This window comes from Mesorhizobium sp. L103C119B0 (genome assembly GCF_000502235.1).
Classification (GTDB): Bacteria; Pseudomonadota; Alphaproteobacteria; order Rhizobiales; family Rhizobiaceae; genus Mesorhizobium.
Genome location: NZ_AYXE01000013.1, coordinates 54,633 through 163,915, shown reverse-complemented (window position 1 = coordinate 163,915; position 109,283 = coordinate 54,633). Strand labels below are relative to the sequence as shown.

Below are 109,283 nucleotides of genomic sequence, written 5' to 3'. Positions count from 1 at the left end.
GCGCCAGGAACCGATGTCGTCGGGTTCTGTCCTGATCGTGGAGGATGAAAGCATGATCCTCTTAGACGTCGAGAACTCTCTCCGGGAGGCCGGGTTCGAGGTGATCGCCATCTTAAAGGGACTGTGGCCCGGCACCTCCGAGGTGCCGATCTCACTATGCCAGTGATATACATAAGTGGCGATGGCGCGGATGATTGGAAACGCTTGGAGTGCCCAACAGCCTGATGATCGCCAAGCCGTTTGTTATGCCGCAGATCATTGCCGGACTGGCAACTCTCCTCGATCAGCAGGGAGTGGACCAACTCCCAGTGTCAGAATAGCTGCGGTTGGTAGCTGCCATGTCGTTGTCTAGAGGGAAGTCATGGACGCCTCTGCTATCCGCCATCATTCGCGGTTCTCTCAGGAGCTTGGCTTAACGAACGAACAAGGAACTGCGCTCCCGGCAGCCTACTTGATTGAAGTAAGGCGCCGGGAACATACAACGTCGGTCGTTGTTCTCTCTGATCAGGAGGAAAGAAAATGGCAGACGACAAGAGCAAGCGTGATGTTCGAGATCGCAACCGCGTATCAGCCGATGAAGATTATGAGGTTCGCTATTTCGCCAAACAGCATCGTATCACGCCAGAACAGGTCCGCGAGCTAATCAGAGAACACGGCAACGACCGGAAGACGCTCGAACGCGAGGCAAGAAAGCGGGCTGACATCGGCTGATGGTCGCGACGCACTACGCGGCTTTTCGACGAGCGGGTTTGAAAGGCTGCGCGAGCGTGAAGACGTCCGCGTCTTAGCCGGGCCCATCAACGCCAATGCTTCCGCGCCTACGTCGAGCAGCAGCTCATCACCGCTGAGCCTGGCGATATCGTCATCCTGGATAATCTCGGAAGCCCAAAGCTGCCGGCGCCAGGCTTTGCTACCTGCCGCCCACTCCCCAGACCTCGAGCAGGCCTTCGCCAAGATAAAACACTGGATGCGTCAAGCCCATAAACGCACAGTCTAGGACACTTGGCGCCACATCGGCCACCTCGTCGCAACGATCGACCCCACTGGATGCAAGAACTACTTCGAAAAGGCCGGTTACGCTTCCGTCAAAACCTGAAAGCTCTAGTTCGTCCGTGGCAACTTCGCCGGATAGTTTTGGTATTCGGCACGTTCCGCAAACGACCTGTTGGCAGCCAGTTGGGATGTAGATGCTCCAGTTCCGCGCCGCGTCCAGCAGGGTCTCTCCGGACGCGCAGCGATGCTGCACGCCCGAGCGGGCAAAACGGACCGCTATCTTGTCGGTCGCATGCGCTTGGCGGCACCTCCGATTGCGTTGCGGAAGGCAGCATCGAAATTTACCCCGGCGATCTCCCACTTTGTACCTTCGGGACCAAGTGGCAGGCCCCAAACCGCATGCCAGCCCGGCTCGTTGGTTTCCCAATCGAGGTGACCGACCAAGATCACGTCAGCCCCCAATCTGGATTTCAGTCTGGCCAGGCGCTCATGAGGTATTGCATCGACGTTTTCCTGCGCGACCGCCGACAGATCGGCTTCTTTTGCGAAAATGATCGGTATGGCGAATAGGGCCGAAGCATCTTCAAAGCTTGCGCGCAGGTCCGATCCGTGGACGCCATCGGCGGCGAGGCTACGCGCCATATCGGTAACCTCGATGACAAGCGCCAGCTTCGGGCGCGGCCCCAACCACGGTCTCTCACCCAGCAGCGCCATCGCATGGTCCATTCGCGTCCGGTCGAACTGGAACGTGAGATCGAACGGGCGATCGCGTGTGCCCTGCTCGTCGTGAATTGGCCTGCCGAACATGCGGTCATGGTAGGTGTAGGACCAAACCATGGCAGGTGCCCCGGTCGCCAGCGAAGCGAAGGTCGGATTGTGCACGACATCGGGATTTCCGGTCAGCTTTTGCGCTGCCAGTGCGAAACCCTCAGGGATGGCAGGGACGCGCGTTTCCTCGCGATCGCCGGTGACGATCACGCTTGAGCGATAAAGGAGATCGTCGCTTGCGTGGCCAGTGACTGCAAACGCAAACCAGGACAGGAGCGTCAACAGAGGCTTCTTCATTTGACCCGCCCTGCCCTCTTGAGTAACTGTTTAGGAGGTTACATATTGGCAGCGATGGAATCAACAGAATTTGTTCGGACCTACGTCTCGCCGCACGGACCTATGCGCATGCTGGGTGGTGCGCCCGCCCTTGACCTTGCCAACACATTGCACTGGCGCGGCGGGGCAGAGATCGACTGCATAACGAGCTATCAGGATCTGTTGGCCTTTTGCATTCGGGCCCTGTTGTTGTCGGAAACTGAAAGGCGGGTCCTCGACCGTCATGCCGTAAATCGCCCACGAGTCGCTCGCGAGGTACATCTTGAGGTGCTAAAATTGCGCGCCGCCCTCAAATCCTGGCTCAGTGTCTGTGCAAAAAACCTCGGCCGTGGTGTCGCCTCGAAACGCGTCGCCCTGCGCAGCTTTCACAAAGCGATAGGGCACGCTGGCGGCTCGGCGGGCCTTGGCGACATCTTGAACCTCCAATCCACGTCGACAAACGAAGGGCTATACCTGCCGCTGCGCCGGTCAGCAGCAGCCGCTGCCATGCTGGTGCTGTTTCCATCAGGGAAAGACATCCGGCAATGTGAGGCTGACAATTGCGGTGGCTTTTTCATCGACGACAGCCGCTCCAAACCGAGGCGCTGGTGCTCGATGGACAGTTGCGGCAACCGCGCCAAGGCGGCCCGCTACCGCCTGGCACATCGGAAGTAGCCCGGTCGAAGCGCAGAATGGAAACGTTGGGGACGGTAACCAGTCCGCAAGGGCTGCCACCGGACATTCAGGGGGACCGGGTCGCTAGTTGGTCCGACTGTCTCTATCGGTCGGGGCATGTCCGCTGTAGCAGGGGCACGCGGCAAGCGTTGCGTAACCTGGAGATATTGAACCGATGGGATAACTTGACCGTTCGAAGAAGCCATCAAAATCGGCGCACTCGTCCCTTTGACTCGCCCCGGCTCTGTTGAGGCAGGCAGACATTTGCTCGCGGGCCCTCAGCTTGCTGGTAGCGAAATCAACGGCGCTCGGTGAGGCTTTTTAATTCTAGCTTCACGGAATGTCCGCTTTCGGTGCTCCCGGAGCGGTATCAACGTCCGACGTGAGGCGCTTAGCGGTCATCAGAGTGCGATGCCAGGTTCGCGGAACTGACCTGTAGTCAATCGGCCCCATTGCTGCCATTCCGGAGAACAGGGCATGGGTCAATCTACACAAATCGTTAATTGATCGGCTCCGTCTCGCGACGTTTGCTACCAACTACCATGCAGCTGGCCATTTCGATCAAAACTTACATAGTCACGGAAGTGATGCGTTCATTGGCGCTGTTTATTAGAGGTACAGCGCCCACCTGGTTTACTGGGGAGAGATATCAACAATCTGGCACGGGTCGAGCACGATAGACATCACGCGATTCGGGAGATCCAAGTTATATTCTCCCAGCTCACCAGAGATGACAATTCCCGGTCGAATAGCCGAGACCAGCCGCAGCCGCGCGATGCTCTCTGCGTCATCTTTGGACACACGACAGAAGAATCCCTTTCCTGGCGTAAGAGCAGGTCCAACCTCGGCAGCGAGTTGGATGAGCCAAGATGATGGCTCCTCCGTGTAATCAGCAACAAAGGCCGTCATTTGAGCGACCCCTCGCTGCCGCAGCTTCGCTTCGGCTTCTCCAGCATTCAATGGGTTGGATAGGAGCACTAGGTGTTCTGCAAAGAGCTCCCGCATATCGTTATACGGCGGCAACTTTTGAGCAGCCGACCCTCCGTCCGCGTTCGACGAACTTGCGTCGGCTTGTGATACGGCGCCTATGGCTTCGCTTTTTTCGGCTTCTGCCACTTGCACACGAGATGAAATGCTCACCGGATCGAGCGTGACAATCAAATCATTGCCCGCAAGCTCTGGCGACTTTGCGACGAAATTGGCATACGGCGCGCAATTTAATACCGCACGTACGGCTGAGGCAGGCAAAGCCTCGTCCGCCCTGGTTGACGCCGATCCCGCGGTAATTTCAGTTGGCTTTCCATCAAGCTCTCCCGTCGGCAGCAAGCGCATGCGGACGGATGCCTGTCGTTTCGCATTCGCCGGAAAAGCCCAGCAATTAACGATGCTGGAACCGAGGTCGTCCAAGACCTGTCTATCGATCTCGGCTTTGGGTTTGGATGGCTGGTTACCAACCCTTGCCGCAGACGCAGACGGGGGCTGCGCACTTGTTAGAAAGGCAAGCTGAGGAGGGATGGTTTCTGGCGAAGCCATGAAGGAGACGCCCAGCGAGATAAGCCAGATCCAGATGTATTTTTGCGCCGACCTGTTTGTCACCGCTGCGCGCCTGAGGAAGTAGATGAGAGGCGTCAGGAGAACGAAGCCAACCATCATTGTGTCAGACTTAGCCAACCCGGTCTTGACCAGTTCACCACGGTCGCGAAGGGCAAGGACGAGAGTGGCCAGAGTCGCTCCGACATAGACGGCTGCCAAGGCCCCATCAGCGAGATTGCGGGTTGCGAACCAAGCCGCTAGTACGAGCACCGTGATGAGCAGAGGGGAGCCAGCAAGCAGATATGCGTAAATTTCCGAAGGCTCCGGATGCACAAACTTAGCAGTCTGGCGCCCGATCATCGGAGCTAGCTGCGGAGGTTCTACAAGCTGCGGCAGAGGTGGCGCCGACAGATCATCCCTGAAAAGGCGCGTTTGATTGGCGACTTTCCATTCCGTACCAAACTCCGCCGTCCAGACGCGAGTTTCCGGATCCACTTCGCCAGCAGCGATGATGCTTGCCAACTCGGACTCGTCTACCGGCCCGATGGGTTTTCCGTCCCGCTCGTAAAACCAAAGCGACATGTTAGTTCTCCGTGAAATCAAGGATGTTGCGCAGCTTTGCCCCGTGATGGAGCGCGCCGAGACTTGGAATTGCCGGCAGACGGTCGGTGCTGTAAAGCGGAAATGTAGAGTATACTCCGTGGTGAAATACTCGACAAGGCGCTGCTCTCTCGTTCATGACAATACGAGAGGTGCTGGCCTTCAACTTGAAGGCACTGAGACACGAGCAAGGGCTTTCGCAGGAGGAGCTTGCTCATAGGGCGGAACTCGACAGAACCTATGTGAGCTCGTTGGAGCGGAACGTCTACAGCGCTTCAATCGATGTAGTTGAGCGACTGGCCAATGCGTTAAACGTGGACGCTTCGGACCTTTTGAAACGACCGAAGACAAAGAAAATGATGTCCTAGCCACTGAGTGCTGCGCGTCGTTTTAATTCATGGCGGCCCACGCAAAAAATGGCGTCGTGCGGGATAATGTGCTGTCGTCCTTTGGGCTTCGGTCGCTCGTGGGCCATGCGGCACGCATCGAGCGAGATCCGCGCATAGCCGCTACTGTCAAAGAGGACGAGGGAGCTGCGGCTGATACGGCGGACCACCGTCCAATGGTTGAGCGAGCCGAAGACTGACAACACTACGGCCTGACCTGGTTGTCCAACCCAATCGCCAAGTCGACGCAAGAGCTCTTCAAAACATGGTTGTTCGTCTCGGCCGAGCATAGATTTGGCTCGGATGGTCAGATCGTGTTCAGTCGCCAGATGCAGAATTGCGGCCTTTAGCAAATACCTTAAAGGCTGTGTATCAATACCGTTCGACGCGGCGTGGGCCGCACCTACTGACCGATCAACGGCCTCCACCAGTGCCACAAAAAGATCTTGCCAATCGCGTTGGCGTAAAAGAGTTGCTTGAACGCCAAGCACCAACCGGATCGCGTTTACGACAGCATAAACTCCACAGAGGCCATCGAGCTCGCCCTGTCGAAAGGGAAGAGGAGTGAGATGAGCCATCACACCTCCTCCGTCGTGGGTTTCGCGGGCCGGAGGGACAGTCGACTGCAATGGGTCTTCAACCCGCACCACTCGAGCTGACAGGGAAGGGTGTCGCGTATGTTGTTACCATTGCAGACGGCCAGCTGGTCGGCAGCACAAAATCGCCAGACAGCGTGCTGAAGCGATCGAGGTGAGATTGAACCGGCGGGAGTAGATAGCCGGGCTGCCAGGTCGCGCAGGATCGTCTCGCAGCTCGCCGGGCCGTAACATCGTTCACCATAGAGGTGATCGCCTTCATAGGCTGACAAAGTGCCAGTCCGGTGAAGAAAGTTATGCACCAGCGAGTCGACCACGACGACTGATGCGCCGACGGCGTGCCATCGTTCGCGATCGGGACCAGCGTTGAGGAGGATTTGTGAGAGCATCATGCCGGCAAGCTTGCGTGAGACGCCAACGACTTGCGTGAAAGCCGCCAGAAGCTCTTCGCGCCCGGCGGAGACCGGGTCTTCGCCGGTGTTGGTCACATCGAGCAATCGGTCGATAAAAGCAACTAGATCGCCACTGCATTCGTCGCGGATGAACAGATAAAGCGAGAAAGCTTGCTCGTTAAGAACACCCTTCCTCAATGCCAGCTTGGGCACAGGGCACGTGGCCAGGCTGTCGGGATTTGCGCAGGTCTGAGCGACCTTGCGATAACGGCAACCGCGATAGCTATCAAAGTCGACCAGCTTCGGGCAGAGCTCCTGCTCGCTGGAACGTCCCTCCCTGCTGAGCGCATCGGTGACGCCGTACCATTCGGCGTTGCCGTGCTTTTCGATATAAGCGCGGGCGTGTGAGTCACGGATCCCCTGGTAGCTAAAACCGTCAATCAGAGACCGGTACAGCCAGGAGGTATCGGAATTGGCAATGGCCTCTGACGCATCTGAGGATTGGCCGAGCGCCAATGGATCAATGCCATGATGTTTTGACTGGGCTGGCAGAGAGACCAGCGCTGCCATCATCGGCCGGGCGTCATCAATTGTTTTCACCATCGTCATGCGCCTCTCAATATTCATCGGCGCGCATGACGGTCATGACGCGAGAGGTGACGTTTCGGTCGGAGGCATCGGGTGAAAGAGACTGCCGGTTCAGGTCGTAATAGTCGATTTTCCAGATGATTTTGACGCCGTCGACGGTCATGACAGCACAGTCATGCTCGCCGTTGGGGTCGTTCTCCGGTGTGAAAGCATCGAAGGCGGCGATTGCGGCGATGGTCTTCGTTACGGCCGATGCGCCAAGGCCGGCGATACCAGCGGTAATGACAATTGTTCCGCCGAGACGTCTGATCCTAAGGTCGTCGTTGAGTTGACGGATTTTGACTAGGTTTTCATCGAGCATTCCGCGGATCATTTCGATATCAGCCGGCAACATTCCCTTGTCTTTCTCGGTCATGAGCTTTTCCTTTCTTGAGCACGAGCGAAGGCGGCACGGCAGCGATTGCTGCCGAGGCGAAGGTGATTGGATGGTCAGTGGGGGTTAGAGGAGACGCATCAGCTTGCGTTGGGCGGTAGCGTCGCCGTCGATGTAGGATTGGGTGGTATTCAGCGACTTGTGGCCGGCCAGCTGCTGAACGTCGCGCAACGAGCCGCCGGCCTTATGGATCATTCGAGCAGCATGGGTGATAAATGTCCGGCGGCCCGAATGTGATGAGCAGCCGTCGAGGCTTAGATCGCCATAGACACGAGCAAACCAATTGACGATGGTTTTAGCACTCATTCGGTCTCTGCGTTCGGATACGATGACTGGCCCGGTCAGGTCGGCACCGCGAACGAGTTGCTTGAGCGCCTGGCTGATCTCAGGATGCATCGGAATGCGTCGACCGCTTCCTTTCTTCGCCGCCCACCCAGGCAACTCGATCAATAGCGCGATTTTGCCATTCGCTGTCGATTCCATCGACCAATCGAGGGCAGCGATTTCGCAGGCTCGAAGGCCAGCACGAAAACTCAAAAGTACGATTACACGATTTCTCAGCGGCAGTCGGCTTCGCTTGCTCCAAGTCAGAAGCGCGCGCAGTTCCGACGGCCGCAGCAACTTTGCTGGCTGACCTCGCATGTTGAATTCCTTGTGTGTTTGGTGGCGGTTGAAACGGCCGGCTATCTTCGACAAAGCTCAACCAGTTGACACAACCATGATAACACATTTACGAGTTAAACGCAACTTAAGATTGCACAATCACCTTTTGGCGGAATTAATGTGCCTTCGGCGGGCGACGTTCCCGCCGAAGGCAACCGAGGTTCAAGCGCTCGGTGCAGCAAGCGCTACGCGGCGCCGCGATGTACTAAACGACGGCAGGTTCGGCCAATCACGCCACGACAACGTTAAGCGGTCGCTGGAGGGATCGGCGGCAAGGACAACGGCCTCCCACCAGCCGTCCTCGCGGCCGACCGTGGCAAGCACAGTCGAGCCGACGACAATACTAGACCAAAGATCCAGCTGTTGCGCCGGTGCCGTGACGGGAGGCTGGTCGGCGGCGCTGCCGGCATCGGCTGGTCGCAGCTCATGCTCGGTGCCGATCAAAGCCGCGAACTTTTCGTAGACATCGTGTTTTACAAACACACATACGACCTTGCCGGCCGGGGACACTCGACCGGCCGGTATCTCCTTTGCCAGGGCGACAAGCTCGTCGTTCGACGGGACTACCACGGCGACACCTTGCGCATGTGCGACAGTAAGAGCTGCGCCAATCGCATCCCCCGCGAACGTGCACGCACGCGGTCTGCCTTCAACGGTACCGTCAAGAATAACGGCAAATTTCTCCATCTCAATCTCCATTGCTTTTTATTTAGTCACAATAGAACATAGCATGAACAAGCGGAAAAGTCAAATATAGATGTAAATATGACTGGAGCAATACGCCGGAAAACCGAATAAATGCTCCTCAGAGAGGCTAATCGGTGAATTAAGCACCTGATACTGGCTACTCTGAGCCGAGCGCAAGCTTCCGACGATTTCCGAAACGGAAAGGGGGCACTGAAGGCGCCCTTTTCACATGCTCGGGCTTGCGATCGAAGATAGTGATTGAATTAGGGCGCAATCATCCGAGCGGCAGGGAGATAAGGTAGGCGCAACCAGTGGCGTTTCGTTCTGCGCTGCGGCTTGCGAATTTGAGAGTACTGTGCAGCAATTTCTACGTAGGTCGGCGTTTCGTGACCTACCCTGATGCTGCCGTTCCACGGGAGCGCGTTGGAGCTATTGTTCCGCCCTCTTGAACGCCTAACCTCAAGCCCCAACTTTTGATGATGGGATGTGCGGCGGCAACCCTATCGCTTACCAAACGGAAAGGCGGGCATCAGTGTCGAGCTCAGTGTTACGCGTGATCCTCGGCGATCAGCTGTCATCGATCCTAGAGATTGTTCGCGAGGCGACAAGAATGCCGACGTCTTTCTGATGGCGGAGGTACCTCGATCACTGCCAAGGGGGTGTATTCCGCGACGGGTCGGCAGATCCAACGGTCATCGACAGCCTTTGCCAGTTCAGCGGCCTATCGTCACAGATTGATCTGCAGCTTCACGTCTCCGGGCCGTCCTTCCGCAGCGCGCTCGAATGCGGCAATGCTCTGTTCGAACGGGAACGTCGCGCTGATCAGCGGCTTGAGGTCCACTTTTCCGGAAGCGATCATGGCCAGCGCCCGATCGAAGACATTAGCATATCGAAACACTGTCTCGATGCGAATTTCCTTCGTTTGAAACGATGATACATCGATGGCAACCGGGGTGACCGGCATGCCGACCAGCACCAGACAGCCACCCGGCCGGATCAGGTCGTGAATGCCACCATAGGCATTCGGTGCACCGCTTGCCTCGACCACCACGTCCGCGCCCCACCCGTCCGTTGCCTTGGCGATGGCGTCTGCCAGTCGCGCATTCCGAACGTTGACCGTCGAAACGCCTGGATAGCGCGCGGCAATGGCGAGCTTCTCGTCGACGATGTCGGAAACTATGACGCGGGAGCAACCACCGGCGAGCATCGCCAGCGCCGCCATGATGCCGATTGGCCCGCCGCCCGTGACGACAGCCACATCGCCGGGCTGGATCTTTGCCTTCACAGCCGCCTGCAGCCCGACCGCGAAAGGCTCGACCATAGCTGCCTCCGCGAACGAGACATTGTCGGCCAGCTTGTAGGTGAAGGCGGCGGGATGGACGACTTCAGGGGTGAGAACGCCGTGGACCGGCGGGGTGGCCCAGAACACCACGGTCGGGTCGATGTTGTAGAGTCCGAGTTTGGATGCCCGCGACGACAGATCGGGAATACCCGGCTCCATGCAGACGCGATCGCCTATCCTGAGCGCCGTGACCTCGCCGCCCACCTCGATCACCGTGCCTGCCGCCTCATGGCCGAGCACCATCGGTGCGTTGACGACGAAAGGACCGATCCGGCCGTGCGTATAGTAATGCACGTCGCTGCCGCATACGCCGACAGTGTCGATCCTGATCTTGACGTCGGTCGGCCCGACATCGAGCGGCAGGTCAATCTCCCGCAGGCTCAGTTCGTGCTGCTTTTCGAGAACCAGGGCTAGCATGACCTCACTCCATTCAAAATTTCTGTTGTCGCACCGCGATCGTCAGACGAGCATTCGGTTCGCAGCATAGACCCGCGCCTGCCGCGCTGAAAGCGCTGCCCACGCGCTTGCCGTGGAGAGATCAGGCTCGATCTCGCCGGCGGTGCGTGTCATACCCTCTGCCGCGGTCTGCAGGCTCTGATACCATCCTGCCCCGACCGCCGCGTAGATGCCCGCGCCAAGGGCGGATGCTTCGTTAGAGAGGCTGAGGGTCACCGGAATCGACGTCGAGTCGGCAATCATCTTGAGCCAGACAGGATTGCTGGCTCCGCCGCCGATCGCCAGAATCCGCTCCGTGGCCAAGCGCTTGTCGCGCACCGCGACAAGCGAGCGCGCGAATTCGAGCGTGATGGCTTCCAGGCAGGCGCGATAGAGATGAGCGGTCGTGTGTTCGGGCGCCATGCCGGTGAAAGTCGCTCGCGCGTCTTCATCCCAGTGCGGGTCCATGCAGCCGACGAGATAGGAGCATACCGAGACGCCATCCGAACCGACCGGGATCGAAGCCGCCGCCTCGTCAAGTTTCGCAAAAACCCTTTGATCGCTACGGCCCCCGGCGAAATTGTCGATGAACCAGTTGAGGAAGAAGGCGCCGGAGCGCTGGCACGATTCCAGGAGGTAGCCTTCGCCTGTCGGCGAAATCAGGGTTCGCCAGAAACGGCTGAGTTCCGGCTGAGCCGCCCAAACGCCGCTGACCACCGCCGTGCCGAGATTGAGATAAACAATGCCGGGCCGCACCGCGTTCACGCCGAGCGATGCGCAATGGCCGTCGCCGCCAGCCGCGAAAATCGGTGTCCCTTCTCTCAAACCCGTCTCGGCCGCGGCCGAAGCGTGGATCGTGCCGGCCTGCCGACCCGGCGCGAGAACGTCGGGGAGTTGGTTCTTCCGGATTTTGAGGTGATCGAGCAGCGGGCGCGACCATGATTTCTCGCGGATATCGAAAATGCCGAATGGATCCGCGCTCGTCCAGGTCGCGTGCGAGGTTCCGGTAAGATGCCGAAGCAGGAAGCCGTTGACGTCGAGAATGAGATGCGCCTTGTCCAGAAGTTCAGGCGTATGCCTGCGCATATGAGCGAGCCTGTAGAGGCAGGGGATGACGCCAACCGGCTTGCCTGAAATGCCGTGCAGCGTCTCGGCGCCGAACACGTCGCTGAGTTCCTGCGTCATCGCCTGCGCGCGCCGGTCGAGCCACAGCGTTGCCGGGGCGAGCGGACGGTTTTGCTCGTCGACGAGAACCATGGTCTCGCGCTGGTTCGAGATTGCGACGCCGTCGATGCTGGCCGGGTCGATGGCAGCCGTCACGGCCTTCAGCGCGGTACGGGTGGCCACCCACCATTGGTCGGCGTCCTGCTCGGCATGCAGAGGCCGGGGCAGGCTGATGTCGAGCGGCGCGCGGCCCTCGGCCGCGGGCAAGCCGTCGCGCGTCCATGCGATGGCCTTGACGGACTGCGTCGACGAGTCGATTCCGACGACGTATCGGGTGTCTTTCGCCATGGTCTCCTCCTCCAGGGCTTCAGATTGTCAGGCCGTAAGCGCCTCGGCGGTCGCGGCATCGGTTATGAAATGGGTCACATAGCCGCCCTTCAAAGCGGCAAGAATGGCAGGCAACTTGGATTTCCCGCCCGCGACGCACACTTTAATCGGCACTTGGGCTAGTTCCTCCAACTCGATGCCGACCATTCGATCGTCCAGCTCGCCGGACATCGGCTTGCCGTCGCGGTCGATGAACCTGCCGATGATGACGGCAGTGGCGCCGCGCGCGACATAGGCGTCCATCTCCGTTTGTGTCGCGATATTGGAGGCCCGCACCGTGCTGCGCGGCCCGATGTCGCCGACGCCGAACAGGATGAGATTGGCCGAGTGGATAAGTTCGAACTGCTTCAGGAGCACGGGCTCGGCGAGAAGCTGTCGCTTGAGCGAAGGCGTCGACAGAACCGCTGGCGCGAGCAAGTTCACGCAGCGCGCCGCGATCCGCCGCGACAGAAGCGACGTGCACAGTTCTGGCGAGAAATCCGGGCTGCCCGTCGAACTTCCAGAGACCTGAACGACCGTCAAGCCCTCCAGCGCGGCGGGAAGCGAAACCGAATCGGCTACTGCAAGAACCGTTTGCCCCCAGGCCACGCCGATCGTATCGCCAGGCCTGATCATTTCGGCCAACACTCTGCCCCCGGCATCGCCGAGTCGCTTCACTAGCGCGGCATCGTCGCCCGTCGGGATGACAAACGCCCCTTCCAAACCGAACCGCTCCTTGAGGCGACGCGCCAGCAACGTCCGCCCGCCCGCCTCGCTGCTGATCCTAACTGTCACGATGCCACGCGCGCGTGCTTCCTGGAGGTAGTTGACGATCGTCGCGCGTGAGACGCCAAGCATCTTTGCGATCTCGCTCTGGGTCATCTCGTCGGCATAGTAGAGCCAGGCCGCCCAGACGATCGCATCGTCGAATTCGGTCGGGATTACCGCCGCCGGGGCGAGGGTCGCGAGACGGGAACTGGTCGGGATCGCTTCGCGCTTCATGGCAAGTTCATCGAATATAATCGGACTTATGTCAATTGTGACTGGCAAGTGTCTTGACATATGCCACATCTCGATATCTTTTGTCGTGGCAGAATCTCTAAGGCATTCTCATGAACATGGCAGCGCCCTTCGCTTCATCATCGCCGCCCTCCGGCATCGACTGGTCGGAGCTCATCGGTGAGATCGTCGCCGGTCGTTGGGTCAATCCCGAGACCGGCTTGATCAAGACGGTTCCATACGAGTCCGTCGTGATCGCCGATAGCCTCGAAGGCCGCGAGGCGGACCTCGTTCGGGCACTCAAGCTTGGCACCAGTTTCAAAGTGGTTGCCGACGCAGCGACCTATGACGCCATGGGCGGGCGGATCGCAAAGGCGCTCAAGGCGCTCGGTTCCGTCGATACGCTGATCCTCGACAATCCACATGCCGACATCGCCACGGCGACGCGCCTCGCAGACGATCTGAGGGGCGTCGGGGCCGTCGTTGCAGTGGGCTCGGGAACCATCAACGATCTTTGCAAATACGTCACCGGCCTCGATGGCCGGCGCTACTGCGTCTTCGGCACCGCTGCGTCCATGAACGGCTATACCTCGACCACCGCCTCGATGACGCTCGAGAGCGGGCTGAAGGTTTCCCTGCCCTCGCACGCCCCGGCAGGCTTCTTTGCGGATCTTGGCGTGTCTGCCGCCGCTCCCAAGCACCTCGCCGCCGCCGGTTTCGCAGACTGCCTGGTGCGCTCCGTCGCGCAGGTGGACTGGTGGCTTTCGCATCGCCTTTTTTCGACGCTCTATGCCACGTTGCCATTTCTCATCCAGGACAAGGACGAAGCCGAGCTCAACGCTCGCGCCGCACTCCTGCCAAAAGGCGACATGGCCGCTCACGGCTATCTGTACCGCGTGCTGACGCTATGTGGGCTTGGGGTCTCGTTCACCGGCATGTCGAACCATGGTTCGATGGGCGAGCATCAGGTGTCGCACTACATCGATTGTTTCGCCGGAAAGCGGCATCCAGGCACCCTGCATGGTCAGCAGGTTGGCGTCGCCACCCTCACCATGGCGCGGCTGCAGCAGACCATGCTTGCCAGCGAAACGCCGCCGCTTGTCCGCCCAACGCGCATCGATCCGCAGGACATGGCGCGACGCATGGGCACTGAGGCGGCCGCGCAGTGCTATGCCGAGATTGCTCCAAAGCTCCTCGACGCAGCCGGTGCCGAGGCGCTGAACGAGACGCTCGTTACTCTGTGGCCAGAGTTGCGGCAGGAACTCCTGGCCTTCACGCTGCCGGTTGCCGAAATGGTCCGCCTTCTCACTGCCGCAGGCGGTCCGCTGACGGCAGCCGATCTCGGACTTCCCGTCGACTTCTACCGCGAGGCGGTGGTCCATTGTCGCGAGATGCGCAACCGTTACTCCTTCCTTGACCTCGCCGCCGACAGTGGCCTCCTCGAAGATTTCGCGGCCGGGGAGCTCTAAGAGAATGCGTCCGCTCGCAGACATGCCCGTCGAGGTTGCTGCCAGGATCGCGGTTGTGTTCTGCGATATCGACGACACCCTGACCCACGATGGCGTGCTTCCCGCTTCGGCCTATGCCGCTCTCGAGGCACTCTCGGCAGCAGGCATCGCGGTCGCGCCGATCACCGGCCGTCCGGCGGGCTGGTGCGACATGATTGCCCGGATGTGGCCTATCGACGGGGTCGTCGGGGAGAATGGCGCCTTCTACTTCGCCTATGATCGATCCGCGCGGCGCATGCGTCGTGTTTTCGCCGTCGAAACTCAGCAAAGGGCGGTCGACCGCGCTCGGCTTGCAGCGCTCGGAGAACGCATCCTGAGCGCGGTGCCAGGCTGCGCCATCGCCTCCGACCAGCTTTACCGCGAGGCCGATCTGGCGATCGATTTCTGCGAAGACGTGCCGCCGCTGCCTCTCGAGGCGGCTGGCCGCATCCAGGCGATGTTCGAAGCGGAAGGCGCCGTCGCCAAGATATCTTCCATCCATGTCAACGGGTGGTTCGGCGCCTACGACAAGCTGTCGACCGCGCGGCGCTTTGCGGCGGACATTCTCGGGTTCGATATCGACCGAGATCGCGACCTTGCCGTCTTCGTCGGCGACAGCCCCAATGACGCCCCCATGTTCGGCTTCTTCCCGAATGCCTGCGGTGTCTCCAACGTGCTGGCATTTCGCGACGCGATCGATGCCTTGCCCGCCTTCGTGTCCCGCGGACCTGGTGGCGAGGGCTTCGTGGAAGTCGCCAACACGATCCTGCAAGGCGCCAGTCACGATCGGTGGCAGCATGAACGCAGTCTATGACATCGCGATCATCGGCGGTGGCGTGAACGGCTGCGGCATTGCACGCGACGCCGCAGGTCGCGGGCTCTCAGTCTATCTGTGCGAGATGGGCGACATCGGAGGAGCCACGTCCTCGGCCTCCACCAAACTCATCCATGGTGGTCTCCGCTATCTGGAGCACTATGATTTCAAACTTGTTCGGCATGCGCTGACCGAGCGCGAGACTTTGTGGGGAATCGCACCGCACATCATCTGGCCGATGCGGTTCGTGCTTCCCCATCGCAAGGGTCTGCGTCCAGCCTGGCTGCTGCGGCTCGGCCTGTTCATCTACGACCATCTCGGCGGGCGCAAGCGGCTGCCGCCTACGAAGACGCTGCGGTTGCGCAGCGATATTTCTGGCGAGCCGCTGCGCCATCGATCCTCGATTGGTTTCGAGTATTCGGACTGCTGGGTACAGGACAACCGATTGGTCGTTCTCAATGCGGCTGACGCGGAGAGCAAGGGCGCGTCGATCAACCCGCGCACACGCTGCCTGGCGGCGCGGCGTGAACGCGGGCTGTGGATCGTCGTCGTGGAAGATGTCGAGACCGGTGAACGGCGGACCATCCGCGCGCGCAGCCTAGTGAATGCGGCGGGTCCATGGGCTGGTGACGTGATCGAGCGTGCCGGCGTCCTGGCTGACGGCAAGCTGCGGCTTGTGCGCGGCTCGCATATCGTGGTTCCGAAGATCTACGACCACGATCGCTGCTACATCTTCCAGCAGCCGGACGGGCGCATCGTCTTCGCAATCCCCTATGAGGACGACTTCACCCTCATAGGCACGACCGATGTCGATCAGGCGGGTCCGGCAGATGAGGTGCGCGCCTCGGCGGCCGAGATCGATTATCTATGCAGCGCCGCGTCCGGCTATTTCCGCGAGCCGGTCACCACCGATGCAGTCGTCTGGTCCTATTCCGGGGTGCGCGCGCTTTACGACGATGGTTCTGCCGACGCGAAGTCCACGACGCGTGATTACGTGCTTTCGCTCGATGTGCCGGCAGGGACCGCGCCGCTGCTCACGGTTTTCGGCGGCAAGATCACGACTTACCGCTGCCTCGCCGAGGATGCCCTCGGTCGTCTGGCTGGATTGTTTCCGGATGTCGCACGTCATGCCGGCTGGACGGCGACCAAGGCACTGTCAGGCGGCGATTTCCCGATCGACGGCGCCGAGCAGCTCGCCTGGCGCCTGCGTGAGGACTACCCGTTTCTCGACCCGCGCGAGGCACGGCGGCTTGTACGCCATTATGGTACGCGGGCTCGCGTCATTTTGGGAAACGCACGCGTGGAAGCCGACCTTGGCCGAATTTTCGGCTGCAGCCTGTCGGAGGCCGAGGTCTGCTATCTTATCGACTTCGAGTTTGCGCGCACAGCCGAGGACGTGGTTTGGCGAAGAACCAAATCGGGGCTGCGGATGTCGGCGCAGGAAATTGAGGAACTCGACGGCTGGATGAGGAACCGGTCGGCGAGTGCTGCGGGAACGGGTCTGCGCCTGGCTATCTAGGCGATAGAAGGAGTGACGCGGAGCTAGTCCCGCTTCACAAGGAATGCTCCCCGCCGGGGAGTTGGGAGGAGACATTTATGGCGGTCGCGCAGATCAAGCGCCTCTCGATATCGGACTCGCCCGTGCCGTGGCTGCTGCCGCTTGTCGCGTTCCTGATCGTCTTCACCATTTACCCGCTGATCTACAATATCTGGCTGTCCTTCCACGAGTTCGTGCCGAAGAAGCGCGCGCTTGCGTTCGTTGGTTTCCAGAATTGGCAGCAGATCTGGGTGGACACGCGATTCTGGAGTTCGCTTGGCGTCACCTTCGTCTACTTCGCCATCGCGCTGGTGATCGAGCTGACGCTCGGCATGGCGATCGCGATGCTGCTCGACGCGGAACTGCCGGGTTTCGGCGCCCTTAGAGCCATTCTGTCGATGACGCTTGTCATCCCGCCGGCCATCGCCGGCATGATGTTCCTGCTCCTCCAGGATCCGCAATTCGGTGTCATCACCTATGCGCTGGATTCGCTGGGCTTGCTCGACAAGTCACATCCGATCCTCGCCAGTTCCAGCACTGCGCTGGCAGGGGTTCTGCTCGCGGAGATCTGGCAATGGACGCCATTCATAGTGCTGATCTTCATTGCCGGCCTGCGCTCGCTGCCTTCCGAGCCATACGAGGCGGCGATGATTGACGGCGCCAGTTCCTGGCAGACGTTCCGGCGGCTTACGCTCCCGATGATGTCGCGGGTCATCGCGGTGGCGGTGCTGCTGCGCGGAATCGATCTGTTCCGCGTCTTCGACTACGTCTTCACGATGACTTCGGGCGGTCCGGGCACCGCCACCTATTCGCTGAGCTATTACGCGTGGCAACAGACCTTCAGCTTCACCAAGTGGGGTTACGGCGCGACGCTCAGCCTGGTCAGCCTCTTCATGGTTATCGTCATGGCCAACATATTCATCAAAGTCTTCAAGGTGCGGTGGTAACGATGGCCGACGTGCTCCCGCATCAGACATCAGGTCAGCGCGCGCTTCGCACCATCGCGGGCTGGGTCGTGGTCGGCCTGTTCTTTTTCCCGATCTATTTCTGGACATCGGTCGCGTTCCGCAACGCGAAAGACATCTTCAACTGGCCGCCGATCATCTTTTCGTTCGAGCCGACGGTGCGCAATTTCGAGCAGGTGTTCGGAATTTCGCTTGGTTTCGGCTTCGGCGGTCAGGAAGCCGTCACTCCCGGCGGCGGCAATTTCTACATGGCGCCGAGGCTGCTCGACTCGATCATCGTCGCGACCTTCTCGACCATCCTGGCGATCGTGGTGGCGACGTTGGCGGCCTACGCGCTGTCGCGCATGAATTTCCGTGGCCGCCATCATTTTGTGAGCTGGGTGCTATCGACGCGGATGATGCCGCCGGTCGCTGTCGCGATCCCGATGTTCTTCATCTTCAAGCAGTTCAGTCTGCTCGACACCTACACCGGCGTGATCCTGATCCATGGTTTGATGAACCTGCCGCTGGCGGTCTTGCTGCTGAAGAGCTTCTTTGACGACATTCCAACCGAGATCGACGAAAGTGCGCTGGTCGACGGCGCGTCGCGCTGGACGATCTTTCGCCGCATCGTGCTGCCGATGGCCAAGGGCGGCATCGCGGCGAGCGCCGTGCTCTGCTTCATCTTCTCCTGGACGGAATTCCTGTTCGTCCTGACCCTCACACAGACAAGCCTGAAGACGGTGCCGGTCGTCTCGTCCACCTTCGTGACGTCGATCGGCACGGCCTGGGGCAACATGGCAGCACTCGGCGCGGCGTCCATCGTGCCAGCCTTTATCGTCATACTTCTCGTCCAGCGCCACCTGGTGCGCGGCCTCACAATGGGGTCGCTCAAGCAGTAGGCAAAGGATGGACAGGTTCTATCGGACTACGGATGGCAATGGTGCCGTCCGCACTTTGGAGGAAGTGAAATGAAAGACAGTATCCGGAAGATGCACCTCGCATCGATTACCGACCGGTTCGTGAAGGGGGAGATGGGACGTCGCGATTTCCTGCGGCTCGCCGGCAAGCTCGGCCTCGGGGCCGGCGCACTTGGCATGGGCATGAACCGCGGCTTGTTCAATTTCGTGCCGTCGGCCGCTGCCCAGGAAGCGCTACAGCCCTCGCCGGAGATCATGAAATGGGTTGCGGATGTCGGCAAGCCGTTCGCCGGCACCACCATCAAGCTCGCCACGGAATCGACTCCGCCGTCGAATGCGCTCAACTCGTTTCTCAAGAAGCATTTCGAGGATGCGAGCGGCATCAAGGTCGAGATCGAGGTCCTGCCGCTGGAGCAGGTCCTGCAAAAGATGACGCTGGACGTCGCCTCGTCGCTCGGTACCTACGATCTCTATTATATCGACCAGAGCTGGGCCGCGTCCTTCAGCCAGGACGTTTTCGACCCGCGCGAGCAGATCCAGGCCAAGCCCGACCTCGCCATGCCGAACTATAATATCGACGATTTCCTCCCGGCGCTCGTGGACGGCATCGCCATGTACGAGAACCGGATGGTTGGCGTCCCTTACGACATCCCGATCTTCATCATGATCTACCGCAAGGATATCTATGAGGAGTTGGGCCTGAAGGTGCCGACCACGATGGAAGAGCTCGCGAACAACTCCAAGGCGATCATGGACGCCAAGGGCCCGAGCATGGCGGGCATCGCCGGGCAGATGAAGTCCGGCCACTACGCGCTCGAATGCGAATGGACCTCGATGCTCTGGGGCCATGGCGGTTCGATCTTCAACGCCGACAAGAAGTTCGTCGGCAATGACGAGCAAGGCCTCGCGGCCATGGAATACTGGACGAACCTCAAGAAGAGCATGCCGGCCGGCGTCGACGGCTGGACATGGGACGGACAGGGCCAGGCAGTGGCGCAGGGCGTCGCGGCGTCGATGCTGTCCTGGGGCGAGTTCTTCCCGTATTTCGACGATCCCACGCAGACCAAGATTTCCGGCCTCTGCGATGTGGCCGTTCCGCCCAAGGCGACCTCGTTGCGCACCAAGGACCAGACTGGCTTCGGCGAAATCCCCGGCGTCGGCCACCAGGGCGGCTCGTCCCTGGCCGTCTCGAAATACTCCAAGAGCCCGGACGCGGCGTGGGTGTTCATGCAGTGGGCGACCTGCGCAGACACGCAAGCGCTCATCACCGCGCTCGGCGGTGGCACGGGTCCGACGCGCGCCAGCGTCTATGACGATCCGCGCGTCAAGGCCAATGCGAAGGTCGGGGCCGGCACGACACGGCATCTGCCCGTCGTTCGTGAGACGATCGCCAACCACATGGGCTCGGAGCCGGATCTGCCGGAATGGGCACAGCTCTCCAGCGACACGATTCCGGTTGCGCTCGGCAAATACTTCGCCGGCAACTACGGCTCGGCAAAGGAAGCCATGGACGACATCGCCACCCAGGTCGATGCCGTGATGAAGGGCTAAGAGACAGATCGCCGGGGCGGTGCGAGCTGCCCCGGTTTCTTCATCAACGCGAGAGTGTATCAATGACTAGAGACAGACCGCTCGTTGCGATCACCGGCGCCAGTTCGGGCATAGGTGAAGCCACGGCGCGCGCGTTTTCAGCGGCCGGCCATCCCGTGCTGCTGATGGCGAGGCGGCTCGACAGGCTCGAGGCGCTCGGTTTGCCCAACGCCGTGCTCGCCAGGGTCGACGTGCGCGACCGGCAGGCGATCGCCGCGGCGGTATCGGACGCCGAAGCAAAGTTCGGACCCGTCGACATGATGTTCGCCAATGCCGGCATAGCGCGTCTCGGCGACATCGCAAGCCAGCCGCCGGAAGAATGGGACGAGATGATCGACATCAACACCAAGGGCGTGATGAACAGCGTCCATGCTGTGATGTCTGGAATGATCGCGCGCAAGCACGGCACGTTGATGATGATGAGCTCGATCGCCGGCCGGAAGGTCTACCCGGACCATACCGTCTATTGCGGCACCAAGTTTTTTGTTCATGCCGTGTCCGAAAGCTTTCGCGAATATCTCGCACCGCACGACGTGCGGGTGATCGTGCTCTCGCCCGGGATCATCGAGACGGAGGTTCTGGACCATGTGAACGATAAGAACACACTTGCCGGCTACCAGGCAAACAAGAAGGCGATCGGAGGCGGTATCTCGGCCGACGTCGTCGCAAAGCTCATTCTCGACGCATACCAAATGCCGCAGAAAGCGATCGTGCAGGAAATCGTCATCACGCCGACACGGCAGAAATACTGACGCCAGGAAATCCGGCGCCCAACGAAAAGAAGAAATGCGGAGGCCAGTTCATGGCGACGGTAGAATATAGGGGCATCGGCAAATCGTTCGGTGCCGTGCAGATCATGCGGGACGTCTCGTTTTCGATCGAGGATCACCAGTTTGTCGTGCTGCTCGGACCTTCAGGCTGTGGCAAGACGACCCTCCTGCGCATGACGGCCGGGCTGGAGTCGGTCAGCGCCGGCGACCTCATGATCGGCGGGAAGCGCGTCAACGACATGCATCCGCGCGAGCGTGACATAGCGATGGTCTTCCAGAACTATGCGCTTTATCCGACGATGAAGGTCTACGAGAACATCGCCTTCAGCCTGGAGGTCGCGAAGCTTCCCCCCGCTGAGGTTAAGGCGAAGGTCGAGCGCGCCGCCGAAATCCTCAATCTCACGCCGTATCTGGGCCGTTACCCCAAGGAGCTTTCGGGCGGACAACGCCAGCGCGTGGCGATGGGCCGCGCCATGGTGCGCGAACCCTCGGTCTTCCTGTTCGACGAGCCGCTATCGAACCTCGACGCCAAGCTGCGCGCGCATATGCGCACCGAGATCCGGCAGCTCCACAACAGGCTGAAGACGACAACCATCTATGTCACCCACGACCAGATCGAAGCCATGACAATGGCGGACAAGGTGGTCGTCATGCGTGCCGGCAAGATCGAGCAGATGGGATCGCCCGACGAGGTCTACGACACGCCGTCGAGCAAGTATGTCGCGGATTTCATCGGCTCGTCAGCCATCAACTTCATGGACGGAACCGTCGTGGCCGCGGACGGCGCGGCGGCCGTCGACACCGTCAATGGCCGCTTGCTTCTGCCCGATTCGACGACAGCCAAACCAGGACAGAAGGTGGTGTGCGGGGTGCGCCCGACAGATGTCGTCGTCTCGGCGGACGGACCGATCCGCACCACGGCAATCCTCGTCGAACGGCTCGGCCACGACGTCCAGCTCTGCACACTTGCGGCGGCTGGCGAATTCTTCGCGATCGTCGACCGGACCTTGCCGTTCCGCGAGGGAGACGAGGTCCGGTTCGACGTGCCTGCTTCGAAGGTTCATGTCTTCGACGCGGCAAGCGAACGACGGCTTTAGGTTAGATCGTCGGTCACCATCGACCCTATTGAGGCGCGCCACGACGTCGCGCGAAGGAGAAGCCGTCATGAAATCAAGATGGTCCGATACGGGCTTTGCAGCGACCGTCGACCGCTACGTCGCGGCTGGCGTGAACCGTGATCTTGCGATCCGCACCTACACCACCCGGCTGCTGGGTTCGGATCCGGAGCTCGTTCTCCATGGTGGCGGCAATACCTCGGTGAAAACGGTTTTCACAGAGCGCGGCGGCTCCCCGGTCGAGGTGCTTTGCGTCAAGGGCAGCGGCTGGGACATGGGAACGATCGAGCCGCAGGGTCTACCCGCCGTCCAGCTTCAGCCGCTCAAGGCGCTGGTGAAGTTCGCGTCGATGAGCGACGAGGAGATGGTGATGATGCAGCGCCGGCTGCTGCTCGATCCGACGGCCCCTAACCCTTCCGTCGAAGCGATCCTGCACGCGATCCTTCCTTTCAAGCATATCGATCACACCCATGCCAATGCGATCGTGTCGCTGACGAACCAGCCCAACGGCGAGGATCTGATCCGCGAATTGTTTCCCAAGGCCATTGTCGTCCCCTACGTCATGCCGGGTTTCGACCTCGCCAAGGCCTGCGACGCCGCATTCCGTGCCGATCCGGAGGCCAACGGGATGATCCTGCTCAAGCATGGCATCTTTACGTGGTCGGACGATGCCCGCACCTCCTACGAGGATATGATCGCCAAGATCGACCGGGCCGAACGCCGCCTTGCGAAGGGCAATCCCAAGCCGTTCACGGTGGTGAATCCGCCTTCCAACCTGGCGACCGCGGCAGCGATCGCGCCCATATTGCGTGGCGCGATCGCTATCGGTACTGGGATCGAGGGCATGCCGAAGCGTTTCGTGCTTGAACACCGGTCCAACCCGAAGATCCTCGACTTTTGCAATGCATCAAACCTGGCGAGTCTCGTTTCGCGCGGCAACGCGACGCCCGAGCATGTCATCCACATCAAGCGGCTCGGGGTGGCCCTGCCTGCTCCCGTGGCGGACGATTTCGACGCGTGGGCAGGATCGGTGCGCGATGCCGTCGCCGCCTACGTATCCGACTACAAAGCCTATTTCGAGCGCAACAATACCCGCTGCGGTGGGATCAAGACCATGCTTGACCCCATGCCGCGTGTCTTCTACGTCCCCGGCGTCGGCATCTTTGCCGCCGGTCCGACCAGCAAGGCCGCGGCGGTGTGCGGCGATGTCGTCGAGGCCACGATCGACGTCATCACAAAGGCCGAGGGCATCGATGCCTTCGAAGCCCTTCCAGAGGCCGACCTGTTCGACATTGAATATTGGTCGCTGGAACAAGCCAAGCTCGCCAAGAACGTCGAGAAGCCGCTGACCAGGCAGGTCGTGGTGGTGACCGGTGCCGCGGGCGGCCTCGGGCTCGCCATCGCCAAGGCTCTGCGCGCCGAAGGCGCTGAGATCGCCATGCTCGACATTGACGCAGAATCTGTGGCGACGCAGGCGGCTCGCCTGGGCGGCTTCGGGAGGGTCTGCGACGTGACTGATCCGCAATCGGTCCAGGCGGCGATCGACGCCGTGAGCGCGCGTTTCGGCGGCGTCGACATCGTGATCTCGAATGCCGGTGCGGCCTTCCAGGGTAAGCTCGTCGACGTATCGGACGCGCTCTTCGAGAAAGCCTTCGCGCTCAATTTCTGGGGCCATCACTATATCGCCCGCGCGGCCGTCAAGGTGATGCGCGCCCAGGCGACGGGCGGTGCGCTGGTTTTCAACGTGTCGAAGCAGGCGGTCAATCCAGGCCCGGACTTCGGGCCGTACGGAACGTCGAAAGCGGCGCTGATGTCGCTGATGCGCCAGTACGCGATCGAACACGGCGCGGATGGCATCACCTCCAACGCGGTCAACGCCGACCGCATCCGCACGGGCCTGATGACGCATGCCATGGTCGAGGAGCGCAGCCGCGCCCGCGGCATGTCGGCGGAAGCATATATGCGCGGGAACCTCGTCGCGCGCGAGGTGACGGGCAGCGACGTTGCGGCAGCCTTCGTCCATCTGGCCAAGGCGCGGGCGACCTCGGGTGCCGTGTTGACAGTCGACGGCGGCAATGTCGCCGCGATGATGCGCTGACAGACACGAAGGGAGATCCAGACATGGCGCGCATCCTCATCCTCGGCGCGGGCGTGATGGGCAGCGCGCTTGCGGTGCCGGCGGCCGACAACGGCCACGAGGTGCTGCTTGTCGGCACACATCTCGACAGTGCGGCCATTGCGGCGATGCGGCGGCCGGGCGGCGTCCACCCCAAGCTCGACGCGCCGCTGCCCGCAGGCGTCAGACCGATCGACTTCGGTGCGTTGCGCCCCACACATTTCGCGGAAGCGGAATTTGTCGTCATCGGCGTCAGCAGCCCTGGCATCGCATGGGCGGTCAAGCAGCTCAACGAAATGCTTCAGACGCCGAAGCCGATCGCCTTCGTGACTAAGGGTCTGGTCCGTGATGACGGGAAGCTTTCCACCTACGCGCAAGCGGTGCCGCCCGCGGTCGGACTCATGCAGCACTTCATCGGCATCGGCGGCCCGTGCATCGCGCGTGAGTTGGCGAACCGCCTTCCCACGGCGAGCGTCTATGCCTGCGCCGACGAGAAAATTGCCACGGGTTTTGCCCGACTGATGCAAACCAGCTACTACCGCTTGTCGACTACCGATGATGCAGCCGGCGTCGAAGGCTGCGCCGCGTTGAAGAATTTCTTCGCCATTGGCGTCAGCGCGATGCAGACGCGCTTCACCGATGTGCAGCGTGGCGGCGCCACCAGGAATCCCACCGCAGGTGCCTTCAACCAGGCGGCGCGCGAAATGGCCTTATTGTGCGAGCGGCTTGGCGGGCGGCGAGACACCGCCTTCGACCTTGCCGGGATCGGCGACCTGCACGTCACAGTGGGCGGCGGCCGCAACAGCCGCCTCGGCCACGCCTTGGGACAGGGGCGAACGGTGAGCGCGGCGATGGCGGCGGAACTCACCGGAGAGACGGTTGAAGGGATTGACACGGCGCGAGCGCTATCGGCCTGGATTCCGGCTGCCTCGACCGGCAACGCAACACAACGCCAGGGTTTCCCGCTCACGTCCGCCATCATCGATGCCTTACTCGACGACGCGCCATTCCAATTCGACTTACTTTAAGTCTTACACACTCAGAATGCCCAACGCATAAGACTTTTCGAAGCGAGATGCGACCGCTACTAACTAAAGGTATCGCCCTCTTCAATCCAAATTGGTCCGAAAGCGCTATTAGCGCACAGGCCAGATCCCGCCGCTTCAGCGTCACGAGGAACAGGAACCGCAATGCCGAGACCGCGCCATTGATTGTCGCAGGGCCGACGCCGCTCTCATGCTGATGCAACTGGAATCGACGGATGTCCGCAGCCGTCGCAGTATCGGGCGAGCGGCCAAGGAACGCAGCGAAGCGCCGGACGTGACGAACGTAGTCCTGCTGGGTATGGGAGCCCAGGCCACGCATGAGCATGTCGTGCTGCATGCTCTGGCGAAGCGGAGAGATTGGTGCATCCGGTCGACAGGGTAGCCATGGCGAGTTCCTCTCGTTGAAGGGAACTCCATGGTCAGGTCGACGCCTCTACCCGCTCAAGTCAAATGCCTGTCGCGCCATCACAGGCCGAGGCGCCCCACCCGCGGAGCGGGTTCGTGCATGAGGCGCATTGCGGACATCAGGTGCGATGCGACGTTCACGTAACTGACTTGTGGTCAATCGGTGATAGTTGCGCGAGTGTCTGGCAAAGCCATGCGATGAGACCGACCGAGCCAAATCGATTGGCTGGCGAGCCGCTCCTCTACGGGGCCAGCCGAACACAATACACTCGGTCCTTCGGCGCCGAGTTGCGGATCTTGATTTGGGTTTGCAGGCCGTCTCTATCGTGCTGAAGCAGCCGCGCGTCACGGAGCTCCTTCAGCAGGTTACTAGAGTCGGCGCCAAAGGCTTTCTCGAAAGCGTCCTTCCGAAAAAGCACCCAATTACCTCCCCATTTCGAGCATCGAAAACCTGGGCAGGTGTTGAGCTCCGTTATCGTCATATCAACTGGCCCCCCGGCGAGATCGACTATCCCACCGCTATTCGCTTTGACGTAATTCCGGATCCGATCTATCGCAGAGCTGACCACATGGCTCGGTTGATAGGCGGCACGGTCGCCGTTGGTCGATTCACGGTGAATCGCGAGTATCCCCGGGCCAATAGAATCAAGGGGCAAAATTTTCCACCGCACAGCCAGTGAAGCCGCTGCATAAACAAGCGCGAACTTATCGGCAACGCGGCTCGCTTCCCCGTTGTTGGGATCAACGCCCGCCCTCCGGTTGAAGTCATCCATCCGGCGCTTAATACGCGTCTCAAGCAGGTCGGGGCGGGACTGAGACAACTGCTGCAGACGAGCCAAAAAGGCATTTCCCGCCCATCCGTAGTGCGTCATCGCCAACGACTGCAATTGGTCGATTGCCTTAGCGGAATCCGCGCAGCCCGCAGGGAGACTATCGAAGCAACCGAATTCTCGGTCCACTGTCACGGTGCTCATGCGGACCCCGACCGCCTGCGCCCGTTCCGCAGCCGTCCGCGCCAGGAGATCGCGGATCGGTTGATTGGAGGTGCTGAGGAAAATGAACCGACTACTCCGCGGCACGCCGGCACCAAGACGAGCTTTGTCCGCTCCCTCGGCAAGCTTGAATACCGCTTTCTCAACCTCGTCAATCGGGACATTTTTGGCACCCAACGCGTGGTTAAGTTCATCCAGCACCAGGATGGCGTCACAGGAGGCGCTCATGGGCTCCTCCAGAGCGTTTAGGGTGGTTTGCCAACTCCTCCACCAATCTTTCTTCGATCCGAAGATGGCAACGCTCACCTTTGCCAGTGTGCTTTTGCCTCGACTGCTGGGGCCAACCAACTCGAAGCCCGGGTTGTCCATTATACGAGTTGCGAAGGGCAAGAGCATCGAAGCAAATGCGCAACCAAGCGCAAAAATCGCCAGCGGCTGATCGCTACAAAGTCGCCGAACTTCAGTCTTCCAGTCTAGAAAACTACCAGCCGTGGACCATTGCCGAACAGATGCCGGAAGCGCGCCGACGACCGGTTTGAGCTCCAACTTGTCGGGGATGTCTTGTTCTCCCCTAACGTAAGCGTGCCCGTGCCAGCCGGTTCGGTCGACCGCATACACTTGCTCCACATTGGTTGAGTTTTGAATCTGGCTCACGATGGCATGACGAGTTGAGGCGGCCGCAATGATCAACCCTCTCTTGTAGAGATCGGCCCAAAAATGCTTTTGATCGGTGATGAGCTTTTCGAGTGGCGCATAAGCAGTCCGTCCACCGAGCCAAACTCTTACCCACTTATTTCCGTTTTGATCGACGGCGACCTCGGCTTTGACGGGTGGGTGGACAAAGCGCGATGGCTTCGGTCGAGGGCGGGAAATGGTGCGACGACTTTTGTGTGACTGCGTACGGCTCATTTTGCTAAACCTCATTGGTACGATGCTGAAATCACTGCTGAGCCACTGAAATTATGGTCGAAATCGAATAGCGAACTCACAACACTGGTCAGCCCCGACGTAGCTTTGGTGGCGGCTCGGCGGGAAACCCGGGAAACCCGGGAAACCTGCGAGAACGCAAGCGTACTCATCCCGCTTTTGCACACCCTCATTTTTGGCCCGCAACGATTTTGCCGCCGACTACCTTGCATCTGTACATCCAGGTCAGATCGGCAAACGATTGCTGGTCGATCCATAAGAGCCAATCGACCAATCTGTCTGGTGGGATGCGAAATCGACCAGGGATGCGACGGCCGTCCTCGGAACGCGCCTTCCGAGGCCAGAAGGGCTGCATCACATAGTAGGGGACCGACCATTCCAGGCTGACTGGAATGAGCCTGAGAATGGGTTTCGCAACGTCTCCTGACTTATAAGAAGCGCATTCCCGGACGGCTTCGATCGTCAGATGCGCATCACCGACCGCCAGAATATGAAGGTGAGGTTGGAAAAGGTCGGTATCTTCGTCGTAGTCCCCGTGAACCGAAACCACGAGCCAACCGGAGCGTGTTGCTAGGCCGCGCCGATTAAGCTGCGCCCGAAACAACTCAAGCAGTTTCTTCGGATCAAACTGAGCCAGATCTGGGCCGGGAACCACCCAATCGGCTGACACCACAGTGTAGAGAAAGATGGACCCCGGAGTTTGTGTTTGCAGCGAATCGATCAAGCTACCGCAAAAGACCCGCCGAAAGTGACGGGTCGCACGCATCGAAGCAAACGTGTCAGGGAGATCTCCGGCGCGCACCGGCGGTTTCAACTTCTGAACGATCTCTGCGGCTCCAGTCTTGCGCGGGTCCGCCGGGTCTTTGCTTACGCGTTCTAACAGCCGTTTGCGGTAGGCATCTTCCAATCGCGCCTTTGTACGGGTCTCGAAGCCGTTCTTGTGGCCATTAGAGTCATTAGGCCGCAAATCGCGCAGATCGGTTGCCGGTATGCGCAACCTACCTGCGATTCCAGTCTTCTGCGTCGTCATCCGCATGATCCGAGACCTTTGGCGCCGCGCACAGCAAGGTCGAACAAGGGTCCAAGCCCGCGCCGGGGGTTTAAGGCTGGACGAACAGCACGGGCTGCGTCTGCGTCACTAGATTTTGCGTAGGGTTTAGGTTGAGTCATCGGCTGCTCCGTTTTTGAAGAGCAGATGCGATGGCATGTACCCATCCACACGCGCTCCGTTAGGGCGAGTTGATGAGCAAAATACCGCGTAGGCGGCGGGATCGTTATCCACTGGTCCGGCGAGCGAAACGCCGTCTCGGAGCTCGACGGCTCAAGCCGTTCTTACCCCCGGATATGGGGAGGGCTTGGCCGCCTTGCAAGGCCCCGCTGACCGGAGTTTACGCCTGGTGGCGACGCCAGCCCCACCAACCGCAACATCAGGCGCAGCGTGTGGCGGATGCGGGGAACGGGTGCCCTGCCTCATCGGCGGCGCGACGAGCGAAGTCGCGCAGGCTGACCGGCGGGGCGGTCGAGACCTGCCATGGCCTGCCCAGCTGTCGGTCGGCTGCCCCAGCGTGATGAGCGCGCGGGCGAAGCGCAAGGAGGGTAGACAGCACTCGCGGGTAAACCACGGGACGATAATTTCGAGAGGGAGCGGTAGTCGTAGCGCCGCTGATCGATCAACCCGCCCCACAGATTTCCGAAATGGCGTCAAAACTGACTGCCGGTATATTCGCGGCAAGACCCCTTGCCCGCAAGGACGCATCGGCCCCCGCATAGCCGATTTCAAGCAGGGTACGCAGCTCGTGTGCCTTGAACACGTTGAGCCGGGTTCTCATTGACGCCGCCGCGGTTGATTTTTCCGCGGGAATGGAGAGCGCATCGAGAAGCCCGTACGAGTTGGTCGCAGCGTCGATGCTCCAGTAAGCAACGTTCCGTTGCCCATGATTGGCCATCCCGAACAATATGCGCCGCCGCGAATTTTCGGCCTGCTGCTGGATCAGGCTGAGGGTGCGGAACATCTGGCCTATCCACCGGCCTGTCGGCCGTCCGACTTCAGGAAGCGTGCGACCGGCGTTGCTGACAAGGATCGTGCGGCAGCGCTTCCATACCCGTTCCAGGCTGAGATTGTCGTAGATGCCGCCATCGGCGAGAACCGCCATTTCGGTGAAAGGCGGACGGTGAAGATCTGCGCCTTCCGTTTGCCGGACGACCTGATCCTCGAAGCTTATGCGGACAGGAGAGAGAAAGGGCGGAAAGGCGGACGATGCGGCCACAACCCTCGCCAGCGACAAAGCCGGGCGGTCTATCATGCCCACCCGGAAATCAGCCGCGTAGGCTTTGCCGAACCGCCACCCGCTGCCGGTCTGCAAATTGGTGGCCATAAAGGTTAAGCGCGGGAAGTCCGTGATGTCCTGCAATCCCGCACCGTGAAACAGGTGCCGGTCGTAGGCCGCGACGATGCTGTCTGCGGCCGTAAGCCCCGGGACAAGTCCGGTTAGAATTGCCCTTACATCGATGCCGATCCCGGCGAATTTCAACAGAGGCCGGGCAACCAGATCGCCGAGATTTGTTGCCGTCGCGCCGCCGTCAAACTTGAGCTGTGGCCATGCCAGCGCCAGTACGCCAGCCGTGATCGAGCCGCCGGATACGCTGGCAATCTCTCCGAGACGCGGCAGGAAGCCCAGCTCATTCAACCTGATAAGAGCGCCGACATGGTAAATCATCGCGCGGTAGCCGCCCCCTGAAAGGCACAGTCCGACCGTGTCTTCGAGTTTGCGCGCCTGCACGAAATCCTTCGTGTGGGCATTGGCCGCGAACAGGCTTTGAATATCAGCAGACAACGTGTGCGGTTTCATGCGGCGCTCTCCTGCGCCTGGGGCGGCGACGAAAGCTGCCGACCCCCGAGCATGAGTGTGACTGCGCCGTCGTCCCCGGCGATGGCCATTAGCGCCGGCAGCCCTTCGCTTTCGAGTTCGTCGGTCAGCCAGCACAATTGTTGCAAGTCGATCGTGCTCGGCCGTGTCGTCGAACCAACAGGATGAGAATGCCATTCGCCGACGTAGCGGACCTGATGCAATGAGGCTTCTGCAGCGACAGACACCGCTGCCTGCAGGCCTGCAACCCCGCGCTCGAAGCGCGCGACGCTCCCCTCGCTGTCTGCCGGCTGCGGGAGAGCGCGCGCAATATGGATAGAACGGCGGCTGGCGTCCGAAATTCCAAGGAGGACGCCGCCTGTTTCATGGGGAAGATTGCGCGCCCGCAGTTCGACGAGCTCCTGCTGAACGTGCTGATCGTAAGTCACTGTCCAGCCGCCCAGCAGAATCCGGGTCACAGGTGCGGCTGCAGCTTCGTGCAGCCGCACTTCACCATTTTCGCTGACGCTCCAGACACGCACGGAGGCGTGCTCGTCCTTGAGCGCACCGGTGATGCCGCGCGTCGCGATCGCGCTGAGCAGAGCCGCCTGTGACGCCGAAATGCGATTGGTCACTGCGCGGCATGAACCGCTGTACCGCATACCCGCAGCGCGGATTTGCAAGTGATCGGCGAGCCCCGGTTCCATCTGAATCATACGGTGGTACTGGCCTTCAAGGTCACGCAGGGTGACCGCGCGGCCGATGCCTTCCGCAAGGAGGACAACGGCGGTACCCGCCGGATTGAAGAAAGTTGACAGCCGCCGTGAAAGCGTGATGAACTTCCTCGGTGAGGCCAGCCTCGCGGCACGCACGTTTGAAGGTGTGACGAAACGAATGAAATGTTTTCGATGGGCTGTCGACCGCGTGTTCACCTAAGTAGCGACCAAACCATTTCGACCACAATTTGGCTTTCGGCCCGATCGGCGAAGTAAACTCTGCCCAAAGCGGATCGTCAGCCTTTGCCTTCTTCGCTCGTGCAGCGACATAGTCGAGTAAACCAGCGGCGATGAGGTCGCGATGGATCGGCACTGACCGAGCCGAGCTCGTAGTCTTCAGGTTCTGATCATCGCCGTCGTCATTGAAGTCGATGAAAGCAATGCCGGCGCCACCGGTCCGAATGTCACCGAGCCTGAGCTGCGCAATCTCAGATCGCCGCGCGCCAGCGTAAAGTGCAATGACCGGGAACCAAAAAGCGGCTTCGCCTTTGCCGCCGAGTTGACGCTTCCCTTCGACGAAGACCGGTGAAGCAAATAGCTTGTTCAACTCACCGACGCTGAATGGCTCGTAATGGCCCTTTTCCATCGTTGATACATCGAAGGTTACATAGAACGGATTGGACCACCCCGAGGCGGCATCGAAGTGTCCGTCCTTCTCCGCCTTGGTCAGAACGCCGGCGAGAAGATTCAAGCTCTTGTTGATGGTCTGAGCGTCCCTTGGCTCGTAGGCGCTGAGATCATTCTTCAGCAATTCGGGCAACCGCATCTTCGCCAGCTTGTGTGGCAGTCGCTTCGGCACGCGAGCGAGCGCGTCGCGAAATTCACGAGTGTGCGTTTTGGTGATCTTGCCGACGTCGAGGTCACCATGCAGCTCGACGAACCTCTGCACGGCCCGCGTCGCTTCGTTGATCGACTCCTGACGTGGCTTCCGAGCCGACCGACTGTTCGACTGTGACCAGTTCGCTAGAGCGGTCGTTAGTGGCTGAGCTTTCGTCGTGGGGAGGTCAGGGGATGCGATCTCCTCTCCGTTTAGCCTTGCGGTAATAGCTTGCACGGCCTTCCTCTGGGCCTTGATGAACGCTAGCTCAAGCTGCCGCCAGGCGGGATCATCCGGGTGGAGGACTATCCCGGCGTCCTCGACCGACTTGTTGATGATCCCGTGGATCGCTTCACTGCCGCGCATTTTTGCAACTTCATCACGCGACAACTTGTCGAGCGAGGATACGATTGCCCGATACGCCGCAATGTCACCGTCAGTCATCCCGGCTCCATCTGGCGAAAAGGCACCGGTGTCGAGGTCGAGTCCAAGACCCTTCCTGCGCAATGCCTCGTCGTTTCTCATCAGCCTCGCGGTGTGAGCAGCCGCGAGCGCATCGATCGTGGCTGGCGCGATCTCTGCTGGCGGCCCGTCGGTAATTGATTTCCTGGCAAGATCGACGAGACGGTGAGCTTCTTCGATCAAAGGAAGGGCGGCTCGTTCGGCTGTTCGCTGATCGTTGGTTCGCAACGATTTGACCAGCTCGTTCTTAAACCGGCCAGACCTGCGGTTCACGCACCATTCGATTTCTTCCGGCCAAGGCATCGGGAACGGCCGGCCGGCTATGTCGTCAGGCAGAGCGAACCGGAATTCGAATCGGTTCGCGCGAAGTTGGAGGTACTTCATGCGCGCCATTTTACACCCCGAATGTAGCACGCGAAAGTAGCACGCATGCGGATCAGATAGCAGTAAAATCAACGCCTTAAGCGATTTCAAGCACTTGCTTGAAGAGTGGCGCGCCCGAAGAGATTCGAACTCCTGACCCCCAGATTCGTAGTCTGGGACAGCTTTCGTGCGGGTTTGTGCGAGGACATTCCGTAACTCTCCAAAACCCTTGCATTTTGGGCGTTCTCTGATTTGCTTTGCGTGCGGCAATGTGCGAGAGAACGCGCTAAAGCGCAACTGTTTTGTGCCCCCGATGTGCCCCCGGAGAAATTGCCCCCGATGGCGAAACTGACAAACGACCTCGTCAAGAACGCAATGCCCGCGGCTGGCAAGCGGCTGGAACTGCGCGACGACGTCGAGGCCGGGCTGATTTTCCGGGTGACTGAAAAGGGGGTTCGCTCGTGGTCCGTTCGCTACCGCAATGCGGCCGGCGAGCACCGTCGGAAGAACCTTGGCGCATTCCCCTCTGTCGGCCTCGCCAGGGCACGGGAAGAGGCGCGGAAGGCCAAGGGGGCGGTAGCGGCCAAGGTCGACGTCGTGGCCGTGGAGAAGGCCACCAAGGCAGAGGAGCGCCGTAAGCATCTCCACAAGCTGTCTGGGCTGGCCGATGCCTATTTCCTAGCCGCGGCAGATGGGACGCATAAGGGCGGCCCAAAGGCGGCGCCGAAGCGCGCAACCACGATCGCCGAGGAGAAGCGGATATTCGAAAAGCTGGTCAAGCCCAAGTTCGGCGACAGCGCTGTGGCGAACATTACCAGGATCGAGATCCGGGACTTTGTCGCGAAGCAAGCCAAGGCCGCGAAGTCGAATGGTCGGCATTGCCGCAACATCATCAGGCAATTGATGAGCTTCGCAGTGCGGGAAGGCGTCATCGACTACAACCCGGCGCACGACATCGCTGTGGCCATGCCGTCGGTCGGAACGACGGTGATCAAGGACGATGACCTGAAAGCCTTCTGGCGGGCTTGCCAGCGGCCGCAGGACGTCGAAGGCCTCGCCATGTCGGTGTTGATGGGTATCGCGCTTAGAATGGCCGCTGTGACCCTGCAGCGCGGCGGCGAAGTGGTCGGGATGCGCTGGGCGGAGGTAGACCGTGCCGCCAAAACCTGGCTCATTCCAGCCGAGCGCATGAAGGGGAAGAAACCGCATATGGTGCCGCTCAGCACCGCCGCCCTCGCGCTGCTCGACGAGGCTCAGGCCGCGGTCGAGGGCAATGGCAGCGACTATGTGTTTCCGTCGCCTCGATCGGAAGACGACCAGCCCTTGGACAGGCGGGCGTTCTCGCGCGCCATGAAGCGCCTTGTCGAGGCGGTGAAGATGGGCGCGGCCACCCCTCACGATTTGCGGCGCACTGGCGCCACGCTGCTCACCAGCGAGCGAATCGGCTTTCCCCGTTTCATCGTCTCGCAGATCATAGCCCATGCCGGCGATACGGGCGGCGCGGCGGCAGTCACCGGCAAGCACTACGATCACAACGACTATCTGCCTGAGAAACGCCGCGCGCTCGAGGCATGGGCGTTGCTCCTTGAGGAGATCGTCAGCGGGATGAAACGGGCCGAAAATCGCGCAGGAAAAAGCCCGCCACCGTGAGGCAGCGGGCCAAATTCCCCACCGGCGGCTCCTATTGAATGCAAGAGCCCGGCGGATAGTGCTCAGGGTCGTAGCTGGTCGACGAGACGAGCATGAAGCGTTGGTCAGAGCGGACAGGGATCATGCCGAAGTCGTTGCGGTAAGCGTGGTGGAACGGCATGACGATCATATCGTTGCTTGGCTCTGTCGCTGCTGAGAGCGGGTCGAGTGCGGCCTTTGTGTGGGCGTTCATGATGCACCTCCCATGGCCTTGATGTCGTCGACAAGGCTTTTGAGGATCTGCAGCTCGCTGGCCTCCTCATCGGTGTTCCAGAGGCGCCGTACCTTCACCTTCGCGCGCAGGCCCTCGAGGCTTTTCGCTTGGGTCTTCATGACACGATCGAACGCGCGGGCCACCGCCGCGGCCTTCTTGGCCTCCATCTTTTCCGCCTTGCGAACGCGGGCTGCGAGACCGTCGAGCGCCTCCTCGAGTTCCGCTGTCCTCGCGGTAGCTTGTCGTCGCCGATCGTCCGCGTCTCTGAATTCGGCGACGCGGCGCAACAGCTTGGCGTCACCGGTCATGACACACTGCCTTCCGCTGACCTTGCCAAGCCGTTCCGTTGATGACGAACCTCACCGGGTTTGTCGGGCCCGACATGAGACAGGACGAGGATCATCCCGTCCTTGACGTTGTCGGTATCCATGATCCGCAGCGGTGCGTTGGGCCACTTTTCCCAGAAGGCCGCCTTGATCTCCTCGATAGCGGCGGCGATCCGTTCGTCAGGCGTCGCAGGCGCGGCGGGCGCATCTCCAAAGGTTGGAAACATACTCGGCGATGCCGCAATGGCAAACGCTGCTGTAGCGCTTCCTATGGCCGGCACAGATGCGATTGCGCCAAGGATGGCGCGGCGGGAAAACCGCCCGATGATGGTAGGGTTGGCAGCGGGCATAGCTTCGCCGGCTGCCGGAACATGGGTGTTCGGCATTGGTATTCTCCCGATATTGTGCTATGTGCACCTTTATGGTGACAGATGCACTATACAGGAACATTCCATGGTGACAAGCGCACAAGTTCGGGCGGCTCGGGGGCTGCTGAATTGGACAGTCCGAGACCTTGCTGAGAAGTCCGGCGTGCACAGGAACACTGTGACCAGGATCGAGACTGAGGCTACCGCGCTTGGCCATTCAATGGCTGCGGTTCAAGCGGCTTTCGAATCGGCCGGTGTCGAGTTCATCCCCGAGAATGGCGGCGGCGCCGGGGTGAGGCTTGCCAAGCGAAATCCATGAGCAAGACGCGCGCCCAGCAGAAGAAGAATAAGAAGCGAGCAACCCCGCTCCCAACCGAAACGGCGATCAAGCGCCTGGGCGCGATGGTCGATCTGATTGAGCGTGAGCTGCGAACCGCAATTCAACTGGAAACGTCGCTTGAAACCGCCAACGACATCGTCAAAGCGGAACTGCACGGGCACCCATTTTATGGGGCCGAGTGTTACGACACGGTCAAGCTCGCGACGCAGCTCTATATGGCGATCGTACTTGCGAAGATGTTCGAAGATCCTCGTCCTCGACCAGGAGAATCGCCGGCGAAGAAGGCCAACCGGAGCGATGTTGCGTCTATTCCTCTGATGTTGCGGCTCCTCGGCCAGAAACGATGCATCAAGCGGCTGGTGTCCGCGGCCGGGTCGTGGATGCCATTTCGCAGCAGTGCAGATCAATCAAACGCGAGGGTGGCGAAGCAGAGCGCCGAAGCGGCGATTCTACGATATCGGGAGCTTCGGCGCTCGCTCGAGGGTGACCGCGCGCTCACAAAATTGTCAGCCTTTCGAAATGAATGGCTAGCCCACCTTCTCTTGACGCAATCCGAGAAGAACATTCCAAAATATGATCACCTTTTTCTGCTGGTCGATGCCGCACGCGATATCGTTGGCCATGCGAAGCTTGCGATCAAAGGCAACAATCTCGACCTCCGCGACTGGGAAACAGAGCGTTCGCGTATCTCCAAGGCTTTTTGGAATCCCGCTCTTCTCGCAGCGCGTGATTGGGAGAGAAGCGAAGTTGACCACTAGGCGTCAGGTCATTTACGGGTGGGTTCGTGCTGCTCTTGATCGGGCGCGACTACGAAAGCCTCGTCGACGAGAAGCCCTGACAGCCTCTCTCCGAAAGACAGGCGGTTGTTGCCCCTTCTGGGAGCCCGCTTGCGTTTACGCTCAACTGGCCCGATGCTGCCCTCGGGGATTAGAGGGAGGGGGTCATGCGAGTTTTTGCTGCCGTTGTCGCCGTCATTGCAACAACATCTATCGCGTCTGCTGATGCCGATACTATGGTCGGCATCAAGGCCGCCTGCACGGCAGACTGGCCTGGCGATTATTCGATGCAAGAATTTTGCATCAACAACCAAGTTCAATCGTACAATCACCTTGTGCAAATCCATGCAAGCAACCAGAACGACGAAGAAAAGGGGATGCTGATAAAGTGCTTAGGTGACTGGAAAACAGCTACCGGGTCGGATTGGACTATGGTGGAATTTTGCTACAAAAATCAGCATGAGGCCTACGAACGCCTCGGTAATTGAGGGGGAGCGGCAAAGGTTGCGAACATGATCAAAGGTGACCTTTGAAAAAGCTCGGACAGGTCCTTTTCGCTGCCTGCGCGTTTTTCGGAGCGATATTTGTGGTGGTCTGGTTGACGGGAGGGCCACGGCATCAGCGTCCAATAACGGGCGAGACGTGCGTCGATGTCATCAACCGCATTTACACTAAGGGACGATCATATCGGCCGACGCCGGCCGAGCAGTTGGATCTCGACGCATGCGGTAATCCCTGAAAAATGCTGACGTTTGCCTGCCTTGCGCAGGGCAAAGCTTGCGCGATACCGGAAGACAACCAACATCGGAGTGAATGATCTTGAACGATGGCATCTATTCGATCGCAGCGACGGCTGAAAGCGGCGCATCTATCCTGCTACTGAAAATTGAAAATGGCACAATCTGCGGCAACGACACGTCGGGCGCCCGATACCGTGGAACGATTTCCGAGCAAGGGGACGGCAATCTTCGCGTGTCGCTCGAGGTGACGTTTCCGACCGGCTCGTTCGGGATTTGGGGCACGTCGCCTGGCGAGACCTTCCAGACGCGGAGGTTTGATGCTGACGTTCCGGGAACCTTTTTCAATGAGCGCGTGCCATTCACCTTGCCCGGTTATGACATGACGCTCACAGCGGTTCGCGTTCCAGATGACGTCGGGTTTCTGGCCGATGACGACGGGCTCGACCAATACATCGATGCGCTTTCAGACGTTCAAAGGGCGTGGGCTGCACACGACGCCGCCTGATGGCCGTTCGGCGTGAAGCGACACCCATGGCCCTCAAATTGAGGCCCGCGCCTCTGTGGGGAGAGCGCGGGCCGATCGGAGGCCCGATCTTCGGCAGGCGATGGAGGGCACCACCTACCGCACGCATCAACATTTAGCGACATCTAATGTTCCGTCAATCGCTACCTGCGATCGAACGTCGGCTTCCAGTCTCGGTTCCGGCGCTCCTGGTCGCCAGCGTAGTCAGGAATGAATGTGAAGAACACCGGCCGACGGTCGCGGCTGGCCGCCTTGCATCTGGAGCAGCCGAAGACACCGACCAGATCCCAATGCATCGAACCATGATCCGGGCCGAGCTTGTCAATCAGCGCCTGGACGTCGAGCTTCGTCGATTTGCAGCACATGGGATGCCCGCAGTTGACGTAGAGCGTTTCACGGGCGGCAAGGGTGTCGGCGAGGGTCTTTTGGGGCATGGCGATCTCCGTTAAGGGGTCGCCGCAACAGGAGGATTATATTTCCTCTTTTCAGCGGCGCCGGCAAGGGCCGCTTGTGGATATCAAGCTGCACCTATTCGGCCCCCCGTGTTCTGGCGCTTGTGCCGGCGTGTCGCGGCGCTTGGACAGTGAAACCGCCGTCCCCGACTATCAAGTAGAAGCCGTCGCAGGGAAGCCCGCCGTCGCGCGTTTTCCTTGACCGCTGTCCTACGCCGCCGCGGCGTGTCGCGCGTCCTGACGCCCGCCTGTGGCCAGCGCCATGCACTGCGAAGCCATGTGCCGGGAAAGCCCATCCTGCTTGTCGAGCCATGGCCCGAAATGACCGTGAGGCAGTGAGGCCTTGTGGTGGAGCAGCCAGCGGCCGATGGCGAGCTTCTGACCGTCGGACAGATGCCCGCGGGGGATGGCGCGTGTTGCGGCCGGCGCCGGATCATGCAGCGGCGTGACATTGCTCGGCGACATAAGCGTCAAGTAGGCGCGGTGCACCTGTTGCTGCTTGTCGGCAGGGAGCTTGTTGAACTGCCTGACGGTCATCCCGCAACCGATCGCCAGCACAGCGGTATGGCGATCATCCCCACGAAGGCGCTTCAGCCGCTGGCCTTGCCACTGGTTCGGCAACCGATAGGTGCCTACGCCCTCGATCTCGATCTCGGTCATGCTGCCACCTTCTCGAACAGCGACGTTCCGGCAAGCATCGGGTACAGCATCGCCACCATGTTGTTTGCCGTGCTGCCTGGCATCGCCCTGGCCATTCGCCGTACGTGGCCAAGGTCGATCCGATCCAAGGCCTCGAACAAGCCCGAGCCGATCGGCATGACCTCGATCCGAACCAGATACGAAACCGCCTGCAGCGTGGCGGCATGAAGCTCGAGCCCGTTGCCTGTCGAGTTGATGAGCTTCAGCACCAGGGCGAGATGCGATTCCCCGTACCGGCGCCCTATGTCGCGGACCGCGGGTTTGCAGTAGCAGTGACCAGGCTTACGGCCGGTCGAGCGATTATCGGCGCTGTCGTGCAGGGTGACGCCGCATGTGCGGGCAATGGCGTGGATATCGCAGGGATGACGATCTGTCCGTGCCAGCATGCCGCGCCTCGCTTGGGAGAACGTGGCGGATATTGCATAAGTCGCGGCTTATAAGCAAGGCCGACACTCTCGCCCACCGAGATACGGAAATAATATCCGGGTATATCTGGTGTGGCTTCAAACATTCGCTTTTCAGGCCCGGGACCGACGGCAACTCACAACAACAACGGCTATCCCTTGCGGAAATAATCACTTTGGGAGATGCTGATTTAGGGCCTTGGGAGGGCTGGGGGATGAAAACAAAGGTATTCATGGCACTTGGTGCCGTGGCAGTGCTTTGCGGCTGCCAAACAAGCAATCAAGCCGACTACATGCAAATAGGCTACGGGCCTAGTTTCGACGTCGCCCATGCTCAATGCGAAATGCGGAAAAGTTCTGCAGATCAAGGTTATCTGGCCATCGGATCGCCTGCCTTTGTGGCTGGAGCAGGTATTGGCAATGCTCTTGGCAACTTAGCTGCCGAAGACCAATACATGAAGAACTGTCTCATTCTGAGCGGTTGGAAGCGTGCGCCGCGCGGCCAGGGAGCCGCAGCAGTGGCGGCCGTTGCTGCCGGGGCGCCGCCGACCCCCTACGGCGTAGCACGCGCGCCCGGCAGTTGGATAAACACAGCCATGCTGAACTGGTCGGACGCCAACAAAGGATGCATCGCGGGCAACAAGGCCTCCTGCGCAACTCGAGCAAAGCTCGGTTACCAGCTCAGAGCCGCTGGAATGACTCCGGCGCCCATCTGATGGTGATGGTCGGGCTGGTGACACGAATGCGGTTGCTTTCATTTGTGCTGCTGGCCGGCGCCTGCACTTTGGCAGGCTGCGCGGACTACATGGGCCACCGCGATTCCGTCACCCTCGGCGTCGGCGACGCGATGCTGGCAAATCAGGCGCTCCAGGCGGTCGATTCTTTCCCCCCGGATGCACACAACACTAGGATCGAGGGCAGCGGGCGACGCGTTCAAGGAGCCATGGAACGCTATACAGGCGCTGCGATCGGACGCGGTAACAGCTCGCCGGCGGGTGGCGCGAACAACAATCCCTGTGACTTCCCGGATGACACTGCTGCCGATGGCTCGCGATGTGGCGGCCGATCGTCAAGCGAGAAGGCTGGCGGCGAAGAGCCTGTGCCCTGATGGGAAGTTTGGCGCGAAATCTGTTTGTGCCGGTCATGGCGTTCGTTGGCGCCGGTGCCGGCACATATGTCGCGAGCGAGGGTCTGCCGGCTATGACGCTGCCGAACGCCCTCAATCCCGCCTGCAACATCAAGGGCAATGTCAGCATCAACACCGGCGCCCTCATTTACCACATGCCGGGCGACAAGTTCTATTCGGCAACCATCATCCGGCCTGAGTACGGGGAAAGGTGGTTCTGCTCCGAGTATGAGGCGCAGGCTGCCGGATGGAGACGCGCCCGGCGCTGACGCTTGTTCCTCACGATCTCAGGAACGCCGCAGACTGGGCGTCTATGGCTCGCTCCAAATCCATCACGTCAGTTGCCACGTAGCGAACCGTCAGAACAAAATGACATTCTGGCTGCGGCGCTTCTTGAACGACGACGTCGGCGGCACGAGAATATCGTAGCGCGAAAACTTCGTGACCGAGACCGTCCCCGCGGCCATCAGAACGTCGTATCGCGACAGCTTTGTGATCGTTTCGGCAGTATCACTGCCCGCCAGCATCACATCGTAGTGCGCGAGTTTCGAGACATCGACCGACGACCGATCCGACAGCGTGGTCTTGAAGGCAGCCGCGATCATCACATGCCTTGATGATGCGGCCTGCGTTGCACGCAGTTCCCCGGTGGCTCCCGCAGTGGCTTTGGTGGCGTAGCCGACAGCGATGGCTGTATCACCTCCGGTGAGCGTCACTGAATCATGCAGTTCCGTCCATACGCCCTCGATGCCTGGGTCCTGATCTGTGACGCCTGACCCCACAGTCGGGTCCGTCACTGCCCGAAAATTGACGCTGCCCCCCGCTGCGGCACCGGCCACCATGGCGACGATGAGTTCCTCATCCTCGGTCGTGGTCACGGTGGCCGTTGCAGCCGTGACCGAGTTCGCCGCCAGCGTTGCGCCGCTGGACACATCGAGCGGGCTGGTGGCCTTCTGCCCCCGGAAGACGGCAAGCACGCCACGAGCAACGTCGCCACCAGTTCTTGTAAACGTGAGGCTGGGCGCGGGTGACGTCCATTTAATCCATGCCATCAACCCAGAGGCGATGGCAGATGCAGTCACGGCGGTCGTGTTGCCACTTGATTGTTGATTAATAGCGTTCCAACCGGCAGGGAGTGTAAAAGCAACACTGTCGCGATACGCTATGCAGGCTATAACGAGGTCATCCACTGCTGGGGTCACGCCTGTCGTGACGAGGACGAGGTTCCCAGATGCAACTTCCGCCGCGCTTGAAACACCTACGTTTAGGATGACGGGTATGGTCATATCTTATGCAGCCGACTTGACGCCGAATTCAGCGGCATTGATTTCCGCTACGGACCAGTCGGCCGACGTTGCCGGGTTGACGGCCATCACCGCCTGTCGTGCGTCGTAGGCCCCCGTTGGGGCAGGCATGTTCGCGGTCGGGAAATCCACGCCGGACTGTCTGACGACACCTTTTATGTTCTGCGGCCCCGTCCCGCCGCGCCGTACCCGCGTAGCGATCACGACGGCGCGCGGCGTGTAGGCGGCCAGAGCTGCGTTCACGTCGTCCATGACATACGTCTCGACATCGCTCGCGCTCCCCGATGAGATGAACGTGCTGTCGCTCCTGTCGAGTTTCGTGACATCGGTATAGACGCCCGTCCATGCGGTGTTCGCGCCGTTCGCCGTGGCTTGCCCCTGATGGAACACCATGGCGCGGGTATCCTCATCGGCGAGGATGATGCCCGAGAAGACCGTGTTTTGGGTCGATATCCAGGGCGTCCTGAGTTCGAGCGTGCCAATCGATGTCGCCGCCGTGAAGATAGTGTCTCCGGTGTACGTCCATATCAATGCGTCGTTTATATAGATGTTGAACACACCCACCGTGTTGTCCATCTTGCAGTGAACGTCGATCTTGTAGAGGGTGCTGTCCAGAAATGGAGACGCGATGACGCCGACCTCGACAAAGGCGCTGCCGTTCCAGTACTCAATGGCAACGTCGGAGGCGGCGGTGTCGTAGTCTAGTTGAAACAACACTGTGCCAACTTCGGTGTCTTTCAGCGCAAACAATTGGTTCGTGTCGGAGGCACCTGCTGCGATGCCCAGATGGTCCCCCCATACATGAAACTGGAGCCAGAAATCCGACTGCGCCGCCGCAAAGTTGATGCGTCCGAAAGAGTTGGTGTTGGTGATGTTCACCCCCTCTTTCGCATAGGCGGCAAGGCGGGCCGCCGTGGTCGATGCGGCCATACTGCCCACCGTGTACATATCCGCCATTGAAGTCCAAGCGCCGAGAACAGCCATCTAGATATCTCCTACAAAGGTGCCGGTGAGCCCGGCGAGGGTTTGGTTGGTTGAAGTGGATCCGGTGGGCGGCGTAATGCGGCGTGGACCCGGCGCCGGGAGGCCGATCTCGCGGTAAAGCTCATCCAGGTCAGTGCCGGGGATGCAACGCGGGCGATATTTGTCGAGCAGCCGGTTGACGCCGACACATTCGGCTTCGGTCCGGTAGAGCATCGCTGACCAGGACGGCCGGCCGAATCTGGCCTCCAGTTGGTCGTGCGTGAAAGTCTTGTCGCCCCAATGCATATGCCGGCGCCAGGCGTCGTCAGCGTCATTCGCGCTTGCCGCGGCCGCAACCTCGATTGGGACGACTGCATCGACCTTGGCGGCACCGCGGAAGAGTTCGACTGTGATCCGGCGCAATTCGGTTGTGGCTGTGTTAACGGCCCGAGCCGCAGCCATTCTGGCGCTGTTTTCGGTCTGTTTTTCGGCCTCTCGGAGCCCGTGCAAACGCGCCTCAAGTCGAACTGCTTCGGCCAGCAATGTCGCCCGCGCAATGGGGTCAACCCCGCGATCCACAAGGCGTTGCGCCAAGGTGCGGTAGACTTTGCGCTCGGTCCGGTTGAGGTCAGACGGTGGTGTCGGAAGGGTCATCTAGAATTTTCCCCTGAGAAACCGCGAAATGTGTGCATGACCCCGGAGCGGTGTGGCCCCCGGTCGCTGGGTAGAGATCGACCTACCCCCCCCCTGAGGCTTGCAGATTGGCCATCCGGGAACATCAATCTGCAAACGTGCAGAATTTGGAGCCATGCGGTCCCGGTGGATGACCCGCTGTAGCTCTTTGCCCACCCCCGCCTGCCGGTCGTCATGTGCGCCTCTGGACGCTGTAGGCGTGCCGAGGCTCTTCGCCGGCAAGGCAATCGACCAAGCCCCATGAAATCGCAACGCCGATGGGCAACGGCGACTCGTTTTTGATCTCTCGCTCGAAATGGCCGCGGCTGCCTTCGCCGGCGGCGGCCGTGTAGAAGTCGACCATCTTTTTGTCGAACGCCCGCAAGTGCTCCGCGAGAGATACATGCTCGGCCGCTGTCCAGCGACGCTTCGCATTGGCGGGCGCATCGTTCGAGACCGCGTGCAAAAGCAGCTTGGTGTGCCGGTAACACATCCGCAAATCTCCGGCAGCCAGGATGAGGCTCGCACCCGACGCGCAAGCCTCGCCTGCCGTGACAGTCACATGGGCCGGATGCCTTCGCAGCGCTTGATGGATTCGGACTGCCTGGCCGGCGTGACCGCCGGGGCTGTCGATCTGCACCTGGATGAATTTCACGGTGGCATTTGCTTTCAGTGCGGCCTCAACATCATCAGCAAAGATGCCTTTGCCGGTCCGTCGATCGATCTCACCTATGGGCCCATCGAGATCCATCCAGAGCGTGTCACCACGTTTGACGGCGATGGGCGCACCCGCCTGCATCTTGGCCATCATGCGCTTTGCAGCTGCAATGTTGGGGCGATGGGGCATTAGCTCAGCCCCGCTGAATTTGGGTTGAATGGGGCAGCGGCATCAGCACGAGCCGCCGCCCCAGACGCGCGCGCGAAATGCGCGATCGGTCGTCGGATTGGCGCGCGACCAAGCGAGCCGCCTCTCCGTCGACGATTTGTGTGGCGGTCATCAGAGGTACATCGATCCGTTGTTGCTGATCGTCTGACGCAGATGGCGGATTTGGTTGGCCACCGGCAGTGATGCTCTGACTCCGGAAAGTGGCTCGATACCATTCGCGTTTGAGGTCGCCATCAGTTCGACGGCTGCAGAGTTCAACGCCTCCATCTCATCGATCAGCCGGTTCATCTCCTGGCGATACTGGGCAACGGCCGAACCAAGCTTGGCCATGGCGCTCTTGCTGAACTCCTCACGCCGGCGGGTGCGCTCCTCGAAGGCCTTGCGGCCGGCGCCGAGCTCCAACGCCTCGAGTTCGGCCGTCAGTTTCTGGACCAGGCCCTTATTCTCCGAACCGCCCGAAAGGACAGCGGCATGGATGTCGGCTTTCAGCTCAGCACGCTTTGTGCGGACCTGTTCGACGCCTGACTCGGCTAGCTTCAGAAGGTTGGGTTTCGGAGGCAGCACCAGGCTTTCGCAAAGTCGGTCGACCTTGGCCTCGGGCGTCTCATTTGTCGGAAGAACTCTTGCGAGCATTGGGGTGGCTCTCCTGGTCGGCGGTGATCACCAAGAGAATACAGCGGCCTATGCGCTTCCGGCCGTAACGCGTTACTATTTCTTTGCTGCGACACGCTCGATCACCAAAGTGCGCAAGGCCTCACCGACCAGGACGGCATCACGGCTGCCTACAGCGTCGATGCGGCCTGTCTCAATCAGCCAGGCGACAACGTCGAGGTTTATGGCCACGGGCACCACGATCTCCTTTCGCCGCTGACGCGCTCGCCATGTGGTCTGGCGGGTCGCGCCCGACATCGTCAGTGGGCCAACGATGGCGCCGCGCGCGCGCAACTCCTGCAACAGACGCTCGATTTCAGCCCATTCGCTGTTGTCGGTCGCCCTTTCCGAAACTAATTCTGTCCGAAACCCCGAAGCGGTCCAGGGTCCACGGGCAGTAGCGTTCGACCTCCCCCCGGCCGGCACGTCAGCGGCCGACCTTGCGCGCGGCAAGCAACGGCGTGTTCCACGGACTAGGCTCATTCACCGGCAGATCGGGGAAATCAGCCGGCTGGAGGTCTCTGCCGATACGGGTCTCAAGGCAGGGGATGCAGAGGAAGTTGCCATCGGTCTCGTCATATCCGAGCACCCGATCCTTCGGCATCCCAGCGGCGCGCCACACTGAGCGCGTGACCATGTACCATTGCCACCGACCAGCATGACGGCAGCCGCGGCTGCCGCTGCATGGCGTGGTGTCGGTTCCACAGTCGATGCAGATGGCGGTCATGCAGCGTTCCCGCCTGGCCGGCTGCCACGATAGGTCAAGCGCGTCATCTCGGCGTCGACGGCCGACCAGAAGGCGCCTATCTGCTCATCCTGCTTCTCTTCGGAAATGCCGACACGCGCAAAAGACCGCAGCAGATGATCAGTCACCTGGTCTCTGTAAAACGTGGCCGCCCGGTCGGTCGGCTTGTCCAGCATCTTGGCCGCAACATCACGGATGCGACCCACCCGCTTGACCATTGGGAAGACGATCACCGTCACGACAGGTTGCTGCCAGTCGAACAAGGGCAGGCCGTCGCCATCACGCTTCATTGCGGACTCCCGAGATATAGACAGTAGTGACGTTTCCGCTACCAGCACAGTAGTAGCGTTTTCCGCACTGGCTTTTGGCTCGATTGGTAGCGTTTTCCGCACTGGCTTTGGTTGCGAAAACCGCACTGGCAAAAAATCCGGTCATGCCGCTTTTCTCCCCTGCAAGGCCCGCTGTTCTGCCCGCTGTTCCGCGCTCTTTTTCAGCTTTGTGCTAAGTGCCGACGACCGGGCTTCAAGGTCAGCAATCGCCACATCAATGCGCCTCTGTGCGTCTTCCTCGTCAGCTATCTTTGCCCACTCGTCGGTAACTCTCACCTTTGGACCGTGGGCATAGGTCAGGCGATATTTAGTCGGGAAGCGATGCTCGGCTCTGGAGGCGCGGCCGCGCTCGATGCACTGGACAAAGCCGAGGGCTTCAACACGGGCGATGCATTCGGCGACTGCGGCGCGTCGAACACCCCAATCTTCAAAATCGGAAAAGGTGACCGGAAGAGTGTCGGTCGTGCCAGCGTGGGCCATGAACTCTTCCTCGATCCGTTCGAGGACAAGCTTGTCGTTGCCGCGTAGCGCCTTCCAGGCTGGCGAGAGACGCATCTCCCGCTTGTGAGCCATGAACTGCGCGGCGATCTTGCCGGGCTTGGGAGGGCTCATGCTGCAGCGTCCTTGATGGCCACGAGAGCGTTCTCTATGTCGTCGAAGGGTCGGCCCGTGTGCTCGTCCTGGAAGGCAGCCCATGTCGAAAGGTAGCTTGCCGATGGCTCACGCATGCCCTGCTGCTGGCGCCACATAGCGCCCACGCTGCCAAGCCATTCTTCCGGATCCTTGAACTGGCGTTGAAGCAACCATTCGACATGGCTGCTCGCGGCATCCAGTTTCCAGCGCCAGACGTGTACGAGAAACAGGATAAATAGCGCCCAGTCGCGCTTGCCGGCCTCGTCACAATGGGCATAGGGATTATAGTCGGGATCGTAGATCGACCAGCTGACCTTCGCCGCGGCCTGCAATCCCAAATCCGCAACGGTTGCGGGTTTCAGGCCGGACTTTGCGATCGCCATATAAAGCTGCGCAGTGCGTTCCGGAAGGCCGCAATAGTCTTTCAGCCACGGCAACCACTCGCCATGCTTGACGAGTTCTTTTGCCTCGATCAGCGCTTGGCCGGCCTCGATGGCACGGTCGGCCGCCGTCTTCGCGGCCTCGAGCAATCCAGAATGCGCGCGCTTGATATTCTCTGCCAGGACAGGGAGACGGTTGCTCATGCGGCCCGTGCTCTGCGCAAGGTCACCTCACGAATGCAGACGACTGCTTGGTGGCTCGTTAAGCCGAAGCGCTGCCGAAGCGCCGGCACGATCGGCCGCTCGATGGTCTGATAGTTCGCCGCATACCATTCGATGGCATGGTCGACGATCGCGCTGTGTTCGTGCTCGGGCGGGCTGAGGTCGACATTCATGCTCTGCGACCTCCACTCTTGAAGGGGCGCTTCATCCGCTCCGCCGTTTCTACGGCATCAGCATTGGCGGCCGCCGGATCACCATATGACCGGAGCTTAGTGCGCAGCGGGCGACCATGCGCCGGCGTGACGAGTTCCACGGCCCAATACCGCCCGGACTTGCGCACGGTGTAATAACTCGTTGCCGCCGACGGCAGGTGGGTGACGGTGGCGTTCATGCGGCCATCCCGTCGCGCGCGGCGATCTTACTGGTGAGGAACGCCTCGACGTCTGCCTCAGGCCAACCGACGCGCCGCGCGGTCAACTGGACGGGTCTGGGAAAGCGTCCTTCTGAAATCTCTGAATAGAGTGTCCGACGCGAAAGCCCGGTGCGGTCAAGCACCTGCTCAATCGGAAGGATACGGATCGACATGCTGCTTCGCCTCCTATGCGATGGTGCGCATTAGAGGGCGGAGGCGTCACGGATAATAGGAATTTGTTCTGCGCGAAATCGGATAAAAAGTTTATCCTAGCTCCGCCCAGCTTGATAGGACGCCCGCCTGCTCGGGCCGTCTGCCCTCGGCCCAGAGTCTTTTTACGGTGGCGATTTCAATTCTCGCGGTCTGCGGGTTGATTTGAGTTTTGACAACCCTTGCCGCTTTAAGAACTGGCGGGCCAAGCACCGTCACCAGCTTCACGGCTGGGTGCAAGTGCCCATCGTCAGACGCCGTCGCCATCGGTTCTTGCCCGGTGACGCGTTGATAGGTGGCTATAATATCGGCAATCAGCACCAGCCGTGGAAACTCCTTTCGGCGTCTGATCGCCTCCGGCTGTTCCTTGGGCTCGTTTCCAAGAGAATGTAGGTGGACCTTCGCAAATGCTCGAAGCTCCATCAGCGGTGCGGCTAGGTCGGACAATATCTGATCGCGGCGCCTAGCCGGCTTGCCTTGGCGTCGCGCCAGTTCTTCGAGGAACTTGAGTGGGTCAGCGGCCGTGTGATTGAACTGCGGATAAGCAACCAGCAGATGCATCAGTGTAGTCAAATTAGCATCGAGAGCCCGTAGGTAATCGCTCTGCTCGGCTCGGCTGATGCGCTCAACCTTGCGTCTAAGAAAACGACGAGCGACCATGGTGAAAGCCTGCTCGGGGCCGTAGTTTTCGTCAAAAGTGCAGTCGCGTTGGAGCGCCAGCCACTCTTGAGTAGGCGGTGCTAGCTCATTAATCTGTGCCAGGGCATCGGCATCAAACGTGAACTGGACGGCCAAATCCGCGGCGAGCGCCCCGCTTGGATAAAGTGCCCCCAGTGTGCCCCCGAGGTTTAGGCTGCGCTTGGCCACTCGCCTCAACCCCTTGGAAACAATGGCGCGCCCGAAGAGATTCGAACTCCTGACCCCCAGATTCGTAGTCTGGTGCTCTATCCAGCTGAGCTACGGGCGCGCAATAGGCCATGCTTTACATAGCCCCGCTAACCGATCCTGACGACCGGCCGCGACAAGACGTGTTCCCTAGCGACTGAATTTCCGAAAAGCAAGCCAATCCGGCAAAAGTTTTCTCGCAGCTGCTTTCGACGGTGCCGATCAAGGTGTGCTGAGATTCAGCTAAGTCCGACTTCGGCTGAATATCAAATACAGCTCAGGCCGGGCGGCGCAGGCCGCTGCGGGCCTGGTCGAGGCGGACCGGCTGGTCGGGGATGGTGACGGCGAAGGTGGTGCGTCCGCCGATCGATTCGACCAGCTCCACCGTGCCGCCATGGGCGCGGATCAGTTCGTGCGCGATGGCCAGGCCAAGGCCGGTGCCGCCGCTGCGGGCCGAGCCGCGAAACGCCGCGAACAGGTTTTCTCGAGCCTTCGCCGGCAGGCCGGGACCGGTGTCGGTGACAATGATGCGGCTTACGCTGCCTATGCGCTCGGCCGATACGGCGAGCCGGCGCACCAGCGCGCTCTCGGCGTCGGCCGCCATCGCCTGGACCGCGTTGCGACAGAGATTGGTGAGCACGCGAAACAGCTGGTCGGAATCGGCATCGACCTCGAAGGCGAGCTCGACGGCATTGACGAATTCGATGCCGTCCTCGATGTCGAGCAGGCCGTGGACGTCGTCGACCAGCTGGCGCAGCCGCAAGCGGCGGCGTGAGGGCGCCGGCTCCTGCGTGCGGCCATAGTGGAGCACGCCTTCGGAATAGGAGACGGCGCGGTCGAGCGCGCGCAACAGCTTTGGCGCGAAGGCCTGCACCGTCGGGTCCTTGACCAGGCGCAGGCGGTCCGACATCAGTTGCGCCGAGGCCAGGATGTTGCGCATATCATGGTTGATCTTGGAGACGGCGAGGCCAAGATCGGCAAGATGCTTCTGCTCCGACAGCATCTTTTGCAGCCGTTCCTGCATCTGCGACAGTTCGCGCTCGGCAACGCCGATCTCGTCGGCACGGGCGGCCGGGTGGATGATGCGCCCTGGATCGTCGGGCGCCTCGGAAAAGGACAGCATCGAGCGCGTCATGGTGCGGATCGGGCCGATCATGATCAGGTCGATCGCGGCATAGACCAGCATTGCGGTGAACAGCGAGATCAGCAGCGAGACGAAGGCGACGTTGCGCGAATAGCGCAGCATGGCGTTGCGCAGGCAATAGTCGGGCATGATCAGCTCGAATTCCTTGTCGCTGTCGCCGACCGGGCCGAACACCCGCAGCATGCGCTTGCCGCCGAAGAACAGCGTATCCAGCGCCCCGGTCATGCCCTTGATCATGCCGACATTGGCGATGTCGATATGCTCGTCGACCTGCGGCGGCATCTCGGCCACCACCAGCAGGCGCGATACGCCGCCGTCGCGCACCGCGATCGCCTTGGCGCCGATTGCCATCAGCACGTCGTTCTGGGCGGCGCGGGAGAGCGAATTGGGCTCGCCCTGCACCAGCACGATCGACACCGCGGCAGCGGTGCTTAGCCGCTCCTTCAGCCAGGCCAGGCGGTAGCTGGCGATCCAGGGCAGGAAAATGAGGACTTCGGCCAGGAGCACGAAGACAATGGTGAGCAAGAGCAGCTTGGTCGACAGGCCGCGCGCCAAGGGCACTGAACGATTGGGCACCGAACGGCTCGCAACCGGGCGAACGGTCGCCGGGCTGGCATCGGCTGTCGCCGGGCCGCTCCCTTCATCCGCTGATGCAACTTCGCTCATTAAGGCCTGTCTTCACAAACGCTTGATCGGTTGAGATTAGGCGATTGCGGCTTTTTTGCCAATTTCATCCTTCGTTGGACGATGGTACCAGCAATAAAGATCGCCTCGAACTGGGTTTTCGCGCTGCGACGAACGGGGTGTCGCGCCATGACGAACTGGCAGTTCGCGCTGCGACGAACTGGCGTTCGCGCTGGATTGACTCCCAAAACCCTTCTTTCTATAAGCCGCTCACGCTCGGGCCATTCGTCCCGGCGCGGTTTCGATCGCGCCAATGCCGGCCCGGCAAAGCTCCTGTTACACAGTGACAGAATCAAGAAGGGCCGCACCCCGCGGTATTAAAACAAATGAAGCGTACCTACCAACCGTCCAAACTCGTCCGCAAACGCCGGCACGGTTTCCGTGCTCGCATGGCCACCAAGGGTGGTCGCGGCGTCGTCGCAGCTCGCCGCAACCGCGGCCGCAAGCGGCTCAGCGCCTGAACGGAAGACGAGATCGTTGCCCGCAACCGGCAAGCCAGTGGGACCAAACCCCAAGCGGCTTCTGAAACGTGCGGAATTCCTGGCCGTCCGCCGCGGTGAAAAGCGGCGCGGGCGGCTTTTTCTCGTTGAAGTTCTCGACCGCAAAGACGGCCTGCCGCCGCGCGTCGGCTTCACCGTCACCAAGAAGGTCGGCAATGCGGTTGTGCGCAACCGCGTCAGGCGGCGGCTGAAAGAAGCCGTGCGCACCCATGCCGCAAGTGACATGGCGCCCGGCAATGACTATGTCATCGTCGGGCGTGAAGACGTGCTTACCATTCCGTTCGGCCAGTTGAAGGCCGAACTCTCCCGCCGTCTCAGCGGAACACGATAGGCCAAGGGCTTTCGATGGAAAACAACCGGAACTTCTACATCACCATCGTCTTGTCGGTGCTGATCCTCGGGCTGTGGCAATATTTCTATGTGCTGCCGCGCAGCGAACAGCAGCGCGAGGCGGCCCGCATCGAAGAGCAGCGGGCGGCGGAGCAGAAGAAGGCGGCCGAGGCCGCCAACCCCGGCGGCACGCCGGCGCCCGCAGCGCCCGGCGCCATTCCAAACGCGCCCGGCACCTATGTCACGACGCCGGAAGGCCGCGCGCAGGAAGTGGCCAAGACGGCCCGCGTCAACATCGACACGCCGAGCCTGTCGGGCTCGATCAACCTCACCGGCGCCCGCCTCGACGACCTAAAGCTCAAGCACTACACCGAGACGGTCGACAAGACATCGCCGCAGATCCAGCTGCTCAATCCGCAGGCGCTGCCCACCGGCTATTATGCCGAGATCGGCTTTGTCGGCAGCGACACGACCGGCACGGTGCCGGGCCCGGAAACGGTCTGGAGCGTCGACGGCACTGCGACGCTGACGCCGGCGACGCCGGTGACGCTGACCTTCACCAACGACAAGGGCCTGACCTTCAAGCGCACGATCTCCGTCGACGGCGACTACATGTTCACCGTTTCCGATGCGGTGCAGAATTCAGGCTCGGCCCCCGTCACGCTGTCCAATTACGGCCGCGTCATTCGTTTCGACAAGCCAGCCATTGCCAGTTCCTATGTGCTGCATGAAGGCCTGATCGGCGTCACCGGCACGGAAGGCCTGCAGGAGCACAAATACGCCGACATCGAGAAGAACAAGCTCTATACGCCGAGCAAATCGACCGATGGCTGGCTTGGCATCACCGACAAATATTGGGCGGTTACCCTGGTGCCGACCGAGAAGCAGCCGTTCCAGCCGCACTATGCCTATTACGACAATGGCCGCCCGCGCTACCAGTCGGACTTCCTCACCGACCCGATCACCATTGCCGCCGGGCAGTCGGCGACGGTCGAGACCGAGATCTTCGCCGGCGCCAAGGAAGTCAACAAGATCAACGCCTACGCCCAGGACCGCCAGATCAGGCTGTTCGACCGGCTGATCGATTGGGGATGGTTCATCTGGATCACCAAGCCGATGTTCTACCTGATCGACACGCTGTACAAATTCTTCGGCAATTTCGGTCTGGCCATCCTTGCCACCACCGTCGTCGTCAAAACCCTCTTCTTCCCGCTCGCCAACAAATCCTATGCGTCGATGGCGAACATGAAGAAGGTGCAGCCCAAGATGCTCGAGATCCGCGAGAAATACGCGGACGACAAGATGAAGCAGCAACAGGCGATGATGGAGCTGTACAAGACCGAGAAGATCAATCCGCTCGCCGGCTGCTGGCCGGTGGCGCTGCAGATCCCGGTGTTCTTCTCGCTCTACAAGGTGCTCTACATCACCATCGAGATGCGGCACGCGCCGTTCTTCGGCTGGGTCCAGGATCTGGCCGCGCCCGATCCGACCTCGGTCTTCAACCTGTTCGGCCTGCTGCCCTTCGCGCCGCCGGCATTCCTGCCGCATATGGGCGCCTGGGCGGTGGTCATGGGCATCACCATGTTCCTGCAGATGCGCATGAACCCGACGCCGCCGGATCCGACGCAGGCGCAGATCTTCACCTGGATGCCGGTGATCTTCACCTTCATGATGGGCAGCTTCCCGGCCGGTCTCGTCATCTACTGGGCCTGGAACAACACGCTGTCGATCCTGCAGCAGGGCGTGATCATGAAGCGCCAGGGCGCCAAGATCGAATTGTGGGACAATCTGACGGCATTGTTCCGAAAGAAACCCTCGCCGGCTGAATAAACGGCGTGGCAATCAAAGCCCCGGCTCGTCCGGTGTTTTTTGTGGACGAGGCGCTCATCACGTTCCCGTGAGGCGCGAAACTTGCGGCGTGCAACCGGCGTGGCTGCTGCTTGTACCGCCAAGGCCGATCAACACCGATCAGCCCTAATCCGAAGACCGTTGTTTTTGATCCGTGACCCCGTCATGTCCATCGCGGGGATGCGGCGCGTGGAATGGGCATTCGCCTTTAAGTATTTGTTATCATTATCATTTTTTACGCTGCACCGAAACTTTCCCGCAATCGCCGCGTAACTCTTCCCGACAATCGAATCAACAATTGTCGCACCAGAAGGGTTCTCCAATGGCAAAGTCCATCCTCAAGGCATTATGCTTTTCCGCCGGCCTGGCTCTATCGGGCCTCGCAGCGACGACGGCCTATACGCTCGCCAATCCCGCCGTTGGCGGCGCTGCGATGCTGACCTCCAAGAACATCGTCGAGAACGCCCTCAACTCGCCGATCCACAAGACGCTGGTTGCCGCCGTCAAGGCCGCCGGCCTGGTCGACACGCTGGAAAGCGCGGGACCCTTCACGGTGTTTGCGCCGACCGATTCCGCCTTCAAGAAACTTCCGGCCGGCACCGTCGCCACGCTGGTGAAGCCCGAAAACAAGGACAAGCTGACCAAGATCCTGACCGCCCATGTCGTGGCCGGAAAGATCTCGGCCAAGGAGATGATGACCAAGGCCAAGGCGATGGGCGGCAAGTATGAGATGAAGACCGTTAGCGGCGACACGCTGATCGCCGAGGTCAAGGGCGGCTCGCTCTACATCGTCGACGAGTCCGGCGGCGCCGCCAAGGTGACGGTCGCCGACGTCAACCAGTCGAACGGCGTCATCCACGTCGTCAACAAGGTGCTGTTGCCGAAGTAACGGCTTTACGCAACGGGGAATGACGGCGGGCTGCGACGGGCTTTCTCGGTCTGCCTTCCCCACCTCACGAGGAGGTGCCATTCTTTTGAAGCCGTCTTCGACACCACCGGGGTCCTGCTTGTCCTTCGCAGGGCCCCGTTTTTTTGGGTTTCAGGGCGCCTTAGCGACGGCGGCGGTCGACCTGATCGTGATCTGCCGCGGCACGAACTGAATATCGAAGCCCAGCAGGGCTCGCTCATCGGGCGATTGGTGCTATAGGGCGGATCACGCCATCTAGAATGGCGGCTTTAATTTGCGCCACTCTCGACGGATCTCGCCATGGACGGACCCAACCCAGACATCAAGCACCCGATCCCGATGCACACCCGCGTCGGCTTCCTCAAGCCCCTGGTCACCGCGCCGAATATCGAGATCGGCGACTTCACCTATTATGACGATCCGGACGGACCGGACAAATTCGCCGAGCGATGCGTGCTGCATCATTATCCCTTCATCGGCGACAAGCTGATCATCGGCAAGTTCTGCGCCATCGCGGAGGGCGCGCGCTTCATCATGAACGGCGCCAACCATGCCATGTCCGGCTTTTCCACCTATCCGTTCAACATTTTCGGCCATGGCTGGGAGCAAGGCTTCGACCCGAAGACGTGGTCACAGGAAGTGCGCGGCGACACGGTGGTCGGCAATGATGTATGGATCGGCATGGATGCGGTGATCATGCCCGGCGTGTCGGTCGGCAATGGCGCCATCATGGCGGCGAAATCGGTGGTGACGCATGACGTGCCGGCCTATGCGATCGTCGCCGGCAATGCGGCAAAGGTGGTGAAGATGCGTTTCGACGACAGGACGGTGCGGCGGTTGCTGGCTGTGGCGTGGTGGAATTGGCCGGTGGACAAGATCGGCCGCAACCTCAACGCCATCCGAGGCGCCGATATTTCCAGGCTGGAGGCAGCGATTTGAACGCGCTGGGCAACACCGTCATCGGCACCGACCTGTTCACCAAGGGGTGGATCTTCATCCGCGGCGTGCCGGCGATGAAGTTCCTGCCGCCGGAGGGGCCGCCGGAGATCGCCTTTGCCGGCCGCTCCAATGTCGGCAAGTCGTCGCTGATCAATGCGCTCGTCGGCCATAACGGGCTGGCGCGCACCTCCAACACGCCGGGGCGCACGCAGGAGCTCAACTATTTCGTGCCGGGCGGGTTTTCCGGCGAAGGCACCGACTTGCCGCCAATGGCGCTGGTCGACATGCCGGGCTACGGCTATGCCAGCGCGCCGAAGGAAAAGGTCGACGACTGGACCAAGCTGGTCTTCGATTATCTCAAGGGCCGCGTGACGCTGAAGCGGGTCTATGTGCTGATCGATTCCCGCCATGGCATCAAAGCCAAGGACGACGAAGTGCTGTCGCTGCTCGACAAGGCGGCGGTGTCCTACCAGATCGTGCTGACCAAGACCGACAAGATCAAGGCCGCCGGCGTGCCGCGCCTGATCGAAGAGACATTACTGAAGATCAAGAAGCGGCCGGCGGCGTTTCCGTTCGTGCTCGCCACGTCGTCGGAAAAGGGCGAGGGTCTGGACGAACTGCGCGCGGCGATCGTGCTGGCGGCCAATGGTTAAAAGCAACTCCAGGAAGTGTGAAGCGGTTTTCCGTCCGGAGTTGCGAAAAAAGACCTTGGCTAACTAGGCCTTTGCCTTGGACTTCGCCTCGAGCGCGATCATCTGGTGGCTTTCTTCCTCGGCAAGCTTTTCGGTGCCGTAGGACTTCAGGAACAGGCTGACCCCCGACCGCACGATGTGGTCGATTTCATCCTGGCTCGGCGCCTTGGTGCGGTAGGCGAAGATGCACTGGCGAAACAGGCCGGCGAGGCACAGTTCGGTGAATTGATAGGCGGCAAGATCGACATCATCGATCTTGAGCAGGCCGCGTTCTATGGCTGCATTGAGGAACTTGACCACCTTGTCGTGGCCGCGTTTGGGGCCGCGTTCGTAAAACCGCGCGCCCATGTCGGGTATCCTGTCGGAAGCGCCGATCACGGTGCGTTGCGCCTGGATGACCTTGGCCGAGGTGATCTTCATCGACAGCACCTTGCCGAATTTCACCAGCGTCTGGCGCAGATCGTCGGCGCGGTCGAGCATGTCGTACATGTTCTTGAAGATGGTGCCGCGCTCTTCCTCGATCAGCGCCTCGAACAGCTCTTCCTTGTTGGCGAAGTAGACATAGATCGTGCCCTTGGAGACGCCGGCCTCACGGGTAATGTCGTTCATCGACGCCGCTTCGAAGCCCTTGTCGATGAACACGCGCCGCGCGCCCTCGATGATCTGGCTGCGCTTGACCGGATCCTGGCCCGCCGCCGGGCGGCCGCGACGCGCACTATCCAGCACATCGCACGGATCATTTTCGACGTCGGGTAACGTGTCGGCCATTAAAGTCACACCTCGCGAAATAATTCGAACCGAGCGGTTCGATTGCTCTTGATATGGGCCTGCTTTAGCGCTATGTCAACGTTCGCGTCGAACCGAACGGTTCAGTATAACACATTTTCCTTATGTAGCTACGGTAGCGAGATATCATGTCCTCGAACACGCCAACCACCGCCGAAGTCCGCCCCTTTCCCAACGCCAAGGTCTCGCCGGTTATCGAAGCGCCGGAAGCGCCCATCAAGCCTGCCGCCGAAGTTTTGGCCGAGGTGCCGGCCAAGAAGAAGCGGTCGGCTCGCTCGTTCATGCTGCCGATCATCGGCCTCGCTCTGCTCAGCGCCGGCGCCTGGTATGGCTATGATTACTGGACCGACGGCCGGTTCCTGATCTCGACCGACGATGCCTATGTCCAGGCCGACATGTCGTTCGTCTCGCCGAAGATTTCCGGCTATGTCGATCAAGTCAAGGTCTCGGAGAACCAGCAGGTCAAGGCCGGCGATCCGCTGCTGACGATCGACGACGGCGACTACAGAATAGCCGTTGCCCAGGCGGAGGCGCAGATCGCCACGCTGGCCAAGACGCTCGACCGTATCGACGCGCAGACCAAGGCGGCGCAAGCTTCGCTGCAACAGGCGCAGGCGCACAAGGTCGCCGACCAGGCGGCAGCCGACAACGCCGCTCGCGCCCAGCAGCGCGCCGCGCAACTGGTCAAGACGCATGTCGGCACGCAGGCGCAACTGGACGATGCCCAGACCGCTCTCGACCAGGCCAATGCGGCCCTTGTCGGCGCCGACGCGCAGATTGCAGCCGCACAGGCCAATATCGGCGTGTTCGAAGCGCAGCGCGCCGAATCGGCCAGCACGCTGGCTTCGCTGCGGCTGAACCGCGACAAGGCCGCGCGCGATCTGTCCTTCACCGTGCTCAAGGCGCCTTATGACGGCGTCGTCGGCAACCGCTCGGTCGAGCAGGGCGACCTCGTCAGCCCCGGCCAGAAGCTCGCCGTCGTGGTGCCGCTGGACAAGCTCTACATCGTTGCCAACTTCAAGGAGACGCAGCTGGCCAAGCTGGTGCCCGGCGAGAAGGTTCGGGTCTCGGTCGACGCCACGGACGGCCATGGTTTCGAAGGCACGGTGTCGTCGCTGGCGCCGGCTTCGGGTGCCGTGTTCTCGCTCCTGCCGCCGGAAAATGCCACCGGCAACTTCACCAAGGTGGTGCAGCGCATCCCGGTTCGCATCGACGTCCCGGCCGATGTGCTGAAGGCAGGCAGGCTGCGCGCCGGCCTGAGCGTCGTTGTCGCCGTCGACAGCCGCACGGCTCCGGCCGCGGCGAACTGAGCGAAAGCCGGGAGCAACGCCATGGCAACCGCAACCATAACAGCAGGAGCGGCGCCGGCCATGCCAGCGGTGCCGACGACCATCTCGACGCGCCGCCTCATCGCCTTCCTGGCGATGGTGTTCGGCATGTTCATGGCGATCCTCGACATCCAGATCGTCTCAGCCTCGCTGGCCGAGATCCAGGCCGGCCTCAGCGCCAGTTCCGACGAAATCCCATGGGTGCAGACCGCCTATCTGATCGCCGAAGTGGTGATGATCCCGCTGTCGGGCTTCCTCAGCCGGATGCTGTCGACGCGCGTGCTGTTTGCAGGCGCCGCGGCCGGCTTCACGGCGGCCAGCGCGCTGGCCGCGACCGCCACCAACATCGACCAGATGATCGTCTACCGAGCCATCCAGGGCTTTATCGGCGGCGGCATGATCCCGAGCGTTTTCGCCGCCGCCTTCACCATCTTCCCGCCGTCGCGCCGCGCCATGGTGTCGCCGATGATCGGCCTGGTGGCGACGCTGGCGCCGACCATCGGCCCGACCGTCGGCGGCTATATCAGCCATGCCATGTCGTGGCACTGGCTGTTCCTCATCAATGTCATTCCAGGCATTCTGGTGACGGTCACGACCTGGACCCTGATCGATTTCGACAAGCCCAATCTCGGCCTGTTCAGCAAGTTCGACTGGTGGGGCCTTGCCGGCATGGCGGCGTTTCTCGGCTGCATGGAATATGTGCTCGAGGAAGGTCCGAACCATGACTGGCTGCAGGAACAGGCCGTGTTCATCTGCGCCATCATCATGGTTGTCGGTGCGGCGCTGTTCTTCTGGCGTGCCTTCACCGCCGAGGAGCCGATCGTCGATCTCAGGGCCTTCACCAACGTCAATTTCGCCTTCGGTTCGCTGTTCTCCTTCGTCATCGGCATCGGCCTGTACGGTCTGACCTATCTCTACCCGGTGTTCCTCGGGCGCATCCGCGGCTACGATTCCATGATGATCGGCGAAGCCTTGTTCGTCAGCGGCCTGGCGATGTTCGTCACTGCGCCGATTTCCGGCATCCTGTCGAGCAAGATGGATTTGCGCATCATGATGATGATCGGGCTGTTCGGCTTCGCTGCCGGCACATGGTGGATGACGCATCTGACCGCCGACTGGGATTTCTGGGAATTGCTGATCCCGCAGATCCTGCGCGGCAGCTCGATGATGCTGTGCATGGTGCCGATCAACAACATTGCGCTCGGCACCTTGCCGCCGGACCGGCTGAAGAACGCGTCGGGCCTGTTCAACCTGACCCGCAACCTCGGCGGTGCGGTCGGCCTTGCCGTCATCAACACCGTGCTGATCGATCGCAGCGCCTTCCACTACGCCAGGCTGGCCGAGCATGTGGAATGGGGCAGTGCGGCGGCGCAGACCAAGCTGCAGAACATGACGCTCGACTTCCAGCAGACTCCCGGCCTCGACGCCACCAAGGCGGCGATCTCCAAACTGTCGGGCATGGTCCAGCAGCAGGCGTCGCTGCTGTCGTTCATGGATGTGTTCACCATGCTGACCGTGCTGTTCGCGACCATGGCGGTCTTCACCCTGGTCATCGCCAAGCCGGCGCCGCCCGCGGGCAGCGGCGGCGGAGGCCATTGAGCGCGCCGGACCCCCCGCCTGGCGCGCTCATGTGTGACCCCGGAAATCACCCCCGATTTCCGGGGTCACGCTTAAGCATCGATCGTTGTCAAGCTCCTTGGTCGAACACCCGGCGCGCTATGCTGCGGCAGGCGGCCCAAACCATTTGGTCAGCGAGTCGGTTAGCCCGGCTGCTTCAGGGCCGCCGACCCAGGCCACATAACCGTCAGGCCGGACCAGCACTGCGCGTGGGGCTTCGACTGCCCCCAGCACCGGAAGCTCCCATGCGCCATCGTAGCTGGCGTCGACCAGCTGAATCCGCTCCACCCACTGGCCGATACCAAAAGCGCCGGGCTCACCAAGATTAAGCAGCAGCGGCCGAGCGTCATGCAGCAGGGCGAAAACCGGCAGCGGACCGGCAGCGGTGACGAGGTCGAGATCCGGCATGCGACGCCCCAGCAGCGGATGCCCCTCGCCAAGATCGTAGTGGATGTCCAGGCCGGACAACATGCCGGCAAAACGCTTGCGCGGCTCTTCCATGCCGAGAAGTTCCGACACTGTATCGCGCAGCGCCTTGGTGCGCTCGTCTTCGCGACGGAGCACGACCGACGCCATGGTGTTTTTCATCACACGCGCGGCAATCGGGTGGCGCTCTGCCTGGTAGCTGTCGAGCAGGCTTTCGGGCGCAGTTTTCCTGACCACCTGGGCGAGCTTCCAGCCCAGATTGACCGCGTCCTGCACGCCGGTCTGCAGCCCCTGTCCACCGTCCGGTGGATGCACGTGCGCGGCGTCGCCTGCCAGCAGCACCCGCCCCTTGCGGTATGAGGCTGCCTGCCGGGTCATGTCGGTGAAGCGGGCCAGCGATGTTGGATTGTGGACGCCGTAATCGGTGCCGTAGACGGCAATGAGCGCCTCGCTGAGCTCATGCAATGTGGGCACGCCGCCGGCCCCGACCTCGCGTTCGGTCACCAGCACCCGCACCGTACCGTCTTCCAGTCTGCTGAGGCCGTGAATTCCGATGGCATCGCGGTGGATACCCCATTGCGGCTCTTCTGTTACCTCGATCTCGGCGATCAAATTGCTGGTTGTCGGCTCGGAACCGGGGAACTCTATGCCCGCCGCCTTGCGCACGAGGCTTCTGCCGCCGTCGCAGCCGACAAGATAATCGGCACGAAGCGACCCGCCATCTGTCAGCGCGACATCGACGCCGCCTGCATCCTGCACGAAGCCTGTCACCTCGCGGCCACGGTAGACCGTGACGCCAAGTTCATCGACCCAGCAGGCAAGGATGCGCTCGATGTGCTTTTGCCACAGCGCCAGCCCGTAATTGTGGCGGGTGGGGAAGTCGCTGATATCAAGCGAAACGCCGGCGAAACCCGCGACCTGGGCGGTCTGGCCTTGCGACAGGAACCGATCGGCAATGCCGCGCTGGTCGAAGATCTCGATGGTGCGCGAATGCAGGCCGCCGGAGCGCACGCCCGCGAGATCCTGGTTCTCGCGCCGCTCGACGATGGCGACATCGATGCCGGCCAGGGACAGTTCGCCGGCCAGCATCAACCCGGTCGGGCCGCCGCCGGCGATCACCACTTGATGGGAGATACGCGGCCGGTCCGCATCAACACCGCCGGTCGATTTGGCGGTCGATCTGCGCTCGCTAGCGCGAGCCCGTGCTTTGGTTCGTTGCATAGGTTCTGGCCCTCTCGTTAGGGCTGCGGAATCTACGCATAAAAAGCCGTCTGCCAATTCTTGAAGTTGACTGTTTTCGCTCCATTTCAAGAGATAGGAGGCGGTCGTCACGCCGGCGCCAAATCCCCACCCCGCTAAAGACGCCGAACGGTCAGGCAGTGGCCGGCTTGAAGCTGAGCGCAACGCCGTTGATGCAGTGGCGCAGGCCGGTGGGTGCGGGACCGTCATCGAAGACATGGCCGAGATGACCGCCGCAGCGGCGGCAATGAACCTCGGTGCGGGTCATGCCCAGAGAACGATCCGTGGTCTTGCCGACGCTGTTGGCGATCTCCTGCCAGAAGCTCGGCCATCCGGTACCGGAATCGAACTTGGTCTCCCAGGAATAGACCGGCAGGTCGCAGCCGGCGCAGGCGAAAATGCCTTTGCGGTGCTCGTTGAGCAGCGGGCTGGTGCCGGGATATTCGGTGCCTTCCTTGCGCAGCACATTGAAGGCTTCATCCGACAGGATGGCGTGCCACTCGGCGTCGGTCTTGGTGACCTCGAAGGTTTCGGCAGCTCTGGCGGACTGGGTTCCGCCCAAGCGTAGCGTTGCCAAGGCGCCGGCGACGGCCGCAAAGGCGACGCCACTCAAAAGCAAGTCGCGACGGTTCATGACGGAAATCCTCCTGCGGATCATTTTGCCAGATTTGGCCGCCACTGGAAAATCAAAAGCCGGTGACGGTTGCCCTGCAAACCGAACGCTCCAAGCCGGCTCCGCGTTTTGTGGCGGACGGCGTGGAGCGCTCGGAAGATTGCGCGGCCCGCGAAGGGGGAGCCGCGCAATCAGAGAGCTTACCGCCTGTTCGTCGGCGGCAGGGGCTTTGTTACATCTTCGGCAGCAGGACCTTGTCGATGACGTGGATGACGCCGTTCGACTGCTCGACATCGGCGATCGTGACATTGGCGACATTGCCGTTCTCGTCGGCTACGGTGACCTTGCCGCCATCGGCCTTGAGCGACAGCTCGCAGCCGCCGACCGTCTTGACCTTGTGGGTGCCGCCATCGGCCTTGGCCATCGAGGCGACATCGGCGCCCATCGCCTTGGCGCCGATGACATGGCAGGTCAGGATCTTGGTGAGCTTGTCCTTGTTCTCGGGCTTGAGCAGCGACTCGACCGTGCCAGCCGGAAGCGCGGCGAAGGCCTCATTGGTCGGCGCGAAGACGGTGAACGGGCCGGCGCCCTGCAGTGTCTCGACCAGGCCGGCAGCCTTGACGGCGGCGACCAGTGTCGTGTGATCCTTCGAATTGACGGCGTTCTCGACGATGTTCTTGTTGGCGTACATGGCGGCGCCGCCAACCATCGGATTCTCGGCATAGGCGATTGTGGCGAGGGCGGAGACGGCAATGGTACCGGCGAGCAAAAGGGTGGCGATTCTACGCATAGTGTTCGAACTCCTCGGGGTTATTGTTTCCTCTTTCGGAACAGAGGAGATACGAAATAGACCTGCCTGAGTTTCCGCGCGCCGGGAAAAATTTCCTTTATTTTGTCGGCGAATTAATCTCCCAGATCGAACCTCTAATCTCCAGCAGCGTATCCAAAACGAAAACAGCGGAAGATGTACTTCCGCTGTCTTCATTGTCACGTCATGGTTTTACGATCTATCAGATGCCCTTCAGGTCGCCCGCGGCAACGACCGGTCCGGTCGGCTGTCCCGTCGTCGAACCGCCCGTCGGCTCGACGCTGACAGCAAGCACGGCGCCTTGCGCCAGCTTCTGCTGCACGGCCGGGGTAACCGGGATATGGGCGACCTGGCCGGCGGGGATGACGCCCATCGAGACCGGAGCATTCTTGCCTTCGATCATCCACAGTTCGAAGTCCTTGCCGGCGGCGCGTTCGCCCGAAACCAGCGACAGGCCGACATCGCGGCGGGAAGCGTCGTAGACGACAAGGTATTTGACATCGCTGCCTTCGGCAGCCAGCGAGGCGACGAGGCGCTCCTGCGGCACGACGACCGGCGACCTGACGTAAGGCACGGCGACATAGAGCACCAGGGCCGCGAGAGCCGCTGCGGTGAGGCCGCGCCAGAAGCTAAGGCTGGACCACAGGCTGCCGCTCGGGGCCGTCGTCGACGCCGCGGTGGAGGAGAACAGCCGGCGATCGATAGCCGGCTTGATGGTGGCCGGCGGCTCTACCTCAGCATAAGCGGCAGCCATCGGCGAGAGGTTTACTTCCCAGGAATCGACGAGACGGGCAAAGCCGGTCTCCGCGTCGATGCGTCCGGAGGCTATCTGGCGCTCATCCGCCGGCAGCACGCCGAGAACGTATTCGGCTGCGAGCAGGTCGTCGCCTCCACGTTCCGGTCCATTTTCTTCTGCCAGGGTCATCTTTCCAGACATTCTCTAAGTTTCAACAGGCTGCGGCGCAGCCATGTCCGCATCGTGTTGAGCGGAACCTTGTGACGTTCCGCGAGCTCGGCGTAACTTTCGCCGTTCAAATAAGCACCCCGAACGGCTTGCGCCCGGTCTTGTTCCAACTCTTCAAGGCACTGATAGATGCGCTCGGATTCACCGCCCGCAACAACCATAGCCTCTGGCCCCGGACCGGGGTCAGCCACGTCGAGCGCGGCATCGATATCGGCAGCGGGCTTGCGTCGCGACCGGATGCGATCAATCGCATGATTGCGTGCTATGGCCACCAGCCAGGAGATTGGGCTTAGATCGGAAACAGCGAAACGGTCCGCCTTCGTCCACACTTTGACGAAGACCTCTTGCAGCGCTTCTTCCGCATCTCCGCGATCCTTCAATACACGAAGGCACACGCCGAAAAGTTTCGCACTGGTTTGCCGGTAAAGCAGATCGAACGCAGTCCGATCCTTCATCGAGGTCCGGACAATCAGGGTGGAGATATCCTGCGGCGTCATACGGACAAGCTAAGCGATCACAATTTATTTGCAAAGGCAGAAATCTTGTTGTCCACGCAAACGATGTCCGCGCCCGATCGCCAGTAATCGCCGGTCGGTGCCAAGGAAATCGGCTGTCGTTAGCCTCCCGCAGAAAGGGGAACAGCAATGTCGGCCGAACAGATGCTGTGGGAGAACGATGCAACCGACTTGGCAGGCTGTGCACAGAGGCGAGATCTCGCCGCCAGACCTTGTCGATGCTGCGATCGCGCGCGCCGAGGCAACCCGATCATTGCGCATCCGCCGCTTGCCTGAGGCGCCATGGACCCGAAGGGGGCCGACGAGCTCATCGAAAACCTGCTCGACAAATTGCATTTGACCCGTCTCTTGGAGATCAGATCCTTGTTTGGGCAATTGATGGACAAGAGCCTGTGGTTCACCACTGGCCGGCGATCCAGAATGTCAGCGGCCAGCCGTCGATCGCGCTGCCGGTCCATGTCACCGATGCCGGCCTGCCGCTCGGCATCCAGGCCGTCGGCCGCCCCGGCGACGAGCAGGACGCTTTTGTCGCTTGCTGCGCAGATGGAGAAGGTTTCCGGGTGGCTGACGCGGCGGGCGCCGCTCAAGGTGCCGGCCTGATCCGGCAGATTTCATCATCGTGATAGCAAAGCTGTTTGCGGCCTGGGCCAATTCCCGCTAAGACGCCGCCGTCCTTACCCACATCCAGGGAACCATGCCGATGACGGAGATCACCGCCACCGCCGAAATGCAGGCCGCCCTGCTCTCGCGGGCCCTGCCCTATATGCAGCGCTACGAGCACAAGACGGTGGTGGTGAAATATGGCGGTCATGCCATGGGCGATATCGAGCTCGGCAAGGCTTTCGCCCGTGACATCGCGCTGCTGAAGCAGTCCGGCGTCAACCCGATCGTCGTCCATGGCGGCGGGCCGCAGATCGGCGCCATGCTGGCCAAGATGGGCATCGAATCCAAGTTCGAAAGCGGACTGCGCGTCACGGATCAGAAGACGGTCGAAATCGTCGAGATGGTGCTGGCCGGTTCGATCAACAAGGAGATCGTCGCGCTGATCAACGCCGAGGGCGAATGGGCGATCGGCCTGTGCGGCAAGGACGGCAACATGGTGTTCGCCGAAAAGGCGCGCAAGACCATGATCGACCCGGATTCCAACATCGAGCGTGTGCTCGATCTCGGTTTCGTCGGCGAACCGGTCGAAGTCGACCGCACCCTGCTCGACCTGCTGGCGCGCTCCGAAATGATCCCGGTGCTGGCGCCGGTGGCGCCGGGCCGCGACGGCCACACGTACAACATCAATGCCGACACTTTCGCCGGCGCCATTGCAGGCGCCTGCCAGGCGACGCGCCTTTTGTTCCTGACCGACGTGCCCGGCGTGCTCGACAAGAACAAGAAGCTGATCGACGAGCTGACGGTGGCCGAGGCCAGGGCGCTGATCAAGGACGGCACGGTATCGGGCGGCATGATCCCCAAGGTCGAGACCTGCATCGAGGCGATCGAGCGCGGCGTCGAAGGCGTCGTCATCCTCAACGGCAAGACGCCGCATGCGGTGCTTCTGGAACTGTTCACCGAACACGGCGCCGGCACGCTAATCGTGCCCTGATCGGCAACTGGCTTGGCGGCCAGTTGGTCGGCTGGCCAGCCCTTAGGCAGGCTGGGGCAGGCGCGCGATGACCTTTATCTCGAAGTCGAAGCCGGCTAACCAGTTGACGCCGACCGCCGTCCAATTGGTGTAGGGCGGTTCACCGAACACCTTCAGCCGAACGGCATCGATCACGGGCCATTGCGTTGCCGGATCGGTGTGGAAGGTGGTCACGTCGACTATATCGTCGAACGTGGCGCCCGCTGCTTTCAGCACTGCCGCGAGATTGTCGAAGGCAAGCTGGACCTGCTTTTCGAAGACAGGTTCGGGCGACCCGTCCTCGCGGCTGCCGACCTGGCCCGAGACAAACAAAAGATCGCCCGATCGGATTGCAGCAGAATAGCGATTGATCTCGTAGAGAGCCTGCCTGCCGGCAGGAAAGATCGCGTCACGTTTGGTCATTTTCACTCCATTGTCCGGGGCACTCACATACGTCCCGTATGCATGAGGTGGGTACATACGCCGCGTATGTCAATACGCATACGGTACGTATCTATGAATGGCAGCGAGCCGGTCAGGTGCCGGCCGAGATCGCGACAGCCGCTTCGGCCGGCTTGAGCGGCGGGCGCATGACGACCATGGATTCCTCATCGGCATCCTGCGGCGCGCCCCAGAACTCAGCCAGCGTCGGACCATCCTTGAGGCGGCGGTTGCGGGCCAGAAAACCCCAGACCTCGCGGAACCACACGCGGCGGCCCATTTGCGTGTACCAGCGCATCGAATGGCGCTGTTCGGGATCGGGGTGGAAGAGAATGCGCGCCAGCGCCTTCGGCCGCGACTGCACCGCGACCTCGATCAGCTTCACCGAGAAGAACAGCATCCACGGTTTCAGCCGGGTCATCTGCAGCACCTGGTGCTTGTAGTCCCACAGCCGGGCATCCGTCTGGATCACCTTGCGGTCCCTGGCGATGCGGAAGAACGGCGTCCAGCGGTGCGGCGTGACATAGAGCGCCTGGATCTGGTCGGGGTCGTAGGCAAGCAGCTGGCGAAAGCCGCGCCACAGATCGCGAAAGGTCTCATCCTCGAACCCGGCCACCCAGGTCGCCATGGACAGTATGCCATGCTGGCGGAGCAGCCGGATCGCCTCGCGGTCGGATGAGGTGCTGCCGCCCTTGCGGATCAATTGAAGCGTCTGTTCGTCGGTGTTTTCCATGCCGAGCAGCCAGCGGATGACGCCGGCCTTGCGATGGAGGTGCAGGATGTCGGCATCGCGCACGATGTCGTCGGCCCGGGTCGAGCCGACGATCAGCACCGGCACGTTCTCGGCGATCAGCGCATCGAGAAGGGCGCGCCAAACCTTCTTCGACACGGTCGGGTTTTCGTCGGCGAGGTTGATCAGTTCGACGCCGTGCTGGCGGTACAGCCAGGCAATCTCCTGCGCAAATTTCTTGGGGTCGCGATGCCGCCAGCGGGTCCAGAAACCACGTTGGCCACAATAGTTGCACAGATGCGGGCAGCCCCGCGAAAACTGCATAACCACGGCGCGCTTGCCGCCCCAATAGCTGTAGCGGCGGTGATCGATCAGCTCCCAGCTGACGCGGTACTCGTCCAGATTGGCAGTGGTCCCGGCCGGCCGCGTCGCGAAGGGGCGGCCGAGATCGTCGCGATAGGCGATACCCGCGACATCGCCCAGCGGCCGGCGATTGTCCAGTGCCACGACCAGGGCAAGGATGGTTGCCTCGCCCTCGCCGCGCACGATGAAGTCGAAGACATCGCTCGCCGCCAATATGTCGCGCCAGTGATAGGTCGGGAACACGCCGCCATAGATCACCAGCGTCGCCGGCTCGAGCGCCTTGACCATGCGGGCGATCGCGAGCGCGGTGGGATGCGCCGAGGTCGAGCCGGAGTGGCCGATCAGGATGCAATCGGGCTGGCCGCTGAGCGCATCGCGCACCAGAGTTTCCAACGGCATCGGCCCGAATTCGGCATCGACCAGCCGGACTTTATGGCCGGCGTCGATAAGCGGGCCGCCCAGTGCCAGCAGGCCGAGCGGTGGCAGATGGTCATCGGGCACGCGGCTGCCGATGGCGGTGTGCGGCGGATTGATCAGCACGATGTTCATGACGGACCTTTGAGCGACGGTCCGCATGGCGTAGCCGGCGTTTCAGTTTCGCATTTGGGCTCCGTTCAGCAGTTTGCGTGCAGCTTTTCCGCAGAAATGGCGGTGCGTGTCCTACCGCCTGAGGTGGGCGAGCGGCACGTGGCCCGGGCCCTTGATGTTCTGCAGCACCAGCTGGGTGTGAACGTCGCGCACGCCGGCAAGGCGCATCAGGCGGTGCATGACGAAGGCGTTGAGTTCGTCGACCGACGGCACCATGACGTGCAGCAGGAAATCGTGGTCGCCGGTCATCGTCCAGCATGACGACACTTCGTCCATGCGTTGCACGGCGGCGATGAAGGTTTCGGGCGAACCGTCGCTGTGGCTGGTGAGCCGCACCTGGATGAACACCTCGACCATCAGGCCGACGGCGCGGCGGTTGAGCACGGCGGCAAAGCCCTTGATGATGCCGGCCTCCTGCAGCGCCTCGAAGCGGCGGGCGCAAGGCGTCGTCGACAGGCCGATCTCCTGCGCCAGTTCGGACACGGGCTTGCGTCCATCGCGCTGAAGCACATCCAGCATCTTGATCTCGAAATCGTCGAACTGAGGCATTTTCACTCTCTTTCAGCTTCTGCTTGGTGATTTTTACCTCAAATCATGGACCCAAGCCATCATCAAAGCTGAATTGCCTCGCCGGCCGCCGCTAGACTCTGCGGACAGATTCAAGTGTCACGATCAGGGGAGAAGAACCATGACGACGATGAGCGTTGCCGAATATGCCCGTGATTGCGCGGCGCAAGGCCTGCGTGGCGACTATTCAGTGTGCCGTTCCGATTTCACCGTGGCGCAGGGCTATGATTACAGCGCCGACGAACAGGCGGTGTGGCGCACGCTGTGCGACCGGCAGACCAAGCTGACGCAGAAGCTGGCGCACCATTCCTATCTCGATGGCGTCGCCGCACTCGGCCTGCTCGACAAGATCCCGGATTTCGGCGCGGTCTCAGACAGGCTGCGCAAGCTGACCGGCTGGGAAATCGTCGCCGTGCCTGGCCTCATCCCGGCCGCGCCCTTCTTCGACCATCTCGCCAACCGGCGCTTTCCGGTGACCAACTGGCTGCGCACCAAGGACGAGCTCGACTACATCGTCGAACCCGACATGTTCCACGACTTCTTCGGCCATGTGCCCATCCTGACACAGCCGGTGTTTGCCGACTTCATGCAGATGTATGGCGAAAAGGCCGAGAGCGTGATTGCGCTGGGCGGTGACGAGATGATCACCCGGCTCTACTGGTACACCGCCGAATACGGGCTGATACAGGAGGAGGGCCAGAAGCTGAAAGCTTTCGGCGCCGGGCTGATGTCGTCGTTCACCGAATTGCAGTTCGCCGTCGCGAGCCCGGACGCGCACCACGTGCCCTTCGACCTCGAAACGGTAATGCGCACCGGTTACGAGATCGACAAGTTCCAGCGCGCTTATTTCGTGCTGCCGTCCTTCGACGTGCTGCGCGATGCGTTCCGGACCGCCGATTTCAAGGCGATCGTTGCCCGCCGCAAGGGGCAGCCGACCCTGGATCCAGCGACGGTTTAGCAAATCCTGAAGGGTTTGCGCGGCACCTATCCCCACCCTTAATCCTCCCCACAAGGGGGAGGGAGATCTCGTTGGCGCTGATTTCCGAGGGTTTCGACACCAAGGCATGGTTAGCGCCGGCAGCAATCCTGTCGCGCCGTTCGCTTTTTTGACATCAGACGGTAATGACTTCGTCACACCGTGGATGACTTCGTCACACCGTGATTACTTTGGTCAGATGGTCGCCTAGCCGGCAGGCAAGTGCGGTGATTGTCGTCGTCGGGTTGCATTCGCCCGACGTGCAGAACACCGACGAGCCGCCGACATAGAGATTGTCCATGCCGTGCACCTTGCAGTTGGCGTCGACCACGCTCTTGGTGATATCGGTGCCCATGCGCGTGCCGCCCATGTGGTGGTGGCCGGCCAGTTCCTCATCCGTCGGGTAGTCCTCGCCATTGGTCAGCCAGTCCATGATGCGGACGCGGCCGAGGTCCTTCTCGATCAGCGTCGTTCCGAACAGCTTGAGCCCCTCGAGGATGGTGCGGCGCTCCAACGGCGACTTCTTCCAGTGCAGCTCGATGCGCGGCACGCCGGCACGGTCGACATCGGTCTTCGACAATTCGATATGGTTCGAGGCCAGCGGCGCCTGTTCCCAGGCGACGTAGAGCTGGGCGGCGCAGCGCAGGTTCTGGCTGAGCTGGTAGGCGACCCATTCGGCGGCCTCGGGCGCGGTGCAGGCAAGGTCGGCAATCAGGCTCTTGACGCCGGCATAGGGCGTCTCGATCAGGCGTATGCCGAAATTCATGATCTGCAGCCGCTCCATGGCGGCGAGCGTCGGCGAGAAGAACGCCTCGTTGACGGCATCGACCTCGAACTCGCTGTAATCGGCCAGGATGGCATTGCCGCCCTCGAAGGTCGGGTGCTCCATCCAGTAGCGGCCAAGTGCCGTGGCGTTCGGCACCACGCCGCCATTCGAGCGCTGGTTCGACCATAGAAGCAGCCGCGAATTCTCCAGCCCGCCGGCGCAGACGATGAAATAATCGGCGCTGAAGGCGCCGGCATCCTTGCCGTTCGACCACAGCCTGGCGCCGGTCACTCGTTTGCCGTCCCCGGCAAGTTCGGTGGCATAGGTGTTGAGCACGAGCGCTATGTTCTTGCTCTTGTCGAGCTCGTCGGAGAATTTCTCGCCAAAGCGCACGGCCGGGCTCTTGATCAGCTGCACCCAGCGTATGTCGTCTGAAATCGGCACATCGGGCTTGAAGTCGGGAAGCTCGAGTATGTCGTGCAGCTCGGACAGATAGGGCTCGATGTCGGTCCGGGCGATTGGCCAGCCGGTGTCCGGCGCCCATGCCTTGGGCTCAAAGTCCTGCTTGTCGAGCACGCGGCACCAGCCGGCCCAGTGGTTCGACGACCCGCCCATGAAGCGCAGCCGGGTGATGTCGAGATCGAAATATTGATCGCCGACCGTGGAGCCGCGGTAGAAATCCTGCGACTCGTCGCTGAATTCGCGTGCGCCGGCCTCCAGCACCACGACCGGAATGCCGGCGGCGCCGAGCTTTCTGGCAATGGTGGTGCCGGCCGGCCCGGAGCCGAGAATGCAGACCTTGGGCTTGAAATCCGAGGCTCGAAACGCCTCATAGCTGTCGAAGATCATGCCAGGTCGCTCCGCTTCAGGATCCAGCCATTGACCACGACGATCACGTCGGGATCGGCCGGGGGGCGGTCGCTGTCAGGCTGCTTGCGAAAAAGCTGTAGCGCCGGCATCGCAATCAGCGCCTGCACGATGGTGCGGCGCGATATTTTCCTGATGAAGAAACTCATGACACGTCTCTGGATGGGGGCTTCGATCCACGCATGGCGTTCCCTGAACGGCACAGGTACCGGCCAGACATGCCATTCCCGTGCCAAGCCTTGCCTGTAAACGAGTTACAACCCGGTAAACGGCGCAGTTGCGTGGAAACAATGTTGGCGAACCGTTAACAGCCCCACCACCAACACCTAGGCAGCTTCGGAAATGTCCCGGTCGAGGATCGACAAATTGCGGCCGCGGTGCTTGGCCTCGTAGAGCCGGCGGTCGGCGGCGCGCATCAGGTCCGAGACATCGGCATCTTGCGCACAGGTGATGCCGCCGATCGAGACGGTCAGCGGCACCGTGCGCTCGTCGACCGGACGAAAGCGGACCAGCTCGACTTCACGGCGGATGCGCTCGGCCACGCGCCGGGCTTCGGCTTCCGTAGCGCCGACCAGGAAGGCGCCGAACTCCTCACCGCCAATGCGGCCGAGCACGTCGCCGCTGCGGACGCCGCGCTCGATGGCGCTGGCGATCAACACCAGTGCGTCATCGCCGGTCAGATGGCCGAAACTGTCGTTGATCGCCTTGAAATGGTCGGCGTCGATGATCAGCAGCGCGCCGCGATCGGATTTGCGCCGCGAGCCGTCCAACGCGGCAAAGAAGCTCTCGCGGTTGAGCATGCCGGTCATGTCGTCGCGGCTCGCCTTCGCCGACAGGCGCCGATGCGCGGCGGCGAGCTGGGCATGCGCGCGGGCGAGATCGCGATGCGCGTTTTTCAGTCGGTCGCTCTGCCAGAAGGTGCTGGCGCAGGCGATCCAGGCGAGCGCCAGCGGGCACACCGTCGATGTCAGCCAGACAGTGCGGTCGACCGGAAAACCCATGGCGGGAACGATGATCAGCGTCAGCAAAAGCGAGATGGCTACCGAGCCGAATGCGACCGCGGCGGACTTTAAGACTATGCGACTCATCGCTGGCTCCCACTGAACCGTCTCTGTGCCAGCAAGCCCTGAAGGCCACCTTTCCGTGATGGCTAAAATTTGAATGGTGAGCCCATTTTTACAACTCTAGATGCACATAGGTTGTGGATAAGCTCTACATCAGAAAGGGGTTCGAACGGCAGATATTTCATGCCATAAGGACGCCATGACCACGCTGCCCGATCCCGCCCGCTTCGCCCATGTCACCGACTGGGTGTTCGACCTCGACAACACGCTTTATCCGCACCATTCGAATCTGTTTTCGCAGATCGACGTCAAGATGACGGCCTATGTCGGAGAACTGCTCACGCTGCCGCGCGAGGAAGCGCGCAAGCTGCAGAAGGAACTCTATCTCGAATATGGCACGACGCTGAACGGGCTGATGACGCGTCACGGCATCGACCCCGACGATTTTCTCGAAAAGGTGCATGATATCGACTATTCGTGGCTGGTGCCGGATCCGGTGCTGGGCACCGCTATCCGCCAGCTGCCCGGCCGCAAGTTCATCTTCACCAATGGCGACCGCAGGCACGCCGAGCGCACCGCGCGCCAGCTCGGCATACTCGACCATTTCGACGACATTTTCGATATCGTCGCCGCCGGACTGACGCCGAAGCCGTCGCGGCAGACCTATGAGAAGTTTGCCGAACTGCACGCCGTCACCGGACACAATGCGGTGATGTTCGAGGATCTCGCCCGCAACCTCGAGGTGCCGAAATCACTGGGCATGACCACGGTGCTGGTGGTGCCGCGCAATTTCGAGCCGACCTTTGCCGAAATCTGGGAACGCGATCCGGCCAATGAGGACGACGTCGATTTCGTCACCGACGATCTGGCGACGTTTCTGACGGGGATAGTGGAGGGGGTGGAGGAATTGAGGAGCTGAAGAATAGAACTGGTGAAAGGAAGACCGATCCGGACCTCCTTTTCCTCAATTCTTCAGTTCCTCAATTCCCGGTTCCCCTACTCCCCCAACTTGTAGAAGCGGCTGATGATCCCCCAGGCCTCGTCGGCGGTGTCGACAAAGTCGATGATATCCTGGTCGCCGGGCGTGATGGTGCCTTGTTCGGCCAGGAAATCGAGGTCGATCGCGCGCTGCCAGAACGCCTTGCCGAACAGGATCACCGGCACGCGTTCCATGCGGCCGGTCTGGATCAGCGTCAGCGTCTCGAAGAACTCGTCCATGGTGCCGAAGCCGCCCGGAAACACCGCGACGGCCTTGGCGCGCATCACGAAATGCATTTTGCGGATGGCGAAATAGTGGAAGTTGAAGCACAGCTCCGGGGTCACATAGGCGTTCGGCGCCTGCTCGTGCGGCAGGACGATGTTGAGGCCGATCGACGGCGCGCCGACATCGTCGGCGCCGCGATTTCCCGCCTCCATCACGCCTGGGCCGCCACCGGTGACGACGACGAATTCGCGGTAGTAGGACGTGGCCGATTGCTGTGAGCAGAGGCGGGCGAATTTGCGCGCCTCCTCGTAATATTTGCTGTTTTCCTCGAGGTTTTTCTTCTGCGTCTCGTTCTTGGCGGCCCAGGCCTCGCCGCCGGGCTCGGGAATACGCGCGCCGCCGAACAGGATCACCGTCGAGCGGATGCCGCGCTCGGCCAGGATCATTTCGGGCTTCAAGAGCTCAAGCTGCAAGCGCACAGCGCGCAACTCCCGGCGCGTCATGAAGTCGGGATCGTTCCAGGCCAGCCGGTAGGTTTCGGCGCGAGTCTGCGGCGTGTCGGGCACGCTTTTCGAGCGCTCCAGATCCTCGTCCGAATGCGGCAGCGGCGTCCATCCCGCCTTTTCCATAGGAGTCATATGCTTTCTACCCGTCCCAACAGTTCACTTGCGCCGTCCCATGGCGCACGCGCGATTGACCCCCAATACGCCTTAACATAGGGTCCGCGCGACTTTCAAAACAAGGTTAAGTCCGACGGCCTTAACAGCGTGGTAACGGAGCGAATTCATGTCGAAGCCTGATCTGGCCAGCCTCGAAAAGACGATCGAGAAGGCCTTCGAGGAGCGCGACACGATTTCGACCGCGACCCGGGGCGAAACGCGCGACGCCATCCAGTCCTCACTCGACCTGCTCGACCGTGGCACCGTGCGCGTTGCCGAGCGCCAGGCCGATGGCAAATGGCATGTCAACCAATGGCTGAAGAAGGCGGTGCTGCTCTCGTTCCGGCTCTATCCGATGGAGATCATCAAGGGCGGCCCCGGCCAGGCGGTCTGGTGGGACAAGGTGGCGTCGAAGTTCGACGGCTGGAGCGCGGTCGATTTCGAGAAGGCAGGCTTCCGCGCCGTGCCGTCTTCGATCGTGCGCCGTTCTGCCTATGTCGCGCCGGGCGCGGTGCTGATGCCGTCCTTCGTCAATGTCGGCGCCTATGTCGATAGCGGCACCATGGTCGACACCTGGGCCTCGGTCGGCTCCTGCGCCCAGATCGGCAAGAATGTGCACCTCTCGGGCGGCGTCGGCATCGGCGGGGTGCTGGAGCCGATGCAGGCCGGCCCGACCATCATCGAGGACAATTGCTTCATCGGCGCGCGCTCCGAAGTGGTCGAGGGCTGCATCGTGCGCGAAGGCTCGGTGCTCGGAATGGGTGTGTTCATCGGCCAATCGACCAAGATCGTCGACCGCGCCACCGGCGAAGTGTTTTATGGCGAGGTGCCGCCGAATTCGGTCGTCGTCGCCGGCTCGATGCCGGGCAAGGCCTTTCCGAACAACGAGCCGGGCCCTGGCCTCTACTGCGCCGTCATCGTCAAGCGCGTCGATGCCAAGACCCGGTCGAAAACCTCGATCAACGAACTGCTGCGTGATTGATCCTGTCCGAGCAACCAGAGCGCTCCAGATTGCCCAACACACCACCACTTCCCTGGCTTTTCTTCAGCCTCTCAGGGCGCGTCAGCCCAAGTGCCTACGTGCTCGCCGGGCTGCTGCTGGTGCTTGCACAGTTTTTCCCGCTCTACCAGTTGTCGAGACTGGAACCCGGCACCGCAACCAGCCAGAACTGGGCACTTGTGTTCTGGGTCGTTTTGCTGATCTCGACATGGTCGAGCTTTGCGGTAACCGCAAAGCGGTTTCATGATTTCGGCAAGCCGACTTATTACGCGTTGATCTCTCTTATCATCGGCCCCATTCTTCTCATCGTTCTAGCGTGTTTCCGCGGTGACCCCGGTCCGAACCGCTACGGCAAACGCAGCAACGCGCCGGCTGAACCATGAGCGCCGACCGGATATCTCGCCATGCGCTACCGCACGCTTGATCCGAAACTGATCATCGACACCGCCGAGCGGCTGGAAGAGCGCGTCGCCGAGCGTTTTCCCGATGCCGGCCTGCGCGGCGTCGCCGCCGAACTGGTGTCGCTGTCGCGCGACCTGGCCAAGGCGGCGCAGGCGCTGGAAGCGCCGATCTGGTGGCTGCGCGGCGCCATCGTCGCCGCTGTTGCCGCCGGCGCGCTGATCTTCCTGTTCGTCGGCACCATCCTGCCGCTCATCCATATCTCGCAGGCCGACGATGCGGTGCAGTCGGTGCAAGGCATCGAAGCCACGATCAACATGATGATCCTTGCCGTGCTCGGCCTGCTGGCGCTGATCCGCACCGAGGAGCGCATCAAGCGCAAGCGGGTGTTTCGCCAGCTGCATGGGTTGAGATCGCTGATCCATGTCATCGACATGCACCAGCTGACCAAGGATCCGGCAGCATTGTCCGCCAATTTCAGGCCGACCGCGCATTCGCCGGCTCGCATCACCAATGCCGCCGACCTGGCGCGCTACCTCGACTATTGCTCGGAAATGCTGTCGATCACCGGCAAGATCGCGGCGCTGTTTGCGCAGTCCGTCAATGACGATGTGGTCATCGACGGCGTCAACGACGTCGAGAACCTGGCGTCCAACCTGTCGCGCAAGATCTGGCAGAAGATCACGCTGATCGAGAACCACCCGGCGGCGCAGCCCGTGCCGGCGCCAGGCCCGGCGAGCAAAGCGCCGGCTCCGAGGCGCGCACCAAAGCTGTGACGCGGCGGGCCCACGCGCCTGTTTTGCGGGCCAAGGCCCGAGGCTCGCGGCAAGTAGACTATCCAGTGACGGTTTCCGGCGTCAGCCCGGGTGAGCCGCGCTTTTCCCGCTCGGCCTGCCGCACCAGCGCGGTGACCCGCTTCAGCAGAGGCGCCGGCGTGCCGGCCTTTTCGGCGAGGCTCAGGACGGCCCCCTGCAGGTCACCGATCTCGGTCGGCCGACCACGCTGGAGGTCGTCCCACATCGACGAACGCGCCTGCGGGTCGATGGCGAGCATGCGGCGGGCGACCAGCCGGAACAGCCAGTCCGGCAGCCGGAGCAGTTTCGGCAGCAGGACGGGATGCAAGCCGCCGATTCGCGCCGGCGCGATATGTAACGCCTTCATCGCCGCCAGGGCCTCGTCGATCTGACCGGCCAGGATCCGCCGCCAGCGGCGGTCGGCAAGTTCGCTCGCCAGCGGCAGGCCGGACAAGGCGACAAGCGCGTTGTTGAGGTTGATCAGCAGCTTGCCCCACTGAACGGCTTTCATGTCGGGATGGGTTTCCACGCCAAGCCCTTCGACACCGAGAAGGCCGGCAAGGCCGGTCACGCCATCTTCGATCATGACCTTGCCGTCGCTGGCGCGATGCACGTGAAGCGGCAAATTGCCTATGGCCGACTGGACGACATTGAACGGCACCATGCCGGCGAGCACAGTCCGTCCACCGAGCCCGGCGCGTAACCGGTCGGCATTGCCGACGCCGTTCTGCAGGCTGACCACCACGACATCGCCGCGCGCATGTCCGGCAACAAGCGACGCCATCTCCTCGGTAGCGCCGTTCTTGACCGTCACCAGCACCACGTCGGCGCTGGCGAGGGCAGCGGCGGGATCGGTGGTGACGGACTCCGGCCGCATGGATCGGTCGCGACCATCGAGATCGGTGATGCGCAGGCCACCGTCCAGCAAGGCCGTCGCTATGCCTGGCCGCGCCAAAAACAACACCTTGCGTCCGGCCAGCGCCAGGCAACCGCCGACATAGCAGCCGATGCTGCCGGCGCCGGCAATGACGATGGTCTTTTCGGCGTTGGCCATGCGATTATCTCGTGTTGGCCTGCACTATACGACATGAAAACCATAATGTCGGCGGCAGGACCGGTCATCATCTCTGGCCGTGACAGGCCTTTCGCTTTCGACTATCGCTTTGCCCATGAAACTGCCGACCGATCCCGCCGCCAACCTCGCGACCCTCATACGCTGCGCCTCCGTAACGCCCGCCGAGGGCGGCGCGCTGGCTGCCCTGGAAGGCATGCTGAAGCCGCTCGGCTTTTTCGTCGAACGCCCGGTGTTTTCCGAAGACGGCACCCCCGACATCGAGAACCTCTACGCGCGCCGCTCCGGCAATGGGCCGCATCTGATGTTTGCCGGCCATACCGACGTGGTGCCGGCGGGCGACGAGGCGTCGTGGACGCATCCGCCCTTTGCCGCCGAGATCGCCAGGGGCGAAATGTACGGCCGCGGCGCCGTCGACATGAAGGGCGGCATCGCCTGTTTCATCGCCGCCGTGGCGCGCCATGTCGAGAAAAAGGGTGGTCCGAAAGGCTCGGTCTCGCTGCTGATCACCGGCGACGAGGAGGGGCCGGCGATCAACGGGACGACAAAACTGCTCGACTGGGCGGCGGCCAGGGGCGAGAAATGGGACGCCGCGATCGTCGGCGAGCCCACCAATCCGGACACGCTCGGCGACATGATCAAGATCGGCCGGCGTGGCTCGATGTCGGGCAGTGTCACGGTCAACGGCCGCCAGGGCCATGTCGCCTATCCATTGCTCGCCGACAATCCGGTGCGCGGCCTGATCAGCCTGGTCGACGCCTTGCTGTCGCCCGTCTTCGACAAGGGCACGAAGGATTTTCAGCCGACCAATCTGGAAGTGACCTCGATCGATGTCGGCAACCCGGCGACCAATGTTATTCCGGCCAAGGCGACAGCCACCTTCAACATCCGCTTCAACGACACATGGACTGCCGAGACGGTGCAGGCCGAGATCCATAACCGCCTCGACCAGGCGGCGAAGCGCAAGAAATACCGGACCGGCAAGACGCCGGTCGACTACGAGCTGATCTGGCGCGACCGGCCGAGCCATGTCTTCCTGACGCGCGACGACAAGCTGATCGAGACGCTGCGCGGCTCGATCAAGGCGACGGTCGGCAAGGAGCCGGCGCTGTCCACCTCGGGCGGAACCTCGGATGCGCGTTTCATCAAGGACTATTGCCCGGTGGTCGAGTTCGGCCTCGTCGGCAAGACCATGCACATGGTCGACGAGCGCGTCGCACTGGCCGACCTCGAGACGCTGACCCAAATCTACCAGCGCTTCATCGATGACTGGTTCGAGCAGGGCTGATCATGCTTTCGGTTGACGAGACCTCTTCATCGCTTAACGGCGCCTGGCGGCTGATGCTCGGAAAGGCCGACGGCTTGCGGCTGCTCGACCTTTCGGCGGACGGCTTCTGGAATTCCTTCTTCGCCATCGTCGTCGCCGCGCCGGCGATGATCGTCGGCTGGGTCGGCACGGCCAACGAGATCGGCGATCCCAATGCGTTCGCAGGTCGGCTGGGCATGTTGGTTCGCCTGGCGACCGTCGACCTCGGCTCGTGGCTGCTGCCCCTGGTTGTGCTTGCCCTGGTCGCATCGCGCGCCGGCATCGGCGACCGCTTCGTCCACTATGTCGTCGCCAGCAACTGGGCGTCAGCGATCACCGCCTGGATGCTGCTGCCTTCAGCGCTGATCAGGCTTTTCCTGCCGTCCGGCAACCCGGTTGCCGAATTGGTGTGGCTGGTTCTGGTGGTGCTGTCGCTGGTACTCACCTGGCGGATGACCAACGCCGCGATCGGCAAGGGCGCGGCTGTCGGCAGTGCCGTGTTCGCAGGCATGTTGGTGGTGTCTCTGGCCGTCTTGTTCGGCCTGGTGGCGCTGCTCGGCATCACTGTGCCGACCGCCGCTCCGGCCTAGAACTTTTCCGGATAGTCTACACCGACGAGAAAAAGCCCGTCGGGCGGCGCCACCTGGCCGCAGGCGGCGCGGTCTTGCGCCGCGAGCGCGGCCTTGAGGTCGGCGGCGGTCCAGCCGCCGTCGCCGACGCGTTTCAGCGAACCGACCATGGAGCGCACCTGGTTGTGCAGGAAAGAGCGCGCCGAGGCCCTGACTTCGATCAGGTCGCCCTGGCGGCTTACATCGAGCCGCTCCAGCGTCCGCACCGGACTGTTGGCCTGGCATTGCGTCGAGCGGAAGGTGGTAAAGTCATGTCGGCCGAGCAGGACTTTCGCCGCTTCGTGCATGGCGTCCGCATCGAGCCGCTTCGGCACCCACCAGACCTTGCCCTTTTCCATCGCTGCAGGCGCGCGCCGGTTGAGGATGCGGTAGAGATAGTGGCGTCCGGTGGCCGAGAAACGGGCGTCGAACTCATTGGGGACAACCGTGGCCTGCAGGATGGCGATGCGCGCGCCTGCCGCCTGCAGGTGCGCGTTGACGGCGTCGCGCACCTTGTCGTTTGGCCATGCCTTGGCGAGGTCGACATGCGCCACCTGGGCGGTCGCATGCACGCCGGCGTCGGTGCGGCCGGCGGCGCGTATCCGCACCGCCTCACCGCAGAATTTCTCGATCGCCTGCTCTATCGCCTGCTGCACCGAAGGCTGATCCGCCTGGTGTTGCCAGCCGGCGAAGAGGCTGCCGTCATATTCGATATCGAGACGAAAACGCGGCATACACCCTTCGTTCAGGCGGCGAGTGCGGTAAAGGCCTGGGCGTAGACCAGTTTGCCTTTTTCGGGTGCGTCACCCCAGGCCAGCGCCTGCAGCGCTTCGCCCTGATATTCGCTCTCGAACATTTCGGCGCGCGCATGATTGTAGCCGAAGCGGCCGTAATAGGCCGGATCGCCCAACACAACGGCGAGCGTCTCGCCGCCATCCCTGAGGCGGATATGCGCCTCGCGGATCAGCGCACCGCCAATGCCCGAGCCGTGGAACGAAGGTTCCACCGCCAACGGCGCCAGCGCCACGGCTGCAAACTGCTTGCCGCCGTTCTGGACGAACAGCCTGGAAAACAGGATGTGGCCGACCACCTGGCCGTCTTCTTCCGCCACCAGTTCGACAACGGCGTCGCCGCCGGTGACCAGAGCGTCGACCAGCCCGGCCTCCGCCTGCTGGCCGAATGCGTGTTCCTCGACCAGGCGTATGGCCTCGCGGTCCCGCGGCGTCGCGCCGCGTATCGACATCATGCTCATGAGAACTTCATTCCCTTTTCGATCTTGGCCCCGCGCAGAAACTCCTGCGCGGCAGCGGGCTTTCCGCCCGCCCGTTGAACTTCGACCAGCCTGACCGCGCCCGACCCGCAGGCGACCGTCAGCCGGTCATCGAGAATTCCTCCCGACTCGCCCATGCTTTCAGAAAGCGTACCTTCAGAAAGGGTCGAGCGAAGCAGTTTCAGCCGTTCCGTGCGGCCGCCGATGTCGGCCTCGCACCAGGCGCCCGGGAATGGCGACAGGCCGCGAATGTGATTGTGGACCTCCGCAGCCGGGCGCGTCCAGTCCACACGTGTCTCCGACTTATCGATTTTCCTGGCGTAGGTCACCCTGTCAGCCGCCTGCAAAGTCGATGCCAGGGTATTTGTCTCCAATCGGGACAGCGCTTCCACCATCAGCGTGGCAGCAATATTCATCAAGCGGTCGTGCAGATCGCCGGCGGTCATGTCGGGCTCTATGGCGCATTTTTCAACCAGTGCCACCGGACCGGTGTCCAGGCCCTCTTCCATGCGCATCACCATCATGCCGGTTTCGACGTCGCCGGCCATAATGGCGCGCTGGATGGGAGCTGCACCACGCCAACGCGGCAAAAGCGAGGCGTGGCCGTTGAGGCAGCCGAGGCGCGGAGCCTCCAAAATACCCTTCGGCAACAGCAAACCATACGCGACGACGACCGCGACATCGGCACGCAACGCATGGAAAGCAGCTTGCTCGGCCTCGCCCTTCAGCGACAGCGGCGTGCGCACTTCGATGCCCAGCCGCTCAGCCTCGCGCTGCACCGGCGACGGTGTCAGCTCCAGCCCGCGGCGGCCCGCGGCGCGCGGCGGCTGGGTGTAGACGGCTGCTATCTCGTGCCCGGCCTCGGCAATCGCGCGCAGCACCGGCACCGAAAACTCCGGCGTGCCCATGAAGATGACGCGAAGCGGCATTTTTCGTCCAGTATCCTGTTCTGCGCGCGGCAGTCCGCTCAAGCGTCTGCTTCAAACGGGTTTACGATCTTGAGGTCAAGCTCTTCGAAGTCCTTAATATTGCGCGTCGCCAGCATAGCGTCGTGCGACAGGCAGATGGCAGCGATCATGGCATCGGAAAGGCTGATCGGCCGGCCGATAGTTTCCCGCATTGCCCGGAGCTTGCCCGCCAGACGGGGAATGGGACCGGCAAATTCGACGACACGTCCCGAAAACTGCTTCGAAACCAGGTGGTCAAGTGCACGGACGTGGCGGTCCGAGCCGGTCTTGTTGAGAAACCTTTCGGCTCCAAAGGACTGCTCCATGACAACAGGACCGCAGAGATAGAGGTCGAGCAGGTCCTGTCTGCGAAACCACTTAGCGACGTTTGGATCGGGCGCGGGCCGGCTCGCTTCCGAGACGACATTGGTATCGAGGATTATCACTCGAAATTCTCAATGGTGCGGCCAAAGTCGCGTTTCCGTTCCGCTTCGATCTCATCCATCATCTGCGCAAATTCGTCGCTGATTGCATTTTCCGAGGCGAAGGCAGCGCGAATCGCATCCCAAGCCGTGAGTCCAGGCTCGGCCTTGCCTTCTTTTTCCGCAACCATGCCTTTTCGCAATAAATCGATCGCCTTGATCGAGAGGCTTTGGCCGCCCTTGCGTGCCGCATGCTCGATTTCACGCTTCAACGGCTCGGGAATATCTCTGATCAACATATCGCCCATCTGAGTCTCCAGTCTGATATCAATGATATCACGCTAGGAAGCGTCTCTCAATAGGGGCGGGTCGAGACGGGATTTTGTGCGAGTCGCCGAAAGCAGGGCCTATCCCACCAGCTTGCCCGGCGCCTTGTCCTTGGCGAGCTTCTTGAACTTCTTGACCACCATGTCGCGCTTCAGCTTCGAGATGTGGTCGATGAACAGCACACCGTTGAGATGGTCGATCTCGTGCTGCAGGCAAGTCGCCATCAGGCCTTCGGCCTCGATCTCCTGCAGCTTGCCGTCGCGGTCGAGATATTTCACGCGCACCGAGGCGGGACGCTCGACCTCGGCGTAATAGTCCGGGATCGACAGGCAGCCTTCCTCGTAGACCGAGCGGGCGTCGGCGCTTTCGAGGATTTCGGGATTGATGAAGACATGCGGCGCCGGCGGCTCGTCTTCTTTGGCGAGGTCGATGACCAGCATGCGCAGCGGCTCGCCGATCTGGATTGCGGCCAAACCGATGCCCGGCGCATCATACATCGTCGCCAGCATGTCGTCGGCCAGTTTGCGCAAAGGCGCGTCGACGCGTTCGACTGGTTTGGAAACCTGGCGCAGGATGGGATCGGGAAGGATGATGAGCGGCTTGATCGACATGGCGCCTCACCTAAAACGTCGCAGGAGAAGCGTCAACCGGTGCGAATCGGTCTCGTTCACGTTTTGATCTGTGCCAGGTCTGCGAATCGGCTATGCTGGCGGGATGAACGACCTGAGCACCATCCTTTCCGAACCCGTTGCCCGGCTTGGCGCCACGACGATCACGCTCGGCCATGCACTGGCCCTCGGCGCGCTGGTGTTTCTCGGCCTGTTCCTGGCGCTTGTCGTGGCGCTGTGGCGATCGGCCAAGGCGCGCACCATCGCCGCGGCGGAAGCCGCCGACCACGCCCGCGACGCCGAGGCGCGGATGGCCGGCATTTTGCAAAGCCAGGCCGAGATGCAGGGCCGCATGGGCGCCATCGCCGACGTGTTCGGCGCAAGGCAGGCCGAACTCAACCAGTCGATCGGCCAGCGCCTCGACGCCATGACCGGCAGGCTCGGTCAAACCATGACCGAACAGACCAAATCGACGCATGAGAGCCTCGCCAAACTGCAGGAACGGCTGGCGGTCATCGACACCGCGCAAGGCAACATTCAGTCGCTGGCCGGCCAGGTCGTGCAATTGCAGGCGATCCTGTGCAACAAGCAGACGCGCGGCGCCTTCGGCCAGTCGCGCATGGAGGCGATCGTCGCCGACGGCCTTCCGATGGGCGCCTACGAGTTCCAGGCAACGCTGTCAAACGGCAGCCGTCCCGACTGCCTGGTCAGGATGCCGAACGGTGCGCCGCAGCTTGCCATCGACGCCAAGTTTCCGCTGGAAGCCTGGAACGCCATCCGCGCCGCCGATGGCGCCGAACACCAGAAGATCGCGGCCCAGGCTTTCCGCCGCGACATCGAAATTCACGTCCGCGATATCTCGGAAAAATACCTGATCCAGGGCGAGACGCAGGACACCGCCTTCATGTTCGTGCCGTCCGAATCGGTGTTCGCCGAAATCCACGAGAATTTCGACGCCGTGGTCCAGAAGGCGCACCGGGCGCGTGTCATCATCGTCTCACCGTCGCTTTTGATGCTGTCGATCCAGGTCATCCAGGCCATCCTCAAGGACGCCCGCATGCGCGAACAGGCGCATCTGATCCAGGGCGAGGTGATCCGGCTGATGGAGGACGTCGCGCGCGTCGACGAACGCGTGCGCCGGTTGCAGACGCATTTTGGCCAGTCGGCCAAGGATATCGACGAGATACTGGTGTCGACGTCGAAGGTGACCAAGCGCGGCCAAAAGATCGAAGCGCTGGAGTTTGGCGAAAACGAAGCCGAAGTGCGCGGTGGCGGACCCGCCAAGGCCGAAGCCGGGGTGCGGGTGGCGGATTCCAAGACGGGGCAGCTCAGGCTACGTGTCGTCGAAGGCGACGATTAAAGTGCGTCGCGCTGAAACGGATTCATACGACGCGCTTTAAGTCTTTGTTTTGATGAATGTCGTTGTCCCAGAACCGCGGCTCACTTCTGGGCAACATGCATTAGACCGTAGCCACCATCACGTGCGCCTGGATCTTGGCCGCAACCTCGCCGCTGCCGTGTCTGGCTGCAATCACGGACGCGGCGTGATCGGTTGCGGCTTCCAGTTTTCCTCTGGCCTCGATTTCGTTGCGAAGCGGAGTTCCCTGGCAATAGGCAACCGCCGGAAGGCGCGGCGAGGAGGCACGGCTTTGTTCGGCCCTCGTGTCGATCACCACACGGGAGAAACCTGCGGCTTCCAACTCGCCGCGGATCAATGCAGTGTCATTGTAGCCGTGCGGCGTGCGGGCGAGAAAGCGGGGCGGATCGTTCGGAAAAATCTCCGCAAGAGCATTCGTCACATCACTGGCGAATACATTCTCTTCAATGCGATCCCACACGTTGAACAGGAAATGGCCGCCGGTCTTCAGGACCCGCTTTGCTTCGCGATAGCCGGCGGCTCGGTCGGGAAAGAACATCGCGCCGAACTGACAGCAAACGAGATCGAAAGCCGCATCTTCGAACGGCAGCGCCAGAGCATCCGCCTGACGCCATTGTATGCGACTGTCGGGAGCTTGTCGCGAGGCCGCGTAGTCGAGCATAGGCTGGTTGAGGTCGGTCACGATATAGCTTGCGCCGGGAGACAGTTTTGGAGCCAATGCGCGGGTAACAACGCCGGTGCCGGCGGCGACTTCCAGGACGGCGCCGGGCGACAAGGACGCTGCCCGTCGTGCCAAATCCGCGGCGAACGGCTCGAAGATCAGCGGCACCATGTAGCGGTCGTAGTTTTCCGGAATCGAGCCGGCAAACACTTTGTCCGTTTCCGACATTGCTATCCCCCGCCATCCGTTTGATGGGTAGCCTAGCACATTATTGGCTGGTTTGGGCCGCGTTTAACCGGGAGGCAGGTGCTACTGCGCCTCTACGATGCTTACGCCCTCGAATTCCGGAAGCCAGTGCAGGGCCGATCGGTGCCATTTCTGTTGGGTCGGAACGAGATCCTCGCGTTGCCGCGCGGTCCCCGCCCTGATCCCATAGACCTTCGGCCCGTCGCCAACCGACGTTGCGTAAAGATGCGAACCGCAGTCGCCGCAGAACGCCTGGGCACGCTTGGCGCCGCTCGATCCCGTCTTGATATAAACCTTCGGTGTGCCCTTTGTGATCCTATAATGATCCTCAGGCGCGGGAACAGTGACACGAAAGGCGGTACCGGTCAGTTGCTGGCAGTCGGTGCAATGACAGATAGAGGTCTTTTCCGGGTCGACGTCTGCTTCATAAGTTATGGCGCCGCAATGGCACCCACCATCGATTTTCATCGTTGATTCTCCGAAATCCGTCGGGTGATCTTAGCGGGACCAGGCGATGGCGCCAACGGTGGACTGCTGGTCCAGAACTAGTCCGACGCCGCCTCGACCTGCTTGCGCCGGTGCTCCCAGGTTCCGGTCGTCTGCGGCTTGACGAACAGTCTGGTGATCTCCGGCATTTCTTTTTTCAAGAGCGCCTCGATGCGCTCGACACAGGCTTCGATCTCAGGCGCCGTCAGATGGTCCTCGAATTCGATGCTCAGCCCAGCGACGATCTGTTGCGGGCCGAGATGGACGGTGAGAACGCCGTTGGCCCGCTGCACTGCCGGATCCTGCTGGGCGATGGTCAGCACCTTGGCCTGCACTTCCGGCGAGGCCGGCTCACCGATGAGCAATCCCTTGCTTTCGCGCGCCAGAAAGATGGCGGTGGCGCCGAGGATCATCGCGATGCCGATCGAGGCGACGCCGTCGAGTTCGGGCATGTCGAGGAGTTCGGCCGCCAATATGCCGGCGAAGGCGACGAACAGACCGAGCAGGGCGGCGCTGTCCTCGAACAGGATCGTGTAGACGCTCGGATCCTTGCTCGATTGCACAGCCTGCAGCCAACCTTGCTTGCCCTTCTGCTGGCGGAACTCCTTCAGCGCCACGTACCAGGAGCTGCCCTCGAACAGCATTGAGAGGCCCAGCACAATGTAGTTGATTTTGGGATTGGCGACCGGCTCAGGCGCCATGATGTGGACGACGCCTTCATAGAAGGACACGCCGGCGCCGAGCGCAAAGACGAGCAGGGCGACAATGAAGCTCCAGAAATAAAGCTCGCGGCCATGGCCGAGCGGATGCGTGCGGTCCGGCGGACGGGCGGCGCGGTGCATGCCGTAGAGCAGCAGCCCGCCATTGCCGGTATCCACCAGCGAGTGCACGCCTTCCGACAGCATCGCCGAGCTGCCGGTGAAGAAGGCGGCGACGAATTTGGTCACAGCAATAGCGAGATTACCGGCGAGCGCCGCGTAGATGACCGTCTTCGACCCGCCATGTGCTGCCATGCTGTCCCTCCAAGGAACCTGATGTAACGCCCCTGAGCTCCACAGGCATCACAACGCACGAATCGCCCGGTCGTTCAGGGTCTTGTAGGCCAGCTTGCGGAAAGACGCCCCTATTCGATGATCTCGTCCGTCCACACCTTGAAACCAGCCAGCGTGCCCGGTCCGAAGATGTGGGTCAGAGGCACGTCGGCGGCGTCGCGACCCGACGCGATCAGGATGCGGCCGATGCGTGGCGAATTGTTCCGCGGATCGAAGACATGCCAGCGGCCACCGAGATAGACCTCCATCCAGGCTGCGAAATCCATGCTCGCCCAAGGTTTGGGCAGGCCGATGTCGCTGATGTAGCCGGTGCAGTAGCGGGTCGGGATATTGAGCGCACGGCAGAAGGTGACCGCAAGGTGGGCAAAGTCGCGGCAGACGCCGCTTTGCTCGCGATAGGCTTCCGCGGCGGTGCGGGTCGGCCGCGCATTGCCGTAGCTGAAGACGATGTGGTTGTGGACGAAGTCGCAGACCGCCTGGACGCGCGCAATGCCAAGCGGCGTATGCCCGAACAGCCGCCAGGCTTCGCTGGCCAGCAGATCGCTCTCGCAAAAGCGGCTCGGCAACAGGAAGAGCAATGTGTCCGACGGCAGATCGCGCACCTCGTGCTGCCAGGCCATCAGGTCGCCCATCTCGAACGTGCCGGGGTCGCGGATTACCGAATCGGTGCCGAAGGTGAAGCGCCCGGGCGGGGCGACGAAACGGTTGCACCAATTGCCGAAACTGTCGCGGTAGCTCTGGATCGGCACCGGCGGGTTGGAGGTCAGGAAATCCGGGCGCTCGAGATCGGAGGCCCTGGAGTAGTGGACATTGAGCATCGCGATCAGCGGCGTTTCCTGCGGAAAATCGAAACTCATCTCGCTGCCGATGCGGATTCGCATTGTCGTCCTGACCGCACTGCCTGATCATCGCCGGGCGAAGGCATGGCCGATGCTGCAGTGCGAAGGCAACCATGGCACGGACCGCAATGGTTTACGAGCAAATTAGAAACCGGTTGAAAGCGGCCCGACGGCGCCGGCGACAGACGCCCGCCCCCTTGCAGTCCGGCGTTTCTCTTGTTTCACTTGGCCTCCCAGCAACTGGAGGAACGAATCATGGCTAAAGGTGCGATGAAGGCGGGCAAGGAAGCTCGGAAGCCGAAAAAAGACGCCAAGAAGCCCGCAGCGGCTCCGGCACTCAAGGCGCCGCCCGTCAAGGCGATGAGGCTCAAGGAAAAGTAAGCCCGCCTCGGAAGATCTTGGACGGTTGAAATCCGGACAAACCGTTTCGGCGCAGATTTTGACACCGGCGGCATGAACGATGCGGCCGGTGTTTTGTTGATCGCACCGGCGCAGCCGCTTGTGTCGAAGCGGCGAGGACGACCTCGCGCCTTCCCATAAATCGGCCGGGACGGCCCGCCATGCTCATGGAATGGAGTGCATCCCGATGTCGTGGATTTTTCTGTTTTTCGCCGGCCTGTTCGAAATCGGCTGGGCGATCGGCCTCAAATACACCGACGGCTTCTCGAAGCCGCTGCCGACGGTGCTCACCGTCGCCTCGATGATCATCAGCCTGGGCCTGCTTGGCCTGGCGCTGAAGACGCTGCCCGTCGGCACGGCCTATGCGGTGTGGACCGGCATCGGCACGGTCGGCACGGCGCTGCTTGGCATCTGGCTGCTGGGCGAGCCTGCGACGGCCATCCGGCTCGCCTGCATTGCGCTCATCGTCTGCGGCATTATGGGGCTGAAGCTCGCCGCCTGAGCTCCGAGGCATCAAACCCTTAAATTAGGCAAACGCCTTCAGGGCCGCTGGAAGGCGACCCTGATGTCCGATCGTTTCGATCGAAGCGTTAGCGGGCGGAGAAGCCCGGAGGCGTCCTGCCGGTACGCTGCTTGCGCGCCGCATAGCGTGCGTCGCGCTTGGCCTTGCGTTCGGCTTCGTCGGCCAGCAAACGGGCAATGCGCTCGTTTTCTTCGGCTTCCTTGATCTTCGCTTCAGCCTGCGCTGCCTCTTCGGCCGCAATACGCGCCGCTTCGGCTGCTGCCTCGCGCTCGGCCTTCTCGACCGCCTCGCGTGCCAGCTTTTCCTGCTTCAGCCTGGCCTTTTCGGCCTCGCGTATTTCGCGAGCCTCAAGAATCGCCTTGCGTCCGGCCTGTTTGGCCAGAACCGCAGGATCATCAGCCGCCGGCTTTGACTTGAAGCGCTCCAGAAGCGCCTTCTTTGCCTCGTTCGCGGCATTGCGCCGCTCGAAAATGTCTTTTTCCCTGTAGATAGCCAAGTCCACTTCCCTGAAGTCAATTCGCGACGCTTACATACGCGCGAAAACCGAGAGTTCAAGCGCCAAAACGGTATGCCAGCCATGAAAGTTTAGGCTGTTGCAGCCGGGAGACGCGTTTTCCCTGAAACAAAGCCGGCCGAAACCGACATGCACTGTTCACTATCCGCCCCTCTGGCGGCCGGGGCGGCTCGCCGCTACCTCTAGCGGCAAATCAGAACATTTGGATGACATGCCATGGAACTCGGTCTCTACACTTTCGCCGACGTCAGCCCGGAGCCCGGCCCCGGCGCGATCGGCTCGCATCAGCGGCTGCGCAATCTGATCGAGGAGGTCGAGCTGGCCGACCAGGTCGGCCTCGACGTCTTTGGTCTGGGCGAACATCACCGCCCCGACTATGCCGCGTCCGCGCCGGTGGTGGCCCTGGCCGCTGCCGCCGAACGCACCAAGCGCATCCAGCTGACCAGCGCGGTCACCGTGCTGTCCTCCGACGATCCGGTTCGCGTCTTCCAGCAGTTCGCAACGCTCGACCTTTTGTCGGGCGGCCGGGCCGAGATCATGGCCGGGCGCGGTTCGTTCATCGAATCCTTCCCGCTGTTCGGCTACAATCTCGAGGACTATGACGAGCTGTTCGCCGAAAAGCTCGATTTGCTGCTGGCCATACGCGACGGCGTCAAAGTTACCTGGTCCGGCAATCTGCGCGCGCCGATCAACGACCGCGGCGTCTATCCGCGGCCGCTGCAGGACAAATTGCCGATCTGGATCGCAATAGGTGGAACGCCGCAATCTGCGGCGCGCGCGGGCGTGCTCGGTTTGCCGCTGGCACTGGCCATCATCGGCGGCGAGCCGGCGCGGTTTGCACCGCTGTTCGACATTTATCGCGATGCCGCAAGGCGGGCCGGTACCGACCCCTCGGGCCTTGCCACCAGCATCAATGTGCACGGCTTCATCGCCGGCACCACTGAACAGGCGGCCGACGATTTCTATGGCCCGCAGGCCGAAGTGATGAACCGCATCGGCCGCGAGCGCGGCTGGGGCCCGACCTCGCGGGCGCATTTCGATCAGTCGCGTGGTCCGAACGGCGCGCTGTTCGTCGGCGATCCGGAGCAGGTGGCGGAAAAGATCGTCGCCCAGCACAAGATCTTCAACAATGACCGCTTCCTGCTGCAGATGGCGATCGGCGCCATGCCGCACGCCAAGATCATGAAGGCGATCGAACTGTACGGCACCAAGGTGGCGCCGATCGTACGCAAGGAGACCGCCAAGCCCGGCGTCGCCGTCGCAGCGCCAGCCGCCTGAGCGACGGGCGGCCCGGATTGAGGGCCTTGCCGGCTAACGGAACCTTGGGCTTGCAGAGGCGTTTCCGTCAGGGGAAAGCACCAATTGCGGTGCGCCGCTGAGGGAAAATCATGAAAGCCGAACCCGCCGCTTTGGGTGCTGGCCTTGCCGAGACCGAAGAGGCGAGAGTTGTGGCGCGTGCCGACACGCATCTGATGCGTTCGCTGCTCATCGGGATCTTCCTGTTCATGGCCATCTACGCGCTGTATTTCGCGCGTGCTTTCTTCATGCCGGTCATCCTCGCCTTCCTGCTGACGCTGACGCTGACACCAATCGTGCGCTTCCTGCGCAAGCGCGGCATTCCGGAAGTGGTTTCGGCGACAATGTTGGTCGTGCTGTCGATCTGCGTCTTCGGCGTTGCCGGCTATCTGCTCAGCGGCCCGGTCATCGACCTTCTCAACAACACCTCGTCGATCGGCCAACAACTTACCGAACGGCTGGCGCAATTACGGCGTCCGCTCGAGAGGATCATGCAGATCTCGCATCAGATCGAACAGATGACGGAGACCTCGCAGGAGCCGGGCATCCAGAAGGTGGCGATGGCACAGTCCGGCGTCCTGTCGGCCGCCGCCAGCAACGTCCTGTCGGCGGGGACAAGCCTGACCATCATCTTCGTGCTGTCGCTGTTCCTGCTGGCGTCAGGCACGATGTTCTATGAGAAGATCATCCAGTCCTTCGCCAGCCTCAGTGAGAAGAAGCGGGCCTTGCGCGTCGTCTATGACGTCGAGCGCGAAATCTCGCATTATCTGCTCACCGTCACCGTCATCAATGCCGGTCTCGGCGCGGTTATCGGCCTTGGCCTGTGGGCGCTCGGCATGCCCAACCCGCTCGTCTGGGGAACGATGGCGGCGCTGCTCAACTTCCTGCCCTATGTCGGCGCGCTGATCACCATCGTGCTGGTCAGCGTCATTGCGATGATCAGCTTCGACTCGATCACCTACGCCCTTTTGGCGCCGGGCTTCGTGCTTTTGTGCGACATCGTCGAAGGCCAGTTCGTTACGCCGATGGTTGTCGGCCGACGCCTCGAGATCAACGCCGTGGCGATCTTCATCGCCATCGCCTTCTGGTCCTGGCTTTGGGGCTTTGTCGGCGCGCTGATGGCGGTGCCGCTGTTGGTCGTCGTCAAAGTGTTCTGCGATCATTTCGATGGCCTCAGCCATGTCGGCAATTTTCTCGCCGCACAGCAGACGGCCGTGGTGGAGGAAGAAGCGGCCGAAGAGAACGGAAAGGCAGCGGCATAAGCTTGCCGCGCCTGCCCGTCATCGCGCATTTGTTGTCTTCAGGCGGAGTGCCTATATCGAGCCGGTCAAGCCGGACCCTGCGATGAAAGATGCCTCCTTCGACCTCGATTCCTATTTCGACCGCATCGGCTATCGCGGCCCGATCGATGCTCCGCTCGGCACGCTGAGCGCGCCGCATCGCCAGCGTCCGCAGGCGATCCCGTTCGAGAATATGGACCCGTTGCTTGGCACCAGCTCGACATCGTCATTCCCGACCGCGCCTTCGAAACCAGGGTCAGGCAGTTGAACATCGTAAAGGCTTGAGGCCCATGACCGCACTTTCCGTTCTCGACCTGTCGCCGATCGTCGAAGGCAGCGACGCCTCGCAATCGCTGGCAAATTCGCTCGACCTGGCCCGCCATGCCGAGCGGCTCGGCTACAGGCGCTACTGGCTGGCCGAGCACCACAACATGCCGGGCATCGCCAGCGCGGCGACCGCCGTCGTCATCGCCCATGTCGCCGGCGGCACCAAGACCATCCGCGTCGGCGCCGGTGGCATCATGCTGCCCAACCATGCGCCGCTGGTGATTGCCGAGCAGTTCGGCACGCTGGCGGCACTGCACCCCGGCCGCATCGACCTCGGCCTCGGCCGCGCGCCCGGCACCGATATGGGAACAGCGCGCGCGCTGCGCCGCAATCTCGAGGCGTCAGACAATTTCCCCCAGGATGTCGTCGAGCTGATGGGCTATTTCCAGCCGGCCGCGGAAGGCCAGCGTATCCACGCCGTGCCCGGCGAAGGCCAGAAGGTGCCGGTCTGGATCCTCGGTTCCAGCCTCTATGGCGCGCAGCTCGCCGCCATGCTCGGCCTGCCCTATGCCTTCGCCTCGCATTTCGCGCCGGCCGAACTGGACCATGCGCTGGAGATCTACCGTTCGCGCTTCCAGCCTTCGGAACAGCTGGACAAGCCCTATGTCATGCTCGGCCTCAACGTTTTCGCCGCACCGACCGATGGAGAGGCAAAACTGCTGTTCACCTCGCTCCAGCAGGCCTTCGTCAATCTGCGCACCGGGCGGGCCGGCCGCCTGCCGCCGCCGGTCGAGGGCTATGACCAGACGCTCGAGCCGATGGCAAAAACCATGATTTCGCAGGCGCTGTCCTGCGCCGTCGTCGGCTCTCCCGAAACCGTCCGGCAAGGCATAGACGCGTTCGTGCGCCGCACCGGCGCAGACGAGCTGATGGTGACCGCGCAGATCTTCGACCATGCGGCACGCGTGCGCTCGTTCGAAATCCTGGCCGAGGCGCATAAATCGCTGTCGCAGGCCGCGTGACGCTTTTGCCTGTGTCTGCTGTGGGCAGGCGCCTTCCTCAGCCAGGAGCCGCCTCTCTCACGCATAGGTGACGTTTTCTTGTGGTTTCGAAGCCCTGACTGGGCGCTTCGCCGGGGGATCGCGCAGATCCTGGGGTTTTGAGCGCGGTTGGAGCACATCCGGGCCGCTGGGCGGCTGTTCAAAGGCGCCAAGCGCGGCGCGGTGGATGCCATGCGCAGAATGCTTGCGCCCGATGCCGCCTGTTCTTATATACGCGCCAAGCCGCCCAGTGCCGGAATGCCGGTTGCCGGAGCGGAATTTCTTGTGAACAGGGGCTTTCGTCGGAACGCCTTACGGGTCCTGAGAGCCTGCTTAGCGGAGAGACTAGAAAAATGGCAAAAGTAATCGGTATCGATCTCGGCACCACCAACTCCTGCATCGCCATCATGGATGGCAAGGAGCCCAAGGTCATTGAAAATGCGGAAGGCGCGCGCACGACGCCTTCCATCGTCGCCATCTCGGGCGACGGCGAACGTCTCGTCGGCCAGCCGGCCAAGCGCCAGGCGGTCACCAATCCTGAAAACACCATCTTCGCGGTCAAGCGCCTGATCGGCCGCCGCTATGACGACCCGGTGACGGAGAAGGACAAGAAGCTTGTCCCCTACAAGATCGTCAGGGGCGACAATGGCGATGCCTGGGTCGAGGCCGGCGGCAAGAAGCAGTCGCCCAGCCAGATCTCGGCCATGATCCTGCAGAAGATGAAGGAAACGGCGGAGGCCTATCTCGGCGAGAAGGTCGAGAAGGCGGTCATCACCGTTCCGGCCTATTTCAATGACGCCCAGCGCCAGGCCACCAAGGACGCCGGCAAGATCGCCGGCCTTGAGGTGCTGCGCATCATCAACGAGCCGACGGCTGCAGCACTTGCCTACGGCCTCGACAAGAAGGATGGCAAGACCATTGCCGTCTATGACCTTGGCGGCGGCACGTTCGACATTTCGGTGCTCGAAATCGGCGACGGCGTGTTCGAAGTGAAGTCGACCAATGGCGACACCTTCCTCGGCGGCGAGGATTTCGACATGCGTCTCGTCGAATACCTGGCGGCCGAGTTCAAGAAGGAACAGGGCATCGACCTGAAGAACGACAAGCTTGCGCTGCAGCGCCTCAAGGAGGCGGCTGAAAAGGCCAAAATCGAGCTGTCGTCGACGACGCAGACCGAAATCAACCTGCCCTTCATCACCGCCGACGCGACCGGCCCCAAGCACCTGACACTGAAGCTGACCCGTGCCAAGTTCGAGCAGCTGGTCGACGATCTCGTCCAGCGCACCATCGAGCCCTGCAAGGCAGCGCTCAAGGATGCCGGGCTGAAGGCTGGCGAGATCGACGAAGTGGTCCTGGTCGGCGGCATGACCCGCATGCCCAAGATCCAGGAGATCGTGAAGCAGTTCTTCGGCAAGGAGCCGCACAAGGGCGTCAACCCGGATGAGGTCGTCGCACTCGGCGCCGCAATCCAGGCCGGCGTGCTGCAGGGCGACGTGAAGGACGTGCTGCTGCTCGACGTGACGCCGCTGTCGCTCGGCATCGAGACGCTGGGTGGCGTGTTTACCCGCCTGATCGAACGCAACACGACCATCCCGACCAAGAAGAGCCAGGTGTTCTCGACCGCTGAAGACAGTCAGTCGGCCGTGACCATCCGCGTCTTCCAGGGCGAGCGTGAAATGGCTGCCGACAACAAGGCGCTCGGCCAGTTCGACCTGGTCGGCATTCCGCCGGCGCCGCGCGGCGTGCCGCAGATCGAGGTCACTTTCGACATCGACGCCAACGGCATCGTCAACGTTTCGGCCAAGGACAAGGGCACCGGCAAGGAGCACCAGATCCGCATCCAGGCCTCTGGTGGCCTTTCGGACGCCGACATCGAGAAGATGGTCAAGGACGCCGAAGCCAATGCCGAGACCGACAAGCAGCGGCGCGCCTTGGTCGAGGCCCGCAACCAGGCCGAGGCGCTGGTGCACTCCTCCGAGAAGTCGCTGAAAGAATATGGCGACAAGGTTTCGGAAACCGAGCGCACGGCGATATCGGAGGCTATCACGGCGCTGAAGGCTGCTGCCGAAGGCGACGATGCCGCCGACATCGAGGCCAAGTCGCAGACGCTTGCCGAAGCATCCATGAAGCTCGGCCAGGCCATGTACGAAGCTTCGCAGAAGGAAGCGGCGGAAGCCGACGCCAAGGCGGACGCGGCCAAGGATAGCGATGTGGTCGACGCCGATTTCGAGGAAATCGACGAAAACGACGAGAAGAAGAAGTCGGCCTGACCGGTTGACGGCAAATAAAGCGGAAAGCCCGGCGCAAAGCCGGGCTTTTTTGCAACCCTCGCTGAAAAAGTGCGGGCCTTGCCGAAAAAGTCACTGAAAAACACAGGCACAAGCGCGCCGGCCCTAGCATCCGGGCAGCACCGCTCCTAAATCGAGACAACGTGCCGGCAAACGACGCAACATGCATCAAGACGTTGAGCATCCGGACTGCGGGAAAAGATGAAAGCTGATTTCTACGAGACGCTGGGCGTGCAAAAGGGCGCCGACGAGAAGGAGCTCAAGAGCGCTTTCCGCAAGCTGGCCATGCAGTTCCATCCCGACCGCAATCCCGGCGATCACTCATGCGAGCATAAGTTCAAGGAAATCAACGAAGCCTACGAAACGCTGAAGGACCCGCAGAAGCGCGCGGCCTATGACCGTTTCGGTCACGCCGCCTTCGAGCAGGGCGGCATGAATGGCGGCGCGCAAGGTTTTGGCGCCGGCGGCTTCGCCGACATTTTCGAAGATATTTTCGGCGACATGATGGGCGGGCGCCAGCGCCGCTCGTCGGGCGGCCGCGAACGCGGCGCCGATTTGCGCTACAATATGGAAATCACGCTGGAAGAAGCGTTTGCCGGCAAGACCGCGCAAATCCGCGTGCCGGCCTCGATCTCATGCACGGAATGCTCCGGGACCGGCGCCAAGCCCGGCACCCAGCCGGTGACCTGCTCGATGTGCCATGGCCACGGCAAGGTACGGGCGACGCAAGGCTTCTTCTCGATCGAGCGTACCTGCCCGCAATGCCAAGGCCGCGGGCAGACGATCAAGGACCCGTGCCCGAAATGCGCCGGCCAGGGCCGCGTCACTGAGGAACGCTCGCTGTCGGTCAATATCCCGGCCGGCATCGAGGATGGCACCCGCATCCGGCTTGCCAATGAGGGCGAGGCGGGCCTGCGCGGCGGCCCATCGGGCGACCTCTATATTTTTCTGGCGGTGAAGCCGCATGAATTCTTCCAGCGCGATGGCGCCGATCTCTACTGCAAGGTGCCGATATCGATGACGACGGCCGCCCTTGGCGGCTCGTTCGAGGTGACGACGCTGGACGGCAGCCAGACCAAGGTGAAAGTGACCGAAGGCACGCAGAACGGCCGCCAGTTCCGCCTCAAGGGCAAGGGCATGCCGGTGCTGCGCCAGCCCAATGTCGGCGACCTCTACATCCAGACCGCGGTCGAAACGCCGCAAAACCTGTCGCGCCGCCAGCGCGAGCTGCTGGAAGAGTTCGAGCAGCTGTCGTCGAAGGACAATTCGCCCCAGTCGAGCGGCTTTTTCGCCCGCATGAAGGACTTTTTCGAATCCTTCGGCGAGCACTGAACCCAAACCAAGGCCGCCACGCTTCCCGAACGTCATCAACATCTTATGCCAGATCGCGCCTTGCCTTGGACCTGTTAGCTGCTAAGTAGCGTTCGGGGAGTGTTGAGGAGAACTTGCATGGCACGTGGTCCGGGATTGCGGAAGGCGCTGGCGGAAAAGTTCGACGACGAACTCAAATTCTTCAAAGGCTGGATCGACAAGCCGAAGTCGGTCGGTTCGATCGTGCCGACAAGCTCCGTCACCGCCCGCAAGATGGCTTCCATCGTCAATCCGAAGTCTGGCCTGCCGGTGCTTGAAGTCGGCCCCGGCACAGGCGTCATCACGCGTGCAATCCTCGCCCAGGGCGTTAAGCCCGAAAACCTCTACGCGGTCGAATATTCCACCGATTTCGTGCGCCATCTGCGCCAGCTCTATCCCGGCGTCAACGTCATCGAGGGTGATGCCTTCAATCTCAACGCCACGCTTGGGGAGAAGAGCGGGATGATTTTCGATTCCGTCGTCTCCGGCGTGCCGCTGCTCAATTTTCCGGTCGCACAGCGGATCGCCTATATTGAAAGCCTGCTAGACCGCATCCCGGTTGGACGGCCGATCGTGCAGCTGACCTATGGGCCGTTGTCGCCGATCCCGCCCGGCCGCGGCAATTACACGGTCAAGCATTTCGACTTCATCTTCCGCAACATCCCGCCGACGCAGCTGTGGATCTACCGGCGCGAAGCGCATTAGCTGGTATTGGGGGCGGGAGAAGTCTCTGGCGCCTTGTAAAGGATCGACGTCTCCCGAAGGAAGCTCGATTGAGGGTCGATCCACATCCTTGACTGTTATCCGCCTCGCAAACTCGTGGCGACCTCTCTGATCGCCGCGCACATGGCCCGCACGGCCGTTGCTTCGGCGCTGCTGGAGAACAGAAGCAGCAGAGGCCGACGCGCACGCGGCTCAAGAGGACGCCTCGCGACGGTTCGCTGCCAATCGGCCGGAAACGCCAGGCCTGGCGCAATCGACAAACCGCGCCCGGCCCCAACCAGAGCAAGCAGCGCCGCCATATCGCTCGCCGACAGGATGACAACTGGCGCAACGCCAAAATCCTGGAACAATTCGGCAAGCATTGGTCCGCAGCCGCCGCTCGACATAATGAATGGCTGGCCGTCGAGAGCGCGGATCGGAAATGACCCGCCTTGGACTGAGTTCTTTTGCGATGACGCCACAAAGAGTTCGTCGTCGACAAGTTCCTCGGCTTGGCAATTGCCGGCGATGTAGGACAGTCCAATATCGGCGGCACCGCGATCGACCCACTCCGCCACCTCGGTATCCGTGCCCAAGAGCAGTTCGACAGCAAGCTCCGGGTGCCGGACGGAAGTAATGTTCAACGCATATGGAGCAATCTTTACCGAGGCGCTGCTGACCAGCGCGAGCCGTACTCTGCCTTTGATGGAGTGTTCCCGTAGGCCGACAAGACGGCCTAAAGCATGCAAAGCGGCGCGCGCCGCGTCCAAAGCCGCCTCGCCGGTTGCGGTGAAAGCGACACCGCGCCGATCACGTATGACGAGGGGCGCGCCAACGATCTCCTCCAGCGCCTTCATTGCATGGCTTATGGCCGATTGAGAAAGACAGAGCCGCTCGGCGGTTTTGGTGAAGCTGCGCGTCTCGCTGAGCGATGTCAGGACGCGCACCATCGTGATGTTGATATTAGCTTTGTTCATGGCTGCCGAAATATCTTTCATTTCGCTCATATTAAAGAGCGCTGTAGGTTTTGTGAAGGTGAGGGAAACGACCCTCGAAATCGGCGAGCGGCTTTCCTGGCCTCTCCGGCATGCAGGCGTGCGGTACGACGAGACTGAAACTGGAGTATCGCATGAGCTACCTTCCGCAATTCCTGACCCTTGCTTCGGTCTTCCTGCTCGGCGCCATGAGCCCAGGACCCGATTTTGTAGCCGTGACTTCCCATGCGCTGATCAGCCGTCGCGCGGGGTTCCATGTGGCGCTTGGCATTGCCGCAGCGATCATGGTGTGGGCGGCTCTCGCGATGTGTGGCCTGGGCCTCGTACTGACGCAGATTGCATGGGCTCACCTTGCCGTCCGGATCGCCGGTGCCGTGTATCTCGGTTACCTGGGCAGCAAGATCCTTTTGTCGGCTTGGCAGGCGCGGCCACCGCTGGCCGTCGGTGGCGCAGAGACCACGGCTCCTTGGCGAAGCGGATTCGTTGTCGGAATTACAAATCCGAAGACGGCCGCGTTCTTCGCGAGCCTGTTCATATCGGTATTGCCGATGCAGGCTCCGATCTGGGTCCAGGCAGTGTCGCTGGCCATAATCGGGCTGGTCGCGATGGCGTGGTTTGGGCTTGTCGCGCTAATGTTCTCCACAAGAAGGGTTCGGTCGGTATATGGCAGCGTCCGCAGGCCGATAGATGCCTTGCTCGGAGTTGCACTCATCGCGCTGAGTGCAAGAATTGCGGTCACCCACTAGCAATAGCCCAGCTGCTCGGCACACCTTCGCGCGCCTGCCCCCCGATCGTTTCCGTTTTTTGAGCCAGTGCGTTGATTTGCGCAGCCTCTGGCTGTACCTGTCCGGGAACAAGAGTGGCCAATGGCTGTGATCGCGAAAATCCTCGTCTTCGCCGGCTCGGTGCGCAGCGGCGCCTTCAGCGGCAGGACCGCCGATGTGGCGCAGAAGGAGCTGGCCATGCAAGGCGCCGAGGTGACGCGCATTTCGCTGGCCGACTATCCGCTGCCGATCATCGACGAGGACCTCGAAAAGGAAAAAGGCGTTCCCGACAACGCCGTGAAGCTCGGCCGGCTGATCGCCGCCCATGACGGGCTACTGATCGCGACGCCGGAATATAATGGCTCGATCCCGCCACTGCTCAAGAACACGATCGACTGGGTAAGCCAGGTGCGCCTCGATGGCGGCTGGCCGGTGAGGCCGCTTGTCGGCAAGGTCGCCGGCCTGTGCTCGTCTTCCAACGGACATTTCGCCGGGATCCGCTGCATCAACCATCTGCGCGCCGTGCTGGTGCGCTGCCAGTTGGAGATGGTGACGCCGGAATGCTCGGTATCCGATGGCGGCAGTGCCTTCGACGGCGACGGCAATTTCAGGGATGAGAGACTGACCAAATCGATGGAGCACCTATGCCGCACGCTGATCGAAACCTCGCGCATGCTGTCGACCCGGACCGGGGCATGATTTCCACAGCCATGCAGGCCCATACCATGAGAGAAAGGCTGATCGTCGGCCTCGACGTGCCGACGGTGAAAGAGGCCGAACAGGCGGTGCAGGAGCTCGACGGCGTCGTCTCCTTCTACAAGATCGGCTATCAGCTGGCCTTCGCCGGCGGGCTCGACTTCGCCAGGGAGTTGGCCAGCGGCGGCACGAAAATCTTCCTCGACATGAAGCTGCTCGACATCGACCACACGGTGGCGAAGGGTGTCGAGAACATCGTGCGCATGGGCATGACCATGCTGACCATCCACGCCTATCCCAAGGCGATGCGAGCCGCGGTGGAGGCCGCCAGGGGCAGCGACCTCTGCCTGCTGGCGGTCAGCGTGCTGACCTCGATGGACGAGCAGGACGTGATCGACGCCGGCTATGAATACGACCCTCACACGCTGGTGCTGAGACGCGCCGAACAGGCGTTGCATGCCGGCATCGGCGGCGTCGTCTGCTCGGCCGAGGAGGCGGAAGCGGTGCGCCGCATCGTCGGACCCGACCTGGCGGTGGTGACACCGGGGATACGGCCCAAGGGCAGCGACCATGGCGACCAGAAACGCGTGGTGACGCCCGGCCAGGCGATCCGCAACGGCTCCAGCCATCTTGTTGTGGGCCGGCCAATCGTGGCGGCAAGCGACAGGCGCGCGGCGGCGGAAGCCATACTGGAAGAGATGCGCGCCGCGTAACGAGGAGAAGAAAATGCCCAAGGGATACTGGATAGCCCGCGTCGATGTGCGCGACGCCGAAGGCTACAAGGACTATGTCGCTGCCGCCAAGCTCGCTTTCGACCGTTTCGACGTGAAGTTCCTTGCCCGTGGCGGTGAGCATGAAAAGGCCGAGGGGCCTGGCCGCGCCCGCAATGTCATTATCGAGTTCGAATCGCTCAGCGCGGCGCACGATTGCTACCACTCGCCGGAGTACCAGCGCGCCGTGGCCATCCGTCAGAAAGTAGCCGATGGCGAGATCGTGCTGGTCGAGGGTATCTGACGCGCGAAGCTGCTCTGCTCAGTGCGGCGCTTCCTCCTGCGCCAGCACCTCCAGTTGATGGCGGTGCCCCGACAGCTCATAGCCGACAACGGTGACGGCCGGCGCTAGCGTGAGTAAGATGAGGCAGACCGCCATGTCGACGCCGGCAAGGGCGGCGATGATGGCAAGTGCGACGACCGCAGCCGTTCCCGCCAGCAGCCAGACATGGAGGGGATCGAAGCGCTGGACGAGATAATAATACAGCGCGTAGATCGCCCCCAGGAACACGCCTAGCGGAATGGCGACCGAGAGCAGGGTCGCTACCGGGCCGATATGGGCCTTGTGCTCGATGAAATAGGCCGCGACATGCAGCCCGGCGCCGGTGGCGACGATGGCCGCCACGATCAGCATCTGGCCATAGCCCCAGACAAAAGAGCGATTGCGGTGCTGGTGCAGCACTGTCCCCGAGGGCAGCATGTAATAGACCCACCACATGCCGAAGGTGAGACCCATTCCGGCAATGCCGATCAAGGCGGCATCGAGGTTCCAGCCCTGCTCCTCGACCACGGCCGACAGCGTCGCCAGCGTGCCGACCACCCCTTCGCCCAGCGCGATGATGGCGAAGAGGCTGTAGCGCTCGGCGACGTGATGCGCGTGCCAGGGCGTGCCGCCATCCCGGCGTTCGGCGATGACCGGTCCGGCAAGCTCGATGAGAAGCAGGACCGCGCCGAAAGCCAGGCTCGTCGCCAGCGAGAAATCGACCAGGATCTGCACCACCCAGCCGATCTGGGCGATCGCGATGGCGATGGCATAGGTGAGACAGGCACGCCGCCGCCCAGGGTCCTGCCGCGCCGCGCGCAGCCATTGGAAGATCATGGCGACGCGCATGATGACGTAGCCCAGCACCATCACCGAATTGTTGAGGTGTTCGCCATGCTCGATCGAGGCGAACATGCGCGGCAGGCCGATGGCCAGCACCAGCACGCCGATCATCTGCACCATGGTGACGAGGCGGAAGATCCAATCGTCGGTGTCATAGGCGGAGGAAAACCAGGAGAAATTGATCCACGCCCAGCAGATCGCGAAGCTGGCAAAGCCGAAGCCGATCAGCGCCGCCGCGTAGTGGCCCTCGGCCAAGGCATGCGCCAGTTGCGACGAGGCAAGGCTGAAGGCGGTGACGAAGGTCAGATCGAACAGCAGCTCGAGCGGCGTGGCGACGCGATGCGCCTCATGCGGATCGCGCCCGGCCATGCGCCTTATGTGATGATGGAGGGAGCTTGCTGGTGTGCTCATCGCGCGGCCTTGCCTGAGGACTGTCCCGCGACACTAAAGGTGGAGCAAAAGCCGTCAAGGCGCGGTAGGTCGTGCCGGTCCCCGCGGCCTTTCAGATCGCCTGTCGGTTCAGTCGGTTCGCCGCCGTCTCGGCAACCGCATCGGCCAGCGTCATGCTCCATTGCAGCCGGCAATAGGCGCGGAAATCGAAGCAGGGCAGGCCGGGACAGACTTCGAACTCGATGAGGTGGGCATGATCGGTGGCCTCGACCCTGAAATCGATGGAAAACACGTCGCGCAGGCCAAGTCCGCTGACCAGCCGCTCGGCGATGCGGCGGATGGTTGCCGCGGCTGCCGGCTGGGTGTCGGCAACCGCCTCCAGCACCGGCTCGCTGTATAGTCCAGCCGCCTTGGCGGCCTCGCCGGTGTCGCCGTAAAGCGCCATCGAGTCCGCCATGGTCTGGAAATCGCCGCCGGAGTCGACGAACGCAATGCCGAGCGCTTCCGCCCCGGCATCCGTTTGCAGCCCAAGGAAGCTGGCGCGGACATTGCGACCGCCGACATAGGGCTGGACGACGACATCGTCGCGATAAGCGGCATAGACCCGCCGGCTAAGCTCCAGCGCATGGGCCAGGTCGTTGCAGCGTGAATCCGGCCAGATGCCTACCTTAGAGCCGAGCCGGTTCGGCTTGACGAACCAGCCGGCTTCCGAAGCTGGCGGGGCGGCCAGCCAGCGGCCGTCGCGGGCCAGGCCTGCCTGCGGCGCCGGCAGGCCGAGCGCGCAAAGCACGGCGCCGGAGCGGAACTTGTCCTGGCAAAGCGCGAACAGCGCATCGTCGGCTCCGATGGTTCTAAGCCCATTCAGCCTGGCAAGTGCGGGCGCTGCAGCACCGCGGAAATAGGCAATGCCGTCGGTCAGCGTCCAGACAAGCGTGGTTGCGGGATCGGCCTTCGCCAGCGCGCTTGACGCATCGTCGAGTGCAACCGGCATGAAGGCGAGGCCGCGCCGCCCGCAAGCGGCGGTGATTTCATCGAATTCGGGCGCGAGATCGGTCGATTGCGCCAGATAGGACGAGATTTCCAAGGCACGCTCGGCAGGAAAACCATCGGCGACCAGCCTGTCGAAACAGGCCTTTTCAGGCTCGTAGACGAGGATCAAGGTCGGGCGCGGCATGGGTCAAAGCTTCTCGGTGATGCAGCCACACCATCGCACGGCCAATGCGATCGGCTTGCGCGAAATCGACCCGCGCCCGCCGCCTGCACGACAACCGGTACGCTCAGGCGATCAGCACGCGCGGCTCGAAGCGGCCGTTGACGGGGATGTCGAGCAGGAAGGTCATGCCGGCCTGTGGGTCGAGCTTGCGCTGCTTGTCGTCCTTGCCTTTCCAGGCCGAGGTCACCGCCAGCCGATCGGCCTTGGCGCCGACAAAGGCCGGGCACGAGGACTGCCCCGCCGGCACGGCAATCTCGCGCAACAATGTGCCGTCCGGCGCATAAGCCTTCACTGCCTTGCCGCCCCAGACCGCGTTCCACAGCACGCCGTCACGGTCGACAACCGAGCCGTCGACATAGCCCCGCGACGAGCGATGGTCGACGAACACTTTGGACTCGCCGACCGGCAGGCCCGTCGCCGGATCGCAGGCGACGCGCATCAACAGGCCGGTCGCGGTATCGGTGTAGTAGGCGATCGTTCCATCCTGCGAGAAACAGATCGAGTTCGACACGGTGATGCCGGTGTAAAGCGTGCGCAATTCGCCCTTGAAGAACCAGTAGATGGCGCCCGCGCCCTTCTCCTCACCCTTGCCCATCGTGCCGACCCAGAAGGCGCCACAAGGGTGGACGCGCGAATCGTTGGAGCGGGTCAGCGCATTGTCGGCCTCGATGGGCGTATGCAGCGTCAGCTTGCCGGTCGAGACGTCGCGGACATGCAGGCCGGTCTCGGTGGCGATGAGCTGGCGATGGTCGTCGATGATGGCGATGGCGCTGGCCATCTGGCCGAGGTCGTGGACCTTCAGCGCGCCGGAAGCGACGCCCTGCTCCAGCAGAAGGCCGTTGACGATGTCGAACCAGAACAGCGTATCGGTGGCGGGATCGTAGCTCGGCCCCTCGCCGAGTTCGCAGACATGGTCCGAGAAAACCGAAACGTTTTCCATCATGCCGCTCCGCCGAAGGCCGCATCCCAGGCCGTCACCGCCGCCTGCGCGCGCGAGGCCACCTCGTCGACGCTCATGCCGGGTTTGAACAGGCTGGAGCCAAGACCAAAAGCAGTCACCCCAGCGGCTTTGTAGCCGGCAAAGTCTTTGTCGGAAACGCCGCCGACGGCGCCGACCACGGTATCGGCCGGCAGCACGGCCCGCATCGCCGAAATGCCGCTAGGCCCGAGCACGCTTGCCGGGAAGAATTTGAGCGCCGAAGCCCCAAGCCTAATCGCCTGAAAAGCTTCGGTGGGGGTGAACACGCCTGGCATCGTCACCATGCCATGGTGCATGGCGCGGGCCATGACGTCGGCATCGATGTTGGGGCTGACCAGCAAGCGCCCGCCGGCCTTGGCCAAGGTGTCGACATCGGCTGAAGTCAGCACCGTGCCGGCGCCGACCAGCGCTGTCTTGGGCAATGCGGTGACAATGCTGGCGATCGATGAAAACGGTTCCGGCGAATTGAGCGGCACCTCGATGGCTTCGATGCCGGCGTCAAACAGCGCCTGGCCGATGGCAACCGCCTCGCTGGGTTTGAGGCCGCGCAGAATGGCGACAAGACCACGATTGAGCTTCGGGAAGGGTGCGGTCTGGGTCACGCTATCACTCCACTCTGGTGAGTCATTTGGCGATCATGCCATTTTCTCGCGCCGCCTCGATAAGGCCGGCACGCACCGCCTCGTCGGCGTCGACCGTCCTGACGGCAAGCGCTGCAAGGTCGAGCGCCTGGCGGTAGAGGGCTGCTAGCGACCCCGAGGCGACCAGCACAATTGCGGTGGTGCTTTCGCCATAGCGGCGGCCTGCCGAGGCGATCTCGCCGCCGATCAGCAGGCCGGACAAACAAGCGGCGGCATCGTCGGCCTTGAGGTCCTGCAGCAGGCCGGCGGCGCGGATCGAGAACAGCCGCGAGGTGACATCGCCGCCCTCGGCCAAAGCCTTGCGGCACCATTCCCGGAACAACGGATTGTCCGGAATGACCGGCTTCGGGCTCTCGCCCAGCGAATGGCGCAGGATCGAGTGAGTGGCCAGCACCGAAAACAGCTCTCCGGTCGGCCAGGTGCAGAAGCCGTCGACCGCGCCGTCTTCAACCAGAACCCACTTCGAATGGGTGCCGGGCATGCAGACGAGATGGCGACCTTTTGCCGGCAAACCGGCGCCGGCAAGCTGGGTTTCCTCGCCGCGCATTACGTCCGGCGCATCTTCCAGGCGCTGCGCCAGGCCAGGCACGATGCGGATGTCGCGGCTCTGGCCGGGAATGCAGGCGGCCCCCGCGAGGATGGCACTGAGCGGCGCCGGCACGGTGACGTAAGGCGCTTCCAGCCAACCCTGGCGCGAGCCGGCCATGCCGCAGATGATGACCGGCAGTGTGTCAGGTGCGCCGAGCGCCGCCAGATGGCCCTCGAGGATGATCGAAAAGCCTTTTTGCTGCGCGGTGATCAACCCATCATCGCCGCGACGCTCGGCAAGCACCCCGCCCGCCTCGTCGACCAGCCAGACCCGCATGCGGGTCGTGCCCCAGTCGACGGCGGCGACTGCCGGCGTGCCTTTTGCCGGATTTTGATTCACCGGGCTCACAGGAAACCCCCGTCGACGATCAACATCTGCGCCGTCAGCATACGTGAGGCGTCGGAGGCCAGGAACAGCACTGTGCCGACGATGTCGTCGGGCTGCATGACCTGCTTGATGCATTGCTTGGCGACATGGGCGGCGAGCCTCTCCTCGGTGACCCAGAGTTCCCGCTGCCGCTCGGTGATCACCCAGCCCGGCGCAATCGCATTGACGCGGATGCCGTCGACCCCAAGCTTGCCCGCGAGACCTTTGGTGAGGCCGAGTATGCCGGCCTTGGCGGCGGTGTAGGCCGGCATATCGGGGTGGTTGATGAGATAGGAGGTTGAGGTGAAGTTGATGATCGACCCGCCGCCGGCCCGCTTCATGCCCGGCGCGACCGCCTGTGCGGTGAAGAAATGCGGGCGCAGATTGACGGCGAGATTGTTGTCCCAGAACTCGACGGTAACGTCGGCGACCTCGTGGCGTTCGTCCCAGGCGGCATTGTTGACCAGCACGGTGACGTCGCCATGCGCCTCAGCCGCTTTGGCGGCCGAAGCGCGCAACGCCTCGACGTCACGCAAATCGGTCTTGAGGTAGAGCGGTCGCCGGCCAAGTTCTTTTTCGACGCGGTCGGCAAGCAGCGTGCTTAGGCCATCGGCGATGTCGATGAAGGCGACATGGGCGCCCTGGCGAACGAAGCCCTCGGTCAGTGCCGCACCAATTCCGGAACCGCCGCCGGTGATCAGCACCGAGGCTCCCCTGAGGTCGGCAAAATCGGCCGATGGCATCATATTTTTCTCTCCCGATCCGGTCGGCGCGCATCCTATCCAGCCAAGTCCGGGGAGCAAGGGCGAAAACGGCGATTTGTTTGGCTTATGTCAGACAAAAGGACGCAAGATGGCGGCCACAGTCGATCTTGGCTCGCACCGCTGACTTGCTCGACGCAGGCAAGACCGCCGGTCAGACTGCCTTGGCGTAGAGGGCGCCGCGATAGGAATCGCGGAGGTAGCCGAGCGTGGCGTCGGCGTCGACCGGTTTGCCGAAGAGATAGCCCTGGCCGCCGGCGCAGCCGAACTGGACGAGGCGGTCGGCCTGCGCCTCCTCCTCGATGCCTTCGGCGACGACATCCATGCCGAGCCCTTCGCACATGGCCAGAATGGCGCGGATGATGTGTTCCGACGGGCGGTCGTCGAGGATCGAGGAGACGAAGGCGCGGTCGATCTTGAGCTTGTCGAAATGGAATTCGCGCAAGCGGCCGAGCGAGGACTGGCCGGTGCCGAAATCGTCGAGCGAGACTCGGATGCCGACGCGACGCAGGTCCTCGACGATCTTCTCGGCCGAGGCCGGATCGTTCATCAGGCCGGTTTCGGTGATCTCGATCTCCAGCCGTCGCGGATCGAAGCCGGTGCGGTCGAGGATCGACAATATGTGCAGGCCGGTGTTCTGGTCGACGAGTTGCGAGGGCGACAGGTTGAAGGACAGGAACAGGTCCTTCGGCCAGCTGCGCGCCGCTTCGGTCGCCTTGCGCAGCACCAGCTGCGATAGCGGGCCGATGATGCCGCGCTCTTCGGCGATCGGGATGAACACGGTCGGCGGCACCACGCCGAGGTCGCGATCGGTCCAGCGCGCCAGCGTCTCGAAGCCGATGGTGCGGCGGGTGGTCAAATCGACGATGGGCTGGAAATGCGGTTCGACCTCACCGGCCGAGACGGCACGGCGCAGCGCCTGTTCGATGCGGGTGACGCGCTTGGCCGCCTCTTCCATTTCGCGGGTGTAGACGACGACCCGGCCACGGCCCGAACGCTTGGCGTGGTAGAGCGCCGTTTCGGCCTTGTTGACGAGGATTTCCGTGGTTTCGTCGCCGGAATAAAAGAGCGAGCAGCCGACCGAGGCCGAAAGCCTGGCGGTGCGTTCGCCGACATCGTAGGGCGCCGACAGGATTTCGATCATCATGCGCGACTTCTCGGCCGCCGCTTCCTCCGAGAACACCATCGGATACAGGAAGGCGAATTCGTCGGCGCCGATGCGGCAAACGGTGGAGTGGCTGTCCATCGAAGCGCGCAGCCGCATTGCCACCTGGATCAATATGTCGTCGCCGGCCTTGTGGCCGAACAGATCGTTGATCGGCTTGAAGCCGTCGAGGTCGAGAATGCCGACCGTGAACGGCGCGGGATCGTCCGCACGGTCGCTGATCAGGCGATCGACCTTGTCGAAGAAGCGGCGATGGTTGCCAAGCCCGGTCAGCGCATCGGTGAACGCCAGATCCGAGTTTTCCCTGCTTGCCTGCCCGGTGCCAAACGTCGTTTGCATCGGTATCCCTGTTTGTGACGCCCGAAATTTAGGCTGAGACTGGCAGCAAAGCGTTTAGGAAGCGTATCGCGAAATCGATTTTTCGCTGGCGAATGATGCTTTAGCGGACGCGGTAGAGTTCGATCGGGTCTCCGCGCGTTTCGGCCACCGGTTCGAGCCAATCGGGGACGCTTCCCTGCATCAGCCCGGCCAGGAAGCCTTGCGGCGCCTTGGCGGCGAGCACCTTGCTTTCGGCGCTGCCGCGGCACAGCGCCACCAGGCCGACGTGATGAGCCGCTGCGATCGTCCCCGCCTGGTCCGCCGATCCGAGGAAGGCATCGAGCGCAAGCAGATCGCCGGCGATGTTGCGATGATAGGGGCCGGCAAAGACGCGGTGCCCGGAATATGCAAGGATGGGCGAGCCGAGATTGGAAATGGCAAGCACCGTGGTGTCCGGCAGCCGGGCCAACGCCGCGAAGGAGGCCTTGCGCTCGCAGGACGGATCGCTGTCGGTGTCCTGTGCCTCGACCGAGACCTTGCTGGCCTCGAATACGTTCGACGTCGCGGCGGCAGCGCCGGCCCAGACGGCATTCACCGACACCAGCCAGACCGCCGCCATGCGCAGCGATACGCTGCGCGCAGGGCTGATCCTCGCCCGTTCGCGCCAGCTTGCGATCCAGGCCGACAGCGGGATGACGGCAAAGGCGATCGAGAATGTCGAGCCGCGGACCTGCCAGGCGCTGACGATGAAGGCGCCGACCAGCAAGGCGCCGACGAGGATGTCCTGGCGGCGCCATGGTCCGCGCAGGCGAAGCGCCATCAGCGCGATCGCCACCAGCGGCGTGACATAGCGCGCCGCCAGCGACGCCGGCTCATTGACGGCAATACTGAACAGCGACTGCGCCTCGTCGATGTGATCGAGCCACAATTCCTTGAGGCGCGGATCGAGGTTTGCGTAGGGAGCCGCAAGGCATTGCGGAAACAGCGCCACGATGACGACGCCCAGCCCAAGCGCGAGCAGGCTAAGCGAGATCAGGCGGCGGCTGGCCGTGCCATTGGACACCGTGAGCGACGTCACGGCGGCAAGCCCCAGTCCGGCGATTGCCGCCACCACGAACTGCACAGCCGAGAAGGCATCGCACTGCGGCTGGCCCATGGCCGATGGCGGGATGGTGGTGACGAAGACGAGGGCTGAAACCCCGGCAAAGCCGAGACCGAAATCCCTGGCGATCCGGCGTTCGCCGCCGGGATCGACGACGAACAGCAAAGCGATGCAGGCGCCGATGGTGGCGACATAGGGCGCGGTTTCCATGCCGACGGCCAGCGTCAGGGCCGCGCACAGGCCGGAAGTCAGGGTCGCCCAGCGACGCGTCGGCGCCTCGAGCAGCAGGCTGAGGCTGGCCATGGTCAGCGTCAGCTGGACATTGTGATGATCGAGCGCACCCGGCAAGAAAATGCCGATGAAATGC

General features: G+C 62.0%; 124 protein-coding genes, 1 tRNA gene and 2 pseudogenes (1 of these 127 only partly in view). 53 read left to right on the top strand and 74 right to left on the bottom strand.

The features are described 5' to 3' along the window. Positions 1-519: 519 nt before the first annotated feature. The gene (locus X728_RS1000000169245; RefSeq protein ID WP_023832311.1) at positions 520-711 is read left to right on the top strand and encodes a DUF3606 domain-containing protein; all 192 of its coding nucleotides are present in this window, start codon (positions 520-522) and stop codon (positions 709-711) included. Between the two features lie 79 nt (positions 712-790). Beyond that, positions 791-1,096: pseudogene (locus X728_RS1000000171090) on the top strand (IS630 family transposase); the annotation flags it as partial. Positions 1,097-1,111: 15 nt separating this feature from the next. Here the strand turns inward: X728_RS1000000171090 and X728_RS1000000172100 are convergent. Both X728_RS1000000172100 and X728_RS1000000171715 read right to left on the bottom strand, forming a co-directional pair. Next, positions 1,112-1,246: pseudogene (locus tag X728_RS1000000172100) on the bottom strand (2Fe-2S iron-sulfur cluster-binding protein); the annotation flags it as partial. Positions 1,247-1,269: 23 nt separating this feature from the next. Further along, entirely contained in the window at positions 1,270-2,058 is a 789-nt protein-coding gene (locus X728_RS1000000171715; RefSeq protein ID WP_023832310.1) for a DUF2066 domain-containing protein, read from the bottom strand. Positions 2,059-2,112: 54 nt separating this feature from the next. Here X728_RS1000000171715 and X728_RS145430 point away from each other — a divergent pair, with 54 nt between their 5' ends. Continuing rightward, positions 2,113-2,751, top strand: coding sequence for a CGNR zinc finger domain-containing protein (locus X728_RS145430; RefSeq protein WP_081732449.1), 639 nt, complete (start codon positions 2,113-2,115; stop codon positions 2,749-2,751). Positions 2,752-3,384: 633 nt separating this feature from the next. Here X728_RS145430 and X728_RS145435 read toward each other — a convergent pair. Then, positions 3,385-4,866 (bottom strand): DUF4339 domain-containing protein, encoded by a 1,482-nt coding sequence (locus X728_RS145435; RefSeq protein ID WP_023832308.1) that lies wholly within the window; start codon positions 4,864-4,866, stop codon positions 3,385-3,387. Between the two features lie 155 nt (positions 4,867-5,021). On the opposite strand from X728_RS145435, the gene X728_RS145440 reads away from it, so the two are divergent. Beyond that, positions 5,022-5,252, top strand: a complete 231-nt coding sequence (locus tag X728_RS145440; protein ID WP_023832307.1) for a helix-turn-helix transcriptional regulator — start codon at positions 5,022-5,024, stop codon at positions 5,250-5,252. Here X728_RS145440 and X728_RS1000000170450 read toward each other — a convergent pair. The 8 genes from X728_RS1000000170450 to X728_RS145465 all read right to left on the bottom strand — a co-directional run bounded on the left by X728_RS1000000170450 (position 5,249) and on the right by X728_RS145465 (position 12,938). Continuing rightward, on the bottom strand, positions 5,249-5,848 hold the full coding sequence (locus X728_RS1000000170450; RefSeq protein WP_023832306.1) for a hypothetical protein: 600 nt from the start codon (positions 5,846-5,848) through the stop codon (positions 5,249-5,251). The two genes, X728_RS145440 and X728_RS1000000170450, sit on opposite strands and share 4 nt — an antisense overlap. Continuing rightward, positions 5,848-6,867 carry a hypothetical protein gene (locus X728_RS1000000167910; RefSeq protein WP_050589941.1) on the bottom strand — a complete coding sequence of 340 codons (1,020 nt, stop codon included), beginning with the start codon at positions 6,865-6,867 and terminating at the stop codon, positions 5,848-5,850. The genes X728_RS1000000170450 and X728_RS1000000167910 overlap by 1 nt, the downstream gene beginning before the upstream one ends. Before the next feature lie 7 nt (positions 6,868-6,874). Further along, a complete protein-coding gene (locus tag X728_RS145450; RefSeq protein ID WP_245266178.1) occupies positions 6,875-7,261 on the bottom strand; it encodes a DUF3768 domain-containing protein in 387 nt (128 codons plus the stop codon). Between the two features lie 84 nt (positions 7,262-7,345). Then, positions 7,346-7,975 carry a site-specific integrase gene (locus X728_RS0135630; RefSeq protein ID WP_245266177.1) on the bottom strand — a complete coding sequence of 210 codons (630 nt, stop codon included), beginning with the start codon at positions 7,973-7,975 and terminating at the stop codon, positions 7,346-7,348. Positions 7,976-8,104: 129 nt separating this feature from the next. Further along, a complete protein-coding gene (locus X728_RS0135625) occupies positions 8,105-8,629 on the bottom strand; it encodes a hypothetical protein (protein ID WP_155924008.1) in 525 nt (174 codons plus the stop codon). 727 nt (positions 8,630-9,356) lie between these two features. After that, on the bottom strand, positions 9,357-10,388 hold the full coding sequence (locus X728_RS145455; RefSeq protein ID WP_023832302.1) for an NAD(P)-dependent alcohol dehydrogenase: 1,032 nt from the start codon (positions 10,386-10,388) through the stop codon (positions 9,357-9,359). A 42-nt stretch (positions 10,389-10,430) separates the two neighbouring features. Then, the gene (locus X728_RS145460) at positions 10,431-11,918 is read right to left on the bottom strand and encodes an FGGY-family carbohydrate kinase (protein WP_023832301.1); all 1,488 of its coding nucleotides are present in this window, start codon (positions 11,916-11,918) and stop codon (positions 10,431-10,433) included. Between the two features lie 27 nt (positions 11,919-11,945). Then, positions 11,946-12,938, bottom strand: coding sequence for a sugar-binding transcriptional regulator (locus tag X728_RS145465; RefSeq protein WP_050589940.1), 993 nt, complete (start codon positions 12,936-12,938; stop codon positions 11,946-11,948). A gap of 110 nt (positions 12,939-13,048) precedes the next feature. Between X728_RS145465 and X728_RS145470 the strand changes: the two genes are divergently transcribed. From X728_RS145470 to X728_RS145515, 10 genes are all read left to right on the top strand, one after another. Then, positions 13,049-14,404 carry an iron-containing alcohol dehydrogenase gene (locus tag X728_RS145470; RefSeq protein WP_023832299.1) on the top strand — a complete coding sequence of 452 codons (1,356 nt, stop codon included), beginning with the start codon at positions 13,049-13,051 and terminating at the stop codon, positions 14,402-14,404. Positions 14,405-14,408: 4 nt separating this feature from the next. Further along, positions 14,409-15,236 carry an HAD-IIB family hydrolase gene (locus X728_RS145475; RefSeq protein WP_023832298.1) on the top strand — a complete coding sequence of 276 codons (828 nt, stop codon included), beginning with the start codon at positions 14,409-14,411 and terminating at the stop codon, positions 15,234-15,236. Further along, positions 15,220-16,755, top strand: a complete 1,536-nt coding sequence (glpD, locus tag X728_RS145480) for a glycerol-3-phosphate dehydrogenase (protein WP_023832297.1) — start codon at positions 15,220-15,222, stop codon at positions 16,753-16,755. Before X728_RS145475 ends, glpD begins: the two co-directional genes overlap by 17 nt. Positions 16,756-16,832: 77 nt before the next feature. Continuing rightward, entirely contained in the window at positions 16,833-17,720 is an 888-nt protein-coding gene (locus tag X728_RS145485) for a sugar ABC transporter permease (protein WP_023832296.1), read from the top strand. A 2-nt stretch (positions 17,721-17,722) separates the two neighbouring features. After that, positions 17,723-18,619, top strand: a complete 897-nt coding sequence (locus X728_RS145490; protein ID WP_023832295.1) for a carbohydrate ABC transporter permease — start codon at positions 17,723-17,725, stop codon at positions 18,617-18,619. Between the two features lie 69 nt (positions 18,620-18,688). Next, positions 18,689-20,188, top strand: coding sequence for an extracellular solute-binding protein (locus X728_RS145495; protein ID WP_023832294.1), 1,500 nt, complete (start codon positions 18,689-18,691; stop codon positions 20,186-20,188). A 62-nt stretch (positions 20,189-20,250) separates the two neighbouring features. Continuing rightward, complete coding sequence (locus X728_RS145500) at positions 20,251-20,979, top strand: SDR family oxidoreductase (protein WP_023832293.1); 729 nt, start codon at positions 20,251-20,253, stop codon at positions 20,977-20,979. Positions 20,980-21,029: 50 nt separating this feature from the next. Continuing rightward, positions 21,030-22,094, top strand: a complete 1,065-nt coding sequence (locus X728_RS145505) for an ABC transporter ATP-binding protein (RefSeq protein ID WP_023832292.1) — start codon at positions 21,030-21,032, stop codon at positions 22,092-22,094. Positions 22,095-22,161: 67 nt separating this feature from the next. Beyond that, positions 22,162-24,210, top strand: coding sequence for a bifunctional aldolase/short-chain dehydrogenase (locus X728_RS145510; protein WP_023832291.1), 2,049 nt, complete (start codon positions 22,162-22,164; stop codon positions 24,208-24,210). Between the two features lie 23 nt (positions 24,211-24,233). Continuing rightward, positions 24,234-25,256, top strand: coding sequence for an NAD-dependent glycerol-3-phosphate dehydrogenase (locus X728_RS145515; RefSeq protein ID WP_023832290.1), 1,023 nt, complete (start codon positions 24,234-24,236; stop codon positions 25,254-25,256). Here X728_RS145515 and X728_RS1000000171710 read toward each other — a convergent pair. The 6 genes from X728_RS1000000171710 to X728_RS1000000167905 form a co-directional block, all read right to left on the bottom strand. Beyond that, positions 25,207-25,611: a phage integrase N-terminal SAM-like domain-containing protein gene (locus tag X728_RS1000000171710; RefSeq protein WP_081732448.1), complete on the bottom strand. Its 405-nt coding sequence runs from the start codon at positions 25,609-25,611 to the stop codon at positions 25,207-25,209. The two genes, X728_RS145515 and X728_RS1000000171710, sit on opposite strands and share 50 nt — an antisense overlap. Before the next feature lie 310 nt (positions 25,612-25,921). Further along, a complete protein-coding gene (locus X728_RS145525; RefSeq protein WP_196815094.1) occupies positions 25,922-27,580 on the bottom strand; it encodes a DUF927 domain-containing protein in 1,659 nt (552 codons plus the stop codon). A 187-nt stretch (positions 27,581-27,767) separates the two neighbouring features. Next, on the bottom strand, positions 27,768-28,628 hold the full coding sequence (locus X728_RS145530) for a hypothetical protein (protein ID WP_023832287.1): 861 nt from the start codon (positions 28,626-28,628) through the stop codon (positions 27,768-27,770). A 640-nt stretch (positions 28,629-29,268) separates the two neighbouring features. Then, positions 29,269-30,447, bottom strand: a complete 1,179-nt coding sequence (locus tag X728_RS08740; protein ID WP_050589939.1) for a patatin-like phospholipase family protein — start codon at positions 30,445-30,447, stop codon at positions 29,269-29,271. Continuing rightward, positions 30,444-31,160, bottom strand: coding sequence for a Mov34/MPN/PAD-1 family protein (locus tag X728_RS145535; RefSeq protein ID WP_081732447.1), 717 nt, complete (start codon positions 31,158-31,160; stop codon positions 30,444-30,446). Before X728_RS145535 ends, X728_RS08740 begins: the two co-directional genes overlap by 4 nt. 22 nt (positions 31,161-31,182) lie before the next feature. Beyond that, a complete protein-coding gene (locus X728_RS1000000167905) occupies positions 31,183-32,892 on the bottom strand; it encodes a site-specific integrase (protein WP_023832284.1) in 1,710 nt (569 codons plus the stop codon). 309 nt (positions 32,893-33,201) lie between these two features. Here X728_RS1000000167905 and X728_RS145540 point away from each other — a divergent pair, with 309 nt between their 5' ends. Further along, entirely contained in the window at positions 33,202-34,512 is a 1,311-nt protein-coding gene (locus X728_RS145540; protein WP_023832283.1) for a site-specific integrase, read from the top strand. A 31-nt stretch (positions 34,513-34,543) separates the two neighbouring features. On the opposite strand, the gene X728_RS145545 is transcribed toward X728_RS145540, so the two are convergent. The 3 genes from X728_RS145545 to X728_RS1000000170445 are packed head-to-tail and all read right to left on the bottom strand — an operon-like array spanning position 34,544 to position 35,477. Continuing rightward, entirely contained in the window at positions 34,544-34,744 is a 201-nt protein-coding gene (locus tag X728_RS145545) for a hypothetical protein (protein WP_023832282.1), read from the bottom strand. Then, positions 34,741-35,073: a hypothetical protein gene (locus tag X728_RS145550; RefSeq protein ID WP_023832281.1), complete on the bottom strand. Its 333-nt coding sequence runs from the start codon at positions 35,071-35,073 to the stop codon at positions 34,741-34,743. Before X728_RS145550 ends, X728_RS145545 begins: the two co-directional genes overlap by 4 nt. Continuing rightward, entirely contained in the window at positions 35,070-35,477 is a 408-nt protein-coding gene (locus X728_RS1000000170445; protein WP_155924007.1) for a hypothetical protein, read from the bottom strand. Before X728_RS1000000170445 ends, X728_RS145550 begins: the two co-directional genes overlap by 4 nt. Positions 35,478-35,544: 67 nt before the next feature. Here X728_RS1000000170445 and X728_RS145555 point away from each other — a divergent pair, with 67 nt between their 5' ends. The 4 genes from X728_RS145555 (at position 35,545) to X728_RS145565 (ending at position 37,820) form a co-directional block, all read left to right on the top strand. Continuing rightward, positions 35,545-35,778, top strand: a complete 234-nt coding sequence (locus tag X728_RS145555; RefSeq protein WP_023832279.1) for a helix-turn-helix transcriptional regulator — start codon at positions 35,545-35,547, stop codon at positions 35,776-35,778. Then, positions 35,775-36,557 carry a hypothetical protein gene (locus tag X728_RS145560; protein ID WP_023832278.1) on the top strand — a complete coding sequence of 261 codons (783 nt, stop codon included), beginning with the start codon at positions 35,775-35,777 and terminating at the stop codon, positions 36,555-36,557. The genes X728_RS145555 and X728_RS145560 overlap by 4 nt, the downstream gene beginning before the upstream one ends. A gap of 185 nt (positions 36,558-36,742) precedes the next feature. After that, on the top strand, positions 36,743-37,063 hold the full coding sequence (locus X728_RS0135605) for a hypothetical protein (RefSeq protein ID WP_031195705.1): 321 nt from the start codon (positions 36,743-36,745) through the stop codon (positions 37,061-37,063). 331 nt (positions 37,064-37,394) lie between these two features. Further along, a complete protein-coding gene (locus X728_RS145565) occupies positions 37,395-37,820 on the top strand; it encodes a hypothetical protein (protein WP_155924006.1) in 426 nt (141 codons plus the stop codon). Between the two features lie 161 nt (positions 37,821-37,981). Here the strand turns inward: X728_RS145565 and X728_RS145570 are convergent, their stop codons facing one another. From X728_RS145570 to X728_RS1000000170440, 3 genes are all read right to left on the bottom strand, one after another. After that, positions 37,982-38,272, bottom strand: coding sequence for a hypothetical protein (locus X728_RS145570; RefSeq protein WP_023832275.1), 291 nt, complete (start codon positions 38,270-38,272; stop codon positions 37,982-37,984). A gap of 228 nt (positions 38,273-38,500) precedes the next feature. After that, a complete protein-coding gene (locus tag X728_RS145575; protein WP_023832274.1) occupies positions 38,501-38,950 on the bottom strand; it encodes a hypothetical protein in 450 nt (149 codons plus the stop codon). Further along, positions 38,947-39,375 (bottom strand): hypothetical protein, encoded by a 429-nt coding sequence (locus tag X728_RS1000000170440; RefSeq protein ID WP_155924005.1) that lies wholly within the window; start codon positions 39,373-39,375, stop codon positions 38,947-38,949. The genes X728_RS145575 and X728_RS1000000170440 overlap by 4 nt, the downstream gene beginning before the upstream one ends. A gap of 233 nt (positions 39,376-39,608) precedes the next feature. On the opposite strand from X728_RS1000000170440, the gene X728_RS145585 reads away from it, so the two are divergent. From X728_RS145585 to X728_RS145595, 3 genes are read left to right on the top strand one after another with little or no spacing between them, the layout of a single operon-like run. Then, on the top strand, positions 39,609-40,109 hold the full coding sequence (locus X728_RS145585; RefSeq protein WP_023832272.1) for a hypothetical protein: 501 nt from the start codon (positions 39,609-39,611) through the stop codon (positions 40,107-40,109). Then, on the top strand, positions 40,109-40,501 hold the full coding sequence (locus tag X728_RS145590) for a hypothetical protein (protein ID WP_050589938.1): 393 nt from the start codon (positions 40,109-40,111) through the stop codon (positions 40,499-40,501). The genes X728_RS145585 and X728_RS145590 overlap by 1 nt, the downstream gene beginning before the upstream one ends. Positions 40,502-40,509: 8 nt before the next feature. Beyond that, positions 40,510-40,788, top strand: a complete 279-nt coding sequence (locus tag X728_RS145595; protein ID WP_245266176.1) for a hypothetical protein — start codon at positions 40,510-40,512, stop codon at positions 40,786-40,788. A gap of 90 nt (positions 40,789-40,878) precedes the next feature. On the opposite strand, the gene X728_RS145600 is transcribed toward X728_RS145595, so the two are convergent. The 17 genes from X728_RS145600 to X728_RS145665 form a co-directional block, all read right to left on the bottom strand. Beyond that, positions 40,879-41,805, bottom strand: coding sequence for a hypothetical protein (locus tag X728_RS145600; protein WP_155924004.1), 927 nt, complete (start codon positions 41,803-41,805; stop codon positions 40,879-40,881). A gap of 3 nt (positions 41,806-41,808) precedes the next feature. After that, positions 41,809-42,807 (bottom strand): hypothetical protein, encoded by a 999-nt coding sequence (locus X728_RS145605; protein WP_023832268.1) that lies wholly within the window; start codon positions 42,805-42,807, stop codon positions 41,809-41,811. Next, the gene (locus X728_RS145610) at positions 42,808-43,440 is read right to left on the bottom strand and encodes a hypothetical protein (protein ID WP_023832267.1); all 633 of its coding nucleotides are present in this window, start codon (positions 43,438-43,440) and stop codon (positions 42,808-42,810) included. 211 nt (positions 43,441-43,651) lie between these two features. Next, positions 43,652-44,269, bottom strand: a complete 618-nt coding sequence (locus X728_RS145615; protein ID WP_023832266.1) for an ATP-dependent Clp protease proteolytic subunit — start codon at positions 44,267-44,269, stop codon at positions 43,652-43,654. A 186-nt stretch (positions 44,270-44,455) separates the two neighbouring features. Continuing rightward, a complete protein-coding gene (locus X728_RS145620) occupies positions 44,456-44,977 on the bottom strand; it encodes a hypothetical protein (protein WP_023832265.1) in 522 nt (173 codons plus the stop codon). 75 nt (positions 44,978-45,052) lie between these two features. Continuing rightward, complete coding sequence (locus X728_RS145625) at positions 45,053-45,298, bottom strand: hypothetical protein (protein WP_031195702.1); 246 nt, start codon at positions 45,296-45,298, stop codon at positions 45,053-45,055. A 124-nt stretch (positions 45,299-45,422) separates the two neighbouring features. After that, on the bottom strand, positions 45,423-45,722 hold the full coding sequence (locus X728_RS0135595) for a hypothetical protein (protein WP_023832263.1): 300 nt from the start codon (positions 45,720-45,722) through the stop codon (positions 45,423-45,425). Then, a complete protein-coding gene (locus X728_RS145630; RefSeq protein WP_023832262.1) occupies positions 45,719-46,030 on the bottom strand; it encodes a DUF6074 family protein in 312 nt (103 codons plus the stop codon). Before X728_RS145630 ends, X728_RS0135595 begins: the two co-directional genes overlap by 4 nt. Further along, positions 46,020-46,175, bottom strand: a complete 156-nt coding sequence (locus X728_RS1000000170435; RefSeq protein ID WP_155924003.1) for a hypothetical protein — start codon at positions 46,173-46,175, stop codon at positions 46,020-46,022. Before X728_RS1000000170435 ends, X728_RS145630 begins: the two co-directional genes overlap by 11 nt. After that, positions 46,172-46,681, bottom strand: coding sequence for a hypothetical protein (locus tag X728_RS145635; RefSeq protein WP_023832261.1), 510 nt, complete (start codon positions 46,679-46,681; stop codon positions 46,172-46,174). The genes X728_RS1000000170435 and X728_RS145635 overlap by 4 nt, the downstream gene beginning before the upstream one ends. Further along, positions 46,678-47,286 carry a DUF3102 domain-containing protein gene (locus tag X728_RS145640; RefSeq protein WP_023832260.1) on the bottom strand — a complete coding sequence of 203 codons (609 nt, stop codon included), beginning with the start codon at positions 47,284-47,286 and terminating at the stop codon, positions 46,678-46,680. The genes X728_RS145635 and X728_RS145640 overlap by 4 nt, the downstream gene beginning before the upstream one ends. Next, positions 47,283-47,477 carry a hypothetical protein gene (locus X728_RS145645; protein WP_023832259.1) on the bottom strand — a complete coding sequence of 65 codons (195 nt, stop codon included), beginning with the start codon at positions 47,475-47,477 and terminating at the stop codon, positions 47,283-47,285. Before X728_RS145645 ends, X728_RS145640 begins: the two co-directional genes overlap by 4 nt. Next, a complete protein-coding gene (locus tag X728_RS1000000170430) occupies positions 47,474-47,695 on the bottom strand; it encodes a hypothetical protein (protein WP_155924002.1) in 222 nt (73 codons plus the stop codon). The genes X728_RS145645 and X728_RS1000000170430 overlap by 4 nt, the downstream gene beginning before the upstream one ends. Further along, complete coding sequence (locus X728_RS145650) at positions 47,692-47,889, bottom strand: AlpA family phage regulatory protein (RefSeq protein WP_031195700.1); 198 nt, start codon at positions 47,887-47,889, stop codon at positions 47,692-47,694. The genes X728_RS1000000170430 and X728_RS145650 overlap by 4 nt, the downstream gene beginning before the upstream one ends. A 91-nt stretch (positions 47,890-47,980) precedes the next feature. Further along, positions 47,981-48,793, bottom strand: coding sequence for a hypothetical protein (locus tag X728_RS145655; protein WP_023832257.1), 813 nt, complete (start codon positions 48,791-48,793; stop codon positions 47,981-47,983). Between the two features lie 23 nt (positions 48,794-48,816). After that, a tRNA-Arg gene (locus X728_RS145660) sits at positions 48,817-48,893 on the bottom strand. 195 nt (positions 48,894-49,088) lie between these two features. Then, entirely contained in the window at positions 49,089-50,621 is a 1,533-nt protein-coding gene (locus tag X728_RS145665) for a HAMP domain-containing sensor histidine kinase (RefSeq protein WP_023832256.1), read from the bottom strand. A 344-nt stretch (positions 50,622-50,965) separates the two neighbouring features. On the opposite strand from X728_RS145665, the gene rpmH reads away from it, so the two are divergent. From rpmH to yihA, 6 genes are all read left to right on the top strand, one after another. Continuing rightward, a complete protein-coding gene (gene rpmH, locus X728_RS0135590) occupies positions 50,966-51,100 on the top strand; it encodes a 50S ribosomal protein L34 (RefSeq protein ID WP_008833937.1) in 135 nt (44 codons plus the stop codon). A 16-nt stretch (positions 51,101-51,116) separates the two neighbouring features. After that, positions 51,117-51,470, top strand: coding sequence for a ribonuclease P protein component (rnpA, locus tag X728_RS145670; protein ID WP_023736958.1), 354 nt, complete (start codon positions 51,117-51,119; stop codon positions 51,468-51,470). Between the two features lie 14 nt (positions 51,471-51,484). Then, positions 51,485-53,299 (top strand): membrane protein insertase YidC, encoded by a 1,815-nt coding sequence (yidC, locus tag X728_RS145675; RefSeq protein WP_023736959.1) that lies wholly within the window; start codon positions 51,485-51,487, stop codon positions 53,297-53,299. Positions 53,300-53,639: 340 nt separating this feature from the next. Further along, the gene (locus X728_RS145680; protein ID WP_023696020.1) at positions 53,640-54,206 is read left to right on the top strand and encodes a fasciclin domain-containing protein; all 567 of its coding nucleotides are present in this window, start codon (positions 53,640-53,642) and stop codon (positions 54,204-54,206) included. 318 nt (positions 54,207-54,524) lie between these two features. After that, positions 54,525-55,163 (top strand): CatB-related O-acetyltransferase, encoded by a 639-nt coding sequence (locus X728_RS145685; protein WP_023832255.1) that lies wholly within the window; start codon positions 54,525-54,527, stop codon positions 55,161-55,163. Then, positions 55,160-55,816, top strand: coding sequence for a ribosome biogenesis GTP-binding protein YihA/YsxC (gene yihA, locus X728_RS145690; RefSeq protein WP_023832254.1), 657 nt, complete (start codon positions 55,160-55,162; stop codon positions 55,814-55,816). The genes X728_RS145685 and yihA overlap by 4 nt, the downstream gene beginning before the upstream one ends. A gap of 63 nt (positions 55,817-55,879) precedes the next feature. On the opposite strand, the gene X728_RS145695 is transcribed toward yihA, so the two are convergent. Then, a complete protein-coding gene (locus X728_RS145695; protein WP_023681357.1) occupies positions 55,880-56,623 on the bottom strand; it encodes a TetR/AcrR family transcriptional regulator in 744 nt (247 codons plus the stop codon). 146 nt (positions 56,624-56,769) lie between these two features. Between X728_RS145695 and X728_RS145700 the strand changes: the two genes are divergently transcribed. Then, positions 56,770-57,951, top strand: a complete 1,182-nt coding sequence (locus tag X728_RS145700) for an HlyD family secretion protein (RefSeq protein WP_023832253.1) — start codon at positions 56,770-56,772, stop codon at positions 57,949-57,951. 21 nt (positions 57,952-57,972) lie between these two features. Continuing rightward, positions 57,973-59,568, top strand: coding sequence for a DHA2 family efflux MFS transporter permease subunit (locus tag X728_RS145705; protein ID WP_023744900.1), 1,596 nt, complete (start codon positions 57,973-57,975; stop codon positions 59,566-59,568). Positions 59,569-59,685: 117 nt separating this feature from the next. Here the strand turns inward: X728_RS145705 and X728_RS145710 are convergent, their stop codons facing one another. From X728_RS145710 to X728_RS145730, 5 genes are all read right to left on the bottom strand, one after another. After that, a complete protein-coding gene (locus X728_RS145710) occupies positions 59,686-61,233 on the bottom strand; it encodes an FAD-dependent monooxygenase (RefSeq protein WP_081732445.1) in 1,548 nt (515 codons plus the stop codon). A gap of 151 nt (positions 61,234-61,384) precedes the next feature. Further along, the gene (gene msrB, locus X728_RS145715) at positions 61,385-61,885 is read right to left on the bottom strand and encodes a peptide-methionine (R)-S-oxide reductase MsrB (protein ID WP_023736961.1); all 501 of its coding nucleotides are present in this window, start codon (positions 61,883-61,885) and stop codon (positions 61,385-61,387) included. A 211-nt stretch (positions 61,886-62,096) separates the two neighbouring features. Continuing rightward, complete coding sequence (locus X728_RS145720; protein WP_023687459.1) at positions 62,097-62,654, bottom strand: fasciclin domain-containing protein; 558 nt, start codon at positions 62,652-62,654, stop codon at positions 62,097-62,099. 220 nt (positions 62,655-62,874) lie between these two features. Further along, positions 62,875-63,597 carry an anti-sigma factor gene (locus tag X728_RS145725; protein ID WP_023736962.1) on the bottom strand — a complete coding sequence of 241 codons (723 nt, stop codon included), beginning with the start codon at positions 63,595-63,597 and terminating at the stop codon, positions 62,875-62,877. Continuing rightward, positions 63,594-64,133: a sigma-70 family RNA polymerase sigma factor gene (locus X728_RS145730; RefSeq protein ID WP_023673234.1), complete on the bottom strand. Its 540-nt coding sequence runs from the start codon at positions 64,131-64,133 to the stop codon at positions 63,594-63,596. Before X728_RS145730 ends, X728_RS145725 begins: the two co-directional genes overlap by 4 nt. Before the next feature lie 410 nt (positions 64,134-64,543). Here X728_RS145730 and X728_RS1000000171705 point away from each other — a divergent pair, with 410 nt between their 5' ends. Both X728_RS1000000171705 and argB read left to right on the top strand, forming a co-directional pair. Continuing rightward, on the top strand, positions 64,544-64,774 hold the full coding sequence (locus X728_RS1000000171705) for an amidase family protein (protein WP_023696030.1): 231 nt from the start codon (positions 64,544-64,546) through the stop codon (positions 64,772-64,774). A gap of 77 nt (positions 64,775-64,851) precedes the next feature. Continuing rightward, positions 64,852-65,745 (top strand): acetylglutamate kinase, encoded by an 894-nt coding sequence (gene argB / locus X728_RS145740; RefSeq protein WP_023832251.1) that lies wholly within the window; start codon positions 64,852-64,854, stop codon positions 65,743-65,745. Between the two features lie 42 nt (positions 65,746-65,787). Here the strand turns inward: argB and X728_RS145745 are convergent, their stop codons facing one another. The 3 genes from X728_RS145745 to X728_RS145755 form a co-directional block, all read right to left on the bottom strand. Beyond that, entirely contained in the window at positions 65,788-66,186 is a 399-nt protein-coding gene (locus X728_RS145745) for a RidA family protein (RefSeq protein ID WP_023687463.1), read from the bottom strand. 112 nt (positions 66,187-66,298) lie between these two features. Next, on the bottom strand, positions 66,299-67,846 hold the full coding sequence (bchE, locus tag X728_RS145750) for a magnesium-protoporphyrin IX monomethyl ester anaerobic oxidative cyclase (protein ID WP_023832250.1): 1,548 nt from the start codon (positions 67,844-67,846) through the stop codon (positions 66,299-66,301). A 111-nt stretch (positions 67,847-67,957) separates the two neighbouring features. Continuing rightward, positions 67,958-68,434, bottom strand: a complete 477-nt coding sequence (locus X728_RS145755; protein ID WP_023687465.1) for an Lrp/AsnC family transcriptional regulator — start codon at positions 68,432-68,434, stop codon at positions 67,958-67,960. Between the two features lie 139 nt (positions 68,435-68,573). Between X728_RS145755 and phhA the strand changes: the two genes are divergently transcribed. Further along, positions 68,574-69,410, top strand: a complete 837-nt coding sequence (gene phhA / locus X728_RS145760) for a phenylalanine 4-monooxygenase (protein ID WP_023687466.1) — start codon at positions 68,574-68,576, stop codon at positions 69,408-69,410. 193 nt (positions 69,411-69,603) lie between these two features. Here the strand turns inward: phhA and X728_RS145765 are convergent, their stop codons facing one another. The 3 genes from X728_RS145765 to X728_RS145770 all read right to left on the bottom strand — a co-directional run bounded on the left by X728_RS145765 (position 69,604) and on the right by X728_RS145770 (position 72,149). Beyond that, on the bottom strand, positions 69,604-71,043 hold the full coding sequence (locus tag X728_RS145765; RefSeq protein ID WP_023832249.1) for a GMC family oxidoreductase: 1,440 nt from the start codon (positions 71,041-71,043) through the stop codon (positions 69,604-69,606). Continuing rightward, complete coding sequence (locus tag X728_RS1000000171080; RefSeq protein WP_023805802.1) at positions 71,040-71,210, bottom strand: hypothetical protein; 171 nt, start codon at positions 71,208-71,210, stop codon at positions 71,040-71,042. The genes X728_RS145765 and X728_RS1000000171080 overlap by 4 nt, the downstream gene beginning before the upstream one ends. Positions 71,211-71,387: 177 nt before the next feature. Beyond that, positions 71,388-72,149 (bottom strand): GGDEF domain-containing protein, encoded by a 762-nt coding sequence (locus tag X728_RS145770; RefSeq protein WP_023681345.1) that lies wholly within the window; start codon positions 72,147-72,149, stop codon positions 71,388-71,390. 175 nt (positions 72,150-72,324) lie between these two features. Here X728_RS145770 and X728_RS145775 point away from each other — a divergent pair, with 175 nt between their 5' ends. Next, positions 72,325-73,044, top strand: a complete 720-nt coding sequence (locus X728_RS145775; protein WP_023687469.1) for a pyrimidine 5'-nucleotidase — start codon at positions 72,325-72,327, stop codon at positions 73,042-73,044. A 77-nt stretch (positions 73,045-73,121) separates the two neighbouring features. Here X728_RS145775 and X728_RS145780 read toward each other — a convergent pair whose 3' ends face one another. After that, positions 73,122-73,967, bottom strand: coding sequence for an LOG family protein (locus X728_RS145780; protein WP_023681343.1), 846 nt, complete (start codon positions 73,965-73,967; stop codon positions 73,122-73,124). A 148-nt stretch (positions 73,968-74,115) separates the two neighbouring features. Here X728_RS145780 and dapD point away from each other — a divergent pair, with 148 nt between their 5' ends. Genes dapD through X728_RS145795 form a run of 3 tightly spaced genes read left to right on the top strand, consistent with a single transcriptional unit; the run spans position 74,116 to position 76,163 of the window. Continuing rightward, positions 74,116-74,970, top strand: a complete 855-nt coding sequence (gene dapD, locus X728_RS145785) for a 2,3,4,5-tetrahydropyridine-2,6-dicarboxylate N-succinyltransferase (RefSeq protein ID WP_023673222.1) — start codon at positions 74,116-74,118, stop codon at positions 74,968-74,970. Continuing rightward, complete coding sequence (locus X728_RS145790) at positions 74,967-75,371, top strand: DUF805 domain-containing protein (protein WP_081725464.1); 405 nt, start codon at positions 74,967-74,969, stop codon at positions 75,369-75,371. Before dapD ends, X728_RS145790 begins: the two co-directional genes overlap by 4 nt. A gap of 21 nt (positions 75,372-75,392) precedes the next feature. Beyond that, on the top strand, positions 75,393-76,163 hold the full coding sequence (locus X728_RS145795; RefSeq protein ID WP_023673220.1) for a hypothetical protein: 771 nt from the start codon (positions 75,393-75,395) through the stop codon (positions 76,161-76,163). Between the two features lie 58 nt (positions 76,164-76,221). Here the strand turns inward: X728_RS145795 and X728_RS145800 are convergent, their stop codons facing one another. Next, positions 76,222-77,235: a 2-dehydropantoate 2-reductase gene (locus X728_RS145800; protein WP_023832248.1), complete on the bottom strand. Its 1,014-nt coding sequence runs from the start codon at positions 77,233-77,235 to the stop codon at positions 76,222-76,224. Positions 77,236-77,350: 115 nt separating this feature from the next. Here X728_RS145800 and dapE point away from each other — a divergent pair, with 115 nt between their 5' ends. Together dapE and X728_RS145810 are read left to right on the top strand one after the other, a co-directional pair. Further along, entirely contained in the window at positions 77,351-78,541 is a 1,191-nt protein-coding gene (dapE, locus tag X728_RS145805; RefSeq protein ID WP_023832247.1) for a succinyl-diaminopimelate desuccinylase, read from the top strand. 2 nt (positions 78,542-78,543) lie between these two features. Then, entirely contained in the window at positions 78,544-79,149 is a 606-nt protein-coding gene (locus tag X728_RS145810) for a hypothetical protein (RefSeq protein ID WP_023681339.1), read from the top strand. Here X728_RS145810 and truA read toward each other — a convergent pair. The 6 genes from truA to def form a co-directional block, all read right to left on the bottom strand. Continuing rightward, a complete protein-coding gene (gene truA, locus X728_RS145815; RefSeq protein ID WP_023681338.1) occupies positions 79,146-79,901 on the bottom strand; it encodes a tRNA pseudouridine(38-40) synthase TruA in 756 nt (251 codons plus the stop codon). The genes X728_RS145810 and truA overlap by 4 nt on opposite strands. A gap of 11 nt (positions 79,902-79,912) precedes the next feature. Continuing rightward, on the bottom strand, positions 79,913-80,419 hold the full coding sequence (locus tag X728_RS145820) for an N-acetyltransferase (RefSeq protein ID WP_023748255.1): 507 nt from the start codon (positions 80,417-80,419) through the stop codon (positions 79,913-79,915). Further along, the gene (fmt, locus tag X728_RS145825) at positions 80,416-81,366 is read right to left on the bottom strand and encodes a methionyl-tRNA formyltransferase (protein ID WP_023701972.1); all 951 of its coding nucleotides are present in this window, start codon (positions 81,364-81,366) and stop codon (positions 80,416-80,418) included. The genes X728_RS145820 and fmt overlap by 4 nt, the downstream gene beginning before the upstream one ends. A gap of 38 nt (positions 81,367-81,404) precedes the next feature. Beyond that, the gene (locus tag X728_RS145830) at positions 81,405-81,830 is read right to left on the bottom strand and encodes a type II toxin-antitoxin system VapC family toxin (protein ID WP_023732763.1); all 426 of its coding nucleotides are present in this window, start codon (positions 81,828-81,830) and stop codon (positions 81,405-81,407) included. Continuing rightward, positions 81,827-82,114, bottom strand: a complete 288-nt coding sequence (locus X728_RS145835) for a hypothetical protein (protein ID WP_023696043.1) — start codon at positions 82,112-82,114, stop codon at positions 81,827-81,829. Before X728_RS145835 ends, X728_RS145830 begins: the two co-directional genes overlap by 4 nt. 99 nt (positions 82,115-82,213) lie before the next feature. After that, entirely contained in the window at positions 82,214-82,744 is a 531-nt protein-coding gene (def, locus tag X728_RS145840) for a peptide deformylase (RefSeq protein ID WP_023673213.1), read from the bottom strand. Positions 82,745-82,847: 103 nt separating this feature from the next. On the opposite strand from def, the gene X728_RS145845 reads away from it, so the two are divergent. Then, positions 82,848-84,101 (top strand): DNA recombination protein RmuC, encoded by a 1,254-nt coding sequence (locus X728_RS145845; protein WP_023825811.1) that lies wholly within the window; start codon positions 82,848-82,850, stop codon positions 84,099-84,101. A gap of 100 nt (positions 84,102-84,201) precedes the next feature. On the opposite strand, the gene X728_RS145850 is transcribed toward X728_RS145845, so the two are convergent. The 4 genes from X728_RS145850 to X728_RS145865 all read right to left on the bottom strand — a co-directional run bounded on the left by X728_RS145850 (position 84,202) and on the right by X728_RS145865 (position 87,445). After that, complete coding sequence (locus X728_RS145850) at positions 84,202-85,008, bottom strand: class I SAM-dependent methyltransferase (protein ID WP_023832246.1); 807 nt, start codon at positions 85,006-85,008, stop codon at positions 84,202-84,204. Between the two features lie 81 nt (positions 85,009-85,089). Continuing rightward, positions 85,090-85,494 carry a GFA family protein gene (locus X728_RS145855; RefSeq protein WP_023673210.1) on the bottom strand — a complete coding sequence of 135 codons (405 nt, stop codon included), beginning with the start codon at positions 85,492-85,494 and terminating at the stop codon, positions 85,090-85,092. Between the two features lie 77 nt (positions 85,495-85,571). Next, entirely contained in the window at positions 85,572-86,525 is a 954-nt protein-coding gene (locus X728_RS145860) for a cation diffusion facilitator family transporter (RefSeq protein WP_023710395.1), read from the bottom strand. Positions 86,526-86,635: 110 nt separating this feature from the next. After that, entirely contained in the window at positions 86,636-87,445 is an 810-nt protein-coding gene (locus X728_RS145865) for a transglutaminase family protein (protein WP_023687480.1), read from the bottom strand. A gap of 213 nt (positions 87,446-87,658) precedes the next feature. Here X728_RS145865 and X728_RS1000000172095 point away from each other — a divergent pair, with 213 nt between their 5' ends. After that, on the top strand, positions 87,659-87,784 hold the full coding sequence (locus X728_RS1000000172095; RefSeq protein WP_006200611.1) for a hypothetical protein: 126 nt from the start codon (positions 87,659-87,661) through the stop codon (positions 87,782-87,784). Positions 87,785-87,989: 205 nt separating this feature from the next. Beyond that, positions 87,990-88,304: a quaternary ammonium compound efflux SMR transporter SugE gene (sugE, locus tag X728_RS145870; protein WP_023681326.1), complete on the top strand. Its 315-nt coding sequence runs from the start codon at positions 87,990-87,992 to the stop codon at positions 88,302-88,304. Positions 88,305-88,392: 88 nt separating this feature from the next. On the opposite strand, the gene X728_RS145875 is transcribed toward sugE, so the two are convergent. Then, the gene (locus X728_RS145875) at positions 88,393-88,821 is read right to left on the bottom strand and encodes a DUF6481 family protein (RefSeq protein ID WP_023832245.1); all 429 of its coding nucleotides are present in this window, start codon (positions 88,819-88,821) and stop codon (positions 88,393-88,395) included. 234 nt (positions 88,822-89,055) lie between these two features. On the opposite strand from X728_RS145875, the gene X728_RS145880 reads away from it, so the two are divergent. The 7 genes from X728_RS145880 (at position 89,056) to pmtA (ending at position 97,065) form a co-directional block, all read left to right on the top strand. Further along, positions 89,056-90,117, top strand: a complete 1,062-nt coding sequence (locus tag X728_RS145880; RefSeq protein WP_023832244.1) for an LLM class flavin-dependent oxidoreductase — start codon at positions 89,056-89,058, stop codon at positions 90,115-90,117. Between the two features lie 110 nt (positions 90,118-90,227). Continuing rightward, positions 90,228-91,397, top strand: coding sequence for an AI-2E family transporter (locus tag X728_RS145885; protein ID WP_023673203.1), 1,170 nt, complete (start codon positions 90,228-90,230; stop codon positions 91,395-91,397). 82 nt (positions 91,398-91,479) lie between these two features. Beyond that, positions 91,480-91,683 carry an arylamine N-acetyltransferase gene (locus X728_RS145890; RefSeq protein ID WP_023673202.1) on the top strand — a complete coding sequence of 68 codons (204 nt, stop codon included), beginning with the start codon at positions 91,480-91,482 and terminating at the stop codon, positions 91,681-91,683. A gap of 22 nt (positions 91,684-91,705) precedes the next feature. Further along, positions 91,706-92,704 (top strand): LLM class flavin-dependent oxidoreductase, encoded by a 999-nt coding sequence (locus tag X728_RS145895; RefSeq protein WP_023673201.1) that lies wholly within the window; start codon positions 91,706-91,708, stop codon positions 92,702-92,704. A gap of 371 nt (positions 92,705-93,075) precedes the next feature. Beyond that, entirely contained in the window at positions 93,076-94,992 is a 1,917-nt protein-coding gene (dnaK, locus tag X728_RS145900; RefSeq protein WP_023832243.1) for a molecular chaperone DnaK, read from the top strand. Between the two features lie 219 nt (positions 94,993-95,211). Continuing rightward, positions 95,212-96,342 (top strand): molecular chaperone DnaJ, encoded by a 1,131-nt coding sequence (gene dnaJ, locus X728_RS145905; RefSeq protein ID WP_023681322.1) that lies wholly within the window; start codon positions 95,212-95,214, stop codon positions 96,340-96,342. A 117-nt stretch (positions 96,343-96,459) separates the two neighbouring features. Beyond that, entirely contained in the window at positions 96,460-97,065 is a 606-nt protein-coding gene (gene pmtA, locus X728_RS145910) for a phospholipid N-methyltransferase PmtA (RefSeq protein ID WP_023725310.1), read from the top strand. A gap of 95 nt (positions 97,066-97,160) precedes the next feature. Here pmtA and X728_RS145915 read toward each other — a convergent pair whose 3' ends face one another. Continuing rightward, complete coding sequence (locus tag X728_RS145915) at positions 97,161-98,069, bottom strand: LysR family transcriptional regulator (RefSeq protein ID WP_023681320.1); 909 nt, start codon at positions 98,067-98,069, stop codon at positions 97,161-97,163. A 122-nt stretch (positions 98,070-98,191) separates the two neighbouring features. Between X728_RS145915 and X728_RS145920 the strand changes: the two genes are divergently transcribed. The 4 genes from X728_RS145920 to X728_RS145935 all read left to right on the top strand — a co-directional run bounded on the left by X728_RS145920 (position 98,192) and on the right by X728_RS145935 (position 100,531). After that, positions 98,192-98,803: a LysE family transporter gene (locus X728_RS145920; protein WP_023687486.1), complete on the top strand. Its 612-nt coding sequence runs from the start codon at positions 98,192-98,194 to the stop codon at positions 98,801-98,803. A gap of 120 nt (positions 98,804-98,923) precedes the next feature. Further along, entirely contained in the window at positions 98,924-99,520 is a 597-nt protein-coding gene (locus tag X728_RS145925; RefSeq protein ID WP_023832242.1) for an NADPH-dependent FMN reductase, read from the top strand. Beyond that, positions 99,517-100,230 (top strand): orotidine-5'-phosphate decarboxylase, encoded by a 714-nt coding sequence (gene pyrF / locus X728_RS145930; RefSeq protein WP_023714462.1) that lies wholly within the window; start codon positions 99,517-99,519, stop codon positions 100,228-100,230. The genes X728_RS145925 and pyrF overlap by 4 nt, the downstream gene beginning before the upstream one ends. A 13-nt stretch (positions 100,231-100,243) precedes the next feature. Beyond that, on the top strand, positions 100,244-100,531 hold the full coding sequence (locus X728_RS145935) for a DUF1330 domain-containing protein (protein ID WP_023681317.1): 288 nt from the start codon (positions 100,244-100,246) through the stop codon (positions 100,529-100,531). An 18-nt stretch (positions 100,532-100,549) separates the two neighbouring features. On the opposite strand, the gene X728_RS145940 is transcribed toward X728_RS145935, so the two are convergent. The 8 genes from X728_RS145940 to X728_RS145975 form a co-directional block, all read right to left on the bottom strand. After that, positions 100,550-101,803 carry a low temperature requirement protein A gene (locus X728_RS145940; protein ID WP_027049051.1) on the bottom strand — a complete coding sequence of 418 codons (1,254 nt, stop codon included), beginning with the start codon at positions 101,801-101,803 and terminating at the stop codon, positions 100,550-100,552. Positions 101,804-101,894: 91 nt separating this feature from the next. After that, positions 101,895-102,956, bottom strand: coding sequence for a hypothetical protein (locus X728_RS145945; protein WP_023814537.1), 1,062 nt, complete (start codon positions 102,954-102,956; stop codon positions 101,895-101,897). Positions 102,957-103,059: 103 nt separating this feature from the next. Beyond that, the gene (locus X728_RS145950; protein ID WP_196814867.1) at positions 103,060-103,935 is read right to left on the bottom strand and encodes an SMP-30/gluconolactonase/LRE family protein; all 876 of its coding nucleotides are present in this window, start codon (positions 103,933-103,935) and stop codon (positions 103,060-103,062) included. After that, on the bottom strand, positions 103,935-104,576 hold the full coding sequence (locus X728_RS145955) for a 2-dehydro-3-deoxy-6-phosphogalactonate aldolase (RefSeq protein ID WP_023832241.1): 642 nt from the start codon (positions 104,574-104,576) through the stop codon (positions 103,935-103,937). Before X728_RS145955 ends, X728_RS145950 begins: the two co-directional genes overlap by 1 nt. A 22-nt stretch (positions 104,577-104,598) precedes the next feature. After that, positions 104,599-105,543, bottom strand: a complete 945-nt coding sequence (locus tag X728_RS145960) for a 2-dehydro-3-deoxygalactonokinase (protein WP_031195696.1) — start codon at positions 105,541-105,543, stop codon at positions 104,599-104,601. Between the two features lie 5 nt (positions 105,544-105,548). Continuing rightward, complete coding sequence (locus X728_RS145965; RefSeq protein ID WP_023701956.1) at positions 105,549-106,316, bottom strand: SDR family oxidoreductase; 768 nt, start codon at positions 106,314-106,316, stop codon at positions 105,549-105,551. A 169-nt stretch (positions 106,317-106,485) separates the two neighbouring features. Next, positions 106,486-107,835 carry an EAL domain-containing protein gene (locus X728_RS145970; protein WP_023681311.1) on the bottom strand — a complete coding sequence of 450 codons (1,350 nt, stop codon included), beginning with the start codon at positions 107,833-107,835 and terminating at the stop codon, positions 106,486-106,488. 100 nt (positions 107,836-107,935) lie between these two features. Further along, positions 107,936-109,283: the 3' portion of a hypothetical protein gene (locus X728_RS145975; RefSeq protein WP_023832240.1), read on the bottom strand. The gene runs 458 nt beyond the window's last position; 1,348 of the gene's 1,806 nt are visible here — the last part of the coding sequence; its start codon lies beyond the right edge, outside the window; its stop codon occupies positions 107,936-107,938.

Bases quoted from the DNA above. Each gene is read 5' to 3' on its own strand.
- X728_RS145665 (WP_023832256.1), bottom strand. From the start codon at position 50,621: ATGAGCGAAGTTGCATCAGCGGATGAAGGGAGCGGCCCGGCGACAGCC.
- X728_RS145530 (WP_023832287.1), bottom strand. From the start codon at position 28,628: ATGACGACGCAGAAGACTGGAATCGCAGGTAGGTTGCGCATACCGGCA.
- X728_RS08740 (WP_050589939.1), bottom strand. From the start codon at position 30,447: ATGAAACCGCACACGTTGTCTGCTGATATTCAAAGCCTGTTCGCGGCC.
- X728_RS145645 (WP_023832259.1), bottom strand. From the start codon at position 47,477: ATGAATGTCGACCTCAGCCCGCCCGAGCACGAACACAGCGCGATCGTC.
- X728_RS145460 (WP_023832301.1), bottom strand. From the start codon at position 11,918: ATGGCGAAAGACACCCGATACGTCGTCGGAATCGACTCGTCGACGCAG.
- X728_RS145765 (WP_023832249.1), bottom strand. From the start codon at position 71,043: ATGATCTTCGACAGCTATGAGGCGTTTCGAGCCTCGGATTTCAAGCCC.
- X728_RS145535 (WP_081732447.1), bottom strand. From the start codon at position 31,160: ATGATTCAGATGGAACCGGGGCTCGCCGATCACTTGCAAATCCGCGCT.
- X728_RS145605 (WP_023832268.1), bottom strand. From the start codon at position 42,807: ATGGCTGTTCTCGGCGCTTGGACTTCAATGGCGGATATGTACACGGTG.
- X728_RS145455 (WP_023832302.1), bottom strand. From the start codon at position 10,388: ATGCTAGCCCTGGTTCTCGAAAAGCAGCACGAACTGAGCCTGCGGGAG.
- X728_RS145685 (WP_023832255.1), top strand. From the start codon at position 54,525: ATGGACGGACCCAACCCAGACATCAAGCACCCGATCCCGATGCACACC.
- X728_RS145495 (WP_023832294.1), top strand. From the start codon at position 18,689: ATGAAAGACAGTATCCGGAAGATGCACCTCGCATCGATTACCGACCGG.
- X728_RS145965 (WP_023701956.1), bottom strand. From the start codon at position 106,316: ATGATGCCATCGGCCGATTTTGCCGACCTCAGGGGAGCCTCGGTGCTG.
- X728_RS145725 (WP_023736962.1), bottom strand. From the start codon at position 63,597: ATGACCCTGGCAGAAGAAAATGGACCGGAACGTGGAGGCGACGACCTG.
- X728_RS145630 (WP_023832262.1), bottom strand. From the start codon at position 46,030: ATGAAGCGTGATGGCGACGGCCTGCCCTTGTTCGACTGGCAGCAACCT.
- X728_RS145620 (WP_023832265.1), bottom strand. From the start codon at position 44,977: ATGCTCGCAAGAGTTCTTCCGACAAATGAGACGCCCGAGGCCAAGGTC.
- X728_RS145470 (WP_023832299.1), top strand. From the start codon at position 13,049: ATGAACATGGCAGCGCCCTTCGCTTCATCATCGCCGCCCTCCGGCATC.
- X728_RS145885 (WP_023673203.1), top strand. From the start codon at position 90,228: ATGAAAGCCGAACCCGCCGCTTTGGGTGCTGGCCTTGCCGAGACCGAA.
- X728_RS145465 (WP_050589940.1), bottom strand. From the start codon at position 12,938: ATGAAGCGCGAAGCGATCCCGACCAGTTCCCGTCTCGCGACCCTCGCC.
- X728_RS145890 (WP_023673202.1), top strand. From the start codon at position 91,480: ATGAAAGATGCCTCCTTCGACCTCGATTCCTATTTCGACCGCATCGGC.
- X728_RS145515 (WP_023832290.1), top strand. From the start codon at position 24,234: ATGGCGCGCATCCTCATCCTCGGCGCGGGCGTGATGGGCAGCGCGCTT.
- pmtA (WP_023725310.1), top strand. From the start codon at position 96,460: ATGGCACGTGGTCCGGGATTGCGGAAGGCGCTGGCGGAAAAGTTCGAC.
- X728_RS145450 (WP_245266178.1), bottom strand. From the start codon at position 7,261: ATGACCGAGAAAGACAAGGGAATGTTGCCGGCTGATATCGAAATGATC.
- X728_RS145610 (WP_023832267.1), bottom strand. From the start codon at position 43,440: ATGACCCTTCCGACACCACCGTCTGACCTCAACCGGACCGAGCGCAAA.
- X728_RS145855 (WP_023673210.1), bottom strand. From the start codon at position 85,494: ATGAAAATCGATGGTGGGTGCCATTGCGGCGCCATAACTTATGAAGCA.
- X728_RS145755 (WP_023687465.1), bottom strand. From the start codon at position 68,434: ATGCCTCAGTTCGACGATTTCGAGATCAAGATGCTGGATGTGCTTCAG.
- sugE (WP_023681326.1), top strand. From the start codon at position 87,990: ATGTCGTGGATTTTTCTGTTTTTCGCCGGCCTGTTCGAAATCGGCTGG.
- X728_RS145860 (WP_023710395.1), bottom strand. From the start codon at position 86,525: ATGGCAGCACATGGCGGGTCGAAGACGGTCATCTACGCGGCGCTCGCC.
- X728_RS145615 (WP_023832266.1), bottom strand. From the start codon at position 44,269: ATGATGGCCAAGATGCAGGCGGGTGCGCCCATCGCCGTCAAACGTGGT.
- pyrF (WP_023714462.1), top strand. From the start codon at position 99,517: ATGATTTCCACAGCCATGCAGGCCCATACCATGAGAGAAAGGCTGATC.
- X728_RS1000000167910 (WP_050589941.1), bottom strand. From the start codon at position 6,867: ATGACGATGGTGAAAACAATTGATGACGCCCGGCCGATGATGGCAGCG.
- yidC (WP_023736959.1), top strand. From the start codon at position 51,485: ATGGAAAACAACCGGAACTTCTACATCACCATCGTCTTGTCGGTGCTG.
- X728_RS145895 (WP_023673201.1), top strand. From the start codon at position 91,706: ATGACCGCACTTTCCGTTCTCGACCTGTCGCCGATCGTCGAAGGCAGC.
- X728_RS145780 (WP_023681343.1), bottom strand. From the start codon at position 73,967: ATGACTCCTATGGAAAAGGCGGGATGGACGCCGCTGCCGCATTCGGAC.
- X728_RS145770 (WP_023681345.1), bottom strand. From the start codon at position 72,149: ATGAGTCGCATAGTCTTAAAGTCCGCCGCGGTCGCATTCGGCTCGGTA.
- X728_RS145510 (WP_023832291.1), top strand. From the start codon at position 22,162: ATGAAATCAAGATGGTCCGATACGGGCTTTGCAGCGACCGTCGACCGC.
- X728_RS1000000170435 (WP_155924003.1), bottom strand. From the start codon at position 46,175: ATGACCGGATTTTTTGCCAGTGCGGTTTTCGCAACCAAAGCCAGTGCG.
- X728_RS145575 (WP_023832274.1), bottom strand. From the start codon at position 38,950: ATGACCGAGATCGAGATCGAGGGCGTAGGCACCTATCGGTTGCCGAAC.
- X728_RS1000000172095 (WP_006200611.1), top strand. From the start codon at position 87,659: ATGGCTAAAGGTGCGATGAAGGCGGGCAAGGAAGCTCGGAAGCCGAAA.
- X728_RS145935 (WP_023681317.1), top strand. From the start codon at position 100,244: ATGCCCAAGGGATACTGGATAGCCCGCGTCGATGTGCGCGACGCCGAA.
- X728_RS145680 (WP_023696020.1), top strand. From the start codon at position 53,640: ATGGCAAAGTCCATCCTCAAGGCATTATGCTTTTCCGCCGGCCTGGCT.
- X728_RS145920 (WP_023687486.1), top strand. From the start codon at position 98,192: ATGAGCTACCTTCCGCAATTCCTGACCCTTGCTTCGGTCTTCCTGCTC.
- X728_RS145710 (WP_081732445.1), bottom strand. From the start codon at position 61,233: ATGCAACGAACCAAAGCACGGGCTCGCGCTAGCGAGCGCAGATCGACC.
- X728_RS145545 (WP_023832282.1), bottom strand. From the start codon at position 34,744: ATGAACGCCCACACAAAGGCCGCACTCGACCCGCTCTCAGCAGCGACA.
- dapD (WP_023673222.1), top strand. From the start codon at position 74,116: ATGTCGAAGCCTGATCTGGCCAGCCTCGAAAAGACGATCGAGAAGGCC.
- X728_RS145845 (WP_023825811.1), top strand. From the start codon at position 82,848: ATGAACGACCTGAGCACCATCCTTTCCGAACCCGTTGCCCGGCTTGGC.
- X728_RS0135605 (WP_031195705.1), top strand. From the start codon at position 36,743: ATGCGAGTTTTTGCTGCCGTTGTCGCCGTCATTGCAACAACATCTATC.
- X728_RS145600 (WP_155924004.1), bottom strand. From the start codon at position 41,805: ATGACCATACCCGTCATCCTAAACGTAGGTGTTTCAAGCGCGGCGGAA.
- X728_RS145795 (WP_023673220.1), top strand. From the start codon at position 75,393: ATGCGCTACCGCACGCTTGATCCGAAACTGATCATCGACACCGCCGAG.
- fmt (WP_023701972.1), bottom strand. From the start codon at position 81,366: ATGCCGCTTCGCGTCATCTTCATGGGCACGCCGGAGTTTTCGGTGCCG.
- X728_RS145720 (WP_023687459.1), bottom strand. From the start codon at position 62,654: ATGCGTAGAATCGCCACCCTTTTGCTCGCCGGTACCATTGCCGTCTCC.
- X728_RS145865 (WP_023687480.1), bottom strand. From the start codon at position 87,445: ATGCGAATCCGCATCGGCAGCGAGATGAGTTTCGATTTTCCGCAGGAA.
- X728_RS145525 (WP_196815094.1), bottom strand. From the start codon at position 27,580: ATGAGCCGTACGCAGTCACACAAAAGTCGTCGCACCATTTCCCGCCCT.
- dnaK (WP_023832243.1), top strand. From the start codon at position 93,076: ATGGCAAAAGTAATCGGTATCGATCTCGGCACCACCAACTCCTGCATC.
- X728_RS145485 (WP_023832296.1), top strand. From the start codon at position 16,833: ATGGCGGTCGCGCAGATCAAGCGCCTCTCGATATCGGACTCGCCCGTG.
- X728_RS145540 (WP_023832283.1), top strand. From the start codon at position 33,202: ATGGCGAAACTGACAAACGACCTCGTCAAGAACGCAATGCCCGCGGCT.
- X728_RS145475 (WP_023832298.1), top strand. From the start codon at position 14,409: ATGCGTCCGCTCGCAGACATGCCCGTCGAGGTTGCTGCCAGGATCGCG.
- X728_RS1000000170440 (WP_155924005.1), bottom strand. From the start codon at position 39,375: ATGCTGGCACGGACAGATCGTCATCCCTGCGATATCCACGCCATTGCC.
- X728_RS145435 (WP_023832308.1), bottom strand. From the start codon at position 4,866: ATGTCGCTTTGGTTTTACGAGCGGGACGGAAAACCCATCGGGCCGGTA.
- argB (WP_023832251.1), top strand. From the start codon at position 64,852: ATGACGGAGATCACCGCCACCGCCGAAATGCAGGCCGCCCTGCTCTCG.
- X728_RS145550 (WP_023832281.1), bottom strand. From the start codon at position 35,073: ATGACCGGTGACGCCAAGCTGTTGCGCCGCGTCGCCGAATTCAGAGAC.
- X728_RS145775 (WP_023687469.1), top strand. From the start codon at position 72,325: ATGACCACGCTGCCCGATCCCGCCCGCTTCGCCCATGTCACCGACTGG.
- X728_RS145650 (WP_031195700.1), bottom strand. From the start codon at position 47,889: ATGTCGATCCGTATCCTTCCGATTGAGCAGGTGCTTGACCGCACCGGG.
- X728_RS145635 (WP_023832261.1), bottom strand. From the start codon at position 46,681: ATGAGCCCTCCCAAGCCCGGCAAGATCGCCGCGCAGTTCATGGCTCAC.
- X728_RS145810 (WP_023681339.1), top strand. From the start codon at position 78,544: ATGCTTTCGGTTGACGAGACCTCTTCATCGCTTAACGGCGCCTGGCGG.
- X728_RS0135595 (WP_023832263.1), bottom strand. From the start codon at position 45,722: ATGACCGCCATCTGCATCGACTGTGGAACCGACACCACGCCATGCAGC.
- bchE (WP_023832250.1), bottom strand. From the start codon at position 67,846: ATGAACATCGTGCTGATCAATCCGCCGCACACCGCCATCGGCAGCCGC.
- X728_RS145925 (WP_023832242.1), top strand. From the start codon at position 98,924: ATGGCTGTGATCGCGAAAATCCTCGTCTTCGCCGGCTCGGTGCGCAGC.
- X728_RS145505 (WP_023832292.1), top strand. From the start codon at position 21,030: ATGGCGACGGTAGAATATAGGGGCATCGGCAAATCGTTCGGTGCCGTG.
- X728_RS145820 (WP_023748255.1), bottom strand. From the start codon at position 80,419: ATGAGCATGATGTCGATACGCGGCGCGACGCCGCGGGACCGCGAGGCC.
- X728_RS145570 (WP_023832275.1), bottom strand. From the start codon at position 38,272: ATGCCCCAAAAGACCCTCGCCGACACCCTTGCCGCCCGTGAAACGCTC.
- X728_RS145835 (WP_023696043.1), bottom strand. From the start codon at position 82,114: ATGGGCGATATGTTGATCAGAGATATTCCCGAGCCGTTGAAGCGTGAA.
- X728_RS145705 (WP_023744900.1), top strand. From the start codon at position 57,973: ATGGCAACCGCAACCATAACAGCAGGAGCGGCGCCGGCCATGCCAGCG.
- phhA (WP_023687466.1), top strand. From the start codon at position 68,574: ATGACGACGATGAGCGTTGCCGAATATGCCCGTGATTGCGCGGCGCAA.
- X728_RS145800 (WP_023832248.1), bottom strand. From the start codon at position 77,235: ATGGCCAACGCCGAAAAGACCATCGTCATTGCCGGCGCCGGCAGCATC.
- msrB (WP_023736961.1), bottom strand. From the start codon at position 61,885: ATGAACCGTCGCGACTTGCTTTTGAGTGGCGTCGCCTTTGCGGCCGTC.
- X728_RS145940 (WP_027049051.1), bottom strand. From the start codon at position 101,803: ATGAGCACACCAGCAAGCTCCCTCCATCATCACATAAGGCGCATGGCC.
- dnaJ (WP_023681322.1), top strand. From the start codon at position 95,212: ATGAAAGCTGATTTCTACGAGACGCTGGGCGTGCAAAAGGGCGCCGAC.
- X728_RS145555 (WP_023832279.1), top strand. From the start codon at position 35,545: ATGGTGACAAGCGCACAAGTTCGGGCGGCTCGGGGGCTGCTGAATTGG.
- X728_RS1000000171715 (WP_023832310.1), bottom strand. From the start codon at position 2,058: ATGAAGAAGCCTCTGTTGACGCTCCTGTCCTGGTTTGCGTTTGCAGTC.
- X728_RS145970 (WP_023681311.1), bottom strand. From the start codon at position 107,835: ATGCAAACGACGTTTGGCACCGGGCAGGCAAGCAGGGAAAACTCGGAT.
- X728_RS145950 (WP_196814867.1), bottom strand. From the start codon at position 103,935: ATGGAAAACGTTTCGGTTTTCTCGGACCATGTCTGCGAACTCGGCGAG.
- X728_RS1000000170445 (WP_155924007.1), bottom strand. From the start codon at position 35,477: ATGCCGAACACCCATGTTCCGGCAGCCGGCGAAGCTATGCCCGCTGCC.
- X728_RS1000000171080 (WP_023805802.1), bottom strand. From the start codon at position 71,210: ATGAGTTTCTTCATCAGGAAAATATCGCGCCGCACCATCGTGCAGGCG.
- rpmH (WP_008833937.1), top strand. From the start codon at position 50,966: ATGAAGCGTACCTACCAACCGTCCAAACTCGTCCGCAAACGCCGGCAC.
- X728_RS145500 (WP_023832293.1), top strand. From the start codon at position 20,251: ATGACTAGAGACAGACCGCTCGTTGCGATCACCGGCGCCAGTTCGGGC.
- X728_RS1000000170450 (WP_023832306.1), bottom strand. From the start codon at position 5,848: ATGGCTCATCTCACTCCTCTTCCCTTTCGACAGGGCGAGCTCGATGGC.
- X728_RS145915 (WP_023681320.1), bottom strand. From the start codon at position 98,069: ATGAGCGAAATGAAAGATATTTCGGCAGCCATGAACAAAGCTAATATC.
- X728_RS145440 (WP_023832307.1), top strand. From the start codon at position 5,022: ATGACAATACGAGAGGTGCTGGCCTTCAACTTGAAGGCACTGAGACAC.
- X728_RS1000000170430 (WP_155924002.1), bottom strand. From the start codon at position 47,695: ATGAACGCCACCGTCACCCACCTGCCGTCGGCGGCAACGAGTTATTAC.
- X728_RS145490 (WP_023832295.1), top strand. From the start codon at position 17,723: ATGGCCGACGTGCTCCCGCATCAGACATCAGGTCAGCGCGCGCTTCGC.
- def (WP_023673213.1), bottom strand. From the start codon at position 82,744: ATGTCGATCAAGCCGCTCATCATCCTTCCCGATCCCATCCTGCGCCAG.
- X728_RS145850 (WP_023832246.1), bottom strand. From the start codon at position 85,008: ATGTCGGAAACGGACAAAGTGTTTGCCGGCTCGATTCCGGAAAACTAC.
- X728_RS0135625 (WP_155924008.1), bottom strand. From the start codon at position 8,629: ATGGAGAAATTTGCCGTTATTCTTGACGGTACCGTTGAAGGCAGACCG.
- X728_RS145590 (WP_050589938.1), top strand. From the start codon at position 40,109: ATGGTGATGGTCGGGCTGGTGACACGAATGCGGTTGCTTTCATTTGTG.
- X728_RS145880 (WP_023832244.1), top strand. From the start codon at position 89,056: ATGGAACTCGGTCTCTACACTTTCGCCGACGTCAGCCCGGAGCCCGGC.
- X728_RS1000000171710 (WP_081732448.1), bottom strand. From the start codon at position 25,611: ATGCAGCACGACATGCTCATGCGTGGCCTGGGCTCCCATACCCAGCAG.
- X728_RS145700 (WP_023832253.1), top strand. From the start codon at position 56,770: ATGTCCTCGAACACGCCAACCACCGCCGAAGTCCGCCCCTTTCCCAAC.
- X728_RS145945 (WP_023814537.1), bottom strand. From the start codon at position 102,956: ATGCCGCGCCCGACCTTGATCCTCGTCTACGAGCCTGAAAAGGCCTGT.
- X728_RS145560 (WP_023832278.1), top strand. From the start codon at position 35,775: ATGAGCAAGACGCGCGCCCAGCAGAAGAAGAATAAGAAGCGAGCAACC.
- dapE (WP_023832247.1), top strand. From the start codon at position 77,351: ATGAAACTGCCGACCGATCCCGCCGCCAACCTCGCGACCCTCATACGC.
- truA (WP_023681338.1), bottom strand. From the start codon at position 79,901: ATGCCGCGTTTTCGTCTCGATATCGAATATGACGGCAGCCTCTTCGCC.
- glpD (WP_023832297.1), top strand. From the start codon at position 15,220: ATGAACGCAGTCTATGACATCGCGATCATCGGCGGTGGCGTGAACGGC.
- X728_RS1000000167905 (WP_023832284.1), bottom strand. From the start codon at position 32,892: ATGGCGCGCATGAAGTACCTCCAACTTCGCGCGAACCGATTCGAATTC.
- X728_RS145745 (WP_023687463.1), bottom strand. From the start codon at position 66,186: ATGACCAAACGTGACGCGATCTTTCCTGCCGGCAGGCAGGCTCTCTAC.
- X728_RS145640 (WP_023832260.1), bottom strand. From the start codon at position 47,286: ATGAGCAACCGTCTCCCTGTCCTGGCAGAGAATATCAAGCGCGCGCAT.
- X728_RS145585 (WP_023832272.1), top strand. From the start codon at position 39,609: ATGAAAACAAAGGTATTCATGGCACTTGGTGCCGTGGCAGTGCTTTGC.
- X728_RS145430 (WP_081732449.1), top strand. From the start codon at position 2,113: ATGGAATCAACAGAATTTGTTCGGACCTACGTCTCGCCGCACGGACCT.
- X728_RS1000000169245 (WP_023832311.1), top strand. From the start codon at position 520: ATGGCAGACGACAAGAGCAAGCGTGATGTTCGAGATCGCAACCGCGTA.
- X728_RS145730 (WP_023673234.1), bottom strand. From the start codon at position 64,133: ATGACGCCGCAGGATATCTCCACCCTGATTGTCCGGACCTCGATGAAG.
- X728_RS145695 (WP_023681357.1), bottom strand. From the start codon at position 56,623: ATGGCCGACACGTTACCCGACGTCGAAAATGATCCGTGCGATGTGCTG.